Source organism: Streptomyces bluensis, assembly GCF_014650715.1.
GTDB classification, from domain to species: Bacteria; Actinomycetota; Actinomycetes; order Streptomycetales; family Streptomycetaceae; genus Streptomyces; species Streptomyces bluensis.
In genome coordinates this window covers 625,391-739,050 of sequence record NZ_BMVM01000001.1, presented here as the reverse complement: position 1 = coordinate 739,050, position 113,660 = coordinate 625,391, and the positions used below count along the sequence as shown (strand labels likewise).

Genomic DNA, 113,660 nt, shown 5'->3' with positions numbered 1-113,660 from the left:
GTGCTGGCCGTGCTGCACCACGAGAACGCCCCGCGTGTCGACACCGACTACGTGGGGCTGCTCGGCACCCCCGACCCGACCGCCGCCGTCTTCCAGCACGACCGGGTGCCGCACATGGGGTGGCCGGTGGCGCTGGTCGTCGCCGAGACGTCCGAGCAGGCCCGGGAAGCAGCCGAAGCCCTCGTCGTGCACTACGAGCAGGAGCCGCACGACGTCGCGTTCTCCGCCGACCGTCCGGACGCGTACCCGCTGGACAACTTCGGCCCGGCGGTGACGCAGAAGGGCGACCTGGAGACTGGACTCGCCGCGTCGGCGGTCGTCGTGGACGCCGAGTACACCACGCCGGAAGAGCACCACAACCCGATGGAGCCGCACGCGGCGACGGCCCTCTGGGACGGCGGGCGACTCGAAGTCGTCGACTCGAACCAGGGCACCTTCTGGGTCGCGAGCGAGATCGCGAACATGTTCTCCCTCGACCCGGCCTCGGTGCGCGTACGGTCCGAGCACGTCGGCGGCGGGTTCGGCAGCAAGGGCCTGCGCGCCCACCAGGTGGCCGCCGTGATGGCCGCGACCGTGCTCCAGCGGCCCGTCCGGGTCATCATGACGCGCCGTCAGATGTTCTCGCTCACCGGCTACCGCAGCCCCACCACGCAGCGGGTCAGGCTCGGCGCCGACGCCGACGGACGGCTGCGCGCACTGGACCACAGCTCCCTGAGCCTCACCTCGACCGTGCACGAGTTCATCGAGGCCTGCGCCGCGCCGGCCCGGGTGATGTACGACGCCGACGCCCACCACACGGCCAACCGGCTCGTACGGCTCGACGTGCCGACTCCGACGTTCATGCGGGCGCCGGGTGAGGCGCCGGGGTCGTTCGCGCTGGAGTCGGCGCTCGACGAGCTCGCGGAGAAGTGCGGTATCGACCCGATCGAGCTGCGCGTGCGCAACGAACCCGAGCGCGGTCCCGTCTCGGGGCTGCCCTTCAGCAGCCGCAACCTGCTCGCCTGCTTCCGCGAGGGTGCCCGCAGGTTCGGCTGGGCCGACCGGGACCCCCGTCCGGGCCTGCGCCGGGACGGCCGCTGGCTGCTCGGCACCGGCACGGCGGCGGCGTCCTTCGGCGCGGGAGCCGGACCGTCCACGGCGGCCGTGACGGCGGAAGCGGACGGCACCTTCACCGTGCGGGTCAACGCGGCGGACATCGGAACAGGGGCCCGGACCGCGCTCACCCTGGTCGCCGCCGACGCGCTGGAGACCACACCGGACCAGATCCGCGTCCACATCGGCGACAGCGACCTGGGACCGGCGATGATCGCCGGCGGCTCGACGGGCACCCGCTCCTGGTCGTGGGCGGTCATGATCGCGGCCGGGGAACTGCGGGAGCGGCTCGCCCTGAACACCGGCATCCCGCCGGAGGGGATCACCGTACGGTCGGACACCACCGCGGCCATCGGCGCCCTCTCCCGGAAGGAACGGCACTCCTTCGGGGCGCAGTTCGCCGAGGTCGCCGTGGACCCCGCCACCGGCGAGGTGCGGGTGCGGCGCATGCTCGGCATCTTCGCGGCGGGCCGGATCGTCAACCCGCTGACCGCCCGCAGCCAGCTCGTCGGCGGGATGACGTGGGGCATCTCCATGGCCCTGCACGAGGAGGCCGTCCGGGACCGGGCCACGGGCGGACACTACGGTGCGGACCTCGCGGGCTACCACGTCGCCTCGCACGCCGACGTCCCCCACATCGAGGCGGACTGGGTGGACGACGTGGACCCGGACGACCCCGTCGGGATCAAGGGCATCGGCGAGGTCGGCATCGTCGGCGCCGCGGCGGCGGTCGCCAACGCGGTGTGGCACGCGACCGGGGTACGCCACCGCAACCTCCCCATACGGCCGGACCGCGTGCTGACGGCTGGCGGACATGCTTGACATCGCCGAGGAACTGCACCGCTGGGCCGAGGAGGGCCGGAGCTTCGCCGTGGCCACCGTCGTGGCGGTGAGCGGCAGCGCACCGCGCGGCCCCGGTGCGGCCCTCGCCGTCGACAGCGAGGGCACGGCCATCGGATCGGTCTCCGGAGGCTGTGTGGAGGGCGCCGTGTACGACCTGTGCGCGCAGGCGCTGAAGGACGGTGAGAGCGTCGTCGAACGCTTCGGCTACAGCGACGAGGACGCCTTCGCGGTCGGGCTGACCTGCGGCGGGGTCATCGACATCCTGGTCACGCCGGTCGGCGCGGACGCGCCGGTGAGGCCGGTGCTCCGGCCGGCGCTGCTCGCCGCCGCCCGCGGCGAGCCGACGGCCCTGGCCCGGGTCGTCCGGGGCCCGGCCGAACTCCTCGGCCAGGCCCTGCTCGTGCGCCCCGACGGCTCCCACGAAGGGGGGCTCGGCGGCCACGCGGAGCTGGATCGCACGGCGCTCGCCCAGGCCAGGGCCCTGCTGGACACCGGCACCACCGGCACGATCGAGCTCTCCGAGGACGGCTCCCACTGCCCCGGCGGCCTCACCCTGCTCGTCGAGTCGAGCGTGCCGCCACCCCGCATGATCGTCTTCGGCGCGATCGACTTCGCGGCGGCGCTGGTGCGCGCGGGCAAGTTCCTCGGCTACCACGTGACCGTCTGCGACGCCCGCGCCGTCTTCGCCACCCGGGCCCGCTTCCCCGACGCCGACGACATCGTCGTCGACTGGCCGCACCGCTACCTGCGGAGCACGGAGACCGACGGGCGCACCGTGCTGTGCGTGCTCACCCACGACGCCAAGTTCGACGTGCCCCTGCTGAAGGACGCCCTGCGGATGCCGGTCGCCTTCGTCGGCGCCATGGGCTCACGCCGCACCCACACCGACCGCGAGCGGCGACTGCGCGAGGTGGGCGTCACGGAAGGGGAGTTGGCCCGTCTCAGGTCACCGATCGGCCTGGACCTCGGCGCCCGTACCCCCGAGGAGACCGCCCTGTCCATCGCGGCGGAGATCGTCGCGCTCCGCAGGGGAGGGACGGGCGTTCCGCTGACCGGCTCGGGCACGCCCATTCACCGTGACGGAGGTGAGCGGGGCGCCGTGGCGGCGGCCTGAAGCGAGGGACACGGCGCGCTCGGCTTCGCCCGGGCTTCGCCGTGTCCCATCGCCGCGTGCAGCAGGTCGTGCACGGCGAGCACACTGACGATGCTGGTGCCGTTGAGTGTGCCGATCAGCATGTTCCCGGCGGTCGGCACGAGGGAGCGCATGCCTGCGGTACGACGGCGCTCCCCTCGCGAACCGGCCATCACGGAATGCCGATCGGTCGTGATCCGGCCAGCTTCCCTAGTTTTCCTATCGATTTACTAGGGAAACATTGACCCCGGTCATGGGGGCGGATGAGGATGGCCGACATGCTGCGGATTCGGTATGGCGGGCCGGTCGCAAGCGCGTGCACGGCCGGGGGTGACGAAGCCGAGTCCGGACACGCCCGCCGGCTGCACACGGCCCGCGAGGTGGCGGACGACCTGGCCACGGACGCGGTCGACCGTGAGCAGGCCGGGAAGGTGCCCCTCGACGAGGTCGCACGGCTGCGTGAGGCGGGCTTGCTGACGCTGCTGACACCGGCCGAACACGGCGGGGGAGGCGCGGACTGGCGCACGGCCTACGCCGTCGTCCGGACGGTCGCGGCGGCCGACGGGGCCATCGGCCGGCTGCTGGGCTGTCACTACTTCCTGTCCTCCAGCGCGCGGTTCTTCGCCGCTCCCGCTCTCGCCGCACGGGTCGAGCGGGAGTCCGCGGCGGGGCAGTGGTGCTGGGGCGGCGGCTTCGCCGCCCACGAGCCACCACTGAGGCTGACCCCCACCGGGGACGGTTACCTGCTGGACGGCCGCCAGGACTACGCCTGTGGCGTCGCGGTCGCCGACCGGCTGGCGGTGCGTGCGGTACGGTCCGACACCGGGGAACCCCTGGCCGTCCTTGTCGACCCCGCCCGCCCCGGCGTGACCTGCGTCAGTGACGGGGACGTGTTCGGGCAGCGGCTGGCGGCCGGCGGCAGCGTCGAGTTCGACTCGGTGCCGGTCCCGGCCGGTGACGTGTTCGGCTCCCTCTCCTCGGACGAGGGCGTCCTGTCCCCCTTCGCGGGCCTGGCCGTGCCGACGGCGCGTCTGTTCTCGGCTCAGTTCTGTCTCGGCGTCGCCGACGGACTGCTCGGTGAGGCCCGCGAGTACAGCAGGGCCGCCCAAGGCTCCCGGCACCTGTCCGCGCAGGGGCCCTGGCCCGGCGGCCCGCCCCAGGACCCGTACACGCTGACCGCCTACGGGGAACTCGCCGTCGCCGCGCGGGCCGCGTCGGCACTCGCCGGCGAAGCGATCGAGTTCCTGGTGCACGGGCTGGCCCGTGGCGAGGACGTCGGCGACGACGAGTGCGCGGAGATCACCGTCCTCGCGGGCGCCGCCGAAGCCGCCGCCGCCCGCGCGGCACAGGAGATCACCACCCACGCCCTCGATGTCATCGGCGCCGGTGCCACCTCCGCACGGCACGGATTCGACCGCTTCTGGCGCAACGCCCGCACCCACACCCTGCGCGAGCCCGTGGCCCCCCGGCTGCGCGAGGTCGGGGACTACTGCCTGGGCGGCGCGCACCCGCCGTTCGCCCTCCCCTCCTGACGGACCGTGCGGGCCGGTGACGGAGCGACGGGGCGGTGGCGGATAATCAGCGCATGCGGATCTCGGCCAAGGCGGACTATGCGGTGCGGGCGGCGCTGGAGCTGGCCTCGGTGAGTGACGACGCGTCACTCAAGGCCGAGGCGATCGCCGCGGCGCAGGGCATTCCGCACAAGTTCCTTGAGGGCATCCTGGGCGATCTGCGCCGGGGCGGGCTCGTGGTCAGCCAGCGCGGCGGGAAGGGCGGCTACCGGCTGGCCCGGCCCGCGGACACGATCGCCATCGCCGATGTGATCCGGGTGGCGGACGGGCCGCTGGTGTCCGTACGGGGCGTGCGCCCGCCCGAGCTCTCCTACGTCGGCCCCGCGGAGTCGCTGCTGCCCCTGTGGATCGCGGTACGCGCCAACGTCCGCAAGATCCTGGGCGAGGTCACCCTGGCCGACGTGGCCACGGCCGAACTGCCCGATGAGGTCCAGGATCTCGCCGAGGACCCGGAGGCATGGACGAACCCCTGACCGGCCGGACGCCGTCCCGACCCCGATCCGGGTGAGGCCCTCTCGGCGGGAACACGGTACGGGCCGACACTCCCAGCGGGCACCCTGGTGAATCGGTAGGGAAAGCGACGGGGAGCTCGGGGCCGGCCTGCCCCGGCGACACCGCCCGCGCCTGACGCCCCACGAACCCCGCATCCCCGGCCGCGTCGAGGCCGCCGCGCGCGCCGTCGCCGCAGTGCACCCGTGCCCAAGGCCCCCAGGGAGACGTATGTCCGCTCCGTCCCCCGCAGGCGTGCCGCCCTTCTGGAGCAGGATCGGCCGTGACGCGCGGAGCGGCTACTACGCCGTGCCGCACCGCTGCCGGCTCCACCTCGCGCTGTCCTGTCCGTACGGCCTGGAGATCGCCGTCACCCACAGCCTGCGCGGCCTCACGACCGCCTGCCGGTGACGCTGCTGCCCGCCGTGCCCGACGCACCCGGCGGCGGGCACCTGGCGTTGCGCCCGCTGCACGACGCCAGTGAGCACCGGCACCGCGGCCCGGCCGTGGCACCGGTGCTCAGCGACGACTGGTCCGGACGCGTCGTCAGCACTCACGCCCCCGACATCCTGCGGGACCTGCCCCGCCGGTTCGGCGGCGACGGCCCCGTCCTCCACCCGTGCGGTACGGAGGACGCCGCCAGGGCCGCCGCCCGGCTCGGTGAGCGGGGCATGTGGCGCTCGCCACCCTGCTGGGCGCACTGGGCGAGCTGGAGCGGCGGATCGGATCGCACGCCTACGTGCTCGGCGGCCGGCTGACCGCCGCGGACGTGCGGTGACGCTGCTCCAGCTGGACACGGTGCACCGCCACCACCTGGACGCCGCCGCGGTAACCCGTATCGCCGGTCACCGGCGGCTGTGGACGTACCCACGACGCCTCGCGGAGCAGCCCGCGTTCGGTACGCGCCTCGACCTCGACGGCATTGCCCGGCGCCACCGGGCGGACTGCCGGGGCGCGGAGGCCGCCGGCGCGGCGAACACAGATCGCGGACTACGCGTCAGTGGATGCCGTGACCGCGGGCGCGTCAGGCCGTTTCCGGGGGACAGCCCCAGGGCGTCCCCGGGGGCGCCCTGGATTGCTGGGGCCTGGGGCGCGCGGGAAGGCTGGCGAGACATGACGACCTCTCACCCGGTGCCATCGAGCGCTGCCTTGTCACCCGCGATATCACCACCCGCACGGCCGGAGCCGGACGTGCGGGCCCGGCCCGTTACCAGGCGGGGCCTGCGCCACGTCACGCGTACCCTCGCCGCCGGCGCGCTCGCCGCGGCCCTGGGGACGGCCGCGAGCCCCACCCTCGCCCAGGCGTCCCCCGAACCCTCCCTGAGCCGGGCGACCGCCGTGACCGGTGATGACCCCGCCTCCCTGCGCCGCTTCGTCGAACAGCGCCCGCGCTGGACGGCGTGCGACCACAAGGAGCTGGACGAGGCAGGCGCCCGCTGCGCCAGGATTCAGGTGCCGCTGGACTACCGGCGCCCCGAGGGACGCACCCTGACCATCGGTTTCTCCCGCATCAAGGCCACCGACACCAGGAACCGCATCGGGCTGATGATGCACAACTCCGGCGGCCCCGGCGGGATCACGCTCGACATGCCGCTGCTCGACGCGCCCGCGATGGGCCGGGAACTGGCCGCCCGCTACGACCTGATCGGCATGGACCCACGTGGCGTCGGCCGCAGCAGCCCCGTGCGCTGCGGCACCTCCGGGCACTGGCTGCGCTCCGCCGGGTACGACGCCGAGGGGTTCCGGGCCCAGGCCCGCTACGAGGCTGACCTGGTGAAGAGCTGTCAGCGCGTGTACGGCGAGGACCTGTCGTACCTCGGGCACTTCACCACCCGTAACACCGCCCGTGACATGGACCTGCTCCGGGCGGTGCTGGGCGAGAGGAAGACCTCGTACTTCGGGATCTCGTACGGCACCTACCTAGGCGCGGTCTACGCACAGATGTTCCCGAGCCGTGTCGACCGCCTGCTGCTGGACAGCGCGATAGACCCGGCCCAGTGGTACGTCCCGGGGTTCCGAGACGCGACCTCCGCGAACGAGGAGTACCTCGACACATGGGCGGCGTGGGCGGCCCGCCGCCACGGCACCTACGGGCTGGGCGACTCGGCCGCGAAGGTCCGGGCGACCGTCGAGGGGATCGCCCGGCAGGCCGCCCGCACACCGCTCAGGGTGGGCCCGTACACCGCCGACGGCCAGCAGGTGCCACAGGCGCTGGCGATGACGATGGCCGACGACCGGGAGTTCGCGTGGACCGCCGAGACCGTCCGGGTCCTGCACGACGCGGCGCGCGGCCGCACCGTCGAACCGACCGAGGCGCTCAAGGCGGCGCTCGGCCCGCCGGACGACGAGGCGGAGGTCCAGAACTCCCTGCAGATGGCCCTCCAGTGCGCCGACCGCGCCGCGCCGCGCGAGCTGTCCTGGTACCGGGGCAACATCGAGCGCAGCCGGGCAACGGCACCGCTCTTCGGCCCGCTGTTCAACGGCGTGCACCCGTGCGCGTTCTGGCCGAGTGAGCCGGTCGAGCCGCCCATGACCGGCGGCAACGACGTGCCGGGCCTGATCGTGCAGGCCACCGGCGACACGCGCACCAGCTATGCCAACGGGCAGGGGCTCCACCGGAAGATGCCGAACTCCCGTCTGATCACCCTGAAGGCCCGGGTGCACGGCGTCTACGGCCTCTACCCGAACGCCTGCGTCCACCGGCAGGTCAACGACTACCTCCGCACGGGCGACCTGCCCGCACGGGACACCACCTGTGAGAAGGACCCGGCGGACGCCGTCGGCCGCTGAACCTCAGCCCACGTGGACGTGAGGCCGGCGCGAGCGGTCGGGTTCGGCCTCACGGAGGACCTCGCGGGTGACGGGCGCGACCTCGCCCTGACCGAAGAGGATGAAGCGCAGGAAGTTGTGGAACGGGCTGCCCTCGGTCCACTCGAAGTAGATGTGCGGGATCTGGCCGGTGGTGTCCCGGGCGTGGAGGAGCAGGGCCGCCAGCGCGTTGGGGACCGAGGAGCTCTCCATGGTCAGGACCCGGTAGCGGTCGTGCAGGACCTCGCCGCGCACGGTGAGGCGGGTCTCGAACTCTGACGGGTCCGTGACCGTGACCTCGACGAACACGAAGTCCTCCGCCGTCGGGACGTCATTGTCGTGACGGATCTGCTCGATCTTGTCGCGGTACTCGGCGCGGTCCCGGTTGTCCGGCTCGTTGGCGATGAACCGTATGGTGCGGCTGGCGACGTCCCGGACGAACCGCTGCGCCATGTCGTCCAGCTCGACTCCGGTGACGCGGAGTTCGAAGGCGCGGGTGAGCCGGGAGAGCAGGGACACGAGGATGATGCCCGCGATGAAGCAGGCGCCGATCTTCACACCGTCCGGGCGCTCGATGACGTTCAGCACCGTGGTGTAGAGGAACACGGCGGAGATGACCCCGAACCCGATGGTCCAGCCCCGCTGGCGGGCCTTGCGCGAGGCGATGGTCACGGAGATCGCCGCCGAGGAGATCAGGACCAGCACACCCGTGGCGTACGCGCCGCCCTGGGCGTCGACGTTGGCGTCGAAGATCCAGGTGACGATGAACCCGATCAGGGTGAAGACGATCACCATGGGGCGGACGGCGCGGGCCCAGTGCGGGGCCATGCCGTAGCGGGGCAGATAGCGAGGCATCAGGTTGAGCAGCCCCGCCATCGCGGAGGCGCCGGCGAACCAGAGGATGGCGATCGTCGACGCGTCGTACACGGTGCCGAACGTGCTGCCCAGGTATTCGTGTGCGAGATAGGCGAGGGCACGGCCGTTGGCCTTGCCACCGGGCTGGAACTCCTTCGCCGGGATCAGCAGCGTGGTGATGAAACTCGTGGTGATCAGGAACACGCTCATGATCACCGCCGCGGTGGTCAGGAGCTTCCTGGTGTCCCGGATCCGGCCGACGGGCCTGTCCTCGGTGTCGCCGGGGTCGCCCTGGACGTGCGGCATCACCGCCACACCGGTTTCGAAGCCGGACAGGCCCAGCGCCAGCTTCGGGAAGATCAGCAGGGCCACGCCGACCATGACAAAAACGTTCCCGCGTTGGGCGATCAGGGCGGTCGTCCAGTCCGTGACCACATGCTCCGCGCTGAGGACGTGCCAGAGCCCGGTCACCACGACAACCGCGTTGAGCGCGAGATAGACCCCCACCAGGGCGACGGCGACGCCGATCGCCTCCAGGAAGCCCTTGAGGAACACCGCCCCCAGCAACGCGATCAGGATCAGGGTGATCAGCATCCGCTGGTCGTGCAGTACATGGGCCAGATGGGGGTTCTCCACCAGGTGCGTGGAGGCGTCGGCCGCGGAGAGGGTGATGGTGATCAGGAAGTCCGTCGCGGCGAAACCGAGCAGCGTGAGGACGAACAGCTTGCCCTTCCAGAACGTCAGCAGCCGCTCAAGGATCGAGATCGACCCCTGCCCGTGCGGGCTCTCCTCGGCGACCCGCCGGTACACGGGCAGTGCCCCCGCCAGGGTGACGATCACCAGCACGATGGTGGCCAGGGGCGAGAGCAGCCCGGCCGCGAGCGCGGCGATGCCGGGCTGGTAGCCGAGGGTGGAGAAGTAGTCGACACCGGTCAGGCACATCACGTGCCACCACGGCCGCCGGCCCTTGTCCGGGGCCTCGGGCTGGGCATGCGGTCCCTGCGGGGTCCCCGCGATGTCGGAGAGGCCCGCCAGCATCCACCTCCGCAGCCGGCTCGGCGGCGGGTGTTCGGTGGCGGCCATCGACGTGCTCTCCTGAGGTGCGGCTGGTGCGGGGTGCCGCCGTCACGCGGACGGTGCCACCAGCGTAAGCGGAGAGTGACGTAGGGGCCCGTTGGTGCGGCGGTCGATGACGTCAAGCTTGCGTCAGGGCCCTTCTGATGGATCTCCGCGACGCCGCGAGATGCGGTCAGGCGTCCGCCGCGCCGGGGGCGTTTCCGGTGCCACCCGGGACGACGCCGGTCACGGCGGACGTTCGACGCGGTCCGCTGGGTCAGACGCGGTCGGCCACGATCAGCAGGTACTGGAAGCTGCCGTTCCCGTAGGCGCTCAGGAAGGTGTCCTCGATGCCCGTGACCAGGTGGTCGGCCTTCTTGCGCAGCTCCCAGTAGGGGATCGTCGCGGCGGTCAGGTCCTCGACATGGACCGGCACGAGGCGGTTGCGGGCCATGGCGCGGAAGTACTCCGACCGTGGGTGGATGTCGCAGATGTAGTGGGCGTTGATGAGGGACACCTCGCGTGAGGCGCGCCCGTAGGTGTCGTTGTAGCAGCCGGTGATCGTCACATAGCGTCCGCCGCGACGCAGCAGCCGGGCGTGCTCGGCGAACAGCAGGTCCAGCTCTACGTACATGGTGGACTCGTTGTTCCAGGAGGCGGCGTACGCGCCGGACTTCAGGCCCGTGTCGAGCATGTTGCGATGGTGGTAGCGCACCCGGTCGTCGATGCCCCGCTTGCGCGCCTGCTCGGCTGCGAAGTCGGCCTGCTTCCGGGAGATCGTGACACCGTCGGCATGACAGCCGTACCGCAGATGGGCCACCACACTGCCGCCGCCCCGCCCACAGCCGGCGTCGAAGACGCGGTCGGCGGGGGAGAGGGGGCCGAGGTGGGAGGCGAGCAGGTCGGCCTGGGCCTGCTCCAGACGGTGCAGTTCGGCGGTGATGCGCTCACCGCGCGTCGCCGGGTCGGTGCCGTCGTCGAGTACGGACCAGTCGACGTCGCCGACGCCGTAGTGGTGGTGGTACAGGTCGTCGATCTTCCCGAGTTCGAGGTTGACCGGGTTCTCCTCGGCGTTCCAGTAGTCCGCGACGCGGGTCTGGTACGTGGACTGGGCCGGGACCGGCGTGGCTGCCGGGGTGGCGTCGATGATGGTCAACGGTTGCTCCTCGTGGTGCGGTGGGGCGTCGGCCATGGCCGCGCGTTACCAGTAGTCGGGCAGGTGGTAGCGGTGGGTGTTGGTGGCGTGCCACTCGTGGTTGCCGGACACCCAGGCGGCGAGACCCCGGGCGTAGCGCTCGACCAGGGGTGAGGTGGCGGACAGGACCGCGGACTCCTCCTCGAACGCCGCCATGATCCGGTTGTGGATCTCGACCGCCTTCAGGTAGGCGGCCTTCAGGCCGCACCGTTCGTTGGCGGCGATGACCTGGGGCAGGTTCAGGTGGGTCGGATCGCCGGCCAGCTCCTTGGTGAAGGAGTACAGGTCGTTGACGATGGTGGTGGCGTTGCAGGCGAGGGCGGTGATCCGCTGGATCTCGGGCCGGGCGTAGACCGCCTCGGGCAGTTCGTAGCCGTCCACGGCGTCGACGATCGACAGACAGGGCCGGAAGTTGTTGAACTGCCGCATCACCAGGTACTCCCACACGTGCGGGACGTACCGGATCTCCGACCAGGCGGCCTCGGCCAGGTAGCCCATGTGCAGGCGGGCCATGTCGTGCACGAACCGGCCGGTCTGACTGGGGGTGGCGAAGGCGGCGTAGTCGCGCAGCGCGAAGTGGTACGAGCGGAGCGGCCCGTCGGCCCGCACACCGCCGCGCCACTCCTCCTCCAGCTCGGGGGTGCCGTGGTACGGGTCGAGCGCCGACTGAGCCATGATCAGCCGACCGCCCAGCCCGCGCGGCGAGCCGCCTCTGCCCTCCTCCGCCTCGCAGTAGCAACTGTCGACGATGTTCTCCGCCAGCAGGAACTTGCCCGCCACCGTGAGGCGTTCGAGGTCGGCGGCGCCCGGATGCTGGAGGACGACGGCCCGGCCGAACTGGAACCCCGAGAAGTCCCCCGTCCAGGCGGGCGGGAACAGGTCCAGTCCACGGGCCCAGGCCTCCAGCCGGCGGTCGACCTCCGCGGCCTTCCCGGGGTCGGCGGGGACGGCGGGCCGGTACCGCAGCCCGGGAACCGCCCCGCCGCGCCGGCCCCGAGCGGCGAACACGGGGTGGGGCGGTCCGGGCAGCCGGAACGTGGGTGCCGTCTCCGGCGGCCCTGGTGCCTCCGAGGCCGGGGGCGGCGGAGCCCCGGAACCGGCCGCCGGGGCCGCCGGGGCGGACGGCGCGGGCAGCGCGAACCCTGTGGATGGTGTGGACGGTGCGGAAGGCGCCGAGGGTGCCGAGGGTGCGCTCATTCCGCGGTCCACCCGACCTGCACGTTCTCCAGGATCCCCGCGGCGTCGGGCACGAGGATGGCCATCGAGTAGTAGGCGGTGACCAGATAGTTCATGATCGCCGTGGTGTCGACGTTCATGAACCGGACGTTCAGAGAGGGCTCGTACTCCTCCGGGATGCCGGTCTGGTGGAGGCCGACCACTCCCTGGTCCTTCTCACCGGTGCGCAGCGCGATGATGCTGCTGGTGTGCTGCGGACTGATCGGGATCTTGCCGCACGGAAAGATCGGAACGCCGCGCCAGGCGGGCACCTCGTGCCCGTCGACGTTCACGGTGCCGGGCACCAGACCGCGCCGGTTGCACTGCCGGAAGAACGCCGCGATCGCCTTCGGATGGGCGAGGAACAGCCGTGTCTTGCGCCGCATCGACAGCAGCTCGTCCATGTCGTCCGGCGTCGGGGGACCGGAGAACGTGCTGATGCGCTGGCCGTAGTCGACGTTGTGCAGCAGCCCGAACTCGCGGTTGTTGACCAGTTCCCACTCCTGGCGTTCGCGGATCTCCTCGATGGTCAGCCGGAGTTGCTGCTCGGTCTGGTTCATCGGGGTGTTGTAGAGGTCGGCGACCCGGGTATGGACGCGCAGCACCGTCTGGGTGAGCGACAGTTCGTACTCGCGCGGCACGAGGTCGTAGTCGACGAAGCCGCCCGGGAGGATCGGCTCGCCCACATGTCCCGCCTGCACGGGGACATCGGCCTCGCCCTTGCGGTTCATGGGCAGGCTCTGCCGCTCCGCGAAGGCGTCCAGGTGCGAGGCGAGGGAGGGTGTGCGCTCGACGAGCGCCGTGAGCGCGTCCCAGTTGAGGGCGAGCACCACGCCGGAGGTCTCGGCGCGCACGGAACTCAGCCACAGGGGGTCGTCCCGGCCGACGGCCTCGTCCCCCATGCCGTCGCCGTCGGTGATGACCCCGATGACCTCCTCCTCGCCGTACTTGCCCGTGGTGTAGCGGGTGAACCGGCCGTGCACGACGAGATACGCCTCCGTCACGGGTTGTCCCGCGTCGACGAGGACCTGGCGGGCGCGCACCTCCCGCACCCGGAACTTCGAGGCGATCTCCCGCAGGGCCGCGATGTCCGAGAAGCCGCGCAGTGCGGGCAGTTCGGTCAGGGTCTCGGGGATCACCCGGATGTCGTCGGCGCCGTTGTGGTCGAACTGCACCCGTCCCCGGCCGACACTCAGCTGAAGACGGCGGTTGACCCGGTAGGTGCCGCCCTTGACGTCGACCCACGGCAGCATCTTGAGCAGCCATCGCGAGGTGATGGCCTGCATCTGGGGTTCGGACTTGGTCGTCGTGGCGAGCTGGCGGGCCGCCTGGGTGCTCAGGCTGGTGAACTGCTGTTCGTCGGTGGCGCTTTCCGGGGCGCTTTCCGGTGCGGACACATTCCCTCCCATTACGTGAGCGGACGTGACGGACGTGACGGATGACATGACGGGCGTGACGGGCGTGACTGGCGTGACCGGCCTGATCGAGTGGGCGAACGTGGGTGGACACAGCCTTGGCCTTCGACGGCGAGTGACTCGGGCATCCGTGGGGAGTGAGGGCGAGCCGCGGCTGAGCCGCGGACGGGCCCTTCGCGCTCTCCCGGGGCGGTTACGGCGCGGGGCAGCGGGTCCGGCGGCGGCCTGGGGAGTGGGTGGGTTCACAGAGGGGCGGCTGGGCTGTGTGCGCTGCCCGTCAAGCCAAACAGCCACGGCTGGCGGCCGGGAACAGCGTGAACGGGGCGCCTTCGTGCCGCGGAGGTGCACATCCGCGGAGTGACACGGGCCTCGCGACGGGCCCGTGCCTCCCGCGCCGGTCGCCCATGCCCCGTGCACCCGGCGCAGTGGGCGCACTCACACGCGACGGCTGCCGCTGAGGCGCACACGCGGCATGGGTGCGCCCCGGCCGGTCACCTGCGTGACCCGCGGGGCGCCGTGTAGGGGTCGTCGCCCCGGGTACCCGCCAGCGTGAACAAGGGTCAAGGACACGGCCATCTCGTGGCTCCCCGTGAGCGCGGGGAAGCTCCCCGTGAGGAACAGAGGGAGAGGGAAGCACATGCTGTTCCGTGACCGCAGGCAGGCCGGGCAGGAACTGGCTGAACAACTGCGCATCCTCCACGACAAAGGGGCGCTGCCCGACCCCGTCGTCCTCGCCCTGCCCCGCGGCGGCGTCACGGTGGGCCGTGAGGTGGCGCTGGCACTCGACGCCCCGCTCGACGTCCTCGTGGTGCGGAAGATCGGCGCCCCCTTCCACGAGGAGTACGGCATCGGCGCGATCGTGGGCGACGATCCGCCGCTGTTCGACACACTCGCCCTGGAGCGGCTCGGGATCAGCGAGACGTCCCTCGCCCCCACGGTCGACCGCGAGAGGGCGGAACTGCACCGTCGTGAGGCGCTCTACCGGCAGGGCCGTGAGGCTCCGGAGCTGCGGGGCCGCACCGTGATCGTCGTCGACGACGGGGTGGCCACCGGATCGACGGCACGGGCGGCGCTGCGTTTCGTCCGCGGCCGGGAGCCCGAACGCCTCGTCATGGCCGCACCGGTCTGCTCACCGGAAGCGGCCCGCATCCTGGAGAACGAGGCCGACGACGTGGTCTGCCTGGACCGGCCGCGCGCCTTCATGGCCGTCGGCGAGTGGTACCGGAACTTCGACCAGCTGACGGACGACGACGTGCTCGCGGCCCTGCACGGCCGCTGAGGGAGACCACGAGGCCGCTGAGGGAGAACCCGAGGGGAGGGCACGGTGCCCGACATGGCACCCGAGGAGGCGCGGCGGCGCTTCACCGGCGCCCGGGTCGCGCGGCTGGCGACGGTCGCTCCCGGAGGACGCCCGCACTTGGTGCCGATCGTGTTCGCCCGGCACGAGGACACGATCGTCACCGCCGTCGACCACAAACCGAAGAGGTCCCGGCAACTCGGGCGGCTGCACAACATCGCCGTCCACCCGGCCGTCTGCCTGCTCGCGGACGCGTACGACGAGGACTGGGACCAGCTGTGGTGGGTTCGGGCCGACGGCGGCGCCCGGGTCGTACCGTCCGACGCGCCCGGGGAAGACGCGCGGGCCGAGTACACCGCGGCCATCGACCTGCTGCGACACAAGTACGCCCAGTACCGCGGCCGGCCGCCGGACGGGCCGGTGATCGTGGTCACCGTGCTGCGGTGGAGCGGCTGGCGGGCATCCGGCTAGGCCCCGGGACGGCACCCGGGCCCTCCCGCCGAGCTGCCCCGGTCGTGGTTGCCCCTTGCCTGCCCGGGTACCCGGGAGCCCGTTCGGCAGCGAGCCACGGAGACAGGGGCAGGGAGGCGCCATGGGCGTGAGGGAGACACCGTTGTGCGCCGCGCTGCGCGAACGCGTGGACGGCGAGGTCCGTTTCGACCCCGGCAGCCGTGCCGCGTACTCCACCGACGCCTCCAACTTCCGGCAGACCCCCATCGGCGTGGTCGTCCCCCGCACCCCGGAGGCCGCCGCCGAGGCGGTGGCGGTGGCCCGCGAGCACGGTGCCCCGGTGCTCTCCCGCGGCGGCGGCACCAGCCTCGCGGGGCAGTGCACCAACACGGCCGTGGTGATCGACTGGTCCAAGTACTGCACACGCCTGGAATCCGTCGACACCGACGCCCGCACCTGCGTGGTCCAGCCCGGCATCGTCCTCGACGAACTGAACCGGCGACTGGCCCCCTCGGGCCTGCGCTTCGGCCCCGAACCGGCCACCCACATGAACTGCACCATCGGCGGCATGATCGGCAACAACTCCTGCGGCGCCACCGCCCAGCGCACCGGCAAGGTCGTCGACAACGTCGCCCGCCTCGAAGTGCTGCTCTACGACGGCACCCGCTTCTGGTGCGGGAAGACGACCGACGAGGAGTACGCCCGGATCGAGCACCGCGGCGACCCCGCGGCGGCCGTGTACCGCGCACTGCGGGGGCTGCGCGACACCTACGCGGATGAGATACGCCGCCGCTTCCCCGACATCCCGCGCCGCGTCTCGGGCTACAACCTGGACTCCCTGCTGCCGGAGCACGGCTTCGACATCGCCGGACTGCTCGTCGGCAGCGAGTCCACCCTGGCCACCGTCCTGCGGGCCGAGCTGGAACTGGTACCGGTGGTCAAGGAACGCAGCCTGGTCGTCCTCGGCTTCCCCAGCGTCTACGAGGCAGCCGACTGCGTGCCCGCGATCCTTCCGTACGAGCCGATCGCCCTGGAGGGCATGGACCAGCGGCTGATCCGCGACCAGCGGCTCAAGCGCCTCAATCTCCGGGTGATCGGCGAACTCCCCGAAGGAAACGCCTACTTGATGGTCCAGTTCGGCGGCGACACGGTCGACGAGGCCGACGAGCGGGCACACCGGATGCTGGACGCGCTCCAGGAGTCCGAGCACGACCCGGACGTGGCGTTGCTCGACGACCCGGGACACGAGGACGAGCTGTGGCAGGTCCGTGAGGCGGGCCTCGGCGCCACCGCGCACGTGCCGGGCCACCCCGACACCTTCGAGGGCTGGGAGGACTCGGCCGTCCCGCCCGAACGGCTCGGCGACTACCTGCGCCGACTCCAGCACCTCTACGAAGAGTTCGGCTACGCCGACGAGACGGGCCCCAGCCTGTACGGCCACTTCGGGCACGGCTGCGTCCACACCCGCATCCCCTTCGACCTCTACTCCGCGCACGGTGTGGCGGAGTACCGCCGCTTCATGGAACGCGCCGCCGGTGTCGTCGCCGAGTTCGGCGGCTCCTTCTCCGGGGAGCACGGCGACGGGCAGAGCCGCGGGGAACTGCTGGAGCGGATGTTCGGGCCGGAGATCGTCGAGGCGTTCGGGCGTCTGAAGGCCCTCTTCGACCCGGAGAACAGGATGAACCCGGGGAAGGTCGTGGCGCCGTACCGGCTGGACGAGAACCTCAGGCTCGGTGGCGACTGGTCCCCGTACGACCCGCAGGACCTGTACTTCCGCTACCCGGACGACGGCGGCTCCTTCGCCCAGGCCGCCAACCGCTGCGTGGGCGTCGGCAAGTGCCGGCAGCTCACCAACAAGGGCGGTGCGGTGATGTGCCCCTCGTACCAGGTGACGAGGGAGGAGGAACACTCCACCCGGGGCCGGGCCCGGCTGCTGTTCGAGATGCTCGACGGGCACGGCGACAGCGCCGTACGGGACGGCTGGCGCTCGGAGGCGGTGAAGGACGCGCTCGACCTGTGCCTGGCCTGCAAGGGCTGCAAGAACGACTGCCCCGCCGATGTCGACATGGCCACGTACAAGGCCGAGTTCCTGGCCCACCACTACGCGGGACGTCCGTGGCGGCGCCCGCGCTCCGACCTGACGATGGGCTGGCTGCCCGCGCTCGCCCAGGCAGTGGGCCGCACCCGCTCCGGCCCGGTGGTGAACGCACTCACGCACACGCCGCCGCTGTCCCGGGTGGCCCTCGCCGTCGCCGGGGTCGAGCACCGTGAACTCCCGCTGTTCGCGCACGAGACGCTGCAGCAGTGGTTCGCCCGGCACGAGCCGAACGGCGACGGCGCCCGGGGCACGGTCCTCCTGTGGCCCGACACGTTCACCAACGTCTTCCATCCGCACATCGGCCGGGCCGCCGTCCAGCTCATGGAACACGCCGGCTGGCGGGTCACTCTGCCCGTCGAGCCCCTGTGCTGCGGCCTCACCTGGATCTCCACCGGCCAGCTCGCCACCGCCAAACGGATCCTGACGCGCACCGTCCGGCACCTCGCCGAGCACGTGCGTGGCGGGGGACTGGTGGTGGGCCTGGAGCCCAGCTGTACGGCGGTCTTCCGCTCGGACGCGGCCGAGCTGTTCCCCGGTGACCTCGATGTGCGCAGGCTGCGGCGGCAGACGGTGACCCTCGCCGAACTCCTCACCGAGCACAGCCCCCGCTACGAGCCCCCGCGGGTACCCGACCGTTCGGCACGGGCCCTCGCCCAGGTGCACTGCCACCAGCACGCGGTCCTCGGCTGGGATGCCGACCAGGAACTGCTGCGCCGCGCCGGGGTGGACGCCGAGCACCTGGATTCCGGGTGTTGCGGGCTGGCCGGCAACTTCGGCTTCGAGCGGGGCCACCTGGAGGTCAGCGAGGCCTGCGCCGAACGGGTACTGCTGCCCCGGCTGCGCGAGACCCCCGCCGAGACGGTGGTGCTGGCCGACGGCTTCAGCTGCCGCACCCAGATCCACGAACTGGACAGCGGCGGCCACGAGGCAGTCCACCTCGCGGAACTCCTGGCGTCCGCCCTCCCGGACACCGGCGATCCGTCCCGTACGGCGTACGGCGTCGCCCCCGGCGCCCGGCCCGCACCACCGGGCCGCCTGGCCAAGTCCCTCGCCCTCGCGGGCACCGGCCTCGCCGCCGCCGGTGCCGCAGCCGGTGTCACCGGTGCCGTGGCGAGGGCCCTGCGACGCTGAACTCGTCCGTCGTCACCCGGTCCCAACCGACCGGATGAGCCAGTCGTACGCCTCCCGCGCCGTGAACGCGCGCTGACCGCCACGCACCAGCAGCCCCGCCGTCGCGAACGCGGGGTCGTCGGCCTGGGCGGCGACGTAAGGAATCGCCACGCAGCGCATGCCGGCCGCGTGCGCGGCGGCCGCGCCGGGCGCCGCGTCCTCCAGGACCACACAGTCGGCCGGGTCGGCCCCCAGCCGGCGCGCGGCCTCCAGGAACACGTCGGGCGCCGGCTTGCCCCGGGGCACCTCGTCGGCCGAGACGACGGTCTTCAGCCGGTCGGCGAGACCCGTGCCCGTCAGGATCGCCTCGATGGCCTCCGGTGACGATCCTGAGGCCACGGCCATCGGGACACCCTCGTCGGCCAGCAGTTCCACGAACGCCCGCATCTCCGGGTAGACGCGGGCGGAGGCGCGGGCGAGCTCCAGATAGCGGCGGTTCTTGTCGGCGAGCAACTCGTCGACGGAGGCGGTCAGGCCGTACCGCTCCTTCCAGCGGGTGATGGTCTCCCGGGTGCTGATGCCCACGTACCGCTCGTGGTCCGTCCAGGTGAAATCGGTGACGCCCTGCTCCGCAAGGGTCTGCCGGCCCGCCTCGAAGTAGTGGGGCTCGCTGTCCACGAGTGTTCCGTCGAGATCGAAGATGACCGAGGTGTCGCCGAGAATGCCCATGGGCTTCAGGATGCCAGCGACCGTCTCCTCGATCACCCGAAAGGATGGCGCGCTGCATCACGGCTCACTGCTGGGGACTCGGCATGCGGACGGTATGGTCTAGACCTAATGCTGCCGTCGGCTCCGACGGCACGATGCCGACAGGCGTGTCACCGAGAGGGGACGGCAGTGGCAGACGCGGGCGTGGGCGGCGGCAGCCGGCGACGGGCGTTCATCGGCTCGTTCACGAGCGCCGGCGGTCCCGGCGTCGTCATGGCGGCAGTGGACGGGACGAGCGGCGCGCTGACCGTCCTCAGCAGCGCGGACGATGTACCCGACCCGTCGTACCTCGCCCTGGCGCCGGGCGGCGACCTCCTCTACACGGTCAGCGAGACACCTGAGGGCGCGGTCGCCGCGTACCGCGTGACCGGAGCGCGGCTGGAGCTCACCGGGCCGCCGGTCCGCGTCCACGGCGCCGGGCCCACGCACCTCTCCCTCGTCGCAGGGCACGTCCTGACCGCCAACTACGGCTCCGGCAGCGTCACCGCCGTACCGCTTCGCGCCGACGGCACCCTCGCGGACACCGCGTCCGGAGTCCTCCGGCACACCGGTTCGGGGCCGGACGAGCAGCGCCAGGAGGGCCCCCACGCCCACCAGGTGCAGCCGGACCCGAGCGGCCGCTGGGTCGTCGACGTCGACCTGGGCACGGACCAGGTGCGGGTGTGCGAGCTGGACGCCGGGGTGCCCGTGCTGCACCGCGCCCTCGCGCTCCGGCCCGGCTCCGGGCCCCGCCACCTGGCCTTCCATCCGAACGGCTCGTACGCGTACGTGGTCCACGAACTCGCGCCGATCGTCACCGTCTGCCGCTGGGACGCGGGCGGCGGCGAGCTGACGCCGCTCGGCGAGACCCCGGTGCTGCCGGGCGCCCCGGACGGCGAGGCGTACCCGTCGGGCATCGTCGTGTCGCCCGACGGTCGCTTCGTGTGGACGGCGACACGCGGGCAGGACACGCTGACGGTCCTCACGGTCGACGGCGGCGGGAAGGAACTCGCGCCGGCGGGCACCGTGCCGTGCGGCGGCCACTGGCCGCGTGCGCTCACCGCCTCGGGAGGATTCCTGTACGTCGCGAACGAGCGCTCGGGGAACGTGAGCTGGTTCGCCCTCGACCCGGACACGGGCCTGCCCCACCCGGAGGGCTCGGTCGAGGTTCCCGCGGCGTCGTGCGTGGTCCTGGGCCGAGAAGCTGACCGGTACTGATCGCCGACGACTGCCCCCTCATGCGCCGAGGCCCGCGCAAGCCTCATGGCGAAGGGCCCGCTCCCGAGCAGGGATGCGGGCCCTTTCGCACGGCCACGGGTTCTGCGGAGCCGAACGCCGGACGCCGGACGCGGCTCAGCGGACCGGCATGCCCTGCGGCTGCTGCGGGGCGATGCCCAGCGCCGACGTGTACTTGGCGAGCGCCAGCTTGCCGATCGCCGGGTAGGGGCCCAGGGCCTCGGCGGGGGAGCAGTCCGCCTCCTTGGCGGCCGCGTCGATCAGGCCGGCGTCGATCTCCGGGCCGATCAGGTACGGGGCGAGCGCGAGGTTCTGCGAGCCCGAGGAGCGCAGCTGCTCGGCGACGGCCGCGATCGAGCCCTCCTGGTCGAGCGCCGCGGCCATCACCGGCACGGCGAGGCGAGCGGCGAGCAGCATGCCGGTGATCCCGGCCGCCTGCACGGCCTCGTCGCCGCCGACGGACGCCAGGATGATGCCGTCCGCGGCGGTCGCCACGGTGAACAGGCGGGCGCGGTCGGCACGCGCCAGGCCCGCCTCGGACAGCCGCACGTGCAGCGCCTCGGCGAGCAGCGGGTGCGGGCCGAGGACGTCCGTCAGGTCGGCCGCGACACGGCTCTCCATGACGGCCTGGCGGACCTGGCGCAGCAGCGAGCTGTCCGGGCCTGCGAGCAGGGGCACGACGACGGCGACGGGGCCGTCCGGCTCCTTGACGTCCATGCCCGCGGCGCGGGCCTGCTCGAAGCGGGCGGTGCGCTCCTCGGCGGCACGGGCGAGCACGGACTGGAGTGTGGGGAACTCGTCGCCGTCCCCGTCGAGGTACCCGATCCGCGCGTCCAGGCCGGGCAGCTCGGAGCGCGCGATGCTCACGACCTCCTCGACGAGGCTGCGTGTAGCGGCGCTGGGCTTGCCCGGCACCGCGAGGACGAGCGCGGGCGCGCCTTCAGGAGCCGCCAGGGGCTCGGGGCGGCGGTGCCGCCCGGGCTGGCGGGGTCGCGGCATTCGTACAGGCAGGCCGGATGCGGGCCCAGTGGGGGAGCTCATGGCGCCGCATGCTACTGGCTTCTTGGGCTCCCCTGTTCGGGGAGGGTGCAGGTGAGCGGTATCCGTCCGGATTTGTCTGATGAGTTACGTGACGATCGACAGAAAACCGCGCGACTTCGCGCTGACATGGGGCGACATGAGTGGCGCATTTCACAGTGTGGCCGACGGGAAGAAGCGAGTCCGTTTTGGGGTACTACTTTTCGGCCACCTGCACATGCACCATCCTCTCGTCGCCGGGCAGCGCCGGTACCCCCTCGGCCAACTCGGCCGCGATGCGTACCGCGCCGTGCAGCGGATCACCCTCGGCCGCCACGCGCCGCGCGTACGGCAGCCGCTGCGCCAACTCCGCCTCCAGGGGCACGAGGAAAGGGTCGCCCATCCTGAACAGGCCACCGGTGAGAGCCACTCGGGGCTCGCCCGAAGCGGGGCAGACGGCGGCCGCGGACTCGGCCGTGTGCCGGGCCGCCGCGCGCAGGACCTCCGCCGCCACCGGGTCGCCCTCGGCGCAGGCGGCCACCTCGGGCGCGAAGGAGGCCAGCACCGCGGCACGGTCGGTGCGCGGGTAGAGCTGTCCGGGGAGTCGGGCGACCGGGCCGAACAGCTCCTCGGCGCGGGCCAGCAGCCGCGCCGAGCCGCCGGGGCGGCCGTCGTGGGCGCGCAGCGCGGCCTCCAGGCCCGCCCGCCCGATCCACGCCCCGCCGCCGCAGTCGCCGAGCAGATGCCCCCACCCGTCCGCCCGGTGCCAGCGCTCCAGGTCGGTACCGATGGCGATCAGCCCGGTGCCGCCGGCGACGACCGCGCCCGCCCGCATCCCGAGGGCGCCCACGTACGCGGTGACCGCGTCGGCGACCAGCGCGACCCGTCGCACATCGAGCTCCCGCCCGAGGGCCGCCGGGAGTTCGGCGCGCATCCGGTCGCCCAGGCTCGCGAATCCGGCGGCGCCGATCGCCACCGCCCGCGGCGGGCCGCTCCCGGCGTCGTCGAGCAACCGCCGCGCCATGGGCACGAGCTGCTCCAGCAGATGCCCGGCGTCGATGCCCTGTGGGCCGGTCCGCACCGGCTCCCTGGACACCAACGGAGCAGAGCGGACCCGGCCTTGCGAGGCCAGCACCGCGCGGAGCCCGGAGCCGCCCGAGTCCACGGCGAGGACGACGGGTGGGGCGGGGTTTCCGGTGCCGGTCACGGCAGGCGCCCGTGCACGGGCCGTGCTCCCTGCCGGTCGAGCGGGTCGCCCGCGCGGCCGAACGGGCGGGAGCCGTAGAATCCGCGGTCCGCGGACCTGGGGGAGGGGCGGGCACGACGACCACGGCGGAGTGGCTCGACCAGCGGACGCACCACGCTCGTCTCCTTCCCGGTGACCGGCAGGGCGATCTGCGCGGCGGGCTCGAAGATCTCGAAAGATCTGGACGAGGAGGAAGGGTAGCGCCGCGCGTGGCGCCGCGCGTGGCGTTCACGAGCGGCGTCCGCACGTGGGGGCCTCTCCGTTCGTGCGGGGGCATGGCGTGGACCAGTAGAGTGACGCGCCGTGGCACCACGACCCTTGCATGAACTTGTTGAGGCAGGCTGGGCGAAAGCCCTCGAACCTGTGGCCGAACGCATTGCCGCCATGGGCGACTTCCTCCGGGCCGAGATAGCGGCCGGCCGGACCTATCTGCCGGCGGGGCAGCATGTCCTGCGGGCCTTCCAGCAGCCCTTCGACGACGTTCGCGTCCTGATCGTCGGCCAGGACCCTTACCCCACACCGGGAATGGCCATCGGGTTGAGCTTCGCGGTGGCGCCCGAGGTGCGTTCCCTGCCGGGCAGTTTGGAGAACATCTTCCGGGAGATGCACTCCGACCTGGGGCTGCCCAGGCCGTCGAACGGGGACCTGACACCGTGGACGCAACAGGGTGTTCTGCTCCTCAACAGGGCCTTGACGACGGCACCGCGCAAGCCCGCGGCGCACCGGGGCAAGGGGTGGGAGGAGGTCACCGAGCAGGCCATCCGTGCGCTGGCCGCGCGCGGCAAGCCGCTGGTGTCCGTCCTGTGGGGACGTGACGCGCGCAACCTGCGGCCCCTGCTCGGAGACCTTCCGGCCATCGAGTCGGCTCATCCCTCGCCGATGTCGGCGGACCGCGGGTTCTTCGGCTCCCGCCCGTTCAGCCGCGCCAACGACTTTCTCGCCCGCCAGGGAGCCCAGCCGGTGGACTGGCGACTGCCCTAGGACCTGTCGTCAAACTCCCGTCTGCCCCGCGGCGGAGAAGACTCCCAGCCCGTATGCGACTCCGGGACATCTGATTCCCACATGTCCCCGAGCCGCATACGGGTCCTGCCCGGCGATCAGGCCCCGGACGTCGTCGAAGGACCCCCCGGACACCGGCGCTCCCGTCAGTCCACCACCGCCGCGCGCACGCACAGCACGTCCGGCAGGTGGGACGCCAACTGCCGCCAGCTGTCGCCGTCGTCCGCCGACGCGTAGACCTCTCCGTTTCTGTTGCCGAAGTACACGCCCGCCGGGTCCGCGTCGTCCGTGCACATCGCGTCGCGCAGTACCGTGCCGTAGTGGTCCTCGTCCGGCAGGCCCGCCGACAGCGGCTCCCAGGTGCGGCCCGCGTCCGCCGTGCGGAAGACACGACAGCGCCGCCCGGCCGGGACGCGGTCCGCGTCGGCGTTGATCGGGAAGACGTACGCGGTGTCCCCGCGGTGGGGATGGGTCGCGGCGGCGAACCCGAACGTGGACGGCAGGCCCTCGCCGATGTCCGTCCAGTGAGCGCCCGCGTCGTCGCTGCGGTACACACCCCAGTGGTTCTGCAGGTACATCCGGTCCGGTGTCACCGAGTCCCGCGCGATCTTGTGCACGCACTGGCCGAACTCGGGGTTCGGATCCGGCAGGAACACCGCGGAGACACCGGAGTTGGAGGGCGCCCAGCTCCTGCCCCCGTCCTGGGTGCGGAACACGCCGGCCGCGGAGACGGCGACCGTCATCACCTGCGGGTCGCGCCGGTCGGTGAGGATGGTGTGCAGGCCCTCCCCGCCGCCACCGGGCACCCACCTGTCGCGCGTCGGGTGCTCCCACAGGGGCCGGACGAGGTCGAAGCTCTCCCCGCGGTCCGCCGAGCGGTACAGGGCGGCCGGCTCCGTGCCCGCGTACACCACGTCCGGTTCCGCCGCCGACGGGTGCAGCTGCCACACCCGCTCCAGTGACGCCCCGGTGTCCTTGGGGAACTTCACGGCGGCCTGCGCGGGCTCGGTCCAGGTCCGGCCGAGGTCATCGGAGTGGAAGACGGACGGTCCCCAGTGTGCGCTGTCGCCGCCGACCAGCAGCCGGGGGGTGTCGGTTCGGGTGTCGATCGCGACCGCGTACACGGCCTGCGCGTTGAAGTACGGGCTCTCGTCGAACTCCCAGGCGCCGCCGCGCCGCCGCCCGATGAACAGACCCTTGCGTGTGCCTACGGTGAGCAGGATGTCGGCCATACCGGCCACCTCCGGGACGTCGTTGTCTCAGACACGGGCCAGTCTGCACCCCACCACTGACACTCACCCCCGGTGAGGACGTCGCCGCAGGTGGGAGCGGGTGTCCGGCAGCGCACGAGCAGGTCGGCCGGGCCATGGCGATGGCTTGGATCCGGTCCTGCCGACAGCTCGCGGCGACCGTACGGAACACGCCGTCCGGCCGGGGTGACGCATTCGTCATGAGCATCGGCCGGGCCACCCGCGTATGGGAGGGCGGTCTGGCTTGTCCGTGCGTTCGTGAGGAGGGTGCCCTCGATGGTGGCATTCCGAGGTCCGAGGGTGTGGTTGTGGCGATGGCGGCGGAATCCGCTGCGGCGCCGCAGCGACCGGATCGAGGCATGGGTGGTCCTCGCGGCCTGGGCCTTCACCGTGCTCGGCGGGGTGATCACCGGTCTGCTGGCGACGAGGGCGGTCGAGCACAACCTCGACCGGCAGCGCGTCGAGTGGCGCCCCGTCGTGGCGCAGCTCACCGAGGACGCCCCGGGGGCGGTCGCCTCGTCCGCTCCCGGAACAGCGCGCGTGTGGGCCGAGGTCCGCTGGACGGCGAGGGACGGCTCCGCCCACACCGGCCAGACCCGGGTGGCGCCCGCCAGCGCGGTGGGCACGCCGGTCACGGTCTGGACGGACACCGACGGCCGCATGGTCACCGAGCCGGCCACGCGGTCCGAGGCCCGTGTCCGCTCCTCGCTGATCGGCGTTCTCGTGGGCGTGACCGCCGCGGGCGTCCCCTTCGTGAGCGGCCGCCTGGTACGCGGTCGCCTGGAGCGCCGCCGCATGGACGAGTGGGACGAGGAGTGGGAGCGTGTCGGGCCGTTGTGGGGGCGCAAGACCTGGTAGCGGGGATACGGCGCACGGCCGCGCCCGCATGCCCCCGGTAGGCCGGAGCGGCTGTACGAAGGCGCCCGTCAGAGGCGCTTCGCACAGCCGCCGGGTGCCGGCCGCGGCAGGAACGGGTGCGATCGGCTCAGCCGAACTCGGGACCCGCCCGTACCGGATGGTTCAGCCGCACCTGATCACTCAGCTGTCGTCATGACTCAGCTGTACCTGATGTCGGACGCCGCGTACTTGCAGTACGTGCCGTCGGGCCCGCTGCCGTTGGTGGTCGGCTCGGCGCCCGTGTTGTTGCCGATGTACTTCTGGCAGGGAACGATCTTCTTGCTGGAGTCCCCGACGATCGTGATACCCCTCAGGGTCGCGCTGTCGCCGTAGTTGGTGTTGATGCCGACGAGCTTGCCGCCCGACCAGGTCGCCTCGATGGTGTTGAGGTTGATCGTCCGCTTGTACTGCGTGGAGCAGTTGCCGCACGAGCGGACGAAGGTGCCGAAGTTCTTCACGGCGAAGTTGGAGACGTTGAGCGTCCCTGCCCCGTTGAACTGGAACACCTTGTCGGAGGCTTCCTTCGCGCCACCACCGGAGACGGTGTAGACGTTGGACGACGAGGAACCCCGGAACGTCGCCGCGTCCTCGCCGACGTCCTCCCACCAGACGTTCTGCAGCGTGCAGCTGCCCTTGCAGTGGATGCCGTCCGCGGCGGGGGCGCCGATGATGACGTTCTTCAGCACGGCGCCGGCGGCGAGCTCCAGGATCGGTCCCTGGTCCTCGTCCTGACCGCCGGAGCCGAGGTCCCCGGTGCCGTAGAGGCGCTTCATCCCGTAATCCTTGGTGCCGGAGATCGGAATGGTGGCGGAGACCCCCTCACTGCCGTTCGGGGTGGGCCAGGTGGCGGCGCTCGCCGGAGAGGCGCCGCCCGTCATGATCATGCCAACGGAGAGCCCGAGTGTGGCCAGCGCTCCGGTCAGTGCGCGCGTGCGGGCGCGCGGACGTGCCGCAGAAGTCATGTCCCGATTCCTTCTGTCTGGTGATGGGGGTGGACTTTTCTCTTCGGTGGGGGGTGGCTGCGTGGGTGGTCCCGTGGGCGTCAGAGCTTCCCCGTGCCCGCGCCGGACGTCACCGAGGCGACGACGGACGAGGCGGACTCCGCCGTGTAGCTGTAGGGCGGGCTGGTGAAGCTGCCGACCCGGGAGACCTCGGTGGCGGCCCCGCCGAGATCGTTGCCGCGCAGGTTCGCGTAGCCGTCGGTGTCGCTGCTGCGGTTCGTGGTGACCGCGATCTTCGTCGAGCGGAAGACGTTGTTCTCGACGAGCATCTGGGCGCCCATGCGCGAGTGGCAGGCGGTGTCGGCGCCGTTCACGTAGTTGTTGTAGAAGTGCCCGGTGCCGAAGCGCAGGCTCGGGATGCGCGAGTAGACGTTGGTGAACTCGTTGTGGTGGTACGTCACCTTCAGGCGGCCGGTGTCCTCAGAGGCGTTGTTGTCGCTGTGGCCGACGAGTGAGCCCTTGAAGTGGTCCTTGAAGGTGTTCCAGGACACCGTCACGTAGTCGGATCCGTGGGTGATGTCGAGGAGACCGTCGTAGTAGTCCTTGTCGTGGTCGCGGTCCGCCGAGAAGGAGTTGTGGTCGATCCACACCTTCGTCGACTTCTGGACCGTGATGCCGTCGGAGGGCGCGACCGGCTTGCTGATGTTGAGGTTGCGCACGACGACGTTGGTCGCCTCCTTGATCCGCAGACCGCCGCCGGTGAAGCCGGATGACGAACCGACGCCCAGGACCGTGGTGTTGGAGCCGATGTCGACCTGACCGCTCAGCGAGATCAGGCCGTTGACGCGCACCACCTTCGCCGCGTTCCCGGTGACGGCCGTCTGGAAGGCGGACAGCGTCGACACGGTCACCGGGGCGGCGCTGCCGCCGCCGGTGGTGCCCGCGCCGAATCCGATGGGCGAGGTCTCGGCGGCACCCGCCGGCTGGGGGACGGCGACCACGGCGACGGCTGCGAGGGCGGCCGCGGTGGCCGCGGCGAGAGTGGATCTCCGCGCTCGTGCACGTGGGGGGAGAGTGCGCATGCGGGTGCGTCCCTTCAGGGAGGACTTGGTGGGTCATATAGATGAATGTTGTTCGCCATTCTGATCGCCGCGCGCAAGCCGAGCCGCCCGACGGGGAGGCAGTGGGGCTCCAACCAGTGCAATGCCCCAGGTGGTGCAGACCTCCCCTCGCTCCCGTCTCCTGAGTGAGAGGGAGGCGGCGGGTCACGCTTCTGAACGGAAGGTAGGGGGTAAGCGCTTTCTGGTCAACGGTTCACGCAGAAGGTTTTCGGGTCGCTTCGCGCCTGCCCCGTCACCGTTTTCATCGAATCTTTTCGGTGTGTGGGAGCGCTTCCGTGGCCTGCATGTGCATGCCACGATGCCTTCGGCCTCCACGGCCGGAGGCCGGTTCCCGCAGTTGCTCCCCACAGTTGTCCGCCGCCGTTTGTTCCGCTGAGCGATGCCGTTCGAGCCGCGATGGTCCCCGGCGGCCGTGGCGTCAGAAAGGGACGAGGACGTGTCCACCACTGTCGGCACCACCGCGAGGAGACCGCTCCGCGCGACACTCCTCGCGCTGTTCGGAGGTCTGGTTCCCTTACTCGCGGCCTTGTTGTTCGCCGCCCCTCAGGTCTCGGCCACCCCGAAGGCCACGGCTGTTCCTCCGGGGGCGACGGTGGCTCCCGCCGCCCCGGCCGGGGACGTGGCGCCCACCGCGTCCCTCACCGAGGTGACGAACTTCGGCCCCAATCCCAGCAACCTCCAGATGTACCTGTACGTGCCGGACACCGTCACCGAGAACCCCGCGGTCCTGGTGGCCGTCCACTGGTGCACCGGTTCCGGCCCGGTGTTCTACTCGAACACCGAGTTCGCCTCGCTCGCGGACCGCTACGGGTTCATCGTGATCTACCCGTCGGTCACCCGCAGCAGCAAGTGCTTCGACGTCTCCTCGCCCCAGGCCCTCAAGCGGGGCGGCGGCAGTGACCCGGTGGGCATCAAGTCCATGATCGACTATGTCACGCGCACCTACGAGGCCGACACCGGCCGGATCTTCGCCACCGGCGTCTCCTCGGGGGCGATGATGACCAACGTCCTGCTGGGCGACTATCCCGACGTGTTCGCGGGCGGTGCCGCGTTCGCGGGCGTGCCCTTCGGCTGCTTCGCCACCACCGACGGCTCCGAGTGGAACAGCGCCTGCGCGGGCGGCACGGTGACGCACACCCCGAAGGAGTGGGGCGACCTCGTCCGGGGCGCCTACCCCGGGTACACCGGCCCCCGTCCCCGTATGCAGCTCTGGCACGGCACCGAGGACGACGTCCTGCGCTACCCCAACTTCGGGGAAATGATCAAGCAGTGGACCGATGTGCGGGGCATCAGCCAGACGCCCGCCCGCACCGACTCGCCCGCGTCCGGCTGGACCCGCACCCGCTACGGCTCCACCGGTGACCAGGCCCCCGTCGAGGCCATCAGCCTCCAGGGCGTCGGCCACAACCTGATCACCACGGGCATGGCGGCCCGCGTGATCACCTTCTTCGGCCTGGACAGCGGCGGCCCCGCGCCCCAACCCCAGCCCGGCGGCTGCAAGGTCTCCGTGACCACCAACGCCTGGAGCACCGGCCTGACCGCCTCGGTGACCATCACCAACACCGGCACCACCGCCGTCAACGGATGGAGTCTCGCCTTCACACTCCCCGCCGGACAGACCATCACCAGCGGCTGGGGCGCCACCTATACGCCGACGAGCGGGGCGGTGACCGCCACCAACGCCGCGTACAACGCCACGATCGCCCCGGGCGCGAGCGTCGGCATCGGCTACCAGGCCGGCCACACCGGCGGCAGCGCGGGCCCCACCGCCTTCGCCCTCAACGGCGCCGACTGCACCACCTGACGCACGCCACTCGCGCCGCCGTTTCCGGGCGCGCGCCGGTCCCCCGGCGCGCGCCCGCCGATGCCACCACGCGCACAGGAAGGCACCTCGCCCGTGAAGCCGTCGACCGGAGTGCCGCAGCCGTCGCAGCCATCGCCATGGCAGCCGTCGCGGCCGTGGAGAAGCGCACCCTTCGTCCACCTGATCGCCGTGTGCGTGCTGGCACTGGCCCTCGTCGCCACCTCGTCCGCGATGGGCGCCGTCGGCCACAGCGGCGAACCGTCGGCCGCCCAGCAGTCCCGTACGGCCCAGCGGCACTGGGTGAACACCTGGACCGCGATGCCGCAGCTCACCGAGCCGGGCAACATGCCGCCCCCGCCGTTCACCGGGAGCGACGCCGTCCTGGTCGACACCACCCTGCGGCAGACGTTGCGCGTCTCCACCGGCGGCGAGCGCGTCCGGCTGCGCTTCTCCAACGCCTTCGGCACCGCCGCGTTGCCCCTCACCGCGGTGACCGTGGCCCTGCCCCGAGACGGGCGCGCCGGAGTCAGCGCCGTCGAGCCCGGGAGCCTTCAGCGGGTGACGTTCAACGGACGCCGGTCCGCCACCGTGCCCGTCGGCGCCCAACTGGTCTCCGACCCGCTGGACTTCGAGCTCCGGCCCGGCACGAACCTGACCGTGACGGCCTACCTCGCGGAGGGCCAGAAGTCCCTCGCGCTCACCTCCCACCCGGGCTCCCGTACCACGTCGTACCTCCGGCACGGTGACCACACGACGGCCGCGGACCTGTCCGGGGCGACCGCCACCGACCACTGGTACCTGCTGAGCGACGTCGAGGTCGTCTCCGATGCCACCACGGCCGCCGTCGCCGTCCTGGGCGACTCGCTGACCGACGGCCGTGGCTCCACGACCAACGGCAACAACCGCTGGCCCGACCAGTTCTTCGACCGCCTCCAGGCGCACCCCGCCACTGCCGACGTCGCCGTCCTGAACCAGGCCGCGGGCGGCAACCGGATCCTCAACGACGGCCTCGGCCCCAATGCCCTCGCCCGCCTCGACCGCGACATCCTGGCCCGCAGCGGTGTCGCCTGGCTGATCGTCTTCGAGGGCGTCAACGACCTCGGCACCGCGGCGGCCACCGAGGCCGCCCAGCGCGCCGTCACCGCCGACCTGGTCGCCGCCTACGAGCAGATCGTCGTCCGCGCACACGCACAGGGCATCCGTGTGTACGGCGCGACACTCCTGCCGTTCGGCGGCAACACCCTGTACGACGACCCGGCCGGGCTGCGCGAGGCCTCACGGCGAGCCGTCAACGACTGGATCCGCACCAGCGGCACCTTCGACGCGGTCATCGACCTCGACCGCGCGGTACGCGACCCGGCGGACCCGCGCCGCCTGCGCGCCGAACTCCACGACGGGGACTGGCTGCACCTCAACCCCGAGGGCTACCGGACCCTGGCCGCCGCCGTACCGACCCGGCTCTTCCGAAGCCCGCCCCGGCCCTCCGGCCTCACCGCCGACTGAATCCGGCGCGCTTTCCGGTGGGGCACACGGCACGGCGCGGGGCGGGACGCCCGGTCAGGCGGACCGCAGGTACTGGTCCGGTACGTGGATGTCCGCGCCGAGTTCGCGGGCCGCGAGGCGGGCGAAGGAGGGGTTGCGGAGCAGCTCGCGGCCCAGCAGGACCGCGTCCGCCTCCTCGTTGACCAGGATCTTCTCGGCCTGCTCCGCGTCGGTGATGAGACCGACGGCGGCCACGGGGAGCGTGGTCCGGTCCTTCACCCGGGCGGCGAACGGCACCTGGTAGCCGGGGCCCACCGGGATGCGGACGTGCGGGGCGTTGCCGCCGCTGGAGACGTCCAGCAGGTCGACGCCGTGCTCCTGGAGCGCGGAGGCGAAGCGGACCGTGTCGTCGGCCGTCCAGCCCGCGTCCTGAAGCCAGTCGGTGGCGGAGATACGGAAGAACAGCGGCTTGTCGTCGGGCCACACCTCCCGTACCGCGTCGACGACATCGAGGGCGAAGCGGATGCGGTTCTCGTACGAGCCGCCGTACGCGTCCGTGCGGTGGTTGGAGTGCGGGGAGAGGAACTCGTTGATCAGGTAGCCGTGCGCGCCGTGGATCTCGACGACCTCGAAACCGGCGGCCAGGGCACGCCGGGCGGCCTGAGCGAACCGGCCCGGGATCTCCTTGATCTGATCCACGGTCAGCTCGTCCGGCACCGGGTGTCCCTCGTCGAACGCGATCGCGCTCGGAGCCAGCGGCTGCCACCCGTGGGCGTCCGGCCCGACCGGCGCGCCACCCTTCCAGGGCTGGTCCGTCGAGGCCTTGCGGCCGGCATGAGCGAGCTGGATGCCGGGCACGGTGCCCTGCGCCTTCATGAAGCGCGTGAGCCGGCGGAACGCCTCGACCTGGGTGTCGTTCCAGATCCCGAGGTCGTACGGGGAGATCCGGCCCTCGGGGCCGACGGCGGTCGCCTCGACGAGGATCAGGCCCGTACCACCGGTGGCCCGGGCTCCGTAGTGCGCGAAGTGCCAGTCGCCGGGGGCGCCCGTGTCCGGTCCCTCGGGCGCCGCCGAGTACTGGCACATCGGGGCCATCCACACCCGGTTCGGGATCGTCACGTCACGCAGGCTGAGGGGCTGGAAGAGGGCGCTCATGGTGAGCTGCTCCATTCGTCACGGGGGCCGATGGACGACTCATACGATAGGCATCGTAGTACGGGAAGTGTCAAACTACGAAGGTCCTCGTACAATGGAGTCTCGCGAACGAACTGGAGCCGCCGTGACCCCCGCCGCCCCTGCCGCCGCAGGCCGTGCCCTCCCGCATCCGGCGCGCGACGAGATCCGGCTGGAGGGCGTCCTGCACGCGCTCTCCGACCCGATGCGCCTGCGGATCGTACGAGAGCTCGCCGCCGACCGCGGCGAGCTCTCCTGCTCGGACTTCGACCTGCCGGTCACCAAGTCCACGACCACACACCACTTCCGGGTGCTGCGCGAGAGCGGAGTGATCCGGCAGACCTACCGGGGCACGGCCAAGATGAACGGCCTGCGCGACGACGACCTGGACGACCTCTTCCCGGGTCTCCTCGACAGCCTTCTCGCCGCCGCCGCTCGCCAGGCCGCCCGCCTCGGACGCTGAACCGGGTCGGTGGTGGCGCCGATGGGTGTCATGGCCACCAAAACGCGGGCGGCGCCGGTACGGCCTGCCCCGCGGGCATCCCTGTCATGCGTTTCCGTCACGCGCCGCCGCCAGCAGCGACTTCCAGTCCGGCAGCTTCACCACGCCCCGTCCGAGCGAGGCCCCGAGCTCCGCCTCGGCCCGCTCGATCGCCTGCCACCCGGGCCACTCCACAGGAGTGATCCCCTCCGCCAGCAGCACGGCGAGCGGATCGTCGGACACCTTCCGCCGGGCGAGGACGGGGGCGTCCTCCAGCAGCGAGGTCACCGTCTCCTTGGCGCACGGCCGATTGGTGCCGATCACTCCGGTCGGGCCCCGCTTGATCCACCCGGCCACGTACTCGCCCGGGGCCACCACTCCCTCGCGCAGTACCCGGCCGGCCACATGCGGCACCGTGCCGCGCTCCGCGTCGAACGGCAGCCCGTCGAGCGGCACCCCGCGGTAGCCCACCGACCGCAGCACCAGCTGGGCCTCGATCTCCTCGTACCGCCCGGTGCCCGTCACCCCGCCCCGCCCGTCCGGCTCCGTCCGCTCGAAGCGCACCCCGCACACGCGGTCCCCGTCGGCGAGGAACTCGACGGGCCGGAGGAAGAAGCGCAGCGAGATCGTGTGCCGGTCGTCCCCGGTGGGCGAGGAGGCCCAGCCGCGCAGCACCTCCACGTTGCGGCGCTGGGGGGCGGGCAGACCGGACGGGTCGACGTAGGCCGGATCGAGCTCCAGCTCCGGCGGACGCACGCTCACCCGGGTGTCCGGCATGCTGCCCAGCTCACGCAGCTCCTTGGTGGTGAAGCGCGCCTGGGACGGGCCGCGCCGGCCCACCATGTGGACCTGGGTGACCTCGCTGGCGGCGAGCGCGGTCAGGGCTTCCTGCGGCATGTCGGTGGGGCTCAGCTCCGTCGCACCCCGGGCAAGCATCCGGGTCACGTCCACCGCGACGTTTCCGACGCCGATCACCACGGCCGCCCGGGCACCGAGCACGAACCCGTCCGCGAGAGAGTCCGGGTGGGCGCTGTACCAGGACACGAACTCCGTGGCCGACCAACTGCCCCGCAGGTCCTCGCCCGGGATGCCCAGACGCCGGTCCGTGGCGGCGCCCACGCAGTACACCACCGCGTGGTACAGCTCCCGCAGCCGCTCGACCGGCAGTCCGGCCGGACCGACCTCGACGCCGCCGAGGAAACGTACCCGCTCGTGCTCCAGCACGGTCCGCAGATTGTTCTGCAGCGACTTGATCTTCTCGTGGTCGGGCGCGACCCCGTACCGCACCAGGCCGTAGGGGCACGGCAGCCGGTCCAGGACGTCGACGTGCACCGAGGGATCCTGCTGCACCAGGGTCTGCGCGGAGTAGACCCCGCTGGGACCCGAGCCGACGACGGCGACACGCAGCACGGGGGACTCCTTAAACGAGGAGATCGCTGATGCCTTAAGCATCGCACCGCACCGGCCGGCATGGGAGGAACGCGAGCGCGACACCACCCGAGGGAGTGGCGCCCGCTGCGCTGACGGGGTGCCGTAGGGGTCGGGCTCGCGTGGTGGTGCGCGGCGCGTGTGATCATTCACCTACGTTGTGCGTGTGCTGGCAGAATCCTTCATTCACCTTTCTGGCCGGAACCGTCCCGACGGGGTCGTCTCCGTGTGGCCCGCGTGGGAAGTGCAGGAGCACGACGGAGCCACGGCCTGGTACAACGCCCGGCTGATCTTCCCCGACGGTGCCCGTGTCGACGTACTCGCCGTGGTGTCCGAAGGGCACGTCCTCCTCGAAGAGGTACGGGCCCAGCCGTCGCTGTCCCTGGACGACCTGACCGTGCTCGCGGACTGGATCGAGGGTCCCCTCTTCGAGGCGTGCGGCGCCCGGTCGGCCTGGCCGCACGGCGTCGAGGGGCGGCGGCGCGTCGCCGAGGAGTACCGCGCCGCCCAGGAGCAGGGGATCGATCCGGTCCTCGCGGTGATGCGTGCGACCGGTCACAGCCGCCGCAGATCACTCAAGCTGATCGCAGGAGCTCGGGACGAGGGTTTCCTGACACCGCGTCACACGCGACGCTAGGGCCTGTCGCCACACAGAGGGTCAGAGGGCCTGTTGCGGTCGCCCCGCGTGCGGCGACCGTCACAGCATCTCGCGCATCCGGCTCATCTCCGCCGTCTGCTGCGCGATCACGTCGTCGGCCATCTCCTCGACCAGGATGTTGTTGCCCGCCGCCTTCAGGTCCGTGGCCATCGTGATGGCCCCCTCGTGATGGGTGGTCATCAGCGTCAGGAAGAGCTGGTCGAACGCCTTCCCCTTCGCCGCACGCAGCTTCTCCAGCTGTGCCTCGGTGGCCATCCCGGGCATCGCCTCGTGGTCGTGCCCGCCCGAAGTGCCCTTCTTCTCATCGCCGTTGATCTTCAGCCAGCCCTTCATGGCGTCGATCTCCGGCTGTTGCGCGGCCGAGATGCGCGCGGCGAGGCGCTTGACCTGGGTCGACTCGGCGCGGCTGGGCACGAGTTCGGTCATCTCCACGGCCTGGGTGTGGTGCTTGATCATCATCTGCGCGTAGGCGAAGTCCGCCGCGTTGGGCGAGTCGTCCTCGGCGCGCCGCTTCGCGGCGTCCTCGGCGGAGAGGGTTTCGGCGGCCTCACCCGGCTTGCCGGGGGCGATCACGGCGGACCCGCTCGCCTTCGGGGCGTCGGCGTCCCCGCCCGGGTCCGAACCGGAGTCGCACCCCGTGAGCGCGAGCAGGGCGGCCGCCGCCAACGCCGGGAACAGTGGCGCGCGGAACGTACGGCGAACGAGCACAGTGACCTCCTGGAACACAGGAACCGATGTACACCTGGTGAGTGTTGGTGACCGGTCTAGCACGCTTCAGGACGTCGATGATCAAAAATATTCATTACGAGTGTGTTGCCATCTATTGATCTGTGCATGATGCAGACGATACTGCGGTGGTCCATGAACCGTTCACTTGCGAACGGCCAACGAGGGAGGACGCACAGTGACCCTGTTGAACGACCAGCGAACACGCCGCAGACGCCTTGGAGTTGCGGGGGCGGCGGCGGGGCTCCTGGCCGCGCTGCTCACCGCCGGGCCGGCGGCCGCGACGCCCGACCCGGGTGATCGTCCCGCCGCGCCGGAGAAGGTCTCCAAGAGTGACGCCGCCGAGGCGAGGGCGGCGATCGAGAGCGGTGACATACCCGGGCAGGACGAGATCGTCCACTCGGACAACATGAAGCACGTCACCAACATCCCCAAGGACCTGCTGCCCGGCACCAACTCGGACCTGGCGTTCCAGGGCAGGTACGCCTTCGCCGGCAACTACGACGGCTTCCGCATCTTCGACATCAGCAACCCGAAGGCGCCGAAGACGGTGTCCCAGGTGCTGTGCCCGGGCTCGCAGAACGACATCTCCGTCTCCGGCAACCTGCTGTTCCTGTCCACCGACTCCTCGCGCAGCGACAGCTCCTGCAACAGCACCACGCAGCCCGCGACCGAGAAGTCCTCGTGGGAGGGTATGAAGGTCTTCGACATCAGCGACAAGCAGAACCCCAAGTACGTCGCCGCCGTCGAGACCGCCTGCGGCTCGCACACCCACTCGCTGGTGCCCGAACGCAGGAACGTCTACATCTACGTCTCCTCCTACTCGCCGAGCGCCTCGTTCCCCGACTGCCAGCCGCCGCACGACGGCATCTCCGTCATCAAGGTGCCGCGCAGTGCGCCCGAGAAGGCGGCCGTGGTGAACTTCCCGGTGCTCTTCCCTGGTGAGGGGCCGGACGGCGGCGGCAACCCGGGCGGGCCCACCAACCCGGGTGTGTCCAAGACGACCGGCTGCCACGACATCACCGTGCTGCCCTCCAAGGACCTCGCGGCGGGCGCCTGCATGGGCGACGGCATCCTCCTCGACATCAAGGACCCCGAGCGCCCGAAGGTCATCGACCAGGTCCAGGACAACGTGAACTTCGCGTTCTGGCACTCGGCGACCTTCAACCAGAAGGCCAACAAGGTCGTCTTCACCGACGAGTTGGGCGGCGGCGGCGCGGCCACCTGCAACGAGGCCATCGGTCCCAACCGCGGTGCGGACGGCATCTACGACATCGTCGGCAAGGGCGACGACCGCAAGCTCGTCTTCCGCAGCTACTACAAGATCCCGCGCCACCAGGCCGACACCGAGAACTGTGTCGCTCACAACGGCTCGCTGATCCCGGTGAAGGGCAAGGACATCATGGTCCAGGCCTGGTACCAGGGCGGCGTCTCCGTCTGGGACTTCACCGACTCCTCGAAGCCCAAGGAGATCGCCTACTTCGAGCGCGGTCCGATCAGCACCGACACCCTCGTGGGCGGCGGCACCTGGTCGGCGTACTACTACAACGGCTACATCTACTCGAACGACATGGTGAAGGGCTTCGACGTCCTGAAGCTCAGCGACCGCCGCACCGACCCGGCCGAGCGGGTCCGTCTGAGCGAGCTCAACGTGCAAACGCAGCCGGACTACTTCGACTGATCTGCCCGATCCATCTGATCCATCTGATCCGAGCGCCGGTCGTCCGCCCCGTCCGCGGGGCGGACGACCGCTCGTTGACGAGCTCAGCCGGACCCGCAGAAGCCGTTTCCTGCAACGCCGTCATCATTCTTCGTTGACCGAGGCGTTGCGTGGGGACATCCTGTAACTCCTGCGTTGACTGTCCGCCGGTCAACTATACTCAGCGCCTCCGGGTGATCACCCTGTGTGGGTGCGCCCTGAGCTGCCCGTCCCGGGCCACGCGGGGGATGGTCCGGGACGGGTGTGGAGTGCCACCGGCCCGGTCCGGTTCCCCCGGCGGACTTGGGCGCTTCCTCAGCCGACCAGATCCAGCACGGGCCGCAGTCCGTCCGGCCGTTCCGCTGCCGGCAGATGGTCCACGAAGTGCACCGCACAGCCCAGCGCCGCGGCACCTCCGTCGGCGGCAGGCTGATCGCCGACCATCAGCGTGTCCTCGGGCGCCACACCCAACGCCTCGCACGCGACGGCGAACAGTCGCGGATCGGGCTTCTGAACGCCGTGTTCGTACGACAGCACGTACGTGCCCACGTGCGCGTGGAGGCCGTGGTGGTGGAACACCGGCCGCAGGTCCCAGCCGATGTTGCTGACCACGCCGACGGCCACACCGCGCTCACGCAGCGCGGCCAGCACCTCGGCCGCGTCCGGGTACGGGTCCCAGGCGACCGGCGCCATGTGGCGGTCGTACAGGGCCTCGTGGAGCGCCGGATCCGGCAGGGACACCTGGCGGGAGAGACCGGTGTAGGCGGCCCGGTGGTGCTCGGCGCTCTGGTCCCGTACCGCCCACAGGTCGCCCAGCTCACCCGTCGGCGCTGTCGCTGGGAACGCCCCGCCCGCCAGCGCACCCGCCCTCTCCAGAGCCTCGGCGGTCCGGATCACGTCGGACTCCGGCAGGGCGACATCGGCCTCCGCCAGCACCGCGCGCAGCCAGGACTCGGTGGACTCGATACGGAAGAGGGTGCCCGAGAAGTCGAAGAGCACGGCTTTGATCGTCATGACGAGGATCCTTCGTGCCGGGCGGCGAAAAGGTCAAGAACGCCACGCGCCATGCCACTTCTCGTACGACCACATCGCCAGCACCACCGTGAGCGCCCCCAGCAGCCAGCCGCCCAGCACGTCCGACGGCCAGTGCACGCCCAGCCAGATCCGGCTCAGACCGACCCCCACGACGGAGACCACGGACACGGTGACGGCCGTCCGCCACAGGACGCGCCCGGCGCCGTACAGATGCAGCAGCCACAGCACCAGGCCGCACACCACCGTGGCGGTCATGGCGTGGCCCGACGGGAACGCCGCGTAGTGGGCCGAGTCCACGGGGTCGGGCCACACGGGCCGCTCCCGGCCGACCGCGGCCTTCATGCCCTGCTGCACCAGGGTGCCCAGTGCGCAGGTCACCGCCACCCAGAGGGCGAGCATCCGGGCCGACCGCCTCCACACCAGCCACACGACGGCGACCGCGGCGATGACCCGCATCGTGAGCGGGTCCCACACCCAGTCCGTCAGGATGCGGAACACCTGGGTGACGCCCGGCTCGTCGACCGCCCAGCCGTGCGTGGTGCGCGCGATGTCGCCGTCCAGCGACATGAGCGGCTGCCAGGAGGCGGTCACCAGCAGCAGGAGCAGCACGGAGGGCAGGGCGAGGGCGCCGGCGGTGCGCACGACGGTCCGGGTGCCGGGGGAGCGGGGCGGTGAGTCGACGGCCACGGGGTGCATGAAGTGATCCTCGCCGACCAGGGGGGTCGGAAGCGAACTCCGGGGCGTGAGGTTCCCCTCACGTGACGCGAAGGGAACCATGTCGTCCGGTTGGTTCGTTGTCCTTCGTCCGACCCGATCCGGTGAGGCCCGGCAACCACCCGGAAATGACCGGGACTTGCCCAAGGCCGCTCAGCCGAGCGCCCGCAGCCCCGGTACGAACGTCACCAGCAGCGGGATCACCGGCACCAGCGCCGCGGCCGCCGTCAGACGCAACCGCCGGGCCGCGGTGAGCCGGTCCGGGGGAGTGAGCAGCCGCTGGACGCGCTGCGGGACATGAGCTTCCGGGGTCGGACAAGGGCCGAAGACCCCCCGGTCCTCGTTGAGCCCGACGAGCGCGAGGGCGATCGTGAGGCGGCCGAAGCGGCGCGAGGCCATGTCGTCGGCGGCGAGCTCGACCAGACGGTGCATCTCGTCACGGAACGCGGCGAACACGGGCACCTGCGGAAACCCGTTCGCGAGCGCGGCGGAGCAGTGCAGCAGCCAGTCGTGCCGCGCCCGTGCGTGCCCCTGCTCGTGTGCGAGGACGGCGTCCAGCTGGCGGCCCTTCAGACGCCGCAACGCGGCCGTCGTGATGACCAGTTGGGGGGCCGCCCCCGGGAGCCACCAGGCGTCGGGGCGCTCGCCCTCCAGGACGACGAGACGCTCCGGACCGGGCTCCTCGCCCGGCAACAGCGGGGCGCGCACCAGGAGTTCGACCCGTCGTTGCCGACGGCGCCGCCGCGCCCGTACGACCTCGCGCACCAGCATCGCCGCGGTCCACAGACCACCGAACGCCAGCGCCACGGCGGTCGTAGCGGCCCACGGGTTACCCGTGCTCAGCGCGTACGCCTCCACGACCTCGTGCGGTGCCGGCGCGAACACATGGCCCCGCACGGCCGCCCACGCGGCGGCCGCGCTCAGCGTCATCGACAGCGCGCAGCACAGCAGCACGGCGACGACCACGCATTGCCACATCCAGAGGGCGACCACCGGTTCGCGGTCCGGCCAGTCGGCCCGGGCGAGCAGCCGCGGGGCGACGACAGCGGTCAGGGCGCCGAGCAGCATCAGTGCCGCGGGGACCATCATGGGGCGAAGCCTATGAGTGACGCGGCCCGCGGGGACATGGCCGCGGGTGGCAAAGTGACGCAGACCACGTTTCGCACCGCCCAAGGCCGACGACCTCGCCCGGGACGCTTGTCCTGGGGCGGGCTGTTCTGGGGGTGCTCGTCACAGCGCCAGCAGCATGGCGAGCATGGCGATGCCCATCGACAGCCGACAGGCTCGCGCCACCTCGGGCCGGTCGCTCCAGCCCATGGCCCCCGCGGAACGTCCGCCTCCGGCGACAGCCGCCACCGGTATCAGCCGGACCCCGGCCCACAGGACGTACGCGGTGAAGTACAACAGGAGCGCACCCGTCACCAGAGGTACTCCCGAGGGGCCGTGCCCGCCATGGGCTCCGGGTGCGACGGCCATCACTGCCGCCGTGTAGACCATCGCCAGCGCGCCCACCGCGTGGTGCAGATGGGGCGGGCTCGTCCGGGCCGCCCACAGGGCGCGCAGCGCCGCCGCGCCGAACACGGCCGCGTACGCCAGCCAGGCCCAGCGCGGCGGGGCCAGGACCGCTGTCGGCACGGCCATCGCGGCCATGCCGAAGCCCATGAGCGCCTCGTCGCCCGCGGTGCGGCGCTGCTCCTCGACGGGGCTGCGCGTCCGCAGCAGGCAAGCGACGCCGGCCGCCGCGCACAGCGCGACCAGCAGCCAGCCGGGAGCAACCGCTCCGTGCACCGCGCACCTCCCCCTCGACGGTGTCGGACAGACGGTCAGGGCATGCCCGGAGCGCGCGGTGCGTACGCGAGCGCAAGGGTGTACGCGGGGGCGTGTGGAAGGCAGCTCGCCTACCAGAGGGCGGTGCTGGGCGGTTGGACGGCCCTTCCGGCACGCTGAGGCCACTGGTGGTGCCGTGCGGCCCGCGTACCCTCGGATCGTTGCCGGGGCTCAGATCCCCGGCCGGTAGCGCAGCGGATGGTCCGCGGGCACCTCGACGAGCACGATCTCCGTGCCGTCCGGGTCCGCGATCCACATCTCGACCAGCCCCCAGGGCTCCCGCACCGGCGGCCGGAGCACCTCGACCCCGGCGGCCCGCAGCTCCTCGTACGCTCCCGTCACGTCCGCGACCTGGAGCCACAGCTTCAGCGCGGGTGACGGCGGAGTGTCGGACCGGCCCGCGACCTCCAGGAAACCGCCGCCGAGGAAGTACACGGTGCCGCGCTCGGGGCCCGTGCCGAACTCGCGGTAGACGGGAAGGCCCAGTCGCCCGCCGTAGAAGGCGCGGGAGCGGTCGGGGTCGGTGGGGCGCAGGAGGATGCGGCTGCTCAGTACGTGGACCATACGTGCGGAGCGTAGTGGGCGCGGGGATACCCTCAACGGTGCCCGCGCCGCACCACCGACCGCCCCAGGAGCCGACCCATGGACACCGCCGACGGCCTGACCTTCCGCGAAGCGACCGACGCCGATGTGGACGCCCTCGTCGCGCTGATCGAGTCGGCGTACCGCGGGGACTCCAGCCGCGTCGGCTGGACCACCGAGGCGGACATCCTGGAGGGGCAGCGCACCGACCCCGAGGGCGTGCTCGCCGTCATCAAGTCGCCCGACAGCCGTCTGCTGACCGTCGAGCGCGACGGCACCGTTGTCGCCTGCTGCCAGCTCGAACACCGCGGCGACCACGCCTACTTCGGGATGTTCGCCGTCAGCCCGCCGCTCCAGGGTGCCGGGCTCGGCAAGGTGATCATCGCGGAGGCCGAACGGACCGTGCGCGAGACCTGGGGCGCCCAGGAGATGCACATGACCGTGATCTCCGTGCGCGGCGACCTCATCGCCTGGTACGAGCGGCGCGGCTACCGCCGTACGGGACGGATGACCCCCTTCCCGTACGGCGACGAGCGGTTCGGTGTCCCCCAGCGCGACGATCTGCAGTTCGAGCTTCTGGTCAAGGAACTGGGCCGGCCGGGGCAGAACCCCAGGACCGTTACGCCGTGAAGCGGCCCGTGCGCTTGATCTCCGGGTAGTCGGTCGTCGCGCCGTCCAGCTCCAGCGCGCGCACCAGCCGCAGGTGGTCCTGCGTGTTGACCACCCAGCCGATGATCCTGAGGTCGGCCTTGCGGGCGTGCTCGACGACCTCCAGCGTGAGCCGCCGGATGTTCAGGACGAGCGTGGCCGCGCCGACCGCGGTGGCGCGCTTCACGACGTCCGTGCCGTAGCGGCTGGCCACCAGCGCGGTCCGCACACCCGGGACGAGGCGGCTGGTCTCGGCGAGCGCCTCGTCGTGGAAGGACAGCACCTCCACGCGCGAGACCAGGTCACGGTGGTGCATCACCTCCGCGAGCGCCCGCGCCGCCGCCACGTCCTTGATCTCGGCCTGGAGCGGGGCCTTCACCGCGTCCAGGACCTCCTCGAACGTCGGGATGCGCTCACCGCGGCCGGCGTCCAGGGCGCGCAGCTCGGCGAGGGTCTTGTCGGCGATGGCCCCGGTGCCGTCCGTCGTACGGTCCACGTCGGCGTCGTGCATGACGACGAGGGCGCCGTCCTTGCTCAGGTGGAGGTCGAGTTCGATGAGGTCGAGGCCGGCCTGCTGCGCGGCGACGAAGGAACGGAGGGTGTTCTCGGGCTCGACACCCATGATTCCGCGATGACCGATGGTGAGGAAGTTCAAGGTTGACTCGCTTCCGTCGACGGCGGCTCGGGCCGCGTGGCCGGAAGGGAGCGCTTCACGCGGCAAGGCCGCAGCGTAGTCGCCTGGACGTGTGATGTGTCCGGTCGTGCACGGGCTCGTGGAGGCGTAGGGCGCCGGAGAACAGGAAGGTTCCCTCGGTGACCGCAAGGATTCGGTCACTCCGGGGTGGGCGAGTCCGGTGAGCGCTTGACTCCCGTCACACGACTGCACTCGACGGGTGCGTCCGATCGGACGAGCGGAGCGGAAGTCGTTGCCCGATCCGATTCCGACAGGAAAATTGCCGGTAAATGCGGGCTGGCGCAGGATGACTTCCTGCTGGCCGGTCTTGCGGGAATGATCCGGCCCTGCATACGGTGTCCCTACGCGAGGTTCTCCCGTGGAGGATGGGTTATGACGGAAATTCTTGTGCAGGCAGGCGTGGAAGGGAAGGTTCCTCCTGTGGGCAAGGTGGTGGATCACCCAGCCTGGCCCGTGCTCAAGGATGCCGTGGAGCAAATCCGGCCATGGCAGGCCAAGGACGGCTCCATCGACTTCGGAGCCGAGGGTGCTCCGGACCCCTCGGACGCCGAACTGGCCGTACGCCGGGTCGTCGACGCCGTCGAGGAACTCTCGCCGCTCCTGCCGCACGACGCGGCCTACCACCAGGCACTCGTGAAGGACCTGCGCCGCTGGGCCGATGAAGGCTTCGCCGTGCCCGACTTCCTCGACTCGCTGCTGGCCTTCCAGCCCGCGGCCCACCGCGAGGACGGCCTCCAGCACCTGGTCGTCTTCCCGATGTACACGCAGAACGGCAACCCGGACCGCAACCTGGAGGCCGTCGTCCTGCGCATGGTGTGGCCGGACTGGCTGGCCGAACTGGAGCGCACCCGCTACGACAACCCGCTGTTCTGCGGCATCACCTTCGAGGACTTCACCGCCGGCTACGACACCAACTCGGCCGTCCTCTTCCCGGAGACCATTGCCGTGCGCCAGGCGCCGGAACGTTTCTCCTGGGGCGGTATCTTCTGCGACCGCGAGGCCGCCCGCTTCCGCCGTGTCACGGAGGCCGCCGTCGACATCCTGGGGCTCGAACTGCCCGACGACATTCGCGAGATGGTCTCCGACCAGGACCGCTGCCAGCAGGCGTTCGTCCTGTGGGACATGGTCCACGACCGTACCCACAGCCACGGCGACCTGCCCTTCGACCCGTTCATGATCAAGCAGCGGCAGCCCTTCTGGATGTACGGCCTGGAGGAGCTGCGGTGCGATCTCACCGCCTTCAGGGAGGCCGTGAAGCTGGAGGCCGACGGCTTCTCCCAGGGCCGTGACGTGCAGTACGCGGTGCTGTTCGACCGTATGTTCCGCTTCCCTGTCACCGGTGACCGTGTCCGCAACTACGACGGCCTCGGCGGTCAGCTTCTGTTCGCCTACCTGCACAAGCACGACGTCGTCCGCTGGACCGACAACAAGCTCTCCATCGACTGGCAGCGCGCCCCCCAGGTCACCAACCGGCTGTGCGCCGAGATCGAGCAGCTGTACCGCGACGGCATCGACCGCCCCAAGCTCGTGCACTGGTTCGCCGGGTACGAGCTGGTCTCCACCTACCTCGCCCCGCACCCGGGCTCCCGCTGGGCCAAGGGCCCGGACGCCCTGGACCTGACCCAGCCCCCGCGGAAGCTCGTCGACGACGTGCTTCCGGACGAGTTTCCGCTGAGCATGTTCTATGAGGCTCTTTCCAAGAAGCTGCGGCATGTGATCGCCTCGACCCGGGGTATCACCGCGGAGAGCACCCAGCGGGTCGCCGCGTGAGCGCCACCCGTACCGAGAACGCTCAGCCGGCTCAGGAGGCGACGATGACCAACAGGAACGGGGCACTGAGCGGCGCGGTGATCGCGGTGGCCGGTGCGGGCGGACCCGCGGGCCGGGCGACACTGATGCGGCTCGCCGACGCGGGAGCGGTCGTCATCGGCTCCGACAACGACCCGGAGCGGCTGGCGGAGGCCGTGGACGCGGCGCGTTACGCGTACGGCGGCGCCACCGTCATCGGCGACACGGTCGACCTGCTCGACCGGCAGTCCACGCTCGACTGGGCCGCCCATGTCGAGAAGGACTTCGGGCGTGTCGACGGCCTGGTCCACCTCGTCGGCGGCTGGCGCGGCAGCGAGACCTTCACCAGGACGAGCCTCGACGACTGGGACCTGCTGGAACTGCTGCTCGTCCGCACGGTGCAGCACACCTCCCTCGCCTTCCACGAGGCGCTGCAGCGCAGCGACCGGGGCCGGTACGTCCTGATCAGCGCCGCGGGCGCGAGCAGGCCCACCGCGGGCAACGCCGCCTATGCCGCCGCCAAGGCCGCGGCCGAGGCGTGGACGCTGGCGCTGGCCGACTACTTCCGCAAGGCAGGGAAGGCGGAGGGGGCCGAGGGGCCCACCTCCGCGGCTGCGATCCTGGTCGTGAAGGCGTTGGTGCACGACGCGATGCGCGCCGAGCGCCCCCACGCGAAGTTCGCGGGCTTCACGGACGTCAAGGACCTCGCCGAGGCCATCGTCGGCGTCTGGGACAAGCCCGCCGCCGAAGTGAACGGAAACCGTCTGTGGCTGACCGAGAAGCCGTGAACCCTCCGAAGACCGACGCGCGGCGCCACCACGACCCGGAGGTCCGCGGCTTCGCCAGCGACAACTACGCGGGGGCCCACCCCGAGGTGCTCGCCGCCCTGGCCCTGGCCAACGGCGGGCACCAGGTCGCCTACGGCGAGGACGCGTACACCGACAACCTCCAGCGGCTGATCCGCAGTCACTTCGGAGCGACTGCGGAGGTGTTCCCGGTCTTCAACGGCACGGGCGCCAACGTCGTCGCGCTCCAGGCGGTCACCGACCGGTGGGGCGCGGTGATCTGTGCGGAGAGCGCCCACATCAACGTCGACGAGTGCGGGGCGCCCGAGCGGGTCGGCGGGCTGAAGCTGCTCACCGTCCCGACACCCGACGGCAAGCTCACCCCCGAGCTGATCGACCGGCAGGCGTACGGCTGGGAGGACGAGCACCGCGCGATGCCGCAGGTCGTCTCGATCGCCCAGAACACCGAACTGGGCACCGTCTACACGCCCGACGAGATCCGTGCGATCTGCGAGCACGCCCACGCACGCGGCATGCGGGTACACGTGGACGGCTCCCGGCTGGCCAACGCGGCGGCCTCGCTGAACGTCCCCATGCGTACGTTCACCAACGCCGTCGGCGTCGACATCCTCTCCCTGGGCGGGACGAAGAACGGCGCCTTGTTCGGTGAGGCGGTCGTCGTGATCAACCAGGACGCCGTCAGCCACATGAAGCACCTGCGCAAGCTGTCCATGCAGCTCGCCTCCAAGATGCGCTTCGTCTCGGTGCAGCTGGAGGCCCTGCTCGCCAAGGACCTCTGGCTGCGCAACGCCCGGCACGCCAACGAGATGGCCCAGCGGCTCGCCGAGGGCGTGCGCGCGGTGCACGGGGTGGAGATCCTCCAGCCGGTGCAGGCCAACGCGGTCTTCGCGCGCCTGCCGCACGACGTGAGCGAACGGCTGCAGAGGCGCTACCGCTTCTACTTCTGGGACGAGGCGGTCGGCGACGTCCGCTGGATGTGCGCGTTCGACACGACCGAGGAGGACGTGGACGGGTTCGTGGCGGCGCTCAAGGAGGAGATGGCCCGATAGGGGCCGCAGGGCTCCCTGCACGGATGCTCTGCATAGATATACGGTCACCCGAAAAGTCATTGACTCTCGGGTGATCGTCTTTCTATGCTCTACGGGTATGCAGCTGATCCAGGAAACATCCGACTTGTCCGCGTATCTTGCCGCCGACGACGTCATTGACCACCATCACCCCGTCGTGCGGGAGACGGCCGCGCGGCTCGCTCGCGAGGTCGAGGACTCGTATGCCTATGCGCGAGCCGCGTTCGAGTTCGTTCGGGACGCCATTTCGCACTCGCAGGACTCGGGGGACCTCCGTGTCACCTGGCGGGCCTCCGACGTCCTGGAGCAGGGCACGGGTATCTGCTACGCCAAGGCTCATGCGCTGGCCGCGCTGCTGCGGGCCGAGGACATCCCGACCGCCCTCTGCTACCAGAAGTTCGAGGAGGTGCACGGCCTGGTCGCCGTGCGCTTCAACGGCGCCTGGCACCGCCAGGATCCGCGGGGCAACAAGCCGGGGGTGGACGCGCAGTTCTCCCTCAAGGGCGAGCGACTGGCCTTCGTACCCGACCTGAAGTCCAATGAGGTGGACTATCCGGTCCTGTACGCTAAACCGCACCCGGCGGTACTGAGTGTCCTCAAGGCTGCTCCCGACCGGCCACACCTCTGGAAGACGCTCCCCACCGCACTGTGAGGCAGGCGATGACTCTCACCCTGACCGTGTCCGACGACGTGCGCGCCCTCGCGCCCGGCTTCACGCATGTGATGATCGAGGCGCACGGACTCGTGAACGGGCCCACCACCGAGGAGAGCGCGGCCCTCCTCGACGACGCGGCCCGCCGGCTCGCCGTACGTCTGGACGGTCGCGCCCCGCACGAGGACCCGCACATGGCGGCCTGGCGCGAGGTGTACTCGGCCTTCGGCTCCAAGCCGTCGCGCACCCGCAACTCCGCCGAGGCGCTGGCCAGGCGGGCGCTGTCCGACGGGGGCCTGCCCCGGATCAACCTGCTGGTCGACCTCTACAACGCGATCAGCGTGGCCCACCTGATCCCGGTGGGCGGGGAGGACCTCGACCGCATCCAGGGCGGGATGAACCTCGTCCGCGCGACGGGGCAGGAGGACTTCGTGACGGTCGCCGGCGGCGAGGAGGTCATCGAGCACCCCGACGCCGGGGAGGTGGTGTGGCACGACGAGACGGGCGTGACCTGCCGCCGCTGGAACTGGCGCCAGGGTCCGCGCACAAGGCTCACCGAGGAGACCACCTCGGCGCTCTTCCTGCTGGAGAGCCTGGCGCCGATGCCGGTCGCCGACGTCGAGGCGGCAGGTGCGGAACTCGCCGAACTGCTGGAGAAATGCAGCGCCGGGGCGCGCATCACCGTCCATGAGCCGCGAACATCGTGACACGACCGTGCCCGGTGGGGGACCCGCCACCGCCGCGGCGGTCAGCCACTGATCGGCCCGGCGCTGCGTCGCCGTACGGGAACCCCTGACGGCGTCAGTGGGCGTCGGCCGCGCGGACCTCTTCGGGCGTCGGGGCCGTGCCGCCCAGGTGCGCGGGCATCCACCATGTGTCGTCCGGGCCCTTGGGCCGTACGGGGTAGGCGCGCTGGGCGGCCTCCAGCAACTCCTGGACGCGCTCCCGCACCTGCCGGGTGATGGCGCCCGCGTACTTGTCCTTGGAGGCCTCGATCGCCTCGCCGACGCGGATCGTGATCGGGGTGTGGCTGCGCCTGAAGTTGCGCGGGTGTCCCTTGGTCCACAGCCGCTGTGTGCCCCACAGCGCCACCGGGACGATGGGGACGCCCGCCTCCTGGGCCAGCCGGGCGGCACCCGACTTGAAGCTCTTCAGGGTGAAGGAGCGGGAGATGGTGGCCTCGGGGAAGATGCCCACGACCTCGCCGGACTTCAGCGAGTCCAGCGCGTGCGCGTACGCCGCCTCGCCCTGGTTGCGGTCCACGGGGATGTGCTTCATTCCGCGCATCAGGGGGCCGGAGATCTTGTGCCGGAAGACCGACTCCTTCGCCATGAAGCGCACCAGCCGCTTCTGCGGCAGTGCGGCCAGGCCGTCGAAGATGAAGTCCAGATAGCTGATGTGATTGCTCACCAGCACGGCCCCGCCCGACCGCGGGATGTTCTCCGAGCCCCTGCAGTCGATCTTCAGATCCCAAGCCTTGAACAACGTGAGGGCGAGGCCGATGGCGGGACGGTAGACAAGCTCAGCCATGGGACGGAGTGGACCCTTCTCTCTGCCAGGGAAGGCACTCCCGGCGGGAAGTTACGCAGCCGTAGGTTTACGGCATCTCGCAGATGGTGCCCCAAGAAACGGCGGGGAACCAGCCCTGGTGCCGGCGAACGGCGAGATCCTCGTCACGTCGCTCGACCGAACAGCTCCTGTGCTGCCCGCCGTCCCTTCGTACGCACCATCACTCATCGGATGAACAGGGACATTTCGCACGTCAAACAGTACCCGATCATGGCGTTGAGGCGGCATGGCGAGCCGCCCCGGGCGCCGCGAGTGAATCAAGCTCTCGGCGGCGGAAACGCTTCCCGGGACCGGGAATCTCCGCAGTCCCGTGCATGCTGAAGCAGACGATGGCCCCACTGGCGGGCTTCCGTGGCGGTTCTCGTCGCGGCGAGCGGCCACGGAGCGCCCCAGTGGCGGCGCAGCGGGAGAGACGGAGAGGCAGGGTGCGTGTGCGAGACGGCGACGAGCGGCTCGGCGCGGCGGAGCTGGGGGAGGGGCTCGGAGAACGGGCCACGCTCGTTCAGTTCTCCAGCGCCTTCTGCGCGCCCTGCCGGGCCACCCGGCGGGTGCTCACCGAGGTCGCCGGGATGGTCCCCGGAGTCTCCCATGTGGAGATCGACGCCGAGCGGCACCTCGACCTCGTACGCCGCCTCGACATCCTCAAGACCCCCACCGTGCTCGTGCTCGACGCGGACGGCCGCATCGTCCGGCGCGCCACCGGCCAGCCACGCAGGGCGGACGTCATCGCGGCGCTCGGCGAGGCCGTGTGAGCCGCCGACGGCATCCCGCCTCCCGGATGTGGGCGCACTTGACTGTACCCATCACCTATCGCCAGCCTGGCCGTATGCCCCCGGAACTCCTTCTCTTCGAGCGCGTCCACGTGGACCTCGCCCGGACGGCGAGCGCGCGCTGTCCGGGCTCTTGAGCAGCCACGGACCCTCACGTCGCCTCACTGTAGAAGGACAACTCCATGACCGCCGGCCCCCGTCTCGGTACTCATCGGCTCGCCTCCTCCGACCTGCTCCGCTCCGTCTTCCGGCGACACGCGGCCGGAGTCGCCGTGATCACGGCGCAGGACGGCGACACGCCCGTCGGCTTCACCGCCACCTCGCTCACCTCGGTCTCCGCCGAGCCCCCGCTGCTCTCCTTCGGCATCAGCACCGGAGCCTCCAGCTGGCCCGTGATCTCCCGGGCGGGCCACGTCGGCGTGCACATACTCGGCGAGCATCAGCAGGAGCTGGCCGCCACCTTCGCCCGCAGCGGCGCCGACCGCTTCGGCGCGCCCACCGAATGGCGTACCGGAGCGGAGGGTGTTCCCGTGCTGGACGACGTGCTCGCCTGGCTCGTCTGCCGCGTGGTGGCGCGGGTGCCCGCGGCGGACCACCGCATCGTCCTCGCCGAGGTCGTTCTCGGTGATCCGTCGGGCGCCGGCCGCCCGCTGCTCTACCACCAGGGCCGTTTCAACGGTCTGCGCGACTGACCGACGTGTCCCGTGGATTCCCGCCTGATTACGCAGCGTTGTCAAGGTCACAGTTCAAAGCGCTTGCTTAGGGGGAACAACTGCGGGAACGTAGAAGTGCGTACTGGCGAGTAATATTTCGGTCGGAGCGCGGGTCGCCCCGACCGGGACCTGCCGCTTCAGGCGCCTATGCTGCCTGCAGGAAGGCAGCCCGGAAATGACGATGCAGTAGGAGAGCCGGCGTGAGCTTGAGGATCGTTGTCACTGTGAAGTACGTGCCCGACGCCACTGGCGACCGGCACTTCGCCGATGACCTGACCGTCGACCGTGACGACGTGGACGGTCTGCTCTCGGAGCTCGACGAGTACGCGGTCGAGCAGGCGCTGCAGATCGCCGAGAACGCCGACGACGCGGAGATCACCGTGCTCACCATCGGCCCCGAGGACGCCAAGGACGCGCTCCGCAAGGCGCTGTCCATGGGCGCCGACAAGGCCATCCACGTCGAGGACGACGACCTGCACGGCACCGACGCCATCGGCACCTCCCTGGTGCTGGCCAAGGCGATCGAGAAGGCCGGCTACGACCTGGTGATCTCCGGCATGGCGTCCACCGACGGCACCATGGGTGTCGTGCCGGCGCTGGTCGCCGAGCGCCTGGGCGTGCCGCAGGTGACCCTGCTGTCGGAGGTGTCGGTCGAGGACGGCACGGTCAAGGGCCGCCGTGACGGCGACACCGCTTCGGAACAGCTTCAGGCGTCCCTTCCGGCGGTCGTGTCGGTCACCGACCAGTCGGGTGAGGCGCGTTACCCGTCCTTCAAGGGCATCATGGCGGCCAAGAAGAAGCCGGTGACCTCCTGGGACCTGGAGGACCTGGACATCGAGGCCGGGGAGGTCGGTCTGGAGGGCGCCTACACGGCCGTCGACTCCGCGGCCGAGCGTCCGGCGCGCACCGCCGGCACGATCGTCAAGGACGAGGGCGAGGGCGGCAAGCAGCTCGCTGCCTTTCTCGCGGAGCGCAAATTCATTTGATGCAGCCTCGCGGGCCAGAAGGTCATCTGACGGCCCGGCAGTCGCTTACCGCCCCGCACACTTCGCAAGCAGGAGAGAAGAAGTCCCATGGCTGAAGTCCTCGTCTACGTCGACCACGTGGACGGCGCCGTCCGCAAGCCCACCCTGGAGCTGCTGACCCTGGCCCGCCGCATCGGCGAGCCGGTCGCCGTCGCCCTCGGCGCGGGTGCCGCCGACACCGCCGCCACGCTCGCCGAGCACGGCGCGACCCGGGTCCTCACCCACGACGCCGCCGAGTACGCCGACTACCTGGTCGTCCCGAAGGTGGACGCCCTCCAGGCCGCCTGCGAGGCCGTCTCCCCGGCCGCCGTCCTGGTGCCCTCCTCCGCCGAGGGCAAGGAGATCGCCGCCCGCCTGGCGCTGCGCATCGGTTCGGGCATCATCACCGACGCCGTCGACCTGGAGGCGTCCGACGAGGGCCCGGTGGCCACGCAGTCCGTGTTCGCCGCGTCGTTCACCACCAAGTCCCGTGTCGCCAAGGGCGCCCCGGTCATCACCGTCAAGGCCAACAGCGCGGCCGTGGAGGCCGCCCCGGCCGCGGGTGCGGTCGAGGCCCTCGCCGTGTCCTTCTCGGAGCAGGCCACCGGCACGAAGATCACCGGGCGCACGCCGCGTGAGTCGACCGGGCGTCCGGAGCTGACCGAGGCCGCGATCGTGGTCTCCGGCGGCCGTGGCGTGGGCGGCGCGGAGAACTTCGCGGTCGTCGAGGCCCTGGCCGACTCCCTCGGCGCGGCCGTGGGCGCCTCGCGCGCCGCGGTGGACGCCGGCTGGTACCCGCACTCCAGCCAGGTCGGCCAGACCGGCAAGAGCGTGTCCCCGCAGCTCTACATCGCCTCCGGCATCTCCGGCGCGATCCAGCACCGCGCGGGCATGCAGACCTCGAAGACGATCGTGGCGATCAACAAGGACTCCGAGGCCCCGATCTTCGACCTGGTCGACTACGGCGTCGTCGGCGACCTGTTCGACGTCGTCCCTCAGCTGACCGAGGAGGTCAAGGCCCGCAAGGGCTGAGCGCCCGCGGGTCTCCGCCTTCTGACGTACGAGGCTCCCGTGGCCGTCCGCACAGCTGGACGGCCACGGGAGCCTCGGCGTGTTCCGTACGGCCGCTCAGCCGAGAGTGAGCGAGGCCTGCACGGGCAGATGGTCGCTCGGGTACTGGCCGTTCAGGGTGAAGGTGTTCATGGCCGCCCAGTGCGTGGTGACTCCGGGGGTGGTCAGGATCCAGTCGATACGCCTGCCGTCGGGCACCAGCTTCCGATAGCCGTGGTAGGTCCCGTACCCCGGGCTCCGCGCCCCCGCGGCGTCCCACGTGTCCACGAGCCCGGCGTCCAGCATCAGGTCGTAGACGCGGTTGCGGTGGGCCGCCACGTTGAAGTCACCGGTCACGATCACCGGTAAGTCGCGGTCGAACCCGGCGATCGTCTCGCCTATCAGCTGTGCGGAGCGCTCGCGCGCGTACTGGCTCACGCTGTCCAGATGGGTGTTGAGGACGTAGAACTCCCGGCCCCCGTCGCTCAGATCGCTGAAGCGGACCCATGTCACCATACGCAGCCAGTCCGCGCCCCAGGTGTTCGAGGCGATCACATACGGGGTGCCCGATAGCCAGAAGTGGTCGAACTCGATCGGTGCCAGGCGTCTGGTGTCGTAGAAGATCGCCATGAACTCGTCCTTGCTGCCGCCCCCGCGTCCGGTGCCGATCCAGTCGTAGTGTCCGCCGAGATCCTTCTCGATCATGCGCAGTTGCTGGTAGAGACCCTCCTGCGTGCCGATGATGTGCGGGCGCTCGCGGCGCAGCAGCTCCCGCATCACCGGGCGGCGCACGGACCAGCGCGGTGTGCTGTCGACGACGGTCGCGAAGCGCACGTTGAACGTCATGACGCTCAGTGCTCCCGCATGTTCGCCGGCCGCGGCGGGCAGTGTGGATCCCGCCGTGGTGAGCAGTGGCACGGCGATGGCGGCGGCCGCCGCGGTCCGCAGACCCTGGCGGCGCGTCACTCGTGCGTCGTTCGGCACGCGATCTCCTCCCCTTGGGAGTCAGGATGAAGGGTGTGTACAGCAGTACGGAAGACAGGGGCGGGACTGCTGTGATCATGGCGGATCACACACCGGACGGCGCCGGAGGGGTGTTGACCCGCGGGAAGCAGGCCGGATAGCTTCGCCATACGGATTGCTGATTCCGTGAAGTGGAATCCGGGAGGCTGTGGCATGGGGCAGGGCCGACACGAGCACGTGGCGACGAGTCTCACGAGTGCCGTCAGCGAGGAGATCGGCGCCTCCCTCGCCCCCGTCGACGCCGAACTCGCGCGCCGCTACCCCGGCGACCCCGGCACCCGCCAGCCCGTCCACACCGTCTACGTGCCCGCGGACGTGTTCGCCGCGGACACGATGCGCTCCTGGGGCGACCGGGCCCTCGCCGCCCTCGACGCACACGCCCCGGACGCCGCCTCCTTCGCGACCGTACTCGGTCTCGCCGACGAACTCGCCGAGCCGGTCCACGACCGGGTCCGCGCCAAGCTGGAGCGCGAACCCGTCGAGGACCTGCGCGTCGACTTCGAGGACGGCTACGGCTCGCGCCCCGACGCCGAGGAGGACGAGACGGCGGCCCGCGCGGCCCGCCTGATCGCGCAGGCGTACGCCGCGGGCACGGCGGCCCCGTACATGGGCATCCGGATGAAGTGCATGGAGGCGCCCGTCCGTGACCGGGGCATCCGCACGCTCGACATCTTCCTCACCGGCCTGCTGGAGGCCGGGGGACTGCCCGACGGGCTGGTCCTCACCCTGCCGAAGGTGACGTACGCCGAGCAGGTCACCGCCATGGTGCGGCTGTTGGAGGCCTTCGAGAAGGCCTGCGCTGTCGTGCCCGGCCGGATCGGCTTCGAGATCCAGATCGAGACCAGCCAGTCCATCCTCGCCGCCGACGGCACCGCGACCGTGGCCCGCATGATCCAGGCCGCCGAGGGCCGCGCCACCGGACTGCACTACGGCACCTTCGACTACAGCGCCTGCCTCGGCGTCTCGGCGGCGTACCAGGCCAGCGACCACCCGGCCGCCGACCACGCCAAGGCGATCATGCAGGTCGCGGCGGCGGGCACGGGCGTCCGCGTCTGCGACGGCTCCACCAACGTGCTGCCCGTCGGCACGAGCGAAAAGGTCCACGCCGCCTGGCGGCTGCACTACGGCCTCACCCGCCGCGCACTCACCCGCGCCTACTACCAGGGCTGGGACATGCACCCCGGCCATCTCCCCACCCGGTACGCCGCCGTGTTCGCCTTCTACCGCGAGGGCTACGAGCAGGCCGCCGAGCGCCTGGCCCGGTATGCCAACCGTGCCGGCGGAGATGTGATGGACGAGCCGGCGACGGCCAAGGCACTCAGCGGCTACCTGCTGCGCGGGCTGGACTGCGGCGCGCTGGACGTCGACGAGGTGGCCGGGGCGACCGACGGGCTGACCCGGGCCGACCTGGAACACTTCGCGACACCACGAGGGGCGGACGCGACGCTCTCGGGCATGTAGCGGCCCTGTCGCATCGTTCCACCGCCACGTCGTACACGGCGTCCGGCACCGAGGCGGGCGTCCTCAACCAGGGCACCACCTACTTCCAGGTGTCCCCACCGCACACCGCACGCGCCGACTCACCTCACGTACCGCTCCAGCCCGGAGGGGACCACCAGCTTCTCCTCGGCGAACAGCCGGGTGCCCCGGGCGCACAGCCGCCGGTCGAAGCGGGCTCGGGCGCAGAACTCCTCGGGAGTGACGCCGAACAGCTCCCTCAACCGAGGTGTCGAAGCGAGGAGTTCGGCGAGCAAGGAGCGTTGGTCCCCGTGCCGTCGCGGAGCGTGGTCCCCGTCGCGCAGGACACCACGGCGGTTGACGTACACGTACGCGCCCGTAAGGGGCCGTCCGCAGTCGAGCTCGGGCTCCACCCGTACGTCGCACGACGGCAGCCAGGCGCGGTCGTACGCCCCCGTGGGCGAGGCGACCCCCTCGCTCGCGTCGACGACCGCGAGCTGCTCGGCGTCGAGCCAGGTCACGAACAACTCCCGTACGGTTCCGCGGGCCTTGAACGGCGACGCCGACACATACCCCATGAGGCTCACATGCGCCGACACCCCGACATCCAGGCCGGTGACGCGCGCCTTCACCATGGGAATGGGCGAGGTGATGCCGGACTCGGCCATCTTGTGGCGGAGTTGCCCCGGGCAGGCGTTCGAGCCGACTGCGAGCACGGGGACACGGCCCTCGAAGGCGGCGGGCGGATCCCCCCGATGGAGCGAAGTCGAGAGCGAGGGAGGGGCCAGCGGCACCATCCGATCGCCCGCGAGGAGCCCGGACTCCTGTGGCCAGGCCCCGGGATAGCTCAGCGGTTCGTCGCGCGGAGCCACGTCCAGGCCGAGCTCCTCCAGTGTGCGGCCCTCCACGCGCGGCTCAGTCCGCCGGGGGCAGCTCGCCCGAGCCGCGGGTGATCAGCCGGGTCGGCAGTTCGGTGCGCTCCGGAGTGAGGAGGGTGCCGTCCAGCTGGCTGAAGAGGCGCTCGGCGGCGGTGCGCCCCAGCTGGGCCGCGTCCTGGGCGACCACCGTGACGCCCGGCTGGAGCAGGTCCGCCAGCTCGAAGTCGTCGAAGCCGACCAGGGCGACCGGACGGGAGCGCTCGGCGAGGACCCGTACGACGGTGACCGTCACCCGGTTGTTGCCCGCGAAGATCGCGGTGACCGGCTCGGCGCCGGACAGCATCTCCTCGGCCGCCCGCCGCACCCGCTGCGGATCCGTGACCCCCAGAGACGTCCAGGAGTCCGTCACCGGTATACCGGCGTCCGCCATGGCCGTGCGGTAGCCGCGCAGACGTTCGGCGGCGGTGTGGATGCGGGGCATGTCGCCGATGAAGCCGATCCGGCGGTGGCCGTGCGCTATGAGGTGGGCGACGCCGTCACGGGCACCACCGAAGTTGTCCGAGAGCACCACGTCTGCGTCGATCTGCCCCGCGGGACGGTCCACGAACACCGTGGCGACACCCGCCCTGAGCTCCGGTTCCAGATAGCGGTGGTCGTCGCCGGCGGGAATGACCACGAGCCCGTCCACGCGGCGGGCGCACAGCGCGAGCACCAGCTCCTGCTCGCGGTCCGGGTCCTCCGCGCTGGAGCCATTGATCAGCAGGGCGCCGTGGGCGCGCGCCACCTCCTCCACCGCGCGGCTGAGCGGACCGTAGAAGGGGTCCGCGAGGTCCTCCAGAACCAGGCCGATGCTGGCGGTACGGCCCTTGCGCAGCACCCGAGCGCTGTCGTTGCGCCGGAAGCCCAGAGCCTCGATCGCCTCCTGCACCCGGCGCTCGGTGTCCGCGGTGACCCCCGGCTCACCGTTGACGACGCGCGAGACCGTCTTCAGCCCCACTCCGGCACGCGCGGCCACGTCCTTCATGGTCGGACGGTTGCCGTAGCGAGCTGCGGCGTGGCGCTCTGCGAGGCGGTCTCCTCGGGGGGCGGCGGTCTCGGGCACGATGCGGTGTCCTGTCCTGTTGTCCATGGGGCTGCGCCGTCCACGTCGTTGCAGTCGGTCCATGGGGTTGTATGAGGATGTGGCGTCGAGCATAGAGCCTGGACAACGTTGTCAGCTCCGAGGGACACTGTCCACCGCGCTCTCCGGCCCGCGCCCCTTCCCGGGGCGCGTCGTGCTGCCGCCTCCGGCCGGGGAACCCGGTACGTCCCGGTCCGACGGGCACGACACAGCAGCGGGAGAACTGACACTGATGCACACCGACCTCGTGGCCGCGCTCGACATCGGCGGCACCAAGATCGCCGGAGCGCTGGTGGACGGCCAGGGCCGGATCCTGGTGCGCGCGCAGCGTGCGACGCCCGCGCAGGAGGACGGCGACACCGTGATGGGGGCCGTCGAAGAGGTGCTCGGCGAGCTGACGGCCTCTGCGCTGTGGAGCAGGGCGCGCGCGCTCGGTATCGGCAGCGCGGGCCCCGTGGACGCCTCCGCGGGCACGGTGAGCCCGGTGAACGTGCCCGGCTGGCGCGGATACCCGCTGGTCGAGCGGGTACGCGCGGCCACGGGTGACCTGCCCGTCGAGCTGATCGGTGACGGCGTGGCCATCACGGCCGCCGAGCACTGGCAGGGTGCGGCGCGCGGCCACGACAACGCGCTGTGCATGGTCGTGTCGACGGGGGTCGGCGGCGGACTCGTCCTGAACGGGCAACTGCACCCAGGACCCACTGGCAACGCCGGTCACATCGGCCACATCAGCGTCGACATCGACGGTGATCTCTGCCCGTGTGGCTCGCGTGGCTGCGTGGAGCGCGTCGCGAGCGGGCCCAACATCGCCCGTCGTGCCCTGGAGGACGGGTGGCGGCCGGGTCCCGACGGCGACACCTCGGCCGCCGCGGTGGCCGCCGCCGCGCGAGCCGGCGACGCGGTGGCCCTGGCCTCCTTCGAGCGGGCCGCCCAGGCCCTGGCGGCCGGGATCGCCGCCACCGCGACGCTCGTCGAGATCGACATCGCCGTGATCGGCGGGGGAGTGGGGAAGGCGGGGGACGTGCTGTTCGCTCCGCTGCGTGCGGCGCTCAAGGACTACGCCACGCTGTCGTTCGTCCAGCGGCTCACGGTGACGCCCGCGCAGATGGGTACGGACGCGGGCCTGGTCGGCTCGGCCGCGGCGGCGCTGGCCCGGAGGCCGAGCGTCACGTCGGCGTGAGGGGCGGGGGCCCGTTGGCCGGGTGCCGGTCTGCCGTTTGTGAGTCAGACTGCAAAAGCCGACGAACGCCCCCGCCGCCCCTACCCGTCCCATCCCAGGGGCTCCGCCCCGGACCCCGTTTCGGGGGCCAGCCCCCGAGCCCCCGCTCCTCAAACGCCGGAGGGGCTGAATTTGTCCGGCCGGGGCTGGATTTCCAGCCCGTCCGGCGTTTGAGGACAAGGTTGTTCAGGCCAAGAGCGGGGGTCTGGGGCAGCCGCCCAGGGAAGGGACGGACGAGGGCGGCGGGGGCGACGGCCCCTTCGTCAGCAAGTCAGCTGCGCATCCCCCCAGTCCCCGTGGTCCGAGGTCGTGCCGTCGCCGCCGTCCGTGACGACGAGCGAGACCACCCGGGCGCCGCTCACATCGGCTGAAATCCGCTGCGCGGCCTGGGCGTTGGTCAGTGTCCCCGTAGCCGCGACCGTCGTACCGTCCGCATGGATCTCGAACGCCACGGACCCGTCGGCACCCTCCTCGTCATCGACACCCACCTGGGCCGTGACCGTCTCACAGGCACTCCCCGTGTAGTACTCGACGGCGCTCGGCGCGTGGACACCGAGCCCCTTCGCGTACACGGTTCCGCCGACGGTGAGCGGGTTGCCGTCGCCCGCCGCGCTCTCGCCGTTGCTGGTGTCGCGCTCGACGGGCCCCCAGCCGTTGGCCGTCGACAGCCACGGCAGATCGCTCAGGTACGACGTGCCCGGGGGCGGCGCCGCCACCACGGAGAACCGCAGCGGCACCACGTTCTCGGCCCGCACCCCGGTCGTGGACCGGTACGTCGCCTTGAGCGTCAGGTCGTACGCGCCCGTGGTCGTGCCCTCCGGTGCGGTCACCTCCCACGACGTACGCAGGGAGCGTCCCGTCGGCAGTACGCCCGCGGTGGTGGGCGAGGTCGGCCGCACCGCCCACCCCGCCGGTCCGGACAGCGTGGCGGAGACGCGTTTCGCCGGAGTGCGGCCGAGGTCGGTGACCGTGGTCGTGAGCGCGGCCGGCCGGCCCGCCTCGATCAACGCGCCGCCCTCCAGGCCGAGTTCGACGGCCGGAGGGTGCGCGGCCCACCTGTCGTCGGTCCGGACACGGAACAGGACGGTGCCGTGCGCGGGGACGGTCGCCGAGATGGTGCCCGCGGTGTTGTAGCTCTTGTGCTGCCACAGATCACGCAGGGTGTACGCGTCGGCCTCGGGAAGACCCACCGCTGCGGCCGTCGTCGTGATCCGCTGTGCGCTGCCCGTCTCGTTGAAGAGGGCCACGGCCCGGCTGCCGTCCTTCATCTCCTTGGCGACGACCCAGCGACCGCCCTCGGACGACACGACGGTGCCCTGCTTGCCCAGCGGGTCCTGGTCCACCGCGATGACCTCCCGGTTGCCCAGGATGTCGAAGGTCTCGTCGGAGGCCGACCGCAGATCGGAGCCGATCAGCAACGGTGCCGCCATGATCGACCACATCGAGAAGTGGGTGCGGTACTCGGTGTCCGTCATCCCGCCGTTGCCGACCTCCAGCATGTCCGGGTCGTTCCAGTGCCCGGGGCCGGCGTAGGGCGCGAGCGGCAGGTTCTGCTTCAGGATCGACAGCATCGACCCCCAGTTGTCGCTGATGTCACCCGTCGTGCGCCACAGCTGACCGATGTCCGCGGCCCACTCCCAGGGCTTGTTCTGGCCCCACTCGCAGATGCTGTAGACGATGGGGCGGCCAGTTTCCTGAGTGGCAGCCCGGAGCGCGTCGCGCATGGTCGTGTAGCGCAGCTTGGCGTCCACGCCCTGGTTGTTGCAGTTGTCGTACTTGAGGTAGTCGACGCCCCAGTCCGCGAACTGCCGTGCGTCGCTGTACTCGTGGCCCAGCGCGCCCGGGAACCCGACGCTGCTGCACGTCTTCGTGCCCGCGCTGGTGTAGATGCCGAACTTGAGGCCCTTGGAGTGCACATAGTCCGCGACCGCCTTGATCCCGTTCGGGAAGCGCACGGGGTCGGGCACCAGTTTGCCGTCCGCGTTCCGCTGCGGCAGTGCCCAGCAGTCGTCGAGATTGACGTACTCGTACCCGGCGTCCTTGAGTCCCTTGTCGACGAACAGGTCCGCGATGCCTTTGACCATGGCCTCGTTGAACTCCGCCCGGCAGTGCGTGGAGTTCCAGTTGTTGAACCCCATCGGCGGGGTGAGGGCGAGGCCGTCGTCCAGGGCGGGGGTGGTCGGGTACACGGCGGGGGTGGCCGCGGCCGGTACGGAGAGTCCGGCGAGAGCCAGCAACCCCGCGGTGAACGCTCCGGCCAGTCTTCGGTGAGCTGTGCGGGTGGGAAGGTGACGCATCGTTACGCTCCTTCGTCCTCGCGAAAGATGGGAGGTCTTCATGTCCGCGTCATCTGTGCGGGCTTACGGTAGAACGCACGGGAGCGAGGTGGAAGGGGAGTCGAGAGTGCTCTGGTGGGCAAGGGCCTGATCGGTCATCGGATGTCAGGGTGAATTTGACCGACGGAATGCATCCGGTGCCCTGCCGGCCGCCAGGTGGACGGTGCACATCACCGTCCCCGCGTGGTGTGCACGCGAGCATGCCAGGGACCCCAGCACGACTCCGTCCCTCTTCCGCCATTCCTTTTCCGCTGTTCCGTCCGACGGATACGTGACCCCGGGCCGGTTCCGCAGTTGAACACGCCATGAAGAAGCGCAGCATGCTTGCCATTGCCTCCCTGGCCACCGGTTTCGTCGTCGCGGCCATCACGCCGTCCCACGGTCTCGACACGGACGCCCTCGGCAACCGGGACGTGGACGACGCCCACAGCACTCTCGACCGGACGACCGCCGACGACGCGCTCGGCCAGGAAGGGCACAGCGGCCACGAGGGAAGCGGCACCAGCCGCAACGGCTGACCCGACGACTCGGGCTGTCGAGGAGCGTTCACGAGACTGGGCCGTCCGGGGAAGGTTCGTGGAGGCCGGCCCTCGCCCGGCGCCCTGGCGCCGGGCGAGGGCCATCCCCGTGTGTCTCTTGAGGTTTTCTGGGAGCGACCCGGATATCGGGGAACCCGAACATCATGAACGAGCCGAATCTCCCACCCCAGAGTGAGGCCCTGGACATCCACCTGGGCCTCCTGCGCATGAGCATGACCTCCGAGGAGTACGAGCTCCTGCTGGGCATGGTCGAGCCGGTGCTGAGGGCGCTCGACTCCGAGGAGTCCGGACCGATCGGCCAGGACCTGGCCGACGAAGTCGCCGACGAGGTCTCACAGACGGTCCGCGACGAGGCCGCACTGGTCATCGCCACCGCCGTCACAGGGCGCGTCGACAACGAACTCATCCAGATCGAGATCGAGGGCAGTGAGCCCGTCCGGGTCGTCACCGATCCCGACACGGCGGCCGACCCGGAGCGGCGCAAGGACATCGCTGACTGCATCCGCGCCCGTTACCGGGAAGACGAGGAACTGCGCGGCATCGCCCAGGCGAGCGGACTACCCACGGATCTATGACCGGCCCGTCGAGGGGCCACCCGGAGGATGTGAGACGCCCCGTGTACTCACGGGCGCTCCGGGTAGGCCCTTGGCCATGACCAGGTTGTTGGTCGGAGTTGACTGAGAGAGAAGCGTTCGTGGGTACCGCTGGAGCTTTTTGCATACCGCGAATCCGTCCAGTCCGTCGGGACCGGCACGATTCCGCCGGTGCTGCGAGGGGGTGTCGTCGGCCGGTGGTCCCGGCCTGGCCCAGACAGCTCCGGACCCAGTGGTCGAGGGTCTACGGAGGGTGACGGGCGGTGGGCTCCGAGGAAGCCCCCCGCTCATGCGGTGACGCGGCCGGCCAGCACGTGGTCGACGCGGTGGAGAACCTGGTGGCGTTCTGGTTCGCCGCCGTGGAAGACGTCACGCCTCGCCTGCCCGCCCGCCAGGTGCGGGCCCTGCGGATCGTGCGCCACCGGCCCGAACTGAACCTCACCGCACTGGCCGAGCAACTGGACATCGGACTGCCCACCGCCAGCAGGATGTGCGACCGGCTGGAGGCAGCCGGACTGCTGCAGCGGAACATGCAGCCCGACGACCGGCGAGAGGTGCAGTTGGTGGTCACGGCAGACGGCCGCAGGTACCTCACCGATGTCACCCACCGGCTGTCCGCGTACGTCAACACGGCACTCGACGGTCTGCCACCGGGCCGACGCACCATGCTGGTGGAGATCCTGCGGGCCTTCCACAAGGCCCAGGCCCCGGTGGACACCCGGCCGGGCAGGGACACGCGGGCCGACCGCTGATGAGGCCGACGACCGTCGGCCTCCCGGTCACAGGCGTGTGCCGGAGGGCGACGCCTCCCTGACCCTCGCCGCTTCGCTGCGGATGTGGCAGAGCAGCAGACACACGTCGTCGTCGTGCTCGGAGTCGTGCAGCAGAGGCTGCAGGAGCCGGTCGGCCGAGCCCTCCAGGTCCCGGTCGAGGTCGGTCGCCTCGAAGACCTCCAGCGCCGTCGCGAGTCGCCGGATCCCCGGATCTATGCCCTGCGCGCGGCGCTCGACCAGACCGTCCGTGTAGAGCGCCAGCGTCGAGCCGGGCGGGAGGGGCACGGTGTGGTCGCCGATCTCCTGCTGGAGGGGGATGCCGAGCATGGCACCCGGTTTGGCATCGAGCGTGTGGACCTGCCCGTCGGGCGTACGCAGGACCGGTGGCGGATGGCCCGCGGCGGCCCAGGTCAGGGTCGGGTCGTCGGGGTGGAAGCGCGCGATGACGGCCGTGGCGTACAGATCGGGCTGCAGATGGTGCAGGAAGGTGTGCAGGCGCGTGAGCAACTCCCCGGGACTGCCGCCGTCGACGGCGTAGGCTCGCAGGGCGGTGCGCAGCTGGCTCATCATGACGGCGGCGTGCAGACCGTGTCCCGTCACGTCGCCGATGACGGTGATCAGGCTGCCGTCGGGCTGGCGGAAGGCGTCGTACCAGTCCCCGCCGATGTTCAGACCGTGTGTGGCCGGCAGATAGCGTGCGGCCAGGTGCAGGCCGGGTGTCGTGGGCAGGTCCGTGAGCAGCGCCCGCTGCAGCGTCTCGGCGATGTCGCGGTTGTGCTCGAAGCGCCTGGCGTTCTCCAGGGCGATGCTGGCCCGCCGGGTGAGCTCGATCAGCATGACGGCGTCGTCGGCGTCCCAGCGCTCCTCGGGGGGCGACAGCGTCAGCACGCCCAGGGGCGCCCCCCGGGTCAGCAGGGGGATGCACAGCAGCGGCCGGCCGGGTTCGAGCGCGGAAGGCGGCTGGTCGTCGACGCCGGGCAGACCGCCGGGATGGTCGGCGGCGTACTGGGGGCGCCCCCGCCGTGCCGCGAGGACGGCGGCGGCTGGATGCGGTCTGCTGCGGTGCTCGTCGGCCCCTTCGTCCTCCCCTTCGGCGAACAGCCACACGTCGACGGTACGGGCGTACCGGGGCACCAGCAGCCCTGGCAGGAGCCGCACGATCGCGTCGTGGTTGAGGGAGGCCGTGAGAGCGGCGCTCGCATCGGCCAGGAAGGTCAGACGGCCACGGGCCTGCTCCGCCTCCGCGTGGGCCTTCTGCTCGGCGGCGAAGAGCTCCCGCTGTGCCCGCCCGGCCGCGTCCAGCTCGGCGTGCAGGGCCAGGACGCCCTGGTTGGTCTGGTGGAGCTCCTCACGGTGGAAGGCGACCAACTGTTCCTGCTCGTCGAGCTTCTCCAGCAGCACGGCCGCGTCCTCGTCGGCGCTGAACAGGGCCTCCGCCAGCGTCTCCGCATCGTCGCCCACAGGCTCCGCCCCGGAGCCGTCGCCGTTCACGGGGAAGGACGCCGTGACGCGCCAGGGCGGCTGGGCGTCGGGCGGCCGGTGCGCAGCCGACGCCACCTCCACGACGAACCGGCCGCTCCCGCCCTGGGAAGGGGGTACCTGCACGCCGAGCCGCCACTCACCGCCCTTGGTCAGGCACTGGCGCAGGTGCGCGGTGAGGGCGGTCACCAGACGCGTGCGCTCGACGGCCGTCACACCGCATGCGGTGGCGAGCCGGGCGGTGGCGATCCGGGCCCGCGCGGCGTCAGTGACGGTGCTGACGTTCCAGGTACGGCTCATGAGGTTCGGTCCGGTGGGACGGGGCACAGTACGGCGACCGCAGTGTCGTCGCGCACGGGCCGGGCGGAACTGCTCGCGTCACGCACGATCACGGCGGCCACGACAGCGGGGTCGAGGAAGGGGCTGTGCGCCGCCGGACCGGGACTCCAGCGGCTCGGCAGACCGTCACTGTGCAGTACCAGAAGGCAGTCGTCCTCCCAACCCACCCGGTGCTGGGGCACCCTCGCCGACTGGTGGGCGCCAACGATCCCCGGATGCGAGAGCAGGTGCTGCCACCTGTCGCCGCGGCACAGCCGGGCTCCTATGTTCCCGACCCCGGCGAAGTGCAGCTGTCCGGCGGCGACATCCAGCTGGGCCACGGCCACCGCCGCACCACGGGTGTCGCGCAGCGCACCGTCCAGCTGCCGCAGGATCTCCGCCGGCGGCAGATCGGCCGAACGGCGCAGTTCCTCCACCGCGGCCGAGGACGCGCGTGCCGCGTCCGGGCCGTGGCCCAGACCGTCGGCCAGCATCAGCGTCACGCGGGTGCCCGATCGGATCCCTGCCCAGGCGTCGCCCGAGTACTCCGCCCCGGCGAAAGGGACGTTGACACCGCCGGCCCTCACCGAGGGCAGGGCCGGGCGCCCCGCGGTGCCGGAACGGCCCCGGCGGGCACCGATCCGCGCCAGTGCGACCGTCCCGCGCCCCGGAACGCTGTGCAGGTCGAAGTCGTCGGCGACCCGCCGACAGGTTCCGAGACCGGCACCCAGCGAGCCGGTGGTCGAGTAGCCGTCGCGCAGGGCGGTCACCATGTCGTGCATGCCCGGGCCGTGGTCGACCGCCAGGATCTGCACGACGGGAGTGGGCTCCTGACCGGGTGCCACGAGGGCGGAGTCCACGAGGTCCAGGAGTATCCGCCCGCCGTCCGCGTGCTTCAGCAGGTTCGTCGCGAGTTCGGTGGCCACGAGGGCGGCGCCCGCGGTGCGGTCCTCGTCGAGTCCCGCCCGGGCCGCCGCCTCCTCCGTCGCCACGCGCACGTCGCGTACGCGGGTCGAGTCGTGCACCGGAACCTCCCAGACCCGCGGCATCACTGCTCCTCACGCGGCCGCGGAGGACCCGAGACCCAGGACGTCACCGTCACGGTCGTCCCCCTGCCCTGGCGGCTGTCGACATGGAACTCGTGCACCAGGCGCCGTGCTCCCCCGAGACCCATGCCCAGCCCTTCACCGGAGGTGTAGCCGTCACGCAGGGCCTGGTCGAGGTCCGGGATGCCCGGCCCCTCGTCGCTGAACGAGAGCCGCAGCCCCTGCCCGCCGCCCCTGCTCACCGGCGCGCACTCCATCTGTCCTCCGCCACCGTGGACCAGGGTGTTGCGGGCCAACTCGCTGGCGGCGGTGACCAGTTTCGTCTGCGCCACCAGACCGAACCCCAACTGGGCAGCGGCCTGCCGCACATGCTGCCGTACCCACACCAGATCCAGGTCCGAGTGGATCGGCAGGCATGCGGAGACACCGCCGGCTGTCTGCATCAGGGACTCTCCTGGCGTGTGCGCTCGTGCCGGGGGGAGATCGAGACTTCGCCGAGGAGGCGTATGGCCTCGTCGGAGCTGAGTGCCGTACGCAGCCCCGGAAGGGTCAGGCCCAGTTCCACGAGTGTGATCGCCACGGCGGGGCGCATCCCGGCCACCACGGTCTCCGCGGCGAGGAGCCGGGTCTTGGCCGCGATGTCGCTGAGGACCCGGCCGAGGAACGAGTCGACGATCTCCACGCCGGACAGGTCGATGACCACGCCCTTGACCCGGCTGTCGGCGGCGGCCTCGCTGACGTCCTCCTGGAGCTGTTCCGCCGTGCCGTCGTGCAGGTCGCCCTGGAGCGTGACGAGGAGGACGTCACCGATCCTCAGGACGGGTAGCTGTCCTCCGTAAGGGGAGGGGAACGCGCCGGTCACCGGGACCCCGCGTGGTGCGGGTCCTGGGGCACGATGTGTGCGCCCTGCTTGCGCAGTGCGTAGCCGAGGGCGTCCGCGAGGCTCGCCTGCGTCTTCACCGTGCCCAGGTCGATGCCGAGGTGGACGATGGTCTGGGCGATGGCGGGCCGGATGCCGGAGACGATGCACTCCGCTCCCATCAGACGTGCTGCCGCGACGGTCTTCATCAGGTGCTGCGCGACGAGGGAGTCGACGGTCGGCACACCCGTGATGTCGAGGATCGCGAAGCGCGCGTGCTGTTCCACGATCGAGTCCAGGAGGGTTTCCATCACCACCTGGCTGCGGGCGCTGTCGAGGGTGCCGATGAGCGGCACGGCGACGATGCCCTCCCACAACTTGATCACGGGCGTGGCCACTTCGAGCAGTTGCAGGTGTTGCCGGTTGATGAGCTCCTGCCCCGCGCTCAGCAGTGTCTCCAGGACGACCAGGCGCAGCGTGCCCATCAGGACGGTGAGGGCGGTCGTGCAGTCCCGCACGTCCTCGGCCGGCCGGCCCTCTAGTTCGGCGATGAGCAGGTCGACGACGGGCATCCGCAACGCGTCCACCTCGACTGAGATCTGACTGTTCGTCGAGCCGGCACGGGAACGTGAAGCCGCCATCCGCGCGAGCTGTTCGCGTACGACGGAGAAGCCGTCGGCCTCCTGCTCCTCCACGCGTTCGGCGGCGGCCACCGCGGCCAGCGCCTCCACCACGGCCCGGCCCGCTTCCACCGCCTCCTCCCGGGAGACGGTGAAGACGGTGCGGAACAGCGCCGCGTCGGCCCACCGCTGGGCGATCTGCTCCCGACGTCGGCGCAGGAAGTCCCCCACCTCCTGCGCCGGTGTCTCCTGGTGTCCTGCCGCTACCTGCTCCGGCACGGCTCCTCCTCACCTGTTGTGCGCTGCCCCGGCCTCAGCGGAGAGCCTGTCGGTTGCGACCTCTTGCTTGCTGCCCGAGAACGGTAGACACGCTCTGGTCCATGACAACTTCGCCGTGGTGCCCGGCGGTTCGGGCCGTACGGCCTTGGTCTTGTGGGTCTCATGGCCTCACGACCGCCCGAACCAGTCCAGGCAGACCACGAGCGCGTCGTCGTCGGCCTCGACGGAACCGCGGTGACCGGACAACTCCCTCAGGACGGCCCCTGGCACTTCGGCCGCCGGGAGCAGGCCGGCGGATGCGATGGCCCGCGCCAGGGACCGCTCCCCGTACGTCTCGCCACCGGGTGCGGCGACCCCGTACACCCCGTCGCTGACGAAGACCAGCCGGTCACCCGGTTCGACCTGGAACTCCTGGGCCACGTAGTCGGTTTCCTCGAACATGCCGAGGGGGAGTTGCGCCTCGAAGTCGACGGGTATGACATTCCTTTCGCGCAGGCGCAGCATCCGGGGTGAGCCGGCGTCGATGACCTGGAGGCGCCCGGTGGCCAGGTCCAGGTCCAGCAGGAGCACGGACAGGTGGGCATGGCCACGGTAGTGGGCGTGGATCGCCTGGTCGGCCAGGGCGGCCTGGTCGGCGATGGACAGGCCCGCTCGCCTGGCGTTGCGCAGCGCGTTGATCCCCAGGTTGGTCAGCAGCGCGGCCTCGATGCCCTCGCCCATGCCATCGGTGATGTACACCATCAGGCGGTCCGCGCTCGCCGACCAGTCGAAGTTGTCACCGAAGATCGCGTAGGCGGGCTCCAACTGGCCGCCGAGCGCGTATTCCGGGCGCGCGCACGAACGGCCCGGCAACAGCTGCCACTGCATCTCCGCCGCCAGCGTGAGGCGGTCCGTGCGTCGCGCCCTGAGGTACACGTCGGTGTCCCGTTCCGCGACGATCATCTCGTGCCCCAGGACCTCCGCGATCTCGGCCAGCTCGGCGCGGCACTCCTCGGCCCGGTCGGCGGAGTCCATCGTGATGGTCAGCACGCCGAGCCGGTCGCCGCGCACCGACACCGGGAGGTGCACGCGCACCTGCCCGTCGCCGCATTGCTCCACGAACGGCTCCTGGGCCCCGAAGGCCCGTCCGGCCGGGCTGCCGTGCACTGGCAGAGACTCCGGCGAGCAGGCGGGCGCGGGGACGCTTCGCAGCACGGTGAGTCCGTAGTCGGCCATGAGGAGGTCGACGGACTTGGCCGCGTAGTCCTCGCACAGCACCTGGCGGACCGCGTCCACCAGTTGGTGCGGATCCGCGGAGCGCAGGGCCCGCTCGGCCGCCGCCAACCTGTTAACGATGTCGGACACGCCAATCTCTCCAGTGTGACGGCGCTGGTCCCGCGTCGCCGCGGACGCCGTCCGTCTGTACTCCTGCTGTACTCCTGTGCCTGTTTCCGGTGTTCTGTCCGGACTGTCCGCCGTCGAGGGCTGACACTGTTCGAGAACGATGCAAGAGTGGGGACGTGCCCTCTTCCTCCTCGCATCCACGGCCGGACGAGCTGGCACGTATGACCTCACAGGCGGCGGAGCTGCTGGAGGTCGTGTGGGGTCGGGCTTCCACAGCTCCGGTGTCCGCCTCGCAGATCCGCGTGCTGTTCATCCTGGAACACAACGAGGGCATCAACCTCCGTGTGCTCGCGGACGCCCTGGGCTCCACGCCGTCCTCGACGAGCAGACTGTGCGACCGCCTGCAAGCCGTCGGTTTCCTGGAGCGGAAGCCCAGTGCCTCCAGTCGTCGTGAACTGTGTCTGCGGCTGAGCCGGCGCGGCCGGTCCTTCCTGGCGACGTTGCGGGACCGCCGTGAGAGCGCCCTGGAGTCCGTACTGGCGCAGATGCCCACCGCGAAGCGCACCGCGCTGCTGGAGGGCCTGGAGGCGTTCTGCGGCGCCGCGGCGGCACAGATCCACGCGGGTGACGCGCCCGACGTCCAGAGCGCCTGAAGCAGCGGCGGGAGTGCCTGACATGAGGCTCCGTCCCCGCGCATCTCACACCTCCCGCGCTTGTTCTGGCTCACTCTGTTGCCTCACGGCCATAGTTGTCAAACGACAACTGTTGGCGCTGCCAAGGCTGCTCGCGGCGGACGAACGACCCCGCGGCGTCGCGGAGTTCGGGGTCCGGCGGGCGGGGCCCTACTGGGACGGGGAGTCTCCCGGTTGTTCGGAGCGCACCGGGCCGGTCTGCTCGGAATCCGCCGGCGCGCTGTCGGTACGCGGGTCGTCCAGGGCGGCCAGTGCCTCATCGGTGCTCTCCACCGTCTGCACGGTGAGGCTGACGCCGGTGAGGTCCAGGATCCGCCGCACGGCCGGGGTCGGGGAGATCACGTACACGCCCCCGGAGATCTGCCGTACCTCCTGGTAGACCCGCAGGATGATGTTCATGCCGGACGAGTCCATGAAGGGCACAGAGGAGACGTCGAGCAGGAAGTGGCGCCGACCGTGGTGGAGTTGGTTCGCCACATGATGCTGGAGCTCGGTCGCGGTATCGATGTCCAGATCGCCCTCGATGCTGAGCAGCGCGGCGTCCTCCCGCGGCAGCGTCACCTTGATCGACAACGGATTCTGGGCAACAGACACAAGTACCTCCCACAGGCGTTACCGGTTCGGGTCCGGTTACCCCGAAGTGGCGCTTCGATGCATCGCATGGTGCGGTGATGGGCTTGCGTTGCTCACCACGGGTGACGTGCTCGTGCGTATACCCGCGATTCGAGTGGACATACAGTGCACTTCCCCTGACCGGGCGGTTCGCGCCGCCGTCGCCGGCCGCACGGAGGCGGGCTCTGTGGGCGATTCCCGCCCATCAGGGCGTGCAGTGGTTTCGGACGCCCCGAAGCGGTCAGCCGAAGTAAAGGAGACAAAGGTACAGAACGGGCGTCACGGACCGCGCGTATGGGTGCGGGCGGGACGCCCCCGGGGTGACGGGACGGTACGGGACTGCCGGCGCCGCAGTGGTCCGGCCCGGCCCCCCCCATTCCCCTCAGGGAGCGAGAGGATGCGTGAGCAATACCGGGTAGACACCGCAGAGCGCCCCACCGTTCCGGGACGGGACCGTCGAGGGCCGCGGAACCCGCGGGAGGCACGTGAAGCCGTCAGGCGGGTGCTGTCCGAGCATACGGCGGGCACCGGCTGCGACGAGGACGTGCTCTCGGACGCGTTGCTCGTGGTGTCGGAACTGACCACCAACGCGATGCTGCACGGCGGCGGCGTCACGGATTTCGACGTCGGCCTCGTCGGCCGGGACCTGTACGTGTCGGTGAGCGACGGCGACCACCGGCTCCCCGTGACGTCGGCCGCGGTCGACGACCACGGCCGATGGCGGACCGGGGGCCGCGGCTGGCCGATCGTCCGTCGGCTGTCCCGCGACGTGGCGGTGTCGCCTCTGCCGGCCGGCGGTAAACGCATCACCGCGCTGATCCCTCTACGCCCGATGCGCGCGGTGCCGGTCGGGAAAGGCGCGTCACCGGCCGGCCATGTGCGGTGAACATGCCCTGGAGTCCCGCCGACTCCGGTCGGCGGGACTCCAGGGCGAGCGGGCGGCTTGTGGGAGGCCGTGGGCGATGTCAGGCCACGTCGGATTCCAGCAGCCCCTTGCGCAGGCGCTTGATGATGCGGCTGATCAGCCGTGAGACGTGCATCTGCGAGACGCCCAGGTGCCCGGCGATCTGCGACTGGGTGAGCTCCTCGACGAAGCGCATGTGGAGGATCCGGCGTTCCCTCTCGTCGCACTGGGTGATCAGGGGCGCCAGCGAGTGGAAGTCCTCGACGAGCTCCAGCGACGGGTCTTCCTCACCGATGACGTCGGCCAGCACGGTCTTGCCGTCCTGGGCGTCGTCGGAGCCGAGCACGGCGTCGAGGGAGGCGGAGTTGTAGCAGTTGGCCGCCTTGCGCGCCTCGATGACCTCTTCCTCCGACAGGGACATCAGCTGGGAGAGCTCACGCGTGGTCGGAGTGCGGCCCAGGCGGGACCGCAACTCGTCCGTGGCCTTCGCCAGTTCGACCCGGGCCTCCTGAAGACGCCGCGGCACGTGCACCGCCCAGCTGGTGTCCCGGAAGAAGCGCTTGATCTCGCCGACGATGTACGGCACGGCGAACGTGGTGAACTCGACCTCGCGGGAGATCTCGAACCGGTCGATCGCCTTGATCAGCCCGATCGTCCCGACCTGGACGATGTCCTCCAGCGAGTCCTCGCGGCCGCGGAAGCGCGAGGCTGCGTACCGCACGAGGGAGAGATTCATCTCGATCAGCGTGTTGCGCACGTACTGGTACTCGGGCGTGCCCTCTTCCAGCACCGCCAGCCGGTCGAAGAACCGGCGCGACAGCTCACGCGCGTCCTTCGGCCCTATCTTCGACGGGGCGTCGATGAGCGGCAGCGGCGCCTCCTCCTCCGTTACAGTCCCTCCCACCGTGGCCGTTGTCCGCGCTGCCGTCACGGCTGCCATGCCGTCCACCCCAATCGCCCGAGTCTCCGATGTCTCCACTCGCCTGCCCCGGTTAGGGCGAACCACTCCTCCGCATGTGGAAGGTGCATCGTCGGGGCGGGGTGTCGTGAAGTCGTCGCTCCGCCGAGCATGTGTCACGACGTACGGGCGGACCGTTGTTTGTCCACGCGGCTGCCGGGCAGGCGGGAATCCGTGCTTCGGACCAGAGGCGCGCCGACGGGAGGGGTGTGCCCGATTCGGGGCCTCTTCGCCCCGCGCACCCTTCCCCGCGGCAAGTCCCCCTGAAATCGTCGTTCAGGAGCGATTCCGCATGCTCGTTGAGACTTCTGCAAACGGTTCCGGTGTGTCCGCGCGTCCCCACGGGCCGGGGCAGCGGATACACGACGACGCCCCCGACACCATCGCCGACTTCGTCCGGCTGGCGGCACTGGAGGGGCCCGAGCGCGAGGCGCTGCGGGACGAACTGGTCAAGGCCTGGCTGCCCATGGCCCATCGCATCGCGAGCCGGTTCCGCAACCGCGGTGAGTCCCTGGAGGATCTGCGGCAGGTCGCGGCGGTCGGGCTGCTGAAGGCCATTGACCGGTTCGAACCCGAACGCGGAGCGTTCGAAAGCTATGCCGTTCCCACCATCACAGGTGAGATCAAGCGCCACTTCCGCGACCGGATGTGGGCACTCCGCGTCCCCCGGCGCGTACAGGAGTTGCGCAACAAGGTACGCGTCGCCCGCCGTGAAATCAGCCAGACCGCCGGCTCCGGCACACCGACCGTCGCCGAGATCGCGGCTCACACGAAGCTCACGGAGGAGGAAGTGACCGCCGGAATGGAGGCGCTGGACAGCTACAGCACGCTGTCCCTGGACGCGGAGGTGGCATCGGGAGACGACGGGTACAGCCTCGCGGACACCCTCGGCGCCTGCGACACGTCGTACGACACCGTCGTCGACCGCGAGGCCGCGAAGGAAGGGCTGCGGCAACTGCCCGAACGGGAGCGAGCCATCCTCTACATGCGCTTCTTCCAGGACATGACCCAGAGCCGCATCGCCGACCAGTTGGGCATCTCCCAGATGCACGTCTCCCGTCTGATCAGCCGCAGTTGCGCACGGGTACGCGACGAGGCCCTCGGCGCGCAGAAGCCGCACGTCCGCCGTGACAGCGGCGACCGGTCCCGTCCCGCCTGACGAAGAACCGGCACACCTGGTGAACCAGACTCAGCTCGCCGCAGCGTACGAACCCACGGTCGGCGGTGTGCCGGTCAAGGCGTGAGCCCGCGGGTTCGTCGCGGTGGTGCGCGGTGAGGAGCCGTCCGGGCGGGACCGCTGGTCACCGCCTGCCCGTGCGAGCGAGGACCTTGGCGAGGGCCTCCTCGACGCGAGGATCACCGCGCACCGCCGCCCTGCGGGGCCGTGGACGTCGCCGGACAACTCGACGCGCGTTCGTCGCGCGCTGAGGTGCAGGCGTACGTCTCCCTCACCGACGGGCCGTCGCACGCTCTCGGCCGGCATCTGCTGGTGCCCGCGGGCCTCGTCACGCACATCGACAGCGAGGCGGAGAAGATCACTGTGGCGGCCACAAGGAACGAGATCAGGTCGGCTCCCCGCTTCAGGACGGCGTGGCCGGTGACGCACGGCGATTCCGTACGCCATGCTTCGGGCCCGAGCGGGTATGCGGGATTCAATGATGAGTGACGAACCAGAAGAATCGGGGGCGTCCGGGACGGGGGCGAAGAAGCGATGAAGCCTGTGGAACGCCGCACGAGCGGAGACAGCGCCTTCCCCCGAACGCCCCACGACACGGACGTCCAGACGGACACCTGCCTGCCGCGCGCCGGTGCGCGAGGCGGGGTGCCGCAGCCGCAGGTGGCCGTCACGAGTGCCGCGTCGGCGCGGCAGCTGGCACGGGACGTGGTGCGTGAGTGGTGGGACAGGCCTGGCCGCCGGGCCAGTGAAGAGGCCGTCATCGACCTGCTGCTGGTGGTCTCGGAGTTGGTGACGAACGCGATACGGCACGGCGGTGGCATCGCCGGGTTCGAGGTGACTCCGACCCGCGAGGGAGTCCGGCTGAGCGTGCACGACTACAGCGACGTCGTCCCCGCCGTCGCCTACGGCCAGGGCGCGCTGCCCCACGGTCACGTGGGCAACGGATACGGATGGCCGCTGATCATCCGCCTGGCACGGGACATCAACATCGAACGCCGTTCCCAGGGAGGCAAGACCATCAGCGTGCTCGTACCGCTGAGGTGAGGCGCCGATCGTCACGCGGGGGACGCCGCCTCGGACGTCGCCCCTGGTCCCACCTGGTCAGGCAGACCCTCACCAGGGCATGAAAACCCTCACCAGGGCAGGAAGACGTGCACGTCCTTGCCGTCGTCCCGCACCACCACGCTGACCTGCGTGCACAGTGTGTGCACCAGATGCCAGCCGATGCCGCCCCCGCCGTGTTTGGGGTGGAAGGGGCGCGGCGCGGGAGGTGTGGTGCTCGTGTCGTGCACGGTCACGTGCACACCGTCGAACGTGCGCCGCATCGTCAGCTCGAACGGCCCCGGAGCGTACTGGACCGCGTTGGCGGCCAGTTCGTTGACGACGAGCAGAACGTCGTCCCAGTGCTCGGGTGCCGTCGGCGGCGAGGCATGCGCCACGGCACGAAGGAACTTCTCCGTGGCCAGTCGGGCCCCGGTCACATCACCCGGCACGCCGCCGAAGGCGGCGTGACACCTCTGCGAATCCTCGGAAGGCAGCTTGTCGCTCCATCGCGGCTCGGTCGCCATTTCGCCTTCCCCGCCCCCTCTGCAGCGGATCGGTTCAGCGAATTATCCGTCCACCGCTGCTGTTTCCCAGCAGGGCCATGGCTAGTCGTCCGGATCCAGGGTTGTCCGTGAGACTCCAGGGACGCGCAGGATCCGCATCCGCCCCGGCCCCGGCGGGTAGCGGTCCCGCTGGGCGTCGTGTGTGCGGCGCCTCAAAACCGGCTGGTTTCCGTGGCAGGCCGAAGCGGGCAAGCCTCAGGGGGCCAACAGAAGAGGGGGAACCGTGATCGTCTGGATCAACGGTGCGTTCGGTGCGGGGAAGACGACTACCGCACGGGAACTGATCGAACTGATCCCGAACAGCACGCTTTTCGACCCCGAGGTCATCGGCGGCGCACTCACCCATCTGCTGCCGGCCAAGCGCCTCGCCGAGGTCGGCGACTTCCAGGATCTGTCGAGCTGGCGACGGCTCGTGGTGGACACCGCGGCCGCCCTGCTCGCCGAACTCGGCGGAACCCTCGTGGTCCCCATGACCCTGCTGCGCCAGGACTACCGCGACGAGATCTTCGGCGGCTTCGCCTCGCGCCGGATTCCGGTGCTGCACGTCCTGCTCGCCCCGGCTGAAACGATCCTGCGTGAGCGAATAGCCGGCCGGGAGATCCCCCGGGACCTGCCCGACGGCGAGATGCAGGTCCGGCAGTGGGCGTACGACCACATCGAGCCGTACCACGCGGCCCTCGGCTCCTGGCTCACCGCCGACGCCCACCTCGTCGACACCAGTGCCCAGACCCCGTACCAGACGGCTCGGCACATCGCCGAGGCCGTCCGCACCGGAGACGTACCCGCGTGCGACATCGTGCAGACCCCCGAGCCCACCACCGAGACCCTCGCCGCGGGCGTCCTGCTGTTCGACGAGCAGGACCGGGTCCTGCTCGTCGATCCGACGTACAAGGCGGGCTGGGAGTTCCCCGGGGGCGTCGTCGAACCCGGCGAGGCGCCCGCGCGGGCGGGCATGCGGGAGGTCGCGGAAGAGACCGGCATACGGCTCCACGACGTCCCCCGGCTGCTGGTCGTGGACTGGGAGCAGCCCGTGCCCCCGGGATACGGAGGACTGCGTCTGCTGTACGACGGCGGGCGCCTCACCGAGAGGGACCAGCGGCCCGTCCTTCCCGGCACCGAACTGCGCGGCTGGCGCTTCGTCACCGAGGAGGAGGCCGCCGACCTGCTGCCGCCCGTGCGCTACGAGCGGCTGCGGTGGGCGCTGCGGGCGCGGGAACGCGGCGCCGTGCTGTACCTGGAGGCGGGCGTACCCGTGTGACCGCGGTCCCCCCGGCCTCCAGGCAACGCGCCTAGTTCGCCGCGTAGTTGCGCAGGAACAGCGCCTCCGCCACCGAGAGGCGCTCCAACTCCTCGGGAGACACACTCTCGTTGACCGCGTGGATCTGCGCCTCCGGCTCGCTCAGGCCGATGAGGAGGATCTCCGCCTCCGGGTAGAGGGCGGCGAGAGTGTTGCACAGCGGGATCGAGCCGCCCTGTCCCGCGTAACTCATCTCCTGGCCCGGGTAGGCGACCGCCATCGCGTCGGCCATCGCCTCGTACGCCGGGCTGGAGGTGTCCGCGCGGAACGCCTGTCCCTGTCCGATCTGCTCGCAGTGCACCCGCGCGCCCCACGGGGTGTGCGCCTCCAGGTGGGCCTGGAGCAGCTTCGTCGCCCCGGCAGCGTCCACGCCCGGCGGGACCCGCAGGCTGATCAGCGCGCGGGCGCTCGCCTGCACGGACGGGGTCGCGCCCACCACCGGCGGGCAGTCGATGCCGAGCACGGTGACGGCCGGGCGGGCCCAGATACGGTCGGCGACCGTGCCCGAGCCGATCAGCTCCACTCCGTCGAGCACCTTGGCGTCCTTGCGGAACTGCTCCTCCTCGTACCGCAGGCCGTCCCACTGCGCGTCGGCCGTGAGCCCGTCGACCGTCGTCGAGCCGTCCTCGGCGCGCAGCGAGTCCAGGACGCGGATCAGCGCGGCGAGCGCGTCGGGGGCCGCGCCGCCGAACTGCCCCGAGTGCAGGTTGCCTTCCAGGGTGTCGATCCGCACGCGCACCATGGTCATGCCGCGCAGCGTCGAGGTGACCGTGGGCAGACCGACCCGGAAGTTGCCGGCGTCGCCGATGACGATCGTGTCCGCGGCGAGCACCTCGGGGTGCTGCTCGGCGTACCGCTCCAGACCGCCCGTGCCCTGTTCCTCCGAACCCTCGGCTATCACCTTGACGTGGACGGGGACACCGCCGTTCGCCTTCAGGGCCCGGAGCGCGAGGAGGTGCATGATCACGCCGCCCTTGCAGTCGGCCGCGCCGCGCCCGTACCAGCGGCCGTCCCGCTCTGTCAGCTCGAACGGCGGGCTGACCCAGGCGGCCTCGTCCAGTGGCGGCTGCACGTCGTAGTGGGCGTAGAGGAGGACCGTCTTCGCGCCCTCGGGCCCCGGCAGATACCCGTACACCGACTGCGTGCCGTCGGGGGTGTCGAGCAGCGCGACGTCCCTGAAGCCCTCGGCGCGCAGCGCGTCCGCCACCCAGGTCGCGGCGCCCTCGCTCTCGCTCTTCGGGAACTGTGCGAAGTCCGCCACCGACTTGAAGGCCACCAGCTCGGTGAGTTCCTGCCGCGCGCGCGGCAGCAGCGAGGCGACGGTCTCGGCGACCGGATTCGACGACATGGGCACGCTCCTCGTGGGTGCGACGTTGTGCTTCTGGGTACGCGGATGCGTACGCGCTGACCTGTGTAGGGCGCACGCGCCTGCCGATACTCCCACAGTGGCCTGCGGGGATGCCCGCCGTAGGATGCGGGGGTCAGATGCGGCAGGCGGTTGGATCGGGAGCAGTAGGCCATCGTGAGCAGCGAGAACTCTTCGGCGGACGACGTGCAGCGGGTGTGGGACGTCGTCGTGGTGGGCGCGGGACCCGCGGGGGCCTCGGCGGCCTACGCGGCGGCGGTCGCGGGACGTCGCGTCCTGCTGCTGGAGAAGGCGGAGCTGCCCCGCTACAAGACGTGCGGCGGCGGCATCATCGGCCCCTCGCGCGATGCGCTGCCACCCGGCTTCGAGTTGCCGTTCAGGGACCGGGTGCACGCGGTCACGTTCTCGCTGGACGGCCGCTTCTCGCGTACGCGCCGCTCCAAGCAGATGCTGTTCGGGCTGATCAACCGGCCCGAGTTCGACCACCAGCTCGTCGAGCACGCACAGAAGGCGGGCGCGGAGCTGCGCACGGGCGTCACCGTCTCCCGGGTCGAGCAGCACGGCTCGGCGGTGCCGGACCGGCGCACGGTCGCCGTCGTCCTGCAAGGGGGCGAGACGCTGCTCGCGCGGGCCGTGGTGGGCGCGGACGGCAGCGCCAGCCGCATAGGAGCGCATGTGGGGGTGAAACTCGACCAGGTCGATCTCGGTCTGGAGGCGGAGATCCCGGTGCCGGAGACCGTCGCCGAGGACTGGAAGGGGCGGGTGCTCATCGACTGGGGCCCGATGCCCGGCAGTTACGGGTGGGTCTTCCCCAAGGGCGATACGCTGACGGTGGGGGTCATCTCCGCGCGAGGTGAAGGCGCCGCCACGAAGCGGTACCTGGAGGACTTCATCGGGCGGCTCGGCCTCGCCGGTTTCGAACCGAGCGTCTCCTCGGGGCACCTGACGCGCTGTCGTGCCGACGACTCGCCGCTGTCGCGGGGGCGGGTGCTGGTGTGCGGGGACGCGGCGGGGCTGCTGGAGCCGTGGACCCGCGAGGGCATCTCGTTCGCGCTGCGGTCGGGGCGGCTCGCGGGGGAGTGGGCGGTGCGGATCGCGGAGGCGCACGACGCGGTGGACACCCGGCGTCAGGCCCTGAACTACGCGTTCGCGATCAAGGCGGGGCTCGGCGTCGAGATGAGCGTCGGCAAGCGGCTACTGACGGCCTTCCAGCGCCGTCCCGGTCTCTTCCACGCGGCCCTCACCGGCTTCCGCCCCGCCTGGAAGGCCTTCGTGGACATCACGCGCGGATCGACCTCGCTGGGCGAGATCGTCCGCAGTCATCCGATGGCCCAGCGCGCCCTGACCGCGCTCGACCGCTGAACGAACCGGCGGCTCCGGTGTGGATCACGGCTTGACGGTGATCCGGAACACGGGGTGGTCGGGGGCGATCCGGCGCAGCTCCGCTTCGGGCGAGTCGGGGCCCACGCCGTTGAAGAACGCGCCCACCTCGGCCTTCCACCTCTTGAGGTAGGCCCGCAGCAGCGGAACCTTGTCGTCGTCGGCGACCTCGGTCGCGGTGAACACGTCCACGTTCTTCCCGAGGCGCAGTTCGCCCCCGCCCGCGGCCCGCATGTTGTGCGTCCACTGGACGTGACCGCGCGGCGCGACGAGGTACTGCACGCCGTCCACGGTCAGCAGGTTGACGGGGGTGGTGCGCCACTGCCCGCTCTTGCGGCCACGGACGGCGAGCACCCGGGAGCCCCAGACACTGACGCCGCGGCCCGTCAGCCAGGCGACGACGCGGTTGAGGACGTTGACGGTGAACCAGTCGGGCTTCTTGACGTACGTGGACATGGCGAATCCTCCTGAGGGCGGCGGGCTGCGTGAGCGTTGCTCTTGAGTGTGAGCACTGCTCTCGCATGAGGCAGTGTGCACGAGACCGGCAGCCCAAAGCAAGATCACTGCTCTCGATTTTGTGCGGTGCTCCGAATGGAGGGCGGCGATCTCTTCATGGAGCGGTGCTCGCGATTGTGTCCACCGCTCTGAAGACATGGCACACTGCCCCGCATGAGCAGCACACAAGGAGCCCACGCCGCCACACAAGGAGCCCGTGCCCGCGCCCGGATCGAAGTCACCGCCGCCATCAAGGAGGAAGCGCGCAGACAGCTCGCCGCGCAGGGCGCGTCCAAGCTCTCGCTGCGCGCCGTCGCCCGCGAGCTCGGCATGGCCTCCTCCGCCCTCTACCGCTACTTCCCCAGCCGCGACGACCTGCTCACCGCGCTCATCATCGATGCCTACGACTCCCTCGGCGAGGCCGCCGAGACCGCGCACACCCAGGTCGCCGGGGCGGCGCCGGCCGAGCGGTGGATCGCCGTGTGCGCGGCGGTGCGCGACTGGGCCCTGGCGCATCCGCACGAGTACGCGCTGATCTACGGATCGCCCGTGCCCGGCTACTCCGCGCCCGATACCACCGTGCCTGCGGCCTCGCGGGTCTGGCGGCTGCTCATCGGGATCGTGCGGGACGCGCACCGCGGGAACGGCGTGGCCCAGTGGAAACTGTCGGCCGAGGTCACGCCGGAGGCGGAGCGGATGGCCGCCGATCTCGCGCCCGATCTGCCGCCCCCGGTGGTCGCGGTGCTCGTCGCGGCCTTCGCGCAGCTCTTCGGGCTGGTCAACTTCGAGGTGTTCGGCCAGTTCCACCGTGTGGTTGAGGACCGGCAGGCTTTCTTCCGGCACGCCGCTGCCCGACTCGCCCACCACGTCGGGCTGGTGTTCCCTCAGCCGACCGGCACGGGCGACGGTGCCATCAAGCCCGGGTCCTGACGGAGGATCCGCGCGTGCAGTGAGCGCAGCGCCGGCCCCGGGTCGGCGCCCAGCGCCTCCGCCAGCCGCTGTCGCAGCTCCTCGTACGCCATCAGCGCGTCCACGCCGCGGCCGGTCCGGTACAGCGCGAGCATCAGCAGCTCGACGAGCCGTTCCCGCAGGGGGTGCGCGGCGACGAGACGGACCAGTTCGTGCACGTACTCGAAGGACCGGCCCAGATCGATCTCGCCGGCCAGACGTGCCTCCAGGACCGTGAGCCGCTTCTCGGCCCAGCGCAACCGCTCCGCTGCCAGGTAGGGGGCCTGGAGGCCCTCCGCGAACTCGCCGCGCCACAACTCCTCGGCGGATGCCACCAGTTCTCCCGCGCGCCGCAGGTCGCCCGCGTCCCGTGCGGCCATCGCCTCGTCGATCAGCCGCCGCCGCTCGCGCAGGTCGTCGATGTCCGCCCCGTTCAGACGGTAGCCGTTGCCGGTCCACTCCAGTCCGGGTCCGTCTCCCAGCGCGCGGCGCAGCCCGGACACGTACTTCTGCACGAGATTGCGCACATGCACGGGCGGGCTACCGCCCCACACCGCCTCGACCAGACCGTCGTACGACATCGGCCGGCTCTCCTGGAGCAGGAGTACGGCAAGCACCGCGCGCTGCTTCGGTGGGCCGAGCGGGATCGCCACGCCGTCGCGCAACGCCCTGAGCGGGCCGAGCAGTTCGAAGCGCACACCCGAGTGCGAGCCGGGACGCGAACCGTGCGAATCACGCATGCGTCGAGCGTAGCCGGGCCGGCCCGTTCCAGTGGATCTTCCAGCGGGCGTTCCAGCGGCCTCGGCGACGGTGGCCGGGCCACCCGTGGATCCCGTTCGAAAGGCCACCACGATGCTGACCCGGCTCGGCCGCCTGGCGGTGCGGCACAGCCGCGCCGTCCTGATCGGCGTACTCCTCGCCTTCCTCGGCCTCGGCGCCTACGGCGCGGGAGCCCAGTCCGACCTGGACCTCTCGCGCTGGAGCTCACCCGGCACCGAGTCGGTCCGCGCGGGCGACGCACTGCGCGAGCACTTCCGCACCGGCAACCCCAACCTCGCCCTCCTCGTCACGGCCCGCGACGGCGACGTGGACAGCCCGGCCACCGAGCGGGCTGCCCGCGAACTCACCGCCGAAGTCGAGGAGTTGCCCCTCGTCACGGACGTCACCTCGTACTGGGACGCGGACAGTCCCGCCCTGCGCGGCAGCGACGGCCGCCGCGCCCTCGTCCTCGTCCACCTCGAAGGCGGCGTCACCGAAACCCGCGAGGAACTCGCCGCCCTCTCCCCGGAGTTGACCCGCCCCACCGCCGAACTCAGCGTCCAGGTGGGCGGACAGGAGGAGATCTCCCGGCAGGTCGGCGAACAGGCCCGCACCGACTTCCTGCGCGCCGAGCTGTTCGCCCTCCCCGCCGTCGTCCTGCTGCTGATCCTCGTGTACCGGCGCACGACCGCCGCCCTGCTGACCGTCGCGGTCGGGCTGATCTCCGTGCTGGGCACGCTCGCCGGGCTGCGAGCCATCGCCCAGTTCACCCAGGTGTCGACGTTCGCGGCGAACCTCGCGCTCGTGCTGGGCCTCGGACTCGGCGTCGACTACAGCCTGTTCGTGATCCACCGCTACCGGGAGGAGCGCGCGGCCGGGCATCCGCAGCCGGAGGCCGTCGTCCGGGCGGCCGCCTCGGCAGGGCGCACGGTCGTCTTCAGCGCAGTGACGGTGGCCGTGTCGCTGTGCGCGCTGCTGGTGTTCCCCTTCTTCTTCCTGAGCTCGTTCGCGTACGCCGGTGTCCTCGTCGTGCTCACCGCGGTGGCGGGGGCCGTGCTGTTCCTGCCGGCGGCCCTGGCGCGCTGGGGCCACCGCGTGGAGCGGCCCGCCGCGCCCGCCTCCGGCTTCTGGCACCGCACCGCGCTCAGGGCGATGCGCCGCCCGTTCGCCGCGGGTGCCGGGGTCCTGACCGTGCTCCTCGTCGCCGCCGCACCCCTGCTGGGGCTCCGCTTCGGCCTCCCTGACGAGCGCACCCTCCCCGAGGGCACCTCCTCGCGGACCACCTCCGAGATCGTGCACAGGGAGTTCGCCGCCGAGCCCACCGACACCATCCAGGTCGTCCTCGACGGGCCCGCCGACACACGGGCGTACGCGGCCCGGCTCTCCCGGGTCCCGGGCGTGTTCCAGGTCGACGCACCCGAGGGCGCCTTCCGCGAGGGCCGGCGGGCCGCGGCTGCCGGCCAGGACCGGCTCACGGCCCCCGACGGCCGCGTACGCCTGGCCGTCATCCCGACCCAGAAGGCCATGTACGGCGACGTGCCCGCCCTCGTCGAACGCGTCCGGGACACCCCGGCACCCGCCCGCGCTCTCGTCGGCGGCTACCCGGGTGAGACGACCGACTTCCGCGCCACCCTCCTCGACCGGCTCCCGTTCGCCGTCGGGATCGTGCTCGTGGCGACGTACGTGATCCTCTTCCTGATGACCGGCAGCGTGCTGCTCCCCGCCAAGGCGACGGTCCTGAACCTGCTGAGTCTTTCGGTGATGTTCGGGTGCCTGGTGTGGGTGTTCCAGGACGGTCATCTGTCCGGGGCGCTCGGGTTCACACCGACCGGTTCCATCGAGCCGAGCATCCCGGTCCTGATGTTCTGCGTGGCATACGGGCTGTCGATGGACTACGAGGTGTTCCTGCTGGCCCGCATCAAGGAGGAGCACGACCGGACCGGCGACACGGAACGCGCGGTGGGGGAGGGCATCCGGCGCAGCGCCCCGCTCGTCACCGCCGCTGCCGGGATCCTGGCGCTGTCCTTCCTGTCGTACGCCACCGGGGGTGTCGTCTTCCTGAAGGAGCTGGGCATCGGGACGGCCCTCACGATCCTCGTCGACGCGACCCTCATCCGGGTCGTCCTGCTGCCGGTGACGATGCGCCTCGCGGGTCGCGCGAACTGGTGGGCGCCGCGTCCGCTGCGCCGGCTGCACGAACGGTTCGGGATCAGCGAAGGGGCGGGGAAGACGCCCGGGGAGCCGTCCGCAGAGGGCGTACTACACCGGGAGTACGTGTGATCACCTCGCCCGGGTGACGCACCGGGCGGTGCGCGGCGTCTAGCGTGGCCGTCATGGAAGAGCAGGGCCCGCACACGTCCCCGGCCTGGGGCGCACCGCCGTGGCGGCGCAGGCCGGGCGGTCCGCCGTGGTGGCAGGGGCGCCCTCCGTGGCGGCGGGCGGGGCCGGACGAGGACGCGGGTCCCCGGTGGCCGTGGCGCTCCACGCTGCTGCTCACCGTCTTCGTGCTGGTCGGCTCGAACGCCGCCGCCCGGTTCCAGGAGGGCGAGCACGCGTCTCTCGGCCCGTTCGCGCGCGTGCTGCTGCTCCTCGGCTCGGGCATGTTGCTGTGGCGGCAGCGGTACCCGGTGCTCGTCGCCTTCGGGACGGCTGCCACGGCCATGGTCTATCTGGGCGCCGGGTATCCGTACGGCCCGGTGTTCCTCACGGTCGCCCTGGGCTGCTTCAGCGCGATCGTCACCGGGCACCGCAAGGCCGCCTGGGCGGCGGTCGGCATGTTCTGGGCGGGACACCTGCTGGTGGCGCACTGGCTGTACCAGTGGCTGCCACCGGCCGGGGACCACGCGGCCGACTGGGGGCAGGAGGTGCCCGTCACCGCCTGGATCATCGCGATCGTCGCGGTCTCCGAACTGGTCCGGGTACGCCGCGAGCAGTGGGCCCGCGAACGTGCCGAGCGTGCCCAGGCGGCCCGGCGGCGCGCCGACGAGGAGCGGCTGCGGATCGCCCAGGAGCTGCATGACGTCCTCGCACACAGCATCTCGGTGATCAATGTGCAGGCGGGCGTCGGCCTCGCGCTCCTCGACTCCGACCCCGAGCAGGCCCGCACCGCGCTCACCACCATCAAAGCGGCCAGCAAGGAGGCCCTCGGGGAGGTCCGCCAGGTGCTCGACACGCTCCGGACACCGGGTGACGCTCCGCGCGCCCCCGCACCGGGGCTCGACCGGTTGCCCGAGCTGGTCGAACAGGCGGCCGGTGCGGGCCTCACGGTGGAGGTCGAGGGCGAGGCACCCCCGCTCCCGCCCGGCGCCGGCCTCGCCGCGTTCCGCATCGTGCAGGAGGCCCTCACCAACGTCGTACGGCACTCGGGCTCGCGGCACGCGCGCGTGTGCCTCGGACAGGCGGCCGGGGCGCTGCGGTTGAGGATCGACGACGACGGGCCCGCCACCGGCGCGGACGCCGGTGGCAGCGGCAACGGACTGGCCGGAATGCGGGAGCGGGCCGCCGCCCTGGGGGGCACGATCGAGGCGGGGCCGCGCGCCGACGGCGGATTCCGGGTGCTCGCCGTACTGCCGCTGAAGCCCGCCCGGTACCACGAGGCCAAGGAGGGCCGGTGATCCGCGTACTGCTCGCCGACGACCAGTCCCTGGTCCGCGCAGGTTTCAAGGCGCTCCTCGACGCGCAGCCGGACATCGAGGTGGCCGGGGAGGCCGCCGACGGCGAGGCGGCGCTGCGCAAGGTGCGTGCACTGCGGCCCGACGTCGTCCTGATGGACATCCGGATGCCGGTCCTCGACGGGCTGGCCGCGGCCCGCCGTATCACCGAGGACCAGAGCCTGAAGGACGTCAAGGTGGTCATGCTCACCACGTTCGAGCTCGACGAGTACGTCTTCGAGGCCATCCGCTCCGGCGCGTCGGGCTTCCTCGTGAAGGACACCGAGCCGGAGGAACTGCTGCGTGCGGTGCGGGCCGTGGTCGAGGGCGACGCGCTGCTCTCGCCGGGGGTGACCCGCCGGCTGATCTCGGAGTTCGCGGCCCGATCCAAGGAGCCCGCGGCAGCCGCGTCGCTGGGAGGACTCACCGAGCGGGAACGGGAGGTGATGGCCCTCGTCGGCATCGGCCTGTCGAACGAGGAGATCGCCCGCCGTCTCGTCGTCAGCCCGCTGACCGCCAAGACCCATGTGAGCCGCACGATGGTGAAGCTGGGCGCCCGGGACCGGGCCCAACTGGTCGTGCTGGCCTACGAGTCCGGGTTGGTGCGGCCGGGCTGGCTGGGCTGAGGGCCGGGCGTACGGGGCGAGGAGCACTGCACCGCCACCGTACCGGCGCGCCGGCGGAAGCGGAGGAGCACGCTCACCACGCGGGCGGCGAAGAGCGGGGCGGCCAGTGCCAGACCGAAGAGAACGAGCACGCGTTCCACGCCGAGCGGCAGCGCGAAGAGCAGCGCCGGACCCGCCACGACCCCGAACACCACGGCCGCCGCGAAGGCCGCGCTGCACAGCGCGTACCCGATCTCCACGGTGATCGCGTCCCGCTCGGCCTGCGTCCGCCGCCCCTGCCCCGCGTCCATCATGCGTTCTTGTCCCCGTTCGTCTCCGCGCCCCTTACGCAGCAGTATGAAGCCGTATGGAACGTGCGCGAACCCACGCCGTGTCAACCGCTGTTTCTTTCAGGCGTATTGACACCTCACCTTGCGCTTGATTGGTTTGCCGTGTCATTTGTGTGCACATGACCACAGGGGGAACAAATGAACAGTTGGCTTCGTGCGTCAGTGATCGGCGCGACTTCCCTGGCCTTCGGCGGTATCGCGCTCGCGGGCACCGCTCAGGCGGCGACAGCGGGCTTCTTCAACGCCGACGGGGTGGGAATCCGGACCTGCGCCACCACATCCTGCACCGTCGTGGGACGGGGCTACCGGCTGCAGACCTTCAACGTGGACTGCTGGACGGACGGAACAAACATCGGCGGCAGCACGGTGTGGGTCCGCGGCCGCAACGCGGCGACCGGTGTCTACGGCTACTCCGCCGCCGTGTACGTCCAGTCCAGCGGCAACGGCACACCGGGCTCCGGCGACCGGTGGCGGTACTACGCCCCGCACTGCTGAGCGTCCCGCACCACCCACTGGTGCCCGGAGGCCGGACGGTCTCCGGGCACTTCCCTGTCCGGCACGCTACCTCCAGGTCACGGCGGACTTCTCGCGCCACAGCGCGGCCGGCGACTCGTCGCCCGTGACGCTCGGGAAGGGCTGCCTGTTCCACAGCGACAGATAGAGCCGCGCGGCGGGACCCGCCACCTCGCAGTCCGCGTCCGCCGTCTCGCCCCGCTCGCTCACCGGCGGCCCGGACGACAGCCGTACGGTCCACACGGTGCCCGCGTCCGTCGCCCTTACCCTCAGGACCCGCGGCCGGTCGGTGCGCACTCGGCTCTTCGCGCGCGCGTGGAAGGCGAGCAGCAACTCGTCGATGCCGTCGACCGCGAACCCCGGGGCGATCGCGCCGACCGCGTCGGCCGTCCCGTCGCGCGCCGACTCCGCGTCGGCCCGGTGGATCGTCGTCTCGTGCGCCTGCCGCCGCGCCCAGAAGGCCAGTGGCGAGGGCGCGGGCAGGAAGCTCCAGCACGCCACGTCCGGGGGCGCCGCCGCAAGGGTGTCGACGAGCCGTGCGTGGCCTTCCCGGAACCAGCCCAGGAGTTCCGCGCCGTCCAGGTCCGGCTCGCCCTCGGCGGGGTGGTACGACGTGTGCCCCTCGGCGACGAACGCCCCGGCCCACCGGTGCACCATCCCTGTGTGCCGCAGCAGATCCCGCACCTGCCAGTCCGGGCACGTCGGCACCCGGGCCCCGGTCCCGGCGCTCTCGGCGGCCGCGACCAGCAGCCGGCCCTCCCTGTCCAGGGTCTCGATGTGTTCGGCGATCTCCATGGGGCGAGTGTGCCGGATGGACGGCCGTCCGTTTGACAGGAGTGTGGCGAGGCTTTCCGCTTGAGGGGCGACGCCGGTGTCACGCGCTGCGCTCGTACCGTGAACAGGAGGAGGCCTCATGCAAACGGATCCGTCGCCATCGTTCTCGCCTTCCGCGCATGCGGGAGGCGGCTCGGTTGTCGGACTGTGGCGCTACCCGGTGAAGTCGATGCTGGGGGAGGAACTGAACGCCTCCGAGGTCACGGAGCGCGGCCTCGTCGGGGATCGGCAGTTCGCTGTTGTCGACGCGGCGACGGGAAAGGTCGCGGGCGCGAAGAATCCGCGTAAGTGGGGGACGTTCTTCGATTTTCGTGCTGCCTATGTCGAGCCTCCGCAGGCGGGATCGAAGCTGCCTGCCGTTCGCCTGACCCTGCCCGATGGAACCACCGCGCTGAGCGATCAGCCCCACCTGCCGCAGATCCTCTCCAGAGAACTCGGCCGGAAGGTCGTACTCGCCCAGGCGCACGGCGCGGGAGAGCCGTCGGGTGCGACCGCCGAGGAGTACTGGCCGGATATGGAGGGTCTCGATCACAGAGACACGGTGACCGAGTGGCACATGCCGCCGGGCACCCTTTTCGACATGGCGGTCGTGCACCTGCTGACCACGGCGACGATCGAACGGCTGCATGCGCTGTATCCCGCCGGACGCTTCGAGGCTCGGCGGTTCCGGCCGAACATTGTCGTGGCGACCGGCCCGGACGAGCAGGGCTTCGTGGAAAACGACTGGATCGGTCATGCGGTGGCAATCGGCAACGAGGTCCGCTTGCGGATCACCGGCCCCTGCCCTCGCTGCGTCATGACCACGTTGCCGCAGGGAGACCTGCCGCGGGACGCGGGCATCCTGCGTACGGCAGCGCAGCACAATCAGGTGCATGTGGGCGTCTATGCCGATGTGATCGCGGGCGGCACCATTCGACGCGGCGATCCCGTCACGCTCGCGTGATGATCCCCGCGTAGTCCCGTACGTGATGCGCGGTGCACAGCTGGTGCGGCCGCGCTCCCGCGAGCATGGCGAGGGCGCCTTGGAGGCCGTTCCCGGTGATCCAGACCGTCTGACCCCATGTTCCCCGGGCCGGGCCCCCGCGCGTACGTCAGGTCAGCTGCCGGGGCCGGCTGGTTGGGTGGGGGTGAGGAGGTGCGCCGTGTCGGTGGCGGCGGACCAGCGTGGGCAGCCAGGGTGCGGCGGCGAGCACGGCCAGGAGCGACAGCAGGGGAACGCGCCACCACCCCGAGACCTGGGCCGGTGGTGGGGGCGGCGCCTTCGCCACCCACGGCCGTGCGGTTTTCGACCATGCCAGGAACGCGTCACCGACGGGGATCAGGCCGAAGGCGTACCGCTTCGTCCACGGGGTGTCGACGGGGAGGCCGGCCAGCTCGCTGACGCCCGCCAGTGCGGCGGCGAGCGGAACGTCGCCGTGGACCTGGGCCGCGCCGATGGTGACCACGCTCGCCGACAGACTCACGCCGAGCGGGAGCGGGCCGGAGTCGATGTCGGCCGGGCCGTCCATGCCGTCGGGGTACTCCCGCACGGCGGGCCCGAGGCCGAGCGGCGAGGTGATGTACCGGTCGCGGAAGCGCAGGTACTGCTCACCGGCGAAGTCCTGGTCGATGTCGATCAGGAAACGCTGGATGAGGCTCTGCGAGGTGCCCCTGGCCACCTCGATCGGATCGCCGGTGTCCGGGTCGGCCCGGTGCGGGAGCAGGCCGGTGCGAGGGTCGAGTCGTCCGCGCACCTCCCGTACCCACCGATGGACGGTTTCGGTGAACCGGCCGGGCAGCAGAGCGTCGTGCAGCCGCAGCGACGCGATCGCCACGGTCGAGTCGACCGGCCACGCCTGACCGGGATACGCCTCCAGATACGGCGACTGCGAGGCGTCGAAAGCCGCGGCGAGCGCGCCCGAGTCGCGGGCGAACCGACGCACCTCGCCGGGATCGCGGTGCCCGGCCGGCTGCAGGCTCAGCACCCCGCCGCGCAGCCAGTTGCTCCAGCCGCGGTGGAAGACGCCGTACGGCGGGGTGAGACCCGGGCTGAACGGGGCGCGGCCGGACGCGGAGTCCAGCCGCGCCAGCGCCCACCGGGCCTCTCGCAACGCCGTCGACCTGTCGCCGACCGGTTCGCGCATCCCGATCTCGACCCAGCTCAGACCGTAGAGCGCGTGCAGGAAGAAGTACCCCTCGGGGAACAGCCTCTGCGCCTCGTCGCCGGCCCCGTCATCCAGCTCCTCACGCAGAAAGGTCAACTGCCGCCGGACTCCCGCTGGTTCGCTGTCCGCGTCCGCGGTGGCGGGAACGACCAGCCGTACCGCGCCCAGCAGGGCGCAGACGCTGACCAGCACGGCGGCCAGCCGTCGCGACCGGCGCAGCACCTGACGCCACGTCGGCGGCGGTGAGGGACGGCCGCCGCTGCGAACCGTTTCGGCCTCTGTACCGATCCTCAATCCCTGACTCCTCGTCATCCCCGGGCAGTGGCATTACCGAGGACGACGCGAGGTGCGGTACAGCGGTTCACGAGGAGAGCCGTCCTGAGGGCTCTCCTCAGGACACGGGAGGGGCAGGGTGTGAGCCTGCTGCGGCACGCCGTGTCGTGAAGGCGATGACCGTGGCCAACGCGGCCAGCGCCGCCACGCTGGTGAGGGCGGCGGGAAGGGAGAACCAGTCCGCCATGAACCCGATGGCGGGCGGGCCCAGGAGCATGCCGCCGTAGCCGAGCGTGGACGCGACAGCGACTCCGTCGGGACCGGCCAGCGCGCCGGCGCGCTCGATCGCGACCGGGAAGAGATTGGCGAGGCCGAGCCCGGTGATCACGAAGCCGAGGAGTGCTGCCCACAGGGAGGGCGCGAGCGCACCGAGCAGCATGCCGACCGCGGCGGTCGTCCCGCCGGACACCAACGTGCGGGTCTGGCCCAGGCGTTCGAGCAGCTGGGTGCCGGTGAGGCGGCCCACGGTCATGGCGAGCGCGAAGCAGGAATAGCCGATGGCCGCGACGCCCGGTGTGGCGTCGAGATCCTGTTCCAGGTGCAGTGCGCTCCAGTCGGCCAGGGCTCCCTCCCCGTAAGCCGTGCACAGGGCGATCAGACCGAACGTGATCACAAGACCACGGGTGCGGTTGTCCATACGGCGCGGCGCGGGCTGCTGGTGCGACGCGTTCTCCGGTGGCGTCGGAGGGCGGTGGCGCAGCAGGGTGCGGCCCGCCAGGGCGGTGACGATCAGGCCGACCGCGGTGAGGCCGAGCAGATGCCGGGTGGGGGACAGCGCACCGGCGACCAGACCACCGAGCCCGGCGCCGATCATGCCACCGAGGCTGAAAGCGGCGTGGAAGCTGGGCATGACGGGCCTTCGCAGCGCACGTACCAGGTCAACCGCGGCGCTGTTGAAGGCGACATTGATGCCGCCGTACGCCATTCCGAAGACCAGCAGTACGGCGCCGAGCGTCAGTGCCGAGTGGCTGAGCGGCGGCAGAGCGACACTGAAGGAGAGCAGGACGCCGAGGATCACGGTCACGGGGTGGCTGCCGAAGCGGCGGCAGAGGCGGCCGGTGAACATCATCGTGATCACCGCGCCCGCGGATACGCCGAGGAGGGCGAGGCCGAGGGCGCTGGCCGATGCGCCCGTCTGCTCCTTGATGGAGGGGATGCGGACGACCCAACCGGCGAAGATGAAGCCGTCGAGGGCGAAGAAGGTGGTGAGGGCGATACGGAGCCGGGTGAGGTCGTTGCCCGGCACGACGTCGTGGGTTCGGGCTTTGTTTATTCGCGGCACAAAGTCAGGCTAGGTGCGCTGCCGGTGTGCGGCAAGGAGCGCCGGCCGGATCGCCTGCGCGCAGGCGGGGGGCGGACCAGGTGGCGTCCCAGTCGCCGATCCGGTCGATCTGCCGTGCTCGCGCCCCTGTCGTGCCGCCGGCACTCACGCCTGATCGATGAGGCGGGTGCCGGGCGTGAAGAGCTGGTGGGTGGGTGTGCCGTCGGACAGGTCGGGGTCGGGGCGGGTGTAGCGGGCGACCTGGTGGTGGTAGTCGAAGCAGCCGCGGACGAACGTGCGGTAGCCGTCCGCGCAGGTGCGGGCGTCGGCTCGGGTGTGCTGGGTCGCTCCGGCCGCTCGCAGCTGGAGAGCGAGGTCGGTTTCGGCGGTGGTCATGCGGTGGACGCACTCGCTGAGCAGGGTGTTGACCTGGTCCACGGCTTCCTGGCAGGTGCTCTGCTCCTGCTGTTGGAGAAGCAGGACGGCGTTGTGGAAGCCTCCTGCGGCGCGGTCTCTTCCCAGGGACCACAAGTCATTGTGGAGTCCGACGTATTCGGCGGCCGCGGTGCGCAGATCGCGGAAGCTGGACAGATGCCGCACGGTGTCGGGGAGGTCGATCCCGGCCGCGATCTCGGTGAGGTCGAGCCAGGTGTAGGCAGCGACGCTGTCCGCGCGCCGGCGCCGGTAGGCGGCCAGGGTCGGAGTCCGCTTCGTGAGCCGGTCCAGGAGCCCCTGGTAGTACGACCACAGGTAGGCCCGTATGTCGTCGCGGAACATACGGCACCAGCCGGGCGACCGGTCACGCGTGAGGTCCTCCAGGGTGTCGGCGAAGGCACGCTCGGAGGGCCCCCTGCCCGGACGGGCCCCGTCGAGTACCGGCAGGAGCGTGCGGAGGGCGTCCGCGCACCTCTGGGGGTCCTCGCCGTCGGGACCGTCGTCGAATTCGTCATCGATGATGAAGGTCCAGGTGGCCCAGCGGGTGAGCAGGTCCAGGGTGTGGGGTGCCGCGTACGGATAGGTGAGCGCGGTGATCAGCGGAACCCGGGTGCGCCGCAGGCTGCGCTGCGAGGCGGCGGACTGGCACAGGCCGTACGCGGCGAGCCAGACGTCCAGCGCGGACTGCGCCCGGTCCAGGGCGGGATGGGGATCGTGAGGCGGGAAGGGCAGATACAGCAGCGGGACGCGCAGGTCTTCCATGCCGAACGGGGCGGGCCCGCCGGCCGTCCCTCGTAGATCGGTCCACGCGCTCAGGTCGGCGTCCTCACTCATGGAGCGTCCTCAGTTCGTCGCTCGAAGGGCCGCATCGGGCCGGTGCGCGCCAGGCGGCGAGCGCCGTCAGGGCGTAGATGCCGGCCAGGGCGGGGAACTCGTACGGGATGGGGCGGGGCCCGACCTGGTCGGGCGGCCCCGGGTAGCTGCCGTCGGCGAGTCGGGCGGCGGCCAGCCAGGCGATGCCCCGGTCCGCCGCCCTTCGGGTGCCGGGCAGATGGTCCAGCCTGGCGAGGCCCATCAGGGCTCGTGCGGTGCTGACCGTGCCGCTGGCGGTGCCGGGGACCTGGCCCCAGCCGCCGTCGGAGTTCTGGGTGTCCGTCAGGCGTCTCGCGGCGCGCCGCAGTGCTTGCTCGACCCGCCTCGCGGGGAGCGTTCCGGCGAGCGCGGCAGGCAGGCGCGTGAGTGCGTGGACCGCGCGCTCCATCACGCTGGACTCGCTGATCGTCCAGCTCCTCGGCCAGGTGCCGTCGGCGGACTGCTGATCGAGGAGCCAGTCGGCGGCGGGGCGCACGACGGGGAGGGGGTCGCTCGCCGTGGAGCCATGGCTGAGGGCGATGAGTGCCCCGGCGGTCATCTCCGCTTCGGACGGGTTGCCGGGCCGGTAGGTGGGGAATCCTCCGTCGACTCCGGCGAGGCTCCGCAGGTGAGCCTGACCCGCGGCGATGTGGGGGGCGTACCGGCCGGGTCCGGTGGCGCGGAGGAACTCCAGGCACACCGCGGTGCTGTCCGCGTCGCACTGCTGGACCTGCGACGCGTAGGGCCAGCCCCCGTCGGGGCTCTGTCCGGCGGCCACCCGGCCGGCCATCCGTGCCACCAGAGCGTGCGAGCGGCCCGCCCCGATCAGTGCGAGGCCGGCTTTGGCCGTGAGGAACAGATCATGGCTGTCGGTGAAGGGCAGGCCTCCGTCGGGGTTCTGACACGATGCCAGCGCCCGGATCCCCGCGCGCACCTCGGGGGCGCCGGGGTCGAGGGCGTGCAGCGCGTGCAGGGCGAGAAGGTGCACCAGGAGGTTGCCTTCCCACACCTTCCGGGTGCCCGAGACCAGGCGGCGGCGCAGCTCGGCGTGCTCGGCCGGCGAAACGCGCGCGGCGCCGCCGGCCGCACAGGCATGCAGCGTCCGCATGGCCAGCAGCACCATCCGTGTCCAGGTCGCCGCGCGTCCGGGGCGCGGCGCGTCGAGTGCGGCGATGCGCGGATCGTAGGGCGCGAGGGCGCACAGCGCGAAGACGGTCTGCAGCAGCGCCCTCTTGCGAACGCCGGTGAAATGCGTGAACGACTCCAGGAACGCGGCCGCCAGGGCACGGTCGCTCTCTACGGCCATGCCCAGTGCGGCGCGCGCGAGCATGGGCTGCCATCCGGTCCCCGAGCATGCGCGCCGCAGATATCCGGTGACCTGCTCCTGTTCGTGGCGAAACCATTCCTCGGACGCCTGTTTGCGGATGAGTCCGAGGAAGAGCACCGATTCCACGATCCGGCTGGCGCACCCGTCCTGGAGGAAACCGTGGGCGTCGACCCTGCCCTCCAGATGGCGGGCGGTCCGGTTCCGGCACTCGGCGACGGCCCGTTGGAGGTCGTGTGGGCCGGCGGGGGAGCTCGCCCTCTGCCCGGGCAGGCTGCTCGTCATGTCCGCCCTCCGCTCCGGCGCGCATCTGGACGGAGTGCCGTGACCAGTTCGATGGCGAGGACTCTCGGAGGACCGCTCCTCATGGCCGAGCCCATCAGGCTGCGCGGTCGGGGCCGGGGGCGGGGAGATCGAGGGTGAGAGGCCCGCCGCCTCCGACGCCGAGCCGGGCGAGGGAACAGGCCGTGGACTCGCCGAGGACCGTCCCCCCGGTCACCAGGGCAACACGACCACCGAAACGCAGCTGACCCACTGTGACCACTTCTCCCCCACGCGAAGAACGCCGTCAAACCCCTGACAGGTAGGCATAACCGCGGAACCCCGGGATCATGCCGGACGACTCCCACTTCATAACGGTGTCCAGGCTGGAGCCATGCCTCGGGCGGACTGCACGTCAAGGCTACGTAAAAACAGGAGACTTGAGAGGGGACGTAGAGATAAGGCGACGGGCCCGCAGTCACGCAGGGGGCTGCATACAGGGCGGTCGGGCCCGGCGCCCGGCCGTGAACGACGAGGACGGCCGGGCGCCGGGTGAGGGGTGAGGGCTGAGGGGGAGCGGAAGAGCCTAGGGCAGCCCCCAGGGCTCGCCCGGCTCGCTCACGGTCACCGGGGCGATGACCAGGTCGGGTCGTCTGCCCGCGTACAGCAGCACCTCACGGTTCTTGGGCAGGTCGATGGCGAGGGTGCCGTCGTCCGTCGGGCGGGTGCGGGCCGGGGAGCCGTCGTCGAGGAGCGCGGTCACCGGGCCGCCCGTCAGACCGTGCCGGAGCTTCAGCGGCTCGCCCGCCAGACTCCGTACCCGGACGAAGCGGGTGACGCCGCCGGTGCGGGCCGCGCTGACGAGGAAGGCACCCTGGGTGCGGAAGTCATGGAGGGCGACGTCGGCCCAGGAGTCCGGTACGGCGGGGAAGACCCGTACGACACCGCCCCAGCCCTGGCAGAGCATGTCGTGCAGGGACTGCGACGCCGACAGCGGGGTCTCGATGACCGGACCGGCCTCCGTGTAGTGGGTGTTGGCCCGGCAGGGATAGCGCGTCGTCGGGTCGAAGAACTTCTTCAGGTACGACAGCGCGGTGTCGCCGCGGCCCATCATCGCGTACAGCGACGCGGCGCCCGTGTAGCTGTACCCCCGGTGGGCTCCGGTCAGCGCGTGCCAGTGGGCGACCGACTTCTCGATCAGCGCGCGCTGTTCCGGCTGGTCCCAGTTGACGAGGTAGAGCGGATAGACCATCAACAGGTGGGAGTAGTGGCGGTGGGACTGGGCGTACGGGGTGTCCGCACCGATCATGAATCCGTTGCCGTCCACCGGGTAGGGCGTGAGCTTGGCCAGTACCTCCCGCCAGCGCGGCTTCAGGGGGTCGTCGACTTCCAGGCGCTCGGCGGCCTCCAGCAGGGTGGCGCAGCCCCAACGGAGCAGTGCCAGGTCGTAGTTGGTGTCCTTCGGGGGGACCACCGGATACTCAGGGGACAGCGTGGACGGCAGATGCAGCTTGCCGTCGTCCTCCGGCTGGAGGAAGTGCAGGTAGTAGTTCATCGCGCGGCGCAGCAGCGGGTACACCGTGTCGCGCAGCAGGGCCTCGTTCATGGTGTGGCGGTAGCTCAGCCACGCGTTGTGCAGGGCCCAGGTCAGGTTGCCCGACTCGCCGCCGCTGCCCGGGGAGGGGGCGCTGCGGTTCATGAACATGTCCGAGCTGCGGCCGACTCCGGCGCTGTCCGACCGGTAGGCGGCGGGCACGTTCGCGATCAGTTGTTCCTGGTTCTGCCGGAGGGTGCTGGCGAGCGAGTCGAGTTCCGGGTGGTTGGAGCCGTGGACGATCCAGTATTCGAGCTGCACGTTCAGGTTCCACCACACGGCGGGCCACGGCGTGGGCTCCAGCCACGGCCCTGAGGTGGCCATCACCGGGCCGCCCTCGCGGCTGGCCGACGCGATCTTGTAGAGCTGGATCCAGTGGAAGCTCTGCAGCCGTTCGTCGGGGATCGAGACGAAGCTCTTGCGGTAGAACGCGTGCCACCAGCGGGTGTGCCGGTCGCGGAGCACCCCGTAGGCGTCCGCCCGCTGGATCTTCTTCAACGAGGTTTCGCCTGCCCGCGTGTCCGAGGGATGGCTGTGGGCGACGGTGAGCAGGAGGACGTCACCGGAGCGGCGGTGGGCCGTCGCGGTCTGGCCGCCGCCGGTCAGTGGCTGGAGGACCTGTTCGACGTCGCCGGTGGTCCGGGTCGTCCAGGGCGGGTTGGCGACGTATCCGGCGGGCGGCTCCTCGCTGATCTTCCTGGGGCTGATCGCCTCCTCCGGGTGGAAGGTCCAGCGGACCTTCTCGTCGCCGTCGGCCGTCGCACGCGCGGCGAGGATGCCGTCGTGGATGAACGCGGCGAACGTCAGGGAGCCCTTGTCCGTGGTGACCGTGCCGGTGAGCTCGGCGTTCCACAGGCTCAGCCGCCAGTCGACCGCGGTGACGGTGCCGACCGGATCGAGGGTCAGATGACCCACGGGCAGCCGGCAGGTGCCCCACCCGCTGCCGAACTCGGGGCGGTGGTCCTGCACTTCGCCGTGCTGGACGGTGAAGCGGATGCCGTTCGTACCCGGATCCTGGTACACCATGCTGCCCAGCCGTCCGTCACCCAGGAACGGCCCTTCGTGCCACAGCTTGGGCAGCTTGCGCCAGATCAGGTCCTGTTGGCGCAGGAAGCCGGCCCAGGCGCCGCTGGAGTCCATGTGGTTGCGGATCGTCCAGGGGGCGCGGCCGGTCCCGGCCGCGAGGCCTTCGCCCTCGACGGCGCCTGCGGGGGTGCGGGTGGAAGCGGCTTCGGCGACCGTGGGCAGGGCGGCGAGGGTCGTGCCGCCGAGCACGGTGCCGAGCATGGCTCTTCTAGAGGTCATTGCGGGTGCCTCCAAGGTGCGACGGTTCGTCAAGGTCCTCAGCGCGTCCGGGCACGGCTCATCGCGTCCAGTAGGTGAGGTTGCGGAAGCGTGCCTCGGCGCGGCCGTTGCCGTGGTGGTAGACGCCGTTCTTGAAGTGGCGGGTGGCGGGCCCGCGGTCCTCGGTGGTCAGCACCAGCGCGTCGTCGAAGTAGACCTTGACGCTGCCGCTTGAGGCGTTGTGTTCGAGCTTGACGTTGAACCAGGTGTTGTAGGCGTTCGTCTTGAGGACGGTGCGGTCGTAGGCCCGCACCGTTCCGCCGCTCGCGCTGTAGGCGTTGAGCATGAAGTCCGTGGCGGGTGTGCCCGAGGGGTGGATCACACGGAGGATCTGCACGAAGGTCGCGCCGTTCGTGCCGGACGGGAGATACACGTCGGCGTCCCACATGTGCTGCCCGGACGTGTACTCCTGGTTCCAGCGCATCTCGGTGCGCGGGTCGGTGGAACTGCCCTGTGACATGGGCTCGTCGGTGTCGTACACCCACATGCGGTGGACGCCGCCGCTGTTGGTGTAGCGGTCGCTCAGGTCGAGGTTCCACGGCTTCTGCACGCCGTAGGTGAACGCGGTCTTCTTCCAGCCGTCCGTGGGTGAGGCGGGTGCGGCAAAGGACGTCGACGGGGTCATCGCCCAGAGCGCGCCTGACGCGAGCAGGCCGCCGGTTGCGAGAACCGCACGTCTGGACGGCCCTGAATGTGAAGGGTTCATGTCAATCACTCCTGATGGGCGTCACGCTGGTGTGGGGGTCGAGCGGGCGGATCACAGGAACGATTCATCGGATCTATCGTCTGGCGCAGCCTAGAACCAGCGCTCAAAGCGCGTCAATGCAGGGAACGAGCCGAAGAGAGATCCGATGTACTTCGGATGCGGTCGGTGTGTACCTCAGCTCGCCGGGGGCATCCCCGCTCCGCGCTGAGGGCTTCATCCGAGAGGAACGGGCAGGCATGTTTCTCACCTCCGCTCAACCGGACTGGCCTCTCCGGTCGCGGAGTTAGCGTGACGGTCACCGGCGGTTCGGTGTCCCCTGGGCGCCCGGCCACGGCCGATCGACTGAACTGGAAAGAGTGAGTGACATGCGTGCGGCTCTGTACGACAGGTACGGCCCTCCGGACGTGCTCTACGAAGGCACCGTGCCGAACCCGGACGCCAAGCCGGGGGAGGTCCTGGTGCGCGTCCACGCCGCCAGCGTCAACGGAGGCGAACTGCTGGGGCGGGCGGGCAAAGTGCGTCTGGTGACCGGGCTCATGGGGCGCGGCTTCCCCAAACGCACCGGAATCGACTTCGCCGGAGAAGTCGTCGACCCCGGTTCCTCCGACTCGGGCCTGGCGGCGGGCGACCGGGTATGGGGGCTGCTGCCCCGCAGTTTCGGCAGTGCCGCGGAATTCGTGGCCGTGCCTCCACGGCAGCTGGCTCCGGCGCCCAGCGGCCTCGACCTGGTCCAGGCGGCGGCGCTGCCGGCCGTCGGCACCACGGCCATCACCGCACTGCGTGACAAGGCCCGTCTCACGGCAGGCGAACGGCTGCTCGTCCGCGGCGCCGGCGGCGTCGGCAGCGTCGCCGTCCAGCTCGCCAAGGCCTACGGCGCCCACGTCACGGCGCTCGCCGGGGCGAAGAACCTCGACTTCGTCCGCGGTCTCGGCGCGGACGAGGCCGTCGACTACGCCACCACCGGTCCGGCCGACCTGGGCCGGTTCGATGTCGTTCTCGACACGGTCGGCACCGCGCTCCCCGCCTATCGGCGCCTTCTGGCCCCCGGAGGGCGCATGGTGGCGATCGCCTTCGACGCCGAGAACCTGGCCGCTTCCCTCTCGTACCTGCTCGTGTCGACCGTGTTCGGTCCGCGCCGCGTACGGTTCTTCAGCGAAAACCCCCGCCGCGCCCTCATCGCCGAGCTCACCCGCCTCACCGAGAGCGGAGCGATCCGGCCCGTCGTGGACACGGTGTACCCGCTCGCCGGCATCGCCGCCGCGCACCGCTCGCTGGAGCGCGGAGGCGTACGCGGAAAACACGTGATCCGGATCGTGTGAGCCGGCACGGGGTCGATTGCGGCCCTTGCGTCCTAGGCTCAGGACGCATGACCGTCCCTGACCGGAGCACCAGGCCCTCGGTGATCGTCGTCCTCACCGACCAGCAGCGCTGGGACACCACAGGAGCGCACGGCAATCCGGCCGATGTGACACCGGAGTTCGACCGGATCGCCCGAGAGGGCACCCATGTGGAGCAGGCGATCACCCCCAACCCCGTGTGCGCTCCGGCCCGTTCCGCACTGCAGACGGGTCGCTTCCCGACGGCGACGGGCGTGTTCCGCAACGGTCTCGCGCTGCCACCGGACATCCCGACCCTGGCGGCGGCGTTCACACGGGCGGGATACGCGACGGGCTACATCGGCAAGTGGCACCTCGCGGGCGAGGACCAGCCGGACGGCCCCGTCCCCCCCGAGCGGCGCGGCGGCTACCAGGAGTGGCTGGCCTCGGACCGGCTGGAGTTCACCTCCGAGGCCTACCGCACGGTGCTGTACGACGGCGCCGGGCAACCGGTGCGGCTCCCCGGCTACCGCTCCGACGCCCTGGTCGACGCCGCGGTCCGCTTCGTCGCCGACCACCACGACCGCCCGTTCCTGCTCTTCCTGTCCCTCCTGGAGCCCCACCACCAGAACGCCACGGACGACCACCCGGCACCCGATGGCTACCGTGAGCGCTACCAGGGCAGCTGGCTGCCCCCGGACCTGGCCGCGCTCAGCCCCGCCGCACCGCAGGGCGGCGCCCACCGCCACCTCGGTGGATACCTCGGCCAGATCAAACGCGTAGACGAGGGCGTGGGCCGGCTGCGCGACGCACTGCGCGGCCTCGGCATCGCGGAGACCACGGTCCTGGCCTGGACCGCCGACCACGGCTCGCACTTCCGCACCCGCAACAGCGAGTACAAGCGCTCCGCCCACGACGCGTCCGTGCGCGTCCCCCTGGCCCTCACCGGCCCCGGATTCGCCGGCGGAGGCCGCATCCGCCACCCCGTCAGCACCGTCGACCTGACACCCACCCTCCTGGAAGCCGCCGGCCTGCCGGTGCCGGACGGGGTGCAGGGCCGCTCCTTCCTGCCGCTGACCGGAGGCGGCACCGACCCGGGCCGTCCCGCCGAGGTGTACGTCCAGATCAGCGAGGACCACGTCGGCCGGGCGGTGCGCACGGACCGCTGGAAGTACGCGGTCGCCGCACCGGACGCCGACCCCTGGCACGAGCCCACCGCGACCCGCTACGTCGAGACCGAGCTGTACGACCTGCACGCCGACCCGTACGAGTTGGACAACCTCGCCGGACTGACCTCCCACCGCGCCGTCGCGGACCGGCTGCGCGAGGCCCTGCGGGCATGGCTCGGGCGCACGGGCGAGCCCGACGCGACCGTCGAGCCCGCCCCGCCGCGCACCACCGCCCAGCGGCGACCCGATACCCAGGTCTCCGCCTGGGACGGGGCACGCTTCGGACACCAGCCGCCCCCGACGTAGCCGCTCCGCGGGGCGGCAGTCACCTCTACTCCTGGGCGCGGCCCTGGCGCCGTACGAGGTAGAACGCTCCACCCGCCACGAGGATCACGCCCGCAGCGATACCGGTCCAGGCACCGGCCGACAGACCGCTGTCGTCGTCCGCGGTCGCCTCGGCGGCGGGGGAGGCCGAGGGCGAGGTCTGCTCGGCGCTCGGCGTCGGGGAGGCGGACTCGCTCTCGGCCTCGCTCGGTGACGGGCTGAGCGGCTCGGCGCCGGGCGCGGCGGCCCTGAGTTTCAGCACCGGGGCGGTGTTGCCGTGGCCGTGGCCGTCGCTGCCGGACTCGCCCAGCTCGATCCAGCGGTCGACCTTGCCGTCGCTGTAGGTCTGCAGGGTCTTGAACACCAGTTCCTTCGCGTCGGGCAACTGCCGTACGACGACGGAGAGTTCGACGTCCTCGCCGACCTTGGCGGCCGTGCCCTTGACGGTGAAGCCGTCCTTGTTCGCCGTGAGCTTCCAGCCCTCGGGGCCTTCGCCGTATGTCACGTCGGCGGGCTCGATGCCCTCCGGCAGGATCACGCGCAGCTCGGAGATCCCGGCCGTGCCGGACTCCGACTCGGCGCTGAAGGTGAGTTCGACGTTCTGGGCGAGGGCCTGGGCGTCGGCGGACTCGACCTCCACATGGGCGGCGGCCGGACCGGCGGTGAACAGGACGGCGGTGGCGGCGACGGCGGCCGCGGGGACTGCACGGCGGATACCGCCGTGCCGGCGGGTGGTGCGGGGCATGGGTGTCTCCAGGCATGAGGAAAGCACGGGCGGCGTGGCAGCCGCTCCGGCAGGGTCATCGGGCGCGAGTGAGCCGCGCCACGGGAGGCCCCCTCCGCATCATCACGTCCGCGAGCACCGCACCCCTGGGCGGTGGCCGCTCCAGCCCTGCCCGGAGGAGGACCGGCAGTCCGGGTTCCGCTGCGGCAGGGCGGTCGCTCAGCAGGGCCCAAACCGTGGCGATCCGCGCCCGGACGGAGTCGACGGCCTCCACCAGACCACGGGCCAGGAACCAGCAGGCCGCGTCGGCACGGTGCAGCAGGACGGCGACGAGCAGCGCCGCCCCGGCGTGGACGGCCGTCATGGCGAGCGAGCCGGGCGGGTCCATGCCGTGCCGGGTGTGTCCGGGCACCCCCATGGTCGCCGCGTGGTGCGCGGGCCCGGTCGCCGTCAGCCACAGATGCAGCCCCACCTGCGCGGCACCGCACGTCGCCACCACCGTGGCCAGGGAGCGCGGGCGCCGGGTGCCGGCGAGTCCCACGCCGAAGAGCACGGCGGCCGCCGCCGCGCCCGGCCGCCAGGGAGCCGGTCCGTCGGCGACCAGATGGTGGGCGCTCACTCCCAGCACCGTCCCGACGACCGCGAACACCGTCGCCCGCAGGACGGGCAGAGGCGCAGGACGCGTCGGTGTACGGAGGAGCGTGGTCATGACGCGCCCATCATCGGGCATCGCCCGGCCGGACCGGGGCGAGATCCCTTAAGAGCGGGCTCGTCCGGAATGCGGCGGGCGGGTGGCCTCACTGTCTCCGGCAAGGCCGCAGCGCTGCCCGGGACGGGACCCGGGCAGCGCTGCGGCCGGTTCAGGCGGTGGCGCGGAAGGAGCGCAGGCGGAGGGAGTTGCCGACGACGAAGACGGAGGAGAAGGCCATGGCCGCTCCGGCGATCATGGGGTTGAGGAGGCCGGCTGCGGCGAGGGGCAGGGCTGCCACGTTGTAGGCGAAGGCCCAGAAGAGGTTGGTGCGGATGGTGGTGAGGGTGCGGCGGGCGAGGCGGATTGCGTCGGCGGCGGTGCGCAGGTCGCCGCGTACGAGCGTGAGGTCGCCGGCCTCGATGGCGGCGTCGGTGCCGGTGCCCATGGCCAGGCCCAGGTCGGCCTGGGCGAGTGCGGCGGCATCGTTGACACCGTCGCCGGCCATCGCCACGGTACGGCCCTCGCTCTGCAGTCGCTTGACGACATCCACCTTGTCCTGGGGCAGGACCTCGGCGATGACGTTCTCGGGGGTGATGCCGACCTCGCGGGCGACGGAGTCGGCGACGGCCCTGTTGTCCCCCGTGAGCAGGATCGGGGTCAGGCCGAGGGCGCGCAGACGGTCGATGGCCTCGCCGCTGGTGTCCTTGACGGCGTCGGCGATTTCGAGGACGGCGTGTGCCTGTCCGTCCCAGGCGACGGTGATGGCGGTGTGTCCGGCTGCTTCGGCGCCGGCCCTGGCCTGTTCCAGATCGGTGGGCAGACGGATGGCCCATTCGGCGAGCAGTTGTTCGCGGCCGACGAGGACGGCGTGGCCGTCGACGACGCCCTGGACGCCGAGACCGGGGACGTTCGCGAAGTCCTCGGGCGTGGGCAGCGAGCCCAGCTTGCTCCGGGCCGCGTCGGCGACGGCGCGGGCGATCGGGTGCTCGGAGGAGTGCTCCAGAGCACCGGCCAGCCGCAGGGCTTCGGCCTCGTCGGTGGTGTCGGCGGTGTGCACCGCGCGCAGGGCCATCCGCCCGGTGGTCACGGTGCCGGTCTTGTCGAGGACGATGGTGTCGGCCCGGCGGGTGGACTCCAAAACTTCCGGGCCCTTGATCAGGATGCCGAGCTGGGCGCCGCGCCCGGTGCCGACCATGAGCGCGGTCGGGGTCGCGAGGCCCAGGGCGCAGGGGCAGGCGATGATCAGTACGGCGACGGCGGCGGTGAACGCGGCCGTCAGCCCGGCGCCGTTGCCGAGCCAGAAACCCAGCGTGCCCAGTGCGAGGGCGATCACGACGGGGACGAACACGGCGGAGATCCGGTCCGCGAGCCGCTGCGCCGCGGCCTTGCCGTTCTGCGCGTCCTGCACCAGCTGCGCCATCCGGGCCAGCTGGGTGTCGGCGCCCACCCGGGTGGCCTCCACGACCAGACGGCCGCCGGCGTTGATCGTGGCGCCGGTGACGCTGTCGCCGACGACGACCTCGACGGGCACGGACTCACCGGTCAGCATCGAGGCATCAACGGCCGAGGTGCCCTCCACGACGATCCCGTCCGTGGCGATCTTCTCCCCGGGACGGACCAGGAAACGGTCCCCGACCGTCAGCTCGGCGGTGGGGATGGTGTGTTCACCGCCGTCGGCGCGCAGCACGGTGACGTCCTTCGCGCCCAGTTCCAGCAGCGCCTTCAGGGCCGCGCCCGCCCTGCGCTTGGAGCGGGCCTCGAAGTAGCGGCCGGCCAGGATGAACGCGGTCACACCGGCCGCGGCCTCCAGGTAGATGTTCCCCGCGCCGTCACTGCGCGCGATGGTCAGCTCGAAGGGATGGGTCATGCCCGGCTCGCCGGCAGTGCCGAAGAACAGCGCCCACACCGACCACAGGAACGCCGCCGAGGTACCGACCGAGATGAGGGTGTCCATGGTGGCCGCGCCGTGCCGCGCGTTGGTGAACGCCGCTTTGTGGAAGGGCCAGGCGGCATACGTCACCACGGGCGCGGCCAGCGTCAGCGACAGCCACTGCCAGTACTCGAACTGCACCGCCGGGACCATCGCCATCACGATCACGGGCACCGCCAGGACCACGGACGTGACCAGCCGTTGCCGCAGCGGCCCCAGCCCGTCATCCTCCTGCGCCGAACCGCCCTCACCACCGGGGGACTCGGCCCGCGCCGGAGGCTCGGGCTCCCGCGCGGTGTAGCCGGTCGCCTCGACCGTGGCGATCAGCTCCCGCACCGCCACGTCCTCCCGGAACGTGACCCGGGCCTTCTCCGCGGCGTAGTTGACGGTCGCCTCGACCCCGTCCATACGGTTGAGCTTCTTCTCGATCCGAGCCGCGCACGAGGCGCAGGTCATACCGCCGATCACGAGCTCGACTTCCGCGGTACCGGGTGTGGTGGTGGTCATGGCTGCTCCTCGTACGGGATGGACTGCCGGAGCCCGGGGATGTCCGGGTCCCGGCGGTGCGGGGCGTGCGGGTCAGGCGCGGCCGCTCAGCTCGTAGCCGGCCTCGTCGACGACCTCGGCGATCGCCGCGTCATCCAGCTCGGTGGTGCTGGTGACGGTGACGAGGCCGCTGTCGAGGTCGACCTCGACACCGGTGACGCCGTCCAGCTCGCCGATGGCCTTGGTGAGCGTGGCCTTGCAGTGGCCGCAGGTCATGCCGGAGACGGCGTACGCGGTGGTGACGGCCTCCGTGGCCGTCGCCGTGCCGGCGGTGCCGGTCGAGCAGGTGCCTTCGGCGGAGCAGCAGGACGACGACATGGGTTCCTCCAGGTGGCTGTGTGCGCGGTAGGACCGAATACGGGGAAGGGGTATGCTCCCCGAGTTCCTGTATACCCCTCTGGGGTATCAAGTGCAAGTCGCTGAGTGCGCTTGACTTAGTACCCCCCAGGGGTATTTTGAAGTGCAGGGAAGCCTCCCACTCAGGCAGGAGAGGCCCGTCCTCAAGGAGACCTCATGCATACCGGGCTGAAGATCACCGCGTTCGCCGCCGCACTGGCCGCGACGTTCGGCACCGCCTACGGCGTGGGTAGCGGCGTCGAGCCCGTCGTCGCGGCCAGCGCGCCTGCCGCCCACGACAAGGGGCACAGTGGCCGATCACCCGCACAGGAGGCAGGCGGCGCCCACTCCGGGCACGAGGCGACGCCGCCCGGCGGACTGCAGATCTCCGAAGGCGGCTACACCCTCGACCTGCGGACCCCGCGTGTCGTCGCCGGGCAGCGCACCGACCTCCGCTTCGTCATCCGGGACGACTCCGGCCGCGCGGTGACCTCCTACCGGGCCGAACACGACAAGGAACTCCACCTGATCCTCGCCTCGCGCGACCTGGTCACCTACCGCCACCTCCACCCCGCACGAGCCGCCGACGGCACCTGGAGCACACCCGTCGACCTGCCCAGGGCAGGCGGCTACCGGGTCTTCGCCGACTTCACCCCGGCGAAGAAGGGGGCCGAGAACCTCACCCTCGGCGCGGACCTGGCGACCTCGGGCCCCTACGATCCACAGGACCTGCCCGCCCCGAACAGCACCGCCGAGGTCCACGGCTACGAGGTCGAACTGGACGGAGCCCTGCGCCCGGGCAAGGCGGGCGAACTGAAGCTGAACGTCTCCCGGAACGGCAGGCCCGTCACCGACCTCCAGCCCTACCTCGGCGCGTACGGCCACCTCGTCGCCCTGCGCTCCGGTGACCTCGCCTACCTCCACGTCCACCCGAACGGCGAGCTCGGCGACGGCACGACCCGGCCCGGACCCGGCATCTCGTTCACGGCCACCGCGCCCAGCAGCGGCACGTACCGCCTCTTCCTCGACTTCAAGCACGAAGGGAAGGTCCACACGGCCCAGTTCACGGTCCGGGCCGGGGCGTCCGGAACGCACACGCCGTCGGACGCGAGCGCGGCAGAGCCGTCGGCCGGTCACGAGCACTGACGAGCACCGAGCAGCCCTCCGCGGGCCCCACGCCCGCGGGCCGTTGCTGTGAGGCTCGCTGTTGGGGCCCTGCGGGCGAGCGCCGGTCACTACACTCGCGCCCCATGCACCACGCGAGCCCCCACAGGCAGTCGACGACGCTTTCCCGTCGCCCACCGCGCACCCACGGGCGGAGAAGAGCGCACACGCCCGGCCTTGGGGGCGGGGGAGGGCGCCGGACCGGCCGCGTGCCCGCCACCTGCCGTCGCACCCCGGCCGAGAGGGGGGACGGCATCCCGTGAAGGGCCGCCACAAACAGTCCCGCGACCCAAAAGGGCACTGGCTCATACTCATCCTCGTCCTCCCCGTGATGTTCGCGGTCCTGCTCTTCGAAGGCTGGACCACGCACGAGGTCGACGCCGCGACGACACGCTCCCCCTGCACATCGCCCGCACCGGACGCCGTGGCACGCGGCGGTCCCGTGATCGGTATCAACGCGGGCGGCATCCAGACCGCCTCGATGCCCGCCCGCACCGTCGCCCTCACCTTCGACGGCGGCCCGGACCCCGTCTGGACCCCGCGCCTGCTCGACCTGCTGCGGCAGTACAACGCGCGGGCCACGTTCTTCCTCTACGGTTCCCAGGTGGCGCGTCACCCGGAGCTGGTGCGGCGGATCCGCGCCGAGGGCCACGAGATCGGCTCGAACACCTACACCGGTGCCGTCCTCGGCGAGGCGTCCTCCGCCCGCTTCTCGGCGGAACTCGACCTGACGCGGGCCGCGTTGGCGGGCGCCGCGGGACTGCACCCCAACCTGCTGCGGATGCCGCGGATCACCACACCGGACACACTGTGCGGCCGCGAGTGGCGAGCGGCACGGCAGGCCGCCGGCCGGGGCTATGTGCTCGTCACCGCAGACAGGGCGTCCCGCAAGCCGGCACAGGGCCTGGTCCGCCAGTTCAGCCAGACATCGATCGCCTACCAGCAGACGAGAAGCCTCCTCAGGAACCCGGACGTCGACCGTTTCACCACCGTGTCGGCCGGGCTGAGGCTCGTTCCGTACACGCCCGCGACGACGGGCGAGCGATGGCAGGGCACCGCCCTGATCCAGGTCACCAAGCTCGGGCGCGCCTTCGTGAGCGCCATGACGTGGACCCTCGCGATCGCGGGCGGCCTCGGACTGCTGCGCCTGGCACTGCTCGGCCTCTTCGCCCGGGCCCACGTCCGCCGCCTGGAGAGCTCACGCCCGGGCGCCCCCTGGCTGCCGGAGGTGACCGAACCGGTGACGGTGCTCGTGCCGGCGTACAACGAGGAGGCCGGCATCGAGTCCACGCTGCTGTCCCTGCTGGCGTCCACCCACCGGCAGTTGCAGATCATCGTGATCGACGACGGTTCGGCGGACCGTACGGCGGACATCGCCGAGAGCGTCGGGGACCGGCGCGTGGAGGTGGTCCGTCAGGCCAACGCGGGCAAGGCGGCCGCCCTCAACACCGGGCTGGCCCACGCGCGGTACGACATCATCGTCATGGTCGACGCCGACACCGTCTTCGAACCCGACGCCGTCCGCCGGATCGTCCAGCCGCTGGCGCATCCGGCCGTGGGCGCCGTCAGCGGCAACGCCAAGGTCGGCAACCGGCGCGGCCTGCTGGCCAAGTGGCAGCACCTGGAGTACGTCTTCGGCTTCAATTTGGACCGCCGGATGTTCGAGGTCCTGGAGTGCATGCCCACGGTCCCCGGCGCCATCGGCGCCTTCCGCCGGGACGCGCTGGAGAGTGTCGGCGGCGTCAGCGAGGACACCCTCGCCGAGGACACCGATCTCACGATGGCGCTGTGGCGGGCGGGCTGGCGGGTGCTCTACGAGGAGTCCGCCGTCGCCTGGACCGAAGTGCCCACGTCGCTGGGCCAGTTGTGGCGGCAGCGGTACCGCTGGTGCTACGGCACGATCCAGGCCATGTGGAAGCACCGCGGTGCCGTCCTGGCCCGGGGCGTGGCGGGGCGCTTCGGGCGGCGCGGACTCACGTACATCGCGCTCTTCCAGGTCGCGCTGCCGCTGCTCGCCCCGGTCATCGACGTGTTCGCCCTGTACGGCGTGCTGTTCCTCGACCCCTGGCTGTCGGCCGGGGTCTGGCTCGGTTTCATGGGCTCCCAACTGGTCAGCGCCCGGTACGCGTTGACGCTCGACGGGGAGAGGCTGCGGACCCTGTGGTCGATGCCGCTGCAGTTCTTCGTCTACCGGCAGCTGATGTACCTGGTCGTCATCCAGTCCCTGGTCGCTCTGTTCCTCGGCAGCCGGCTGAAATGGCACCGCATGCGGCGTTCCGGGACGGCCGCTGAACAGATCGGCGGCGGAGCCCCGTATAAGAGCCTGCCGACGAGATGATCCCGATGTGGTGAGGGACTGCACAGGCCGATGAGCGAATGGACCGACCGTCTGCCGGGCGACGAGCGGGGCGGTGGAGCGATCGAGCCCGCGGGCTCCGCCACGGGCCGGGTGACGGGCGGGAGACCGTCCCCGCCCCCGGCACGTACGGCGCCCCTGCCGGGCATGCCGTCGTCCACCGCCGCGGGCCGCACCGACGTGGTGCGCCGTCCCCACGCGCGTCGCGCCGGACCCCACGGGGCCGGTGGCCCCGACCGCGGCGGCAGATCCCCCCGGCGGCACCGCACCCGGCGCCACCGTGCCGTGCGCCTGGCGATTCTCACGCTTGCCGCGCTGCTCGTCTCCCCCGTGGGCGCGTACGTGTGGGCCGACACCGAACTCGACCAGGACGTCGACCTGGGCACGATCGAGGACCGTGTGCCGCGCGGTCGGGGAACCAACTACCTGATCGTGGGCTCGGACAGCCGTGAGGGTCTGTCCGAGCAGGCCAGGAAGGAACTGCGCACCGGCTCGACCGAGGGCCGCCGCACCGACTCGATGATCCTGGTGCACACCGGCTCGGGCGGCACCACGATGATGAGCCTGCCGCGAGACTCCTGGGTGACCATCCCGGCGTTCCTGCGCCCGGAGACCGGCAGGCGCTACGGCGACCAGCCGAACAAACTGAACGCGGCGTTCGCACTGGGCGGCCCCGATCTGCTCATCAGGACCGTCGAGCGCAACACCGGCCTGCACATCGACCACTACACCGAGATCGGCCTGGCCGGCTTCGTCGACATCGTCGACGCGGTCGGCGGAGTGGACCTGTGCCTGGACCGGGCCATCAAGGACAAGAACTCGGGCGCCGACCTGCGACAGGGCTGCCAGACCCTCGACGGCGCCCAGGCGCTGGCGTTCGTACGGCAGCGCAAACAGGAGGCCGACGGCGACCTCGGCCGCACCCGGAACCAGCAGAAGTTCCTCGCCGCACTCGCCGAGAAGGCCGCCACCCCGGGCACGCTCCTCAACCCGGCCAAGGTCGTCCCGACCCTCGGCGCGGGCCTCGACACCCTCACCGTGGACAAGGGCACGGGCCTGCGGGAGATCACATCGCTGTTCCAGGCGATGCGCAAGGTCACGGGCGGCAACGGACGCCAGGTCGACGTCCCCGTCTCCGACCCGGCGTTCGCCACCTCCAAGGGCACAGCGGTGAAGTGGGACATGCCCAGGGCACGGCAGCTCTTCGCACAACTGAGGGAGGACCGCCCGGTGCCCCGCCCATGAGCGGTCGGACCCCGCTCTACAGGAAGGGCGTACCGGCGTCGAGCCCGGACAGGACCCGGCCGTACAGCTCCAGGTTGGTGGCGGGATTCACGAACGAGTGCAGGCTCAGGGCGTGCAGATCGCGCACGGCCCTCTGGATGGGCACCTTCCGGTTCAGCGAGGACGCGCCCGACGCCGAGCCGATCAGGTCGACGGCCTCTTTGCACAGCCGCGTCACATAGCCGCTCTGCGCCCGGATCCGCGCCCGTTGCTCCTCGCTGAACGGCTCGCCGCTCGCCGCACCGGCCTCGATCCGGGCCACGAACTCGGCGGTCAGCAGTTCGGCGCAGGAGATCTTCATGGCCGCTTCGGCCGCCTGCAGATGGGTGACCGCGGCCTCGTTCTGCCGCTCGTGGAAGGTGTACGTGATGCCCCGGCGGTGGATCCGCTCGGTGAACTCCGCCAGGGCCGTCCGGGCCAGGCCGAGCGCGTTCGGCGCCGTCCACGCACAGAACAGCAGCAGGACAGGCATGCGGTAGAACGGGTCGTCGGCGTTGGCCTTGGACGGGAACACACCGCCGAGCAAGGGGCCGATGGGTAACACCCGGTGTGCGGGCACGAACACGTCGCGGGCGACCACACTGTTGCTGCCACTGCCCGCCAGTCCCGAGACGTCCCAGTCGTCGAGGAGCTCCAACTCGGCCATGGGGACGGCCGTCCACAGCACGTCGGGCGGCCCGTCGCCCGATTCCACCCGGGCGGTCAGCAGATGCCAGTCGGCGTACGGGGAGCCGGTGGCGAACGGCGAGGTGCCGTTGACCACGAAGCCGCCGTCCGCCGGGACCGCCGTCGCGTCCGGGATGAGGGTGCCGCTGATCCGTACGTCGGGGCTCGTGAAGATCTCGTCCTGTGCCTCGTCGGGGAAGAGCGACGCGATGAAGGCGCAGCCCGCCTGGATCAGGGCCATGAACCCGGCGGAGCCGCACCCGCCGGATATCTCGGCCAGCGCGTCGACCTGGGTGCGCAGCCCGCTCTGGTAACCGCCGTACCGCCGGGGGACGTTCATCCGGTAGACCCCCGCCTCCGTCAGCGCCGCGACGACCTCCGGTGTCACCCGTCTCTCCCGCTCGGTGCGCGGGGCGTGCTCGCGGATGAGCGGCCGCACGCCCCGCAGACGTTCGACCATCCCGGCATCGGTGCCGGCTGCTGACGAGGGAGCCATGGACGACCTCCGGGCACGACGGGGCCCCCACCGTCCCCCCGGCCGCCCGCGCTGTCAACGCCGCGTTCCCGGCCATCGAAAGAAGTACGCGAACGCATCGAACGCGCCACCGGCGTCGGGGAAGTGGCGCAATCGAATGTTGCGGCCTTGTTGCGCGCGGCGGACTCTGAACATAGTGGGAGCGCTCCCATCTGGCCTGTGCCCCCACACCCCCACAACCGAACGCATCACATCCCCCACATGCGAAGGAAGGCGCAATGGATTGTCATGCGCATGAAAGATCGACCAGATCCACCCTGTCCCGGCCGGGGCTCCTGCTGAGCGTGCTCGGTGCGGTGCTGCTCTGCCTGATCCCGTGGAGCGGCACCGCCACCGCCCACGGGTCGGTCGTCGACCCCGCGTCCCGCAACTACGGTTGCTGGCTCCGGTGGGGCGACGACTTCCAGAACCCGGACATGGCTCAGCAGGATCCGATGTGCTGGCAGGCGTGGCAGGACAACCCGAACGCCATGTGGAACTGGAACGGTCTCTACCGCGACGGCTCCGCCGGAAACTTCCCGGCGGTCGTCCCCGACGGTCAGCTGTGCAGCGGTGGCCGGACCGAGAGCGGCCGTTACAACTCCATGGACACCGTGGGCGCGTGGAAGACGACGGACATCGGCGGCAACTTCACCGTGAAGCTGTACGACCAGGCCAGTCACGGCGCCGACTACTTCCTGGTCTACGTCTCCCGCCAGGGGTACGACCCCACCACGCAACCGCTGAAGTGGAGCGATCTCCAACTGGTCGCCCGCACCGGCAAGTACGCACCCAGCCAGAACTACTCGATCGATGTGAGCACATCCGGCCTGACGGGCCGTCATGTCGTCTACACGATCTGGCAGGCGTCGCACATGGACCAGACGTACTTCCTGTGCAGTGACGTCAACTTCCGTTGATCTGCCGGACCGTTGATCCGCCGGATCGACTGCGGCCGGCCACCGGCTCCATGGTGGCCGGCCACCCGGTCCCGCCGGCAACGCCCCTTCCGGCGGGGCGCGGTCAGACGGTCAGGACCCGCACCCCCGCCTCCTCGAACCGCCCCACCGTCCCCGCATCCACCGCCGTGTCCGTGACCAGCGTGTCCACCGCATCGGTGGCGCAGATCCAGGCGAAGGCCCGCTGCCCCAGCTTGCTGGAGTCGGCGGCGACGACGACACGCGCGGCGCGTTCGCACAACAGACGGTTGATCGCGGCCTCGGACTCGTCGTGGGCCGCGGCGCCGTGGCTGACGTCGAAGGCGACCACGCCGAGGACGGCCACGTCCATGGTGATCTGGCTGAGCACCCCGTCCGCGAGTGGGCCGATGAGCTCGTACGAGGACGGGCGGGCGACGCCACCCGTCAGCACGATCTTGAACTGGGGGCGCACGGCCAGCTCGCTCGCGATGTTGAGGGCGTTGGTGACGATGGTCAGCGCCGGTGAGCCGGAGACGAGGTCGGCGCGCACGGCCAGGGCGCGCGCGACCTCCGTGGTGGTCGTGCCACCGGTCAGGCCCACCGCCTCGCCGGGCGAGACCAGGCCCGCGACCGCCTTCGCGATGCGCTGCTTCTCCGAGGCGTGGCGGGCGGTCTTGTAGCGCAGCGGCAGCTCGTAGGACACGCCGTGCACGACCGCGCCGCCCCGGGTGCGCACCAGCATCTGCTGCTCGGCCAGCTGGTCGAAGTCGCGGCGGATCGTCGCGGCCGACACCCCCAGCTCGGCCGCCGCGTCCTCGACGTCCAGCCTGCCCCGTTCGACGAGCAGTTCCAGCAGCGCCTTCCACCGGGCGTCGCGCGACATCCGCACCCTCCGTTCGCCGACCTCCCGGCGACCCTAACGCACACCCCGCCCCCGGCTACTGCTTGATTGTGCTTGAAAGCTGGCGTTATGTTGCACGAACAAGCATCCGGGGAAGGGGTACGGCATGACGCATGTCGAGGATGAGCTGACCAGCCAGCCCGAGTGCTGGACCCGCGCGGCCGCGGAGGCGGCGGGGCACGCGGGGGTGCTGCCCGAGCCGGGGGAGCGCGTCGCGATCGTGGGGTGCGGGACGTCGTACTTCATGGGACAGGCCGTGGCGACCCTGCGCGAGCGGGCCGGCCAGGGCGAGACGGACGCCTTCGCCGCCTCCGAGTTCCCGCACGGCCGCCCGTACGACCGGGTCGTCGCCCTCACCCGTTCCGGCACCACCACCGAGGTCCTCGACCTCCTCGGCCGACTGCGTGGCCGTACGCGCACGGTCGCGATCACCGCGGACCCGGACACGCCCGTGACGACGGCCGCCGACGACCTGGTCGTACTGGACTTCGCCGACGAACGGTCCGTCGTCCAGACCCGGTTCGCGACCACGGCCCTCACCCTGCTGCGCGCCCACCTAGGGCTCCACACCGACGCCGCCGTCACCGACGCGCGCACCGCGCTGGACACCCCGTTGCCCGAAGGTCTCGTCGACTGCACGCAGTTCACCTTCCTGGGCCGCGGCTGGACCGTCGGGCTCGCGAACGAGGCCGCCCTGAAGATGCGTGAGGCCTCGCTGGCGTGGGCCGAGGCGTATCCGGCGATGGAGTACCGGCACGGCCCCATCAGCATCACCACCCGGGGAACCGCGACCTGGATGCTCGGAGAGGCACCTGAGGGCCTGGCTCACCAGGTGCGGGGAACGGGTGGGTTGTGGGTGGCCGACGGCCTCGACCCGCTCGCCGGACTCGTCCGGGCCCAACGGCTCGCGGTGGCCGTGGCCGCGGCCCGCGGACTCGACCCCGACCGGCCGCGCCACCTCACCCGTTCGGTGATCCTCGACCCGACCAGCCGCTGACCAGGAGGAGCCGTGCCGCTCACCACGACCGGTGAACTGATCACCAGGGCCGCCGCGGCCCGCACCGCGGTCCCCGCGTTCAACATCATCAGCCTGGAGCACGTCGAGGCCGTCGTGGCGGGCGCCGAGTCCGCGGGCGCGCCGGTCATCCTCCAGGTCAGCGAGAACGCGGTCAGGTTCCGCGGCGGACGGCTGCTCCCGCTGGCCCGCGCCGCGACCGCCGCGGCCGAACAGGCGAAGGTTCCCGTCGCACTCCACCTCGACCACGTCCAGAGCGACGACCTGCTGCGCCAGGCGGCCGACGCCGGGTTCAGCTCCGTGATGTACGACGCGTCGCGCCTGCCGTACGAGGAGAACCTCGCCGCGACCCGGGCCGCCGTGGACCTGGCGCACACCCAAGGGATGTGGATCGAGGCGGAACTGGGCCGGGTGGGTGGGAAAGACACGGACCGGGTGGGTGGGAAAGACACGGACCGGGTGGGTGGGAAAGAAGCGGCGCAGACCGCTGGCAAGGCGGGGGTGCCGCCCCTCGACGCGCACGCACCCGGCGCCCGCACCGACCCGGATGAGGCACGCGCCTTCGTCGCCGACTCCGGCGTGGACGCGCTGGCCGTGGCGATCGGCAGCGTGCACGCGATGACCACGCGCACGGCCACGCTCGACCACACCCTGCTGGGGCGCCTGAACGCCGCGTTGGACGTGCCCCTCGTCCTCCATGGCTCCTCCGGCGTCCCCGACGCCGAACTGCGGGCGGCCGTCGCGGGAGGCATCGCCAAGGTCAACATCGGGACGGCGCTCAATGTGGCGATGACAGGCGCGGTGCGGGACTTTCTCACCGAGCACCCCGACGTCGTGGACCCACGAAAGTACGTCCGTGCGGGACGGGACGCCATGGTGAAGACGGTGACCCGGCTCGTCGGCGTGCTGTGTGCTCGGCCCGCTCCCTGACGACCCGCACTGGTAATTTCTCCCCGTGCGGGAGACGGAGATTCACCTCGGCGAGCCGCCCTTCGTGGCGGCTGTCGGCGTCGGCGTGCACGGTGTCGCGAGCCGCACGGACGTCTTCCGGCTGCCGGAGTTGTGGCAGCTGCACCTCTATCAGTACGAC

General features: G+C 71.3%; 102 protein-coding genes and 4 pseudogenes (2 of these 106 running past the window's edge). 54 read left to right on the top strand and 52 right to left on the bottom strand.

Features of this window, described 5'->3' with window-relative positions; all coding sequences use genetic code 11:
- Both IE262_RS03375 and IE262_RS03370 read left to right on the top strand, forming a co-directional pair.
- On the top strand, positions 1-1,914 hold the 3' portion of the coding sequence (locus IE262_RS03375) for a xanthine dehydrogenase family protein molybdopterin-binding subunit (protein WP_189871128.1). The gene continues 219 nt to the left of window position 1, outside the view; only the last 1,914 of its 2,133 coding nucleotides appear in the window; the start codon falls outside the window, past its left edge; its stop codon occupies positions 1,912-1,914.
- Positions 1,907-3,049 carry an XdhC family protein gene (locus tag IE262_RS03370; protein WP_189871126.1) on the top strand — a complete coding sequence of 381 codons (1,143 nt, stop codon included), beginning with the start codon at positions 1,907-1,909 and terminating at the stop codon, positions 3,047-3,049. The genes IE262_RS03375 and IE262_RS03370 overlap by 8 nt, the downstream gene beginning before the upstream one ends.
- 53 nt (positions 3,050-3,102) lie before the next feature.
- Here IE262_RS03370 and IE262_RS40475 read toward each other — a convergent pair.
- A pseudogene (locus IE262_RS40475) lies at positions 3,103-3,219 on the bottom strand (amino acid ABC transporter permease); the annotation flags it as partial.
- A 126-nt stretch (positions 3,220-3,345) separates the two neighbouring features.
- Here IE262_RS40475 and IE262_RS03360 point away from each other — a divergent pair.
- From IE262_RS03360 to IE262_RS03345, 4 genes and pseudogenes are all read left to right on the top strand, one after another.
- Complete coding sequence (locus tag IE262_RS03360; protein ID WP_189871124.1) at positions 3,346-4,599, top strand: acyl-CoA dehydrogenase family protein; 1,254 nt, start codon at positions 3,346-3,348, stop codon at positions 4,597-4,599.
- A 53-nt stretch (positions 4,600-4,652) separates the two neighbouring features.
- The gene (locus IE262_RS03355) at positions 4,653-5,111 is read left to right on the top strand and encodes an RrF2 family transcriptional regulator (protein ID WP_189871122.1); all 459 of its coding nucleotides are present in this window, start codon (positions 4,653-4,655) and stop codon (positions 5,109-5,111) included.
- Between the two features lie 247 nt (positions 5,112-5,358).
- A pseudogene (locus IE262_RS03350) lies at positions 5,359-6,102 on the top strand (glutathione S-transferase family protein); the annotation flags it as partial.
- 216 nt (positions 6,103-6,318) lie between these two features.
- Positions 6,319-7,917 (top strand): alpha/beta hydrolase, encoded by a 1,599-nt coding sequence (locus tag IE262_RS03345; RefSeq protein WP_229877071.1) that lies wholly within the window; start codon positions 6,319-6,321, stop codon positions 7,915-7,917.
- A 3-nt stretch (positions 7,918-7,920) separates the two neighbouring features.
- Here IE262_RS03345 and IE262_RS03340 read toward each other — a convergent pair whose 3' ends face one another.
- The 4 genes from IE262_RS03340 to IE262_RS03325 form a co-directional block, all read right to left on the bottom strand.
- On the bottom strand, positions 7,921-9,873 hold the full coding sequence (locus IE262_RS03340; protein ID WP_134030644.1) for an APC family permease: 1,953 nt from the start codon (positions 9,871-9,873) through the stop codon (positions 7,921-7,923).
- Positions 9,874-10,123: 250 nt separating this feature from the next.
- The gene (locus IE262_RS03335; RefSeq protein WP_134031631.1) at positions 10,124-11,002 is read right to left on the bottom strand and encodes a geranyl diphosphate 2-C-methyltransferase; all 879 of its coding nucleotides are present in this window, start codon (positions 11,000-11,002) and stop codon (positions 10,124-10,126) included.
- Positions 11,003-11,047: 45 nt separating this feature from the next.
- Positions 11,048-12,238: a family 2 encapsulin nanocompartment cargo protein terpene cyclase gene (locus tag IE262_RS03330; RefSeq protein WP_229877070.1), complete on the bottom strand. Its 1,191-nt coding sequence runs from the start codon at positions 12,236-12,238 to the stop codon at positions 11,048-11,050.
- Positions 12,235-13,653, bottom strand: coding sequence for a family 2B encapsulin nanocompartment shell protein (locus IE262_RS03325; RefSeq protein WP_229877069.1), 1,419 nt, complete (start codon positions 13,651-13,653; stop codon positions 12,235-12,237). The genes IE262_RS03330 and IE262_RS03325 overlap by 4 nt, the downstream gene beginning before the upstream one ends.
- A gap of 655 nt (positions 13,654-14,308) precedes the next feature.
- On the opposite strand from IE262_RS03325, the gene IE262_RS03320 reads away from it, so the two are divergent.
- The 3 genes from IE262_RS03320 (at position 14,309) to IE262_RS03310 (ending at position 18,647) form a co-directional block, all read left to right on the top strand.
- A complete protein-coding gene (locus IE262_RS03320) occupies positions 14,309-14,950 on the top strand; it encodes a phosphoribosyltransferase (protein ID WP_189871118.1) in 642 nt (213 codons plus the stop codon).
- 45 nt (positions 14,951-14,995) lie between these two features.
- Complete coding sequence (locus tag IE262_RS03315) at positions 14,996-15,439, top strand: TIGR03668 family PPOX class F420-dependent oxidoreductase (protein ID WP_229877068.1); 444 nt, start codon at positions 14,996-14,998, stop codon at positions 15,437-15,439.
- A gap of 121 nt (positions 15,440-15,560) precedes the next feature.
- Complete coding sequence (locus tag IE262_RS03310; protein WP_189871116.1) at positions 15,561-18,647, top strand: FAD-binding and (Fe-S)-binding domain-containing protein; 3,087 nt, start codon at positions 15,561-15,563, stop codon at positions 18,645-18,647.
- A gap of 12 nt (positions 18,648-18,659) precedes the next feature.
- Here IE262_RS03310 and IE262_RS03305 read toward each other — a convergent pair whose 3' ends face one another.
- A complete protein-coding gene (locus tag IE262_RS03305) occupies positions 18,660-19,355 on the bottom strand; it encodes an HAD family hydrolase (RefSeq protein ID WP_189871114.1) in 696 nt (231 codons plus the stop codon).
- Positions 19,356-19,523: 168 nt separating this feature from the next.
- On the opposite strand from IE262_RS03305, the gene IE262_RS03300 reads away from it, so the two are divergent.
- A complete protein-coding gene (locus tag IE262_RS03300) occupies positions 19,524-20,591 on the top strand; it encodes a lactonase family protein (RefSeq protein WP_229877067.1) in 1,068 nt (355 codons plus the stop codon).
- 135 nt (positions 20,592-20,726) lie between these two features.
- Here IE262_RS03300 and IE262_RS03295 read toward each other — a convergent pair whose 3' ends face one another.
- The 3 genes and pseudogenes from IE262_RS03295 to IE262_RS40695 form a co-directional block, all read right to left on the bottom strand.
- Complete coding sequence (locus IE262_RS03295; RefSeq protein ID WP_134030626.1) at positions 20,727-21,650, bottom strand: sirohydrochlorin chelatase; 924 nt, start codon at positions 21,648-21,650, stop codon at positions 20,727-20,729.
- Positions 21,651-21,843: 193 nt separating this feature from the next.
- Positions 21,844-22,833, bottom strand: a complete 990-nt coding sequence (locus IE262_RS03290) for an N-acetylglucosamine kinase (protein WP_189871110.1) — start codon at positions 22,831-22,833, stop codon at positions 21,844-21,846.
- Positions 22,830-22,946, bottom strand: a pseudogene (locus IE262_RS40695) (uracil-DNA glycosylase); the annotation flags it as partial. The gene IE262_RS03290 and the pseudogene IE262_RS40695, both read right to left, overlap by 4 nt.
- 229 nt (positions 22,947-23,175) lie before the next feature.
- Between IE262_RS40695 and IE262_RS03285 the strand changes: the two are divergent.
- Positions 23,176-23,853, top strand: coding sequence for a uracil-DNA glycosylase (locus IE262_RS03285; protein WP_134030620.1), 678 nt, complete (start codon positions 23,176-23,178; stop codon positions 23,851-23,853).
- A 164-nt stretch (positions 23,854-24,017) separates the two neighbouring features.
- Here the strand turns inward: IE262_RS03285 and IE262_RS03280 are convergent, their stop codons facing one another.
- Entirely contained in the window at positions 24,018-25,103 is a 1,086-nt protein-coding gene (locus tag IE262_RS03280; protein WP_134030617.1) for a WD40/YVTN/BNR-like repeat-containing protein, read from the bottom strand.
- Between the two features lie 294 nt (positions 25,104-25,397).
- Here IE262_RS03280 and IE262_RS03275 point away from each other — a divergent pair, with 294 nt between their 5' ends.
- Complete coding sequence (locus IE262_RS03275) at positions 25,398-25,979, top strand: Rv1733c family protein (protein ID WP_134030614.1); 582 nt, start codon at positions 25,398-25,400, stop codon at positions 25,977-25,979.
- A gap of 197 nt (positions 25,980-26,176) precedes the next feature.
- Here the strand turns inward: IE262_RS03275 and IE262_RS03270 are convergent, their stop codons facing one another.
- Together IE262_RS03270 and IE262_RS03265 are read right to left on the bottom strand one after the other, a co-directional pair.
- The gene (locus tag IE262_RS03270; RefSeq protein ID WP_134030611.1) at positions 26,177-26,980 is read right to left on the bottom strand and encodes a pectate lyase; all 804 of its coding nucleotides are present in this window, start codon (positions 26,978-26,980) and stop codon (positions 26,177-26,179) included.
- A gap of 80 nt (positions 26,981-27,060) precedes the next feature.
- Complete coding sequence (locus IE262_RS03265; RefSeq protein WP_189871108.1) at positions 27,061-28,041, bottom strand: pectate lyase family protein; 981 nt, start codon at positions 28,039-28,041, stop codon at positions 27,061-27,063.
- A 475-nt stretch (positions 28,042-28,516) separates the two neighbouring features.
- Here IE262_RS03265 and IE262_RS03260 point away from each other — a divergent pair, with 475 nt between their 5' ends.
- Both IE262_RS03260 and IE262_RS03255 read left to right on the top strand, forming a co-directional pair.
- Positions 28,517-29,884 (top strand): extracellular catalytic domain type 1 short-chain-length polyhydroxyalkanoate depolymerase, encoded by a 1,368-nt coding sequence (locus IE262_RS03260; RefSeq protein WP_229877066.1) that lies wholly within the window; start codon positions 28,517-28,519, stop codon positions 29,882-29,884.
- A gap of 180 nt (positions 29,885-30,064) precedes the next feature.
- On the top strand, positions 30,065-31,387 hold the full coding sequence (locus tag IE262_RS03255; RefSeq protein WP_373304973.1) for an SGNH/GDSL hydrolase family protein: 1,323 nt from the start codon (positions 30,065-30,067) through the stop codon (positions 31,385-31,387).
- Positions 31,388-31,441: 54 nt separating this feature from the next.
- Here IE262_RS03255 and IE262_RS03250 read toward each other — a convergent pair whose 3' ends face one another.
- The gene (locus IE262_RS03250; RefSeq protein WP_189871102.1) at positions 31,442-32,521 is read right to left on the bottom strand and encodes an NADH:flavin oxidoreductase/NADH oxidase; all 1,080 of its coding nucleotides are present in this window, start codon (positions 32,519-32,521) and stop codon (positions 31,442-31,444) included.
- 124 nt (positions 32,522-32,645) lie between these two features.
- Here IE262_RS03250 and IE262_RS03245 point away from each other — a divergent pair, with 124 nt between their 5' ends.
- Positions 32,646-33,002 carry an ArsR/SmtB family transcription factor gene (locus IE262_RS03245; RefSeq protein WP_134030594.1) on the top strand — a complete coding sequence of 119 codons (357 nt, stop codon included), beginning with the start codon at positions 32,646-32,648 and terminating at the stop codon, positions 33,000-33,002.
- 84 nt (positions 33,003-33,086) lie between these two features.
- On the opposite strand, the gene IE262_RS03240 is transcribed toward IE262_RS03245, so the two are convergent.
- Complete coding sequence (locus IE262_RS03240; protein WP_134030591.1) at positions 33,087-34,430, bottom strand: FAD-dependent oxidoreductase; 1,344 nt, start codon at positions 34,428-34,430, stop codon at positions 33,087-33,089.
- A 184-nt stretch (positions 34,431-34,614) separates the two neighbouring features.
- Here IE262_RS03240 and IE262_RS03235 point away from each other — a divergent pair, with 184 nt between their 5' ends.
- Positions 34,615-35,085, top strand: coding sequence for a DUF6214 family protein (locus IE262_RS03235; protein WP_134030588.1), 471 nt, complete (start codon positions 34,615-34,617; stop codon positions 35,083-35,085).
- 60 nt (positions 35,086-35,145) lie between these two features.
- Here IE262_RS03235 and IE262_RS03230 read toward each other — a convergent pair whose 3' ends face one another.
- Positions 35,146-35,814, bottom strand: coding sequence for a DUF305 domain-containing protein (locus tag IE262_RS03230; protein WP_189871100.1), 669 nt, complete (start codon positions 35,812-35,814; stop codon positions 35,146-35,148).
- A 196-nt stretch (positions 35,815-36,010) separates the two neighbouring features.
- On the opposite strand from IE262_RS03230, the gene IE262_RS03225 reads away from it, so the two are divergent.
- Positions 36,011-37,513: an LVIVD repeat-containing protein gene (locus IE262_RS03225; RefSeq protein WP_134030582.1), complete on the top strand. Its 1,503-nt coding sequence runs from the start codon at positions 36,011-36,013 to the stop codon at positions 37,511-37,513.
- Positions 37,514-37,846: 333 nt separating this feature from the next.
- Here IE262_RS03225 and IE262_RS03220 read toward each other — a convergent pair whose 3' ends face one another.
- The 5 genes from IE262_RS03220 to IE262_RS03200 form a co-directional block, all read right to left on the bottom strand.
- Positions 37,847-38,545 carry an HAD family hydrolase gene (locus IE262_RS03220; RefSeq protein WP_134030579.1) on the bottom strand — a complete coding sequence of 233 codons (699 nt, stop codon included), beginning with the start codon at positions 38,543-38,545 and terminating at the stop codon, positions 37,847-37,849.
- 33 nt (positions 38,546-38,578) lie between these two features.
- Positions 38,579-39,262, bottom strand: a complete 684-nt coding sequence (locus tag IE262_RS03215) for a phosphatase PAP2 family protein (protein ID WP_189871098.1) — start codon at positions 39,260-39,262, stop codon at positions 38,579-38,581.
- Positions 39,263-39,433: 171 nt separating this feature from the next.
- Entirely contained in the window at positions 39,434-40,369 is a 936-nt protein-coding gene (locus IE262_RS03210) for a M56 family metallopeptidase (protein WP_189871096.1), read from the bottom strand.
- A gap of 141 nt (positions 40,370-40,510) precedes the next feature.
- Positions 40,511-41,068, bottom strand: coding sequence for a DUF5134 domain-containing protein (locus tag IE262_RS03205; protein ID WP_134030570.1), 558 nt, complete (start codon positions 41,066-41,068; stop codon positions 40,511-40,513).
- Between the two features lie 210 nt (positions 41,069-41,278).
- A complete protein-coding gene (locus IE262_RS03200) occupies positions 41,279-41,671 on the bottom strand; it encodes a VOC family protein (RefSeq protein WP_134030567.1) in 393 nt (130 codons plus the stop codon).
- Positions 41,672-41,749: 78 nt separating this feature from the next.
- Between IE262_RS03200 and IE262_RS03195 the strand changes: the two genes are divergently transcribed.
- A complete protein-coding gene (locus tag IE262_RS03195; RefSeq protein ID WP_189871094.1) occupies positions 41,750-42,319 on the top strand; it encodes a GNAT family N-acetyltransferase in 570 nt (189 codons plus the stop codon).
- On the opposite strand, the gene IE262_RS03190 is transcribed toward IE262_RS03195, so the two are convergent.
- Positions 42,309-42,992 carry a glycerophosphodiester phosphodiesterase gene (locus tag IE262_RS03190; protein WP_189871092.1) on the bottom strand — a complete coding sequence of 228 codons (684 nt, stop codon included), beginning with the start codon at positions 42,990-42,992 and terminating at the stop codon, positions 42,309-42,311. The two genes, IE262_RS03195 and IE262_RS03190, sit on opposite strands and share 11 nt — an antisense overlap.
- A 411-nt stretch (positions 42,993-43,403) precedes the next feature.
- Here IE262_RS03190 and IE262_RS03185 point away from each other — a divergent pair, with 411 nt between their 5' ends.
- The 5 genes from IE262_RS03185 (at position 43,404) to IE262_RS03165 (ending at position 48,051) form a co-directional block, all read left to right on the top strand.
- Entirely contained in the window at positions 43,404-44,801 is a 1,398-nt protein-coding gene (locus IE262_RS03185; protein WP_189871090.1) for a DUF6421 family protein, read from the top strand.
- Positions 44,802-44,845: 44 nt separating this feature from the next.
- Positions 44,846-45,607: an SDR family NAD(P)-dependent oxidoreductase gene (locus IE262_RS03180; RefSeq protein WP_134030554.1), complete on the top strand. Its 762-nt coding sequence runs from the start codon at positions 44,846-44,848 to the stop codon at positions 45,605-45,607.
- On the top strand, positions 45,604-46,674 hold the full coding sequence (locus tag IE262_RS03175) for a threonine aldolase family protein (RefSeq protein WP_189871087.1): 1,071 nt from the start codon (positions 45,604-45,606) through the stop codon (positions 46,672-46,674). The genes IE262_RS03180 and IE262_RS03175 overlap by 4 nt, the downstream gene beginning before the upstream one ends.
- A 97-nt stretch (positions 46,675-46,771) precedes the next feature.
- Positions 46,772-47,344: a transglutaminase domain-containing protein gene (locus IE262_RS03170; RefSeq protein ID WP_189871085.1), complete on the top strand. Its 573-nt coding sequence runs from the start codon at positions 46,772-46,774 to the stop codon at positions 47,342-47,344.
- A gap of 8 nt (positions 47,345-47,352) precedes the next feature.
- The gene (locus tag IE262_RS03165; RefSeq protein WP_189871084.1) at positions 47,353-48,051 is read left to right on the top strand and encodes a B3/B4 domain-containing protein; all 699 of its coding nucleotides are present in this window, start codon (positions 47,353-47,355) and stop codon (positions 48,049-48,051) included.
- A 94-nt stretch (positions 48,052-48,145) separates the two neighbouring features.
- Here IE262_RS03165 and IE262_RS03160 read toward each other — a convergent pair whose 3' ends face one another.
- Positions 48,146-48,874, bottom strand: a complete 729-nt coding sequence (locus IE262_RS03160; protein ID WP_134030541.1) for a lysophospholipid acyltransferase family protein — start codon at positions 48,872-48,874, stop codon at positions 48,146-48,148.
- Between the two features lie 390 nt (positions 48,875-49,264).
- On the opposite strand from IE262_RS03160, the pseudogene IE262_RS03155 reads away from it, so the two are divergent.
- The 4 genes and pseudogenes from IE262_RS03155 (at position 49,265) to IE262_RS03140 (ending at position 52,432) form a co-directional block, all read left to right on the top strand.
- Positions 49,265-49,665 (top strand): annotated as a pseudogene (locus tag IE262_RS03155) (TlpA family protein disulfide reductase).
- A 200-nt stretch (positions 49,666-49,865) separates the two neighbouring features.
- Complete coding sequence (locus tag IE262_RS03150) at positions 49,866-50,375, top strand: flavin reductase family protein (protein ID WP_189871082.1); 510 nt, start codon at positions 49,866-49,868, stop codon at positions 50,373-50,375.
- Positions 50,376-50,596: 221 nt separating this feature from the next.
- Entirely contained in the window at positions 50,597-51,382 is a 786-nt protein-coding gene (locus tag IE262_RS03145; RefSeq protein ID WP_189871080.1) for an electron transfer flavoprotein subunit beta/FixA family protein, read from the top strand.
- Between the two features lie 87 nt (positions 51,383-51,469).
- Positions 51,470-52,432, top strand: a complete 963-nt coding sequence (locus IE262_RS03140; protein ID WP_134030529.1) for an electron transfer flavoprotein subunit alpha/FixB family protein — start codon at positions 51,470-51,472, stop codon at positions 52,430-52,432.
- Positions 52,433-52,528: 96 nt separating this feature from the next.
- Here IE262_RS03140 and IE262_RS03135 read toward each other — a convergent pair whose 3' ends face one another.
- Positions 52,529-53,434 (bottom strand): endonuclease/exonuclease/phosphatase family protein, encoded by a 906-nt coding sequence (locus IE262_RS03135; RefSeq protein WP_189871078.1) that lies wholly within the window; start codon positions 53,432-53,434, stop codon positions 52,529-52,531.
- 192 nt (positions 53,435-53,626) lie between these two features.
- On the opposite strand from IE262_RS03135, the gene IE262_RS03130 reads away from it, so the two are divergent.
- The gene (locus tag IE262_RS03130) at positions 53,627-54,934 is read left to right on the top strand and encodes a DUF6986 family protein (protein ID WP_134030522.1); all 1,308 of its coding nucleotides are present in this window, start codon (positions 53,627-53,629) and stop codon (positions 54,932-54,934) included.
- A 119-nt stretch (positions 54,935-55,053) separates the two neighbouring features.
- On the opposite strand, the gene IE262_RS03125 is transcribed toward IE262_RS03130, so the two are convergent.
- Together IE262_RS03125 and IE262_RS03120 are read right to left on the bottom strand one after the other, a co-directional pair.
- Entirely contained in the window at positions 55,054-55,839 is a 786-nt protein-coding gene (locus IE262_RS03125) for a hypothetical protein (protein ID WP_189871076.1), read from the bottom strand.
- A gap of 7 nt (positions 55,840-55,846) precedes the next feature.
- Positions 55,847-56,938: a LacI family DNA-binding transcriptional regulator gene (locus IE262_RS03120; protein WP_373304963.1), complete on the bottom strand. Its 1,092-nt coding sequence runs from the start codon at positions 56,936-56,938 to the stop codon at positions 55,847-55,849.
- A gap of 223 nt (positions 56,939-57,161) precedes the next feature.
- Here IE262_RS03120 and IE262_RS03115 point away from each other — a divergent pair, with 223 nt between their 5' ends.
- Positions 57,162-58,109, top strand: coding sequence for an ROK family protein (locus tag IE262_RS03115; RefSeq protein WP_189871074.1), 948 nt, complete (start codon positions 57,162-57,164; stop codon positions 58,107-58,109).
- 302 nt (positions 58,110-58,411) lie between these two features.
- Here IE262_RS03115 and IE262_RS03110 read toward each other — a convergent pair whose 3' ends face one another.
- Positions 58,412-60,445 (bottom strand): NPCBM/NEW2 domain-containing protein, encoded by a 2,034-nt coding sequence (locus IE262_RS03110; RefSeq protein ID WP_189871072.1) that lies wholly within the window; start codon positions 60,443-60,445, stop codon positions 58,412-58,414.
- A 344-nt stretch (positions 60,446-60,789) separates the two neighbouring features.
- Between IE262_RS03110 and IE262_RS03105 the strand changes: the two genes are divergently transcribed.
- From IE262_RS03105 to IE262_RS03095, 3 genes are all read left to right on the top strand, one after another.
- Complete coding sequence (locus IE262_RS03105) at positions 60,790-61,002, top strand: hypothetical protein (RefSeq protein ID WP_134030513.1); 213 nt, start codon at positions 60,790-60,792, stop codon at positions 61,000-61,002.
- 164 nt (positions 61,003-61,166) lie between these two features.
- Positions 61,167-61,598 carry a hypothetical protein gene (locus IE262_RS03100; RefSeq protein ID WP_134030510.1) on the top strand — a complete coding sequence of 144 codons (432 nt, stop codon included), beginning with the start codon at positions 61,167-61,169 and terminating at the stop codon, positions 61,596-61,598.
- Between the two features lie 281 nt (positions 61,599-61,879).
- Positions 61,880-62,368: a MarR family winged helix-turn-helix transcriptional regulator gene (locus IE262_RS03095; RefSeq protein WP_134030507.1), complete on the top strand. Its 489-nt coding sequence runs from the start codon at positions 61,880-61,882 to the stop codon at positions 62,366-62,368.
- Between the two features lie 27 nt (positions 62,369-62,395).
- On the opposite strand, the gene IE262_RS03090 is transcribed toward IE262_RS03095, so the two are convergent.
- The 6 genes from IE262_RS03090 to IE262_RS03065 all read right to left on the bottom strand — a co-directional run bounded on the left by IE262_RS03090 (position 62,396) and on the right by IE262_RS03065 (position 68,334).
- On the bottom strand, positions 62,396-64,168 hold the full coding sequence (locus IE262_RS03090; protein ID WP_189871070.1) for a PP2C family protein-serine/threonine phosphatase: 1,773 nt from the start codon (positions 64,166-64,168) through the stop codon (positions 62,396-62,398).
- Positions 64,165-65,235 carry an ATP-binding SpoIIE family protein phosphatase gene (locus tag IE262_RS03085; protein WP_134030501.1) on the bottom strand — a complete coding sequence of 357 codons (1,071 nt, stop codon included), beginning with the start codon at positions 65,233-65,235 and terminating at the stop codon, positions 64,165-64,167. The genes IE262_RS03090 and IE262_RS03085 overlap by 4 nt, the downstream gene beginning before the upstream one ends.
- The gene (locus tag IE262_RS03080) at positions 65,235-65,675 is read right to left on the bottom strand and encodes an anti-sigma regulatory factor (protein WP_189871068.1); all 441 of its coding nucleotides are present in this window, start codon (positions 65,673-65,675) and stop codon (positions 65,235-65,237) included. The genes IE262_RS03085 and IE262_RS03080 overlap by 1 nt, the downstream gene beginning before the upstream one ends.
- Positions 65,675-66,094 (bottom strand): STAS domain-containing protein, encoded by a 420-nt coding sequence (locus tag IE262_RS03075; protein ID WP_134030495.1) that lies wholly within the window; start codon positions 66,092-66,094, stop codon positions 65,675-65,677. The genes IE262_RS03080 and IE262_RS03075 overlap by 1 nt, the downstream gene beginning before the upstream one ends.
- On the bottom strand, positions 66,091-66,990 hold the full coding sequence (locus IE262_RS03070; RefSeq protein ID WP_189871066.1) for an STAS domain-containing protein: 900 nt from the start codon (positions 66,988-66,990) through the stop codon (positions 66,091-66,093). Before IE262_RS03070 ends, IE262_RS03075 begins: the two co-directional genes overlap by 4 nt.
- A gap of 168 nt (positions 66,991-67,158) precedes the next feature.
- Complete coding sequence (locus tag IE262_RS03065; protein ID WP_189871064.1) at positions 67,159-68,334, bottom strand: PP2C family protein-serine/threonine phosphatase; 1,176 nt, start codon at positions 68,332-68,334, stop codon at positions 67,159-67,161.
- A gap of 200 nt (positions 68,335-68,534) precedes the next feature.
- Here IE262_RS03065 and IE262_RS03060 point away from each other — a divergent pair, with 200 nt between their 5' ends.
- Positions 68,535-68,966 (top strand): MarR family winged helix-turn-helix transcriptional regulator, encoded by a 432-nt coding sequence (locus tag IE262_RS03060; protein ID WP_134031616.1) that lies wholly within the window; start codon positions 68,535-68,537, stop codon positions 68,964-68,966.
- 189 nt (positions 68,967-69,155) lie between these two features.
- On the opposite strand, the gene IE262_RS03055 is transcribed toward IE262_RS03060, so the two are convergent.
- Positions 69,156-69,599 (bottom strand): STAS domain-containing protein, encoded by a 444-nt coding sequence (locus IE262_RS03055; protein WP_134030485.1) that lies wholly within the window; start codon positions 69,597-69,599, stop codon positions 69,156-69,158.
- A 415-nt stretch (positions 69,600-70,014) separates the two neighbouring features.
- On the opposite strand from IE262_RS03055, the gene IE262_RS03050 reads away from it, so the two are divergent.
- On the top strand, positions 70,015-70,503 hold the full coding sequence (locus IE262_RS03050) for an ATP-binding protein (RefSeq protein ID WP_134030482.1): 489 nt from the start codon (positions 70,015-70,017) through the stop codon (positions 70,501-70,503).
- A gap of 79 nt (positions 70,504-70,582) precedes the next feature.
- On the opposite strand, the gene IE262_RS03045 is transcribed toward IE262_RS03050, so the two are convergent.
- Positions 70,583-71,461 (bottom strand): RNA polymerase sigma factor SigF, encoded by an 879-nt coding sequence (locus IE262_RS03045; RefSeq protein WP_189871062.1) that lies wholly within the window; start codon positions 71,459-71,461, stop codon positions 70,583-70,585.
- 310 nt (positions 71,462-71,771) lie between these two features.
- Here IE262_RS03045 and IE262_RS03040 point away from each other — a divergent pair, with 310 nt between their 5' ends.
- The 3 genes from IE262_RS03040 (at position 71,772) to IE262_RS03030 (ending at position 73,700) form a co-directional block, all read left to right on the top strand.
- Positions 71,772-72,638, top strand: coding sequence for an RNA polymerase sigma factor SigF (locus IE262_RS03040; protein ID WP_189871060.1), 867 nt, complete (start codon positions 71,772-71,774; stop codon positions 72,636-72,638).
- A gap of 225 nt (positions 72,639-72,863) precedes the next feature.
- A complete protein-coding gene (locus tag IE262_RS03035; RefSeq protein WP_189871059.1) occupies positions 72,864-73,145 on the top strand; it encodes a hypothetical protein in 282 nt (93 codons plus the stop codon).
- Between the two features lie 45 nt (positions 73,146-73,190).
- A complete protein-coding gene (locus IE262_RS03030; protein WP_189871057.1) occupies positions 73,191-73,700 on the top strand; it encodes an ATP-binding protein in 510 nt (169 codons plus the stop codon).
- Between the two features lie 89 nt (positions 73,701-73,789).
- Here the strand turns inward: IE262_RS03030 and IE262_RS03025 are convergent, their stop codons facing one another.
- Positions 73,790-74,224: an ATP-binding protein gene (locus tag IE262_RS03025; RefSeq protein ID WP_189871054.1), complete on the bottom strand. Its 435-nt coding sequence runs from the start codon at positions 74,222-74,224 to the stop codon at positions 73,790-73,792.
- Between the two features lie 262 nt (positions 74,225-74,486).
- Here IE262_RS03025 and IE262_RS03020 point away from each other — a divergent pair, with 262 nt between their 5' ends.
- A complete protein-coding gene (locus IE262_RS03020; RefSeq protein ID WP_189871052.1) occupies positions 74,487-75,521 on the top strand; it encodes an NUDIX hydrolase in 1,035 nt (344 codons plus the stop codon).
- Between the two features lie 31 nt (positions 75,522-75,552).
- Here IE262_RS03020 and IE262_RS03015 read toward each other — a convergent pair whose 3' ends face one another.
- Positions 75,553-76,908: a dipeptidase gene (locus tag IE262_RS03015; protein ID WP_134030460.1), complete on the bottom strand. Its 1,356-nt coding sequence runs from the start codon at positions 76,906-76,908 to the stop codon at positions 75,553-75,555.
- Between the two features lie 174 nt (positions 76,909-77,082).
- Here IE262_RS03015 and IE262_RS03010 point away from each other — a divergent pair, with 174 nt between their 5' ends.
- Entirely contained in the window at positions 77,083-78,288 is a 1,206-nt protein-coding gene (locus tag IE262_RS03010; RefSeq protein WP_134030457.1) for a geranylgeranyl reductase family protein, read from the top strand.
- A 24-nt stretch (positions 78,289-78,312) separates the two neighbouring features.
- On the opposite strand, the gene IE262_RS03005 is transcribed toward IE262_RS03010, so the two are convergent.
- The gene (locus IE262_RS03005; RefSeq protein WP_134030454.1) at positions 78,313-78,762 is read right to left on the bottom strand and encodes a nitroreductase family deazaflavin-dependent oxidoreductase; all 450 of its coding nucleotides are present in this window, start codon (positions 78,760-78,762) and stop codon (positions 78,313-78,315) included.
- A gap of 213 nt (positions 78,763-78,975) precedes the next feature.
- On the opposite strand from IE262_RS03005, the gene IE262_RS03000 reads away from it, so the two are divergent.
- The gene (locus IE262_RS03000) at positions 78,976-79,731 is read left to right on the top strand and encodes a TetR/AcrR family transcriptional regulator (RefSeq protein ID WP_134030451.1); all 756 of its coding nucleotides are present in this window, start codon (positions 78,976-78,978) and stop codon (positions 79,729-79,731) included.
- On the opposite strand, the gene IE262_RS02995 is transcribed toward IE262_RS03000, so the two are convergent.
- Positions 79,686-80,489 carry an AfsR/SARP family transcriptional regulator gene (locus IE262_RS02995; RefSeq protein WP_134030448.1) on the bottom strand — a complete coding sequence of 268 codons (804 nt, stop codon included), beginning with the start codon at positions 80,487-80,489 and terminating at the stop codon, positions 79,686-79,688. The genes IE262_RS03000 and IE262_RS02995 overlap by 46 nt on opposite strands.
- Positions 80,490-80,574: 85 nt before the next feature.
- On the opposite strand from IE262_RS02995, the gene IE262_RS02990 reads away from it, so the two are divergent.
- The 3 genes from IE262_RS02990 to IE262_RS02980 are packed head-to-tail and all read left to right on the top strand — an operon-like array spanning position 80,575 to position 84,784.
- Entirely contained in the window at positions 80,575-82,788 is a 2,214-nt protein-coding gene (locus IE262_RS02990) for an MMPL family transporter (protein WP_229877065.1), read from the top strand.
- A 53-nt stretch (positions 82,789-82,841) separates the two neighbouring features.
- Positions 82,842-84,122 carry a sensor histidine kinase gene (locus IE262_RS02985; RefSeq protein WP_189871050.1) on the top strand — a complete coding sequence of 427 codons (1,281 nt, stop codon included), beginning with the start codon at positions 82,842-82,844 and terminating at the stop codon, positions 84,120-84,122.
- The gene (locus tag IE262_RS02980) at positions 84,119-84,784 is read left to right on the top strand and encodes a response regulator (protein WP_134030442.1); all 666 of its coding nucleotides are present in this window, start codon (positions 84,119-84,121) and stop codon (positions 84,782-84,784) included. Before IE262_RS02985 ends, IE262_RS02980 begins: the two co-directional genes overlap by 4 nt.
- Here IE262_RS02980 and IE262_RS02975 read toward each other — a convergent pair.
- Positions 84,745-85,074 (bottom strand): DUF6332 family protein, encoded by a 330-nt coding sequence (locus IE262_RS02975; RefSeq protein ID WP_189871623.1) that lies wholly within the window; start codon positions 85,072-85,074, stop codon positions 84,745-84,747. The genes IE262_RS02980 and IE262_RS02975 overlap by 40 nt on opposite strands.
- 177 nt (positions 85,075-85,251) lie before the next feature.
- Between IE262_RS02975 and IE262_RS02970 the strand changes: the two genes are divergently transcribed.
- Complete coding sequence (locus IE262_RS02970; protein ID WP_134030439.1) at positions 85,252-85,608, top strand: hypothetical protein; 357 nt, start codon at positions 85,252-85,254, stop codon at positions 85,606-85,608.
- A 66-nt stretch (positions 85,609-85,674) separates the two neighbouring features.
- Here IE262_RS02970 and IE262_RS02965 read toward each other — a convergent pair whose 3' ends face one another.
- On the bottom strand, positions 85,675-86,421 hold the full coding sequence (locus tag IE262_RS02965) for a maleylpyruvate isomerase family mycothiol-dependent enzyme (protein WP_189871048.1): 747 nt from the start codon (positions 86,419-86,421) through the stop codon (positions 85,675-85,677).
- A 118-nt stretch (positions 86,422-86,539) separates the two neighbouring features.
- Between IE262_RS02965 and IE262_RS02960 the strand changes: the two genes are divergently transcribed.
- Positions 86,540-87,403 (top strand): MOSC domain-containing protein, encoded by an 864-nt coding sequence (locus tag IE262_RS02960; RefSeq protein WP_189871046.1) that lies wholly within the window; start codon positions 86,540-86,542, stop codon positions 87,401-87,403.
- A gap of 148 nt (positions 87,404-87,551) precedes the next feature.
- Here the strand turns inward: IE262_RS02960 and IE262_RS02955 are convergent, their stop codons facing one another.
- The 6 genes from IE262_RS02955 to IE262_RS02930 all read right to left on the bottom strand — a co-directional run bounded on the left by IE262_RS02955 (position 87,552) and on the right by IE262_RS02930 (position 96,633).
- On the bottom strand, positions 87,552-88,898 hold the full coding sequence (locus IE262_RS02955) for a hypothetical protein (RefSeq protein ID WP_229877064.1): 1,347 nt from the start codon (positions 88,896-88,898) through the stop codon (positions 87,552-87,554).
- Between the two features lie 97 nt (positions 88,899-88,995).
- The gene (locus IE262_RS02950) at positions 88,996-90,183 is read right to left on the bottom strand and encodes an MFS transporter (RefSeq protein ID WP_189871044.1); all 1,188 of its coding nucleotides are present in this window, start codon (positions 90,181-90,183) and stop codon (positions 88,996-88,998) included.
- Between the two features lie 180 nt (positions 90,184-90,363).
- Complete coding sequence (locus tag IE262_RS02945) at positions 90,364-91,467, bottom strand: terpene synthase family protein (RefSeq protein WP_189871042.1); 1,104 nt, start codon at positions 91,465-91,467, stop codon at positions 90,364-90,366.
- Positions 91,460-93,094 carry a prenyltransferase/squalene oxidase repeat-containing protein gene (locus tag IE262_RS02940; protein WP_189871040.1) on the bottom strand — a complete coding sequence of 545 codons (1,635 nt, stop codon included), beginning with the start codon at positions 93,092-93,094 and terminating at the stop codon, positions 91,460-91,462. The genes IE262_RS02945 and IE262_RS02940 overlap by 8 nt, the downstream gene beginning before the upstream one ends.
- Positions 93,095-93,656: 562 nt before the next feature.
- Positions 93,657-95,969, bottom strand: coding sequence for a glycosyl hydrolase family 95 catalytic domain-containing protein (locus tag IE262_RS02935; protein ID WP_229877063.1), 2,313 nt, complete (start codon positions 95,967-95,969; stop codon positions 93,657-93,659).
- Between the two features lie 58 nt (positions 95,970-96,027).
- Complete coding sequence (locus IE262_RS02930) at positions 96,028-96,633, bottom strand: polysaccharide lyase family 7 protein (protein ID WP_189871038.1); 606 nt, start codon at positions 96,631-96,633, stop codon at positions 96,028-96,030.
- Positions 96,634-97,079: 446 nt separating this feature from the next.
- Here IE262_RS02930 and IE262_RS02925 point away from each other — a divergent pair, with 446 nt between their 5' ends.
- The gene (locus tag IE262_RS02925; protein WP_189871036.1) at positions 97,080-98,033 is read left to right on the top strand and encodes an NAD(P)-dependent alcohol dehydrogenase; all 954 of its coding nucleotides are present in this window, start codon (positions 97,080-97,082) and stop codon (positions 98,031-98,033) included.
- Positions 98,034-98,080: 47 nt separating this feature from the next.
- Complete coding sequence (locus IE262_RS02920) at positions 98,081-99,505, top strand: sulfatase family protein (RefSeq protein ID WP_189871034.1); 1,425 nt, start codon at positions 98,081-98,083, stop codon at positions 99,503-99,505.
- Between the two features lie 25 nt (positions 99,506-99,530).
- Here IE262_RS02920 and IE262_RS02915 read toward each other — a convergent pair whose 3' ends face one another.
- From IE262_RS02915 to IE262_RS02900, 4 genes are all read right to left on the bottom strand, one after another.
- Positions 99,531-100,268: a DUF1775 domain-containing protein gene (locus IE262_RS02915; protein ID WP_189871032.1), complete on the bottom strand. Its 738-nt coding sequence runs from the start codon at positions 100,266-100,268 to the stop codon at positions 99,531-99,533.
- Positions 100,269-100,323: 55 nt separating this feature from the next.
- Positions 100,324-100,956: a hypothetical protein gene (locus IE262_RS02910; protein WP_189871030.1), complete on the bottom strand. Its 633-nt coding sequence runs from the start codon at positions 100,954-100,956 to the stop codon at positions 100,324-100,326.
- 151 nt (positions 100,957-101,107) lie between these two features.
- Positions 101,108-103,375 carry a heavy metal translocating P-type ATPase gene (locus tag IE262_RS02905; protein ID WP_189871028.1) on the bottom strand — a complete coding sequence of 756 codons (2,268 nt, stop codon included), beginning with the start codon at positions 103,373-103,375 and terminating at the stop codon, positions 101,108-101,110.
- A gap of 72 nt (positions 103,376-103,447) precedes the next feature.
- On the bottom strand, positions 103,448-103,732 hold the full coding sequence (locus IE262_RS02900; protein ID WP_189871026.1) for a heavy-metal-associated domain-containing protein: 285 nt from the start codon (positions 103,730-103,732) through the stop codon (positions 103,448-103,450).
- Between the two features lie 195 nt (positions 103,733-103,927).
- Here IE262_RS02900 and IE262_RS02895 point away from each other — a divergent pair, with 195 nt between their 5' ends.
- The 3 genes from IE262_RS02895 (at position 103,928) to IE262_RS02885 (ending at position 108,515) form a co-directional block, all read left to right on the top strand.
- Positions 103,928-104,896: a DUF8832 domain-containing protein gene (locus IE262_RS02895; RefSeq protein ID WP_189871024.1), complete on the top strand. Its 969-nt coding sequence runs from the start codon at positions 103,928-103,930 to the stop codon at positions 104,894-104,896.
- Positions 104,897-105,173: 277 nt separating this feature from the next.
- Complete coding sequence (locus IE262_RS02890) at positions 105,174-107,252, top strand: bifunctional polysaccharide deacetylase/glycosyltransferase family 2 protein (RefSeq protein WP_373304962.1); 2,079 nt, start codon at positions 105,174-105,176, stop codon at positions 107,250-107,252.
- Positions 107,253-107,282: 30 nt separating this feature from the next.
- Positions 107,283-108,515, top strand: coding sequence for an LCP family protein (locus IE262_RS02885; RefSeq protein ID WP_189871022.1), 1,233 nt, complete (start codon positions 107,283-107,285; stop codon positions 108,513-108,515).
- 16 nt (positions 108,516-108,531) lie between these two features.
- Here IE262_RS02885 and IE262_RS02880 read toward each other — a convergent pair whose 3' ends face one another.
- On the bottom strand, positions 108,532-109,716 hold the full coding sequence (locus IE262_RS02880; protein WP_189871020.1) for a flavin-dependent monooxygenase: 1,185 nt from the start codon (positions 109,714-109,716) through the stop codon (positions 108,532-108,534).
- Positions 109,717-109,973: 257 nt separating this feature from the next.
- On the opposite strand from IE262_RS02880, the gene IE262_RS02875 reads away from it, so the two are divergent.
- Entirely contained in the window at positions 109,974-110,654 is a 681-nt protein-coding gene (locus tag IE262_RS02875) for a lytic polysaccharide monooxygenase auxiliary activity family 9 protein (protein ID WP_134030391.1), read from the top strand.
- 103 nt (positions 110,655-110,757) lie between these two features.
- Here IE262_RS02875 and IE262_RS02870 read toward each other — a convergent pair whose 3' ends face one another.
- Positions 110,758-111,537, bottom strand: a complete 780-nt coding sequence (locus IE262_RS02870; RefSeq protein ID WP_189871018.1) for a DeoR/GlpR family DNA-binding transcription regulator — start codon at positions 111,535-111,537, stop codon at positions 110,758-110,760.
- Positions 111,538-111,661: 124 nt separating this feature from the next.
- Here IE262_RS02870 and IE262_RS02865 point away from each other — a divergent pair, with 124 nt between their 5' ends.
- The 3 genes in view from IE262_RS02865 to IE262_RS02855 are tightly spaced (at most 25 nt apart) and all read left to right on the top strand, a layout consistent with a single transcriptional unit that may run on beyond the window.
- Entirely contained in the window at positions 111,662-112,552 is an 891-nt protein-coding gene (locus IE262_RS02865; RefSeq protein ID WP_189871016.1) for an SIS domain-containing protein, read from the top strand.
- Positions 112,553-112,564: 12 nt separating this feature from the next.
- A complete protein-coding gene (locus IE262_RS02860) occupies positions 112,565-113,500 on the top strand; it encodes a class II fructose-bisphosphate aldolase (protein ID WP_134030383.1) in 936 nt (311 codons plus the stop codon).
- A 25-nt stretch (positions 113,501-113,525) separates the two neighbouring features.
- Positions 113,526-113,660 carry the beginning of an AraC family transcriptional regulator gene (locus IE262_RS02855; protein ID WP_189871015.1) on the top strand. 636 nt of this gene lie beyond the right edge of the window, so 135 of the gene's 771 nt are visible here — the first part of the coding sequence; the start codon lies at positions 113,526-113,528; its stop codon lies beyond the right edge, outside the window.

Coding starts and splice junctions, on each gene's coding strand:
- IE262_RS03305 (WP_189871114.1), bottom strand. CDS start 19,355: ATGGGCATTCTCGGCGACACCTCGGTCATCTTCGATCTCGACGGAACA.
- IE262_RS03080 (WP_189871068.1), bottom strand. CDS start 65,675: ATGCAGACAGCCGGCGGTGTCTCCGCATGCCTGCCGATCCACTCGGAC.
- IE262_RS02945 (WP_189871042.1), bottom strand. CDS start 91,467: ATGAGTGAGGACGCCGACCTGAGCGCGTGGACCGATCTACGAGGGACG.
- IE262_RS02975 (WP_189871623.1), bottom strand. CDS start 85,074: ATGGACGCGGGGCAGGGGCGGCGGACGCAGGCCGAGCGGGACGCGATC.
- IE262_RS03040 (WP_189871060.1), top strand. CDS start 71,772: ATGCTCGTTGAGACTTCTGCAAACGGTTCCGGTGTGTCCGCGCGTCCC.
- IE262_RS02905 (WP_189871028.1), bottom strand. CDS start 103,375: ATGACCACCACCACACCCGGTACCGCGGAAGTCGAGCTCGTGATCGGC.
- IE262_RS03015 (WP_134030460.1), bottom strand. CDS start 76,908: ATGTCGTCGAATCCGGTCGCCGAGACCGTCGCCTCGCTGCTGCCGCGC.
- IE262_RS03090 (WP_189871070.1), bottom strand. CDS start 64,168: ATGAGCCGTACCTGGAACGTCAGCACCGTCACTGACGCCGCGCGGGCC.
- IE262_RS03100 (WP_134030510.1), top strand. CDS start 61,167: ATGAACGAGCCGAATCTCCCACCCCAGAGTGAGGCCCTGGACATCCAC.
- IE262_RS03000 (WP_134030451.1), top strand. CDS start 78,976: ATGAGCAGCACACAAGGAGCCCACGCCGCCACACAAGGAGCCCGTGCC.
- IE262_RS02965 (WP_189871048.1), bottom strand. CDS start 86,421: ATGGAGATCGCCGAACACATCGAGACCCTGGACAGGGAGGGCCGGCTG.
- IE262_RS02895 (WP_189871024.1), top strand. CDS start 103,928: ATGCATACCGGGCTGAAGATCACCGCGTTCGCCGCCGCACTGGCCGCG.
- IE262_RS03005 (WP_134030454.1), bottom strand. CDS start 78,762: ATGTCCACGTACGTCAAGAAGCCCGACTGGTTCACCGTCAACGTCCTC.
- IE262_RS03210 (WP_189871096.1), bottom strand. CDS start 40,369: ATGATGGTCCCCGCGGCACTGATGCTGCTCGGCGCCCTGACCGCTGTC.
- IE262_RS03045 (WP_189871062.1), bottom strand. CDS start 71,461: ATGGCAGCCGTGACGGCAGCGCGGACAACGGCCACGGTGGGAGGGACT.
- IE262_RS03105 (WP_134030513.1), top strand. CDS start 60,790: ATGAAGAAGCGCAGCATGCTTGCCATTGCCTCCCTGGCCACCGGTTTC.
- IE262_RS03110 (WP_189871072.1), bottom strand. CDS start 60,445: ATGCGTCACCTTCCCACCCGCACAGCTCACCGAAGACTGGCCGGAGCG.
- IE262_RS03060 (WP_134031616.1), top strand. CDS start 68,535: ATGACCTCACAGGCGGCGGAGCTGCTGGAGGTCGTGTGGGGTCGGGCT.
- IE262_RS03265 (WP_189871108.1), bottom strand. CDS start 28,041: ATGCGCACTCTCCCCCCACGTGCACGAGCGCGGAGATCCACTCTCGCC.
- IE262_RS02920 (WP_189871034.1), top strand. CDS start 98,081: ATGACCGTCCCTGACCGGAGCACCAGGCCCTCGGTGATCGTCGTCCTC.
- IE262_RS02910 (WP_189871030.1), bottom strand. CDS start 100,956: ATGACCACGCTCCTCCGTACACCGACGCGTCCTGCGCCTCTGCCCGTC.
- IE262_RS03050 (WP_134030482.1), top strand. CDS start 70,015: ATGCGTGAGCAATACCGGGTAGACACCGCAGAGCGCCCCACCGTTCCG.
- IE262_RS03150 (WP_189871082.1), top strand. CDS start 49,866: ATGACCGCCGGCCCCCGTCTCGGTACTCATCGGCTCGCCTCCTCCGAC.
- IE262_RS03170 (WP_189871085.1), top strand. CDS start 46,772: ATGCAGCTGATCCAGGAAACATCCGACTTGTCCGCGTATCTTGCCGCC.
- IE262_RS03340 (WP_134030644.1), bottom strand. CDS start 9,873: ATGGCCGCCACCGAACACCCGCCGCCGAGCCGGCTGCGGAGGTGGATG.
- IE262_RS02885 (WP_189871022.1), top strand. CDS start 107,283: ATGAGCGAATGGACCGACCGTCTGCCGGGCGACGAGCGGGGCGGTGGA.
- IE262_RS02995 (WP_134030448.1), bottom strand. CDS start 80,489: ATGCGTGATTCGCACGGTTCGCGTCCCGGCTCGCACTCGGGTGTGCGC.
- IE262_RS02925 (WP_189871036.1), top strand. CDS start 97,080: ATGCGTGCGGCTCTGTACGACAGGTACGGCCCTCCGGACGTGCTCTAC.
- IE262_RS02875 (WP_134030391.1), top strand. CDS start 109,974: ATGGATTGTCATGCGCATGAAAGATCGACCAGATCCACCCTGTCCCGG.
- IE262_RS03165 (WP_189871084.1), top strand. CDS start 47,353: ATGACTCTCACCCTGACCGTGTCCGACGACGTGCGCGCCCTCGCGCCC.
- IE262_RS03200 (WP_134030567.1), bottom strand. CDS start 41,671: ATGGTCCACGTACTGAGCAGCCGCATCCTCCTGCGCCCCACCGACCCC.
- IE262_RS02870 (WP_189871018.1), bottom strand. CDS start 111,537: ATGTCGCGCGACGCCCGGTGGAAGGCGCTGCTGGAACTGCTCGTCGAA.
- IE262_RS02930 (WP_189871038.1), bottom strand. CDS start 96,633: ATGACCCCGTCGACGTCCTTTGCCGCACCCGCCTCACCCACGGACGGC.
- IE262_RS03270 (WP_134030611.1), bottom strand. CDS start 26,980: ATGACTTCTGCGGCACGTCCGCGCGCCCGCACGCGCGCACTGACCGGA.
- IE262_RS03330 (WP_229877070.1), bottom strand. CDS start 12,238: ATGAGCGCACCCTCGGCACCCTCGGCGCCTTCCGCACCGTCCACACCA.
- IE262_RS03130 (WP_134030522.1), top strand. CDS start 53,627: ATGGGGCAGGGCCGACACGAGCACGTGGCGACGAGTCTCACGAGTGCC.
- IE262_RS02985 (WP_189871050.1), top strand. CDS start 82,842: ATGGAAGAGCAGGGCCCGCACACGTCCCCGGCCTGGGGCGCACCGCCG.
- IE262_RS02880 (WP_189871020.1), bottom strand. CDS start 109,716: ATGGCTCCCTCGTCAGCAGCCGGCACCGATGCCGGGATGGTCGAACGT.
- IE262_RS03160 (WP_134030541.1), bottom strand. CDS start 48,874: ATGGCTGAGCTTGTCTACCGTCCCGCCATCGGCCTCGCCCTCACGTTG.
- IE262_RS03355 (WP_189871122.1), top strand. CDS start 4,653: ATGCGGATCTCGGCCAAGGCGGACTATGCGGTGCGGGCGGCGCTGGAG.
- IE262_RS03185 (WP_189871090.1), top strand. CDS start 43,404: ATGACGGAAATTCTTGTGCAGGCAGGCGTGGAAGGGAAGGTTCCTCCT.
- IE262_RS03275 (WP_134030614.1), top strand. CDS start 25,398: ATGGTGGCATTCCGAGGTCCGAGGGTGTGGTTGTGGCGATGGCGGCGG.
- IE262_RS03250 (WP_189871102.1), bottom strand. CDS start 32,521: ATGAGCGCCCTCTTCCAGCCCCTCAGCCTGCGTGACGTGACGATCCCG.
- IE262_RS03140 (WP_134030529.1), top strand. CDS start 51,470: ATGGCTGAAGTCCTCGTCTACGTCGACCACGTGGACGGCGCCGTCCGC.
- IE262_RS03120 (WP_373304963.1), bottom strand. CDS start 56,938: ATGGACAACAGGACAGGACACCGCATCGTGCCCGAGACCGCCGCCCCC.
- IE262_RS03310 (WP_189871116.1), top strand. CDS start 15,561: ATGGGCGTGAGGGAGACACCGTTGTGCGCCGCGCTGCGCGAACGCGTG.
- IE262_RS02865 (WP_189871016.1), top strand. CDS start 111,662: ATGACGCATGTCGAGGATGAGCTGACCAGCCAGCCCGAGTGCTGGACC.
- IE262_RS03115 (WP_189871074.1), top strand. CDS start 57,162: ATGCACACCGACCTCGTGGCCGCGCTCGACATCGGCGGCACCAAGATC.
- IE262_RS02915 (WP_189871032.1), bottom strand. CDS start 100,268: ATGCCCCGCACCACCCGCCGGCACGGCGGTATCCGCCGTGCAGTCCCC.
- IE262_RS03370 (WP_189871126.1), top strand. CDS start 1,907: ATGCTTGACATCGCCGAGGAACTGCACCGCTGGGCCGAGGAGGGCCGG.
- IE262_RS03030 (WP_189871057.1), top strand. CDS start 73,191: ATGAAGCCTGTGGAACGCCGCACGAGCGGAGACAGCGCCTTCCCCCGA.
- IE262_RS02960 (WP_189871046.1), top strand. CDS start 86,540: ATGCAAACGGATCCGTCGCCATCGTTCTCGCCTTCCGCGCATGCGGGA.
- IE262_RS03085 (WP_134030501.1), bottom strand. CDS start 65,235: ATGCCGCGGGTCTGGGAGGTTCCGGTGCACGACTCGACCCGCGTACGC.
- IE262_RS03215 (WP_189871098.1), bottom strand. CDS start 39,262: ATGCACCCCGTGGCCGTCGACTCACCGCCCCGCTCCCCCGGCACCCGG.
- IE262_RS02940 (WP_189871040.1), bottom strand. CDS start 93,094: ATGACGAGCAGCCTGCCCGGGCAGAGGGCGAGCTCCCCCGCCGGCCCA.
- IE262_RS03280 (WP_134030617.1), bottom strand. CDS start 25,103: ATGGCCGACATCCTGCTCACCGTAGGCACACGCAAGGGTCTGTTCATC.
- IE262_RS03320 (WP_189871118.1), top strand. CDS start 14,309: ATGCTGTTCCGTGACCGCAGGCAGGCCGGGCAGGAACTGGCTGAACAA.
- IE262_RS03180 (WP_134030554.1), top strand. CDS start 44,846: ATGACCAACAGGAACGGGGCACTGAGCGGCGCGGTGATCGCGGTGGCC.
- IE262_RS03295 (WP_134030626.1), bottom strand. CDS start 21,650: ATGAGCTCCCCCACTGGGCCCGCATCCGGCCTGCCTGTACGAATGCCG.
- IE262_RS03025 (WP_189871054.1), bottom strand. CDS start 74,224: ATGGCGACCGAGCCGCGATGGAGCGACAAGCTGCCTTCCGAGGATTCG.
- IE262_RS02970 (WP_134030439.1), top strand. CDS start 85,252: ATGAACAGTTGGCTTCGTGCGTCAGTGATCGGCGCGACTTCCCTGGCC.
- IE262_RS03360 (WP_189871124.1), top strand. CDS start 3,346: ATGCTGCGGATTCGGTATGGCGGGCCGGTCGCAAGCGCGTGCACGGCC.
- IE262_RS03220 (WP_134030579.1), bottom strand. CDS start 38,545: ATGACGATCAAAGCCGTGCTCTTCGACTTCTCGGGCACCCTCTTCCGT.
- IE262_RS03195 (WP_189871094.1), top strand. CDS start 41,750: ATGGACACCGCCGACGGCCTGACCTTCCGCGAAGCGACCGACGCCGAT.
- IE262_RS02900 (WP_189871026.1), bottom strand. CDS start 103,732: ATGTCGTCGTCCTGCTGCTCCGCCGAAGGCACCTGCTCGACCGGCACC.
- IE262_RS02935 (WP_229877063.1), bottom strand. CDS start 95,969: ATGACCTCTAGAAGAGCCATGCTCGGCACCGTGCTCGGCGGCACGACC.